Genomic DNA, 112,725 nt, shown 5'->3' with positions numbered 1-112,725 from the left:
GAAAGTGAATATGCGCGGCGGGTATGACGTACTATCGCAGGCGCTTGAGCGTGCTGATGAGATCAAACATCCGGTGGGGCGCGTGCGTGACATCGAAGCGCTGGACGAACTGCTGGCGACGCTGACGGACGAAAAGCAGCGCGTGATCGCGCTACAGCCTATCAGCCAGAAAGACGATGCAACCCGTCTGTGCATTGAAACCTGTATCGCCCGCAACTGGCGCCTGTCGATGCAGACGCACAAATATCTGAACATTGCCTGATACTTTTGTGGCCCCGCTTAACGCGGGGCTTTTGTTGTTGGCAGTAAAGCCCAGGTCACGACTGCCGACCCAAGGCAAATCGCACTGTTGAACAGCAAGGCATACTGCGCGGCACTGGCCGTTCCCATCGGCAGCCATAGGGCGTACAGCGATGCGGTGACCGCGATCCCCATTGCGCCGCCCAGGGAACTGCCCATCTTATAGATCCCTGAAGCCACCCCCACTTTGTTTTCAGGGGCATTCATTACCGCCGTGTCCGTTGAGGGCGTGGCGTAACATCCGAGCCCCAGCCCGAATAAAATATTGCTCAGAAAGACGGTGACAATGTAGACCTCTTTGCTTAAGAAGGTGCATGAAATCAGCGAAATACCTGTTGCGGTCAGCAGCGGGCCGGTCATCATCGGCAGCCTGGCGCCATAGCGCTGAAGCAGTTTTTCACCCACCCGGATCATCGCCAGTACGGTAATCAGATACCCCAGCGTCATCATGCCGGTCTGTAGCGGTGACAGATGATGGCCTTGCTGCAACCAGATGCTGGCGATCATCATGGTGCCAATGCAGCCGTTGAGCAGGAAATTTGAGAATACCGAGGCGCTATAGGCCCGGTTTTTAAACAGGGCGAAATCGATCAGTGCCGCATCGCCTTTCCGTCGCCCGGTAACGACAAAACACATCAGTGCTATCACGGCTCCACACAGTACAAGAAGCGATAAACTGCTGCTCCAGCCCCAGCTGTGTCCTTTGCTGATAAACAGATTGAACAGCACCAGCATAAGGACAAAACTCACCAGGCCGCTGATATCCAGTTTGTGTCGACACGCATCAGGGCTGCGGCTTTCCGGGGTGGCGCGGATAAGCAATAGCGCGGCCAGAGCCACCACCATGGAGAAAATAAATATCCAGCGCCAGCCCAGCGTGGTAGCGATGGCGCCTCCCACAAACGAGCTCAGGCCACTGCCGCCCCAGGAGCCGATAACCCAAAAGCTGATGGCCCGCTGGCGTGCTTTACCGTCATACCAGGTCTTAATCAGCGCCAGCGTGGCGGGCATGATGCAGGCCGCTGATAGCCCCTGTATCGCTCTTCCCAACAGAAACAGGACGGGCTCCCATGAAATGAACAGCAGACCACTCCCGATCATGCTCAGGATCAGGCCAATCATGGTCAGTCGCATGCGCCCAAACTTATCGGCAAACCCACCGCAGGCAACGACAAAACAGCCGCTGAACAATGCGCTCAGGCTGACGGCCAGCGTAAGGGTTTCGAGGGCAATATCGAGGCTATTCTGCATGGCCGGAACCACGTTGATAACCGACTGGGCAAACAGCCAGAATGTCAGAACGCTCATGACGATACCCGCCAGCAGCCGATCGTTACCGGCGTAGGCGGATGCGCCTGTCAGGGAAACGGTACTCATAGTGCAGCCCTCCCGGGAAGGTGCGAATCAGCGCAGATAGTGTTCGGTCAGTGCGGCCCACAGCGCCGCGCCGGTGAGGAGAATGTTGTCGTTAAAGTCGTAACCCGGGTTATGTACCATGCAGCGGTCCGGCTCATCGCCGGCGCCAAGGGTGAAATAGCATCCATTGGGATTTTTCTCGAGCATGAAAGCGAAGTCTTCGCTGCCCATAAACGCATTCACCTCCGCGACGGAATCCTGACCGAACAGATCGGTGGCGACGTTGCGCACCATCTCATTGGCTTGCGGATTGTTTTTCAGTACCGGGCTGCCGTTAATGTGTCGAATGGTGGCCGTCGCATTGAAACTTTCCGCCTGTGCAACGGCGATATCATGGATACGCTGTAGCACGGTTTGCCGCACGCGTTCATCCAGCGTGCGCACGGTAAGTTTCATCAATACTTTGTCGTTGATAATGTTGGGGGCGTGCCCGGCCTGAATGCTGCCTACGGTAACGACGGCTGGCTGGAAGGGGGTAATGTTGCGCGAAACAATCGACTGCAACGCGATAGTGATATGACAGGCAACCAGGGTGGCGTCAACGGTATGTTCTGGCACCGCGCCGTGACCACCCACGCCGTTAACCTCAATATGAAGGGTGTCGGAAGAGGCCATCATGGCGCCATCGCGCAGACCAATTTTTCCGAGGGGCTGTGACGGCATATTGTGTAGACCAAAGATGTGGTCGCAGGGGAACAGGTCAAACAAACCGTCCTCTACCATAACGCGTCCGCCATACAGAAGTTCTTCCGCGGGCTGAAAAATAAGGTGCAGCGTGCCGTTAAAATTGCGGGTGCGTGCCAGGTACTCCGCTGCATACAGGAGCGTTGTGGTGTGGCCGTCATGACCGCAGCCGTGAAATTTACCCTCAACGGTACTGCTCCACGCCTTGCCGTTGTTTTCCTGCATTGGCAGCGCATCCATATCGGCGCGCAGGCCCAGGCGTTTATGCCCGTTACCCACCTTCAGTGTGCCGACCACACCGGTTTTCGCCAGCCCGCGATGAACCTCATATCCCCATTCCTTAAGCAGCGCTGCAACGCGATCGCTCGTGTTGTGCTCCTCAAAACCAATTTCAGGATGCTGATGAAAATAGCGCCGTAATTCAGTGAACCGAGCTTCGTTGCCACGCAGAGCTTCGATAATTGGATGTGTCATTTTTGTTATCCTTTTTCTGCCAAACGATGATAATTTCGAGTCTATGACGATCGTACTGCCTGAAAATGCAATTTTTTGTTGTAAAGCGACGGCTTTGTTTTGATTGTTTTTCATACAATTCAGTTATGACAAAAAAGAGCAGGTCATTATTTGTCTTTGATGAGGGGTAAGATGGCGCAACGGGGAGATGAATTTTGGGTAGAGATTCAGGACATTCGCCACTGCGTGGAGGATGAAGGCGATACGCTAACGTTGCTCTGGATGCTGGAAGGGCGGGCAGAGCTGAACACCGATGCGGGACGTGACATCCTGGAGGCCAATACCCTTGCCATCATCAACCGTCATCGGCGCTGGCAGTTCACGAGCGAAACGGCAAATGTCACCCTGCGCGTAACCCTTTCCGGGCGCTGGGTCGTCCAGCTCTGCAATGATTTTTTTGCCCATGATTATGCTGTACCGGCAGAAGCCGGAGGCGTCTGGCCTCAGTGCGATGCGCTTCGCGATCTGCTGCGCCAGCTTCTTGTGGTCACCCTCATCAACGACCCGCACCGCTACCGGCTGGAGGCGTACCGCTGGCTGAGCGAGATTTTGCTGTTGCTGACCAGCCGCTTTCAACAGCCCGCCCGTATGCTGTCCCGGGAACTTTCCTCAGCGCACAGCAAACGCATCGCCCGGGTGATAGAGCGGATCAATGCCAGTTATTCCCGCCGTATTACGCTTGCGGAAATCGCCGCGAGTGAATATGTTTCTGAAGCCTGGCTCTCTCGTCTCTTTCGCAAGGAGGTGGGGATCAGTTTCATGCAGTACATCACCCGCCTGCGGCTGGAAAAGGCGGCCAACGCTCTCCGGCTGACGAACCGACCGCTGCACCAGATTGCGCTTGAGCAGGGTTTCGCCAGCACGCGCATGATGAGCGATCGGTTCAGGCGTGTTCACAATATGTCTCCGGGTGAGTTTCGTAAGGCCCGACGCCAGCACCCGGAGGCGGCACGTATTCGGACGGACAGGCGTGAGCAGCGCTATCCGGTCGCCGTGGACAAGCTGTTTAGCCTGCTCAATGAACCGGTGGCGCGCGGTTGGGGAGCCTCGCCGCTCGTCGTTCACCCGCAGCAGGAGCAGAGACTGGATCTTGAGCAGCTCAATCCTCTTTCTGCCTCGCTGCGCCGTATGCGGGTGGTCATTACCCTGCGTGAGCTCGACGATTTGCTCCGTGAGGACGTTCGACAAAATCTGGAGGCGATAAATGAAGCTATTCACATTGAGGGAATTGATATCGCCGAACCTTTTCTCAGCAGTCGTCTGTTTGCTACCGGGTGGGATGACCCCCAGATGGCAGGCTACGCCTGCTGGTACAATCTGCATCAGCTCTTCACCTGGCTGGCAAAAAAGCAGTGGACGGTGCTACTGCACACCGGCGTAACGACCCGTCGCGATCTTCTCACCCGCTTTTTACAACAGTCGGTTAATCATTTTGCGCCAGAGATCACCGCGGGCTGGCACTTCGTTATGCACTGGTCAACACAGGCGAGTGAGGAGACCCGGGAGCAGGTCTGGCTGGCCCAGCAAAAGGCAATACGAACTTATCTTCCGCAGGCAAAGTTTGGTTTATGGCACCGATTTTCCCCCGTCAGCGCGGGCGTAAGCGACGATACCCTGTTCAGTTCAGCCATCCTGATGCAGGCCGATTTTCTTGCCTGTTCTGCCGATGCCAATGAACTTCTCGATCCCGCGCAGCTGGAGGTAACCCCTCTCTCCTCAACGGAAAATTATCCGATACTGAAGGTCCGCCAGATCCTCGCTGCCCTTCGCCTGCGAAAATGTTCGCTTCCCGTCTGGCTTCTCTCCTGGAATACCCTCACCGGCAACACGCGGGCGACAAACGGCTGGTTTTTTCGTGGGGCGCTGCTGATGCAGAACCTGCTCGGGCTTTCGGAGCAGGTCTGGCTGGCGGGATTCTGGCTCAATTCGGGCCTTCAGGGAGAAGCCCGTGCGAACAACACCATCGATACCTCAAGCCTTGCGCTACAGTATAACCATGGTCTGCCGCGTCCGGTTTATTGGGTACTCTGGCTCTGGCAACGTCTGCGGGGCGAGGTGCTGGTCAATGATAAGCGTGTCCTGCTTACGCGCCATCGCAATGGTTATCAGCTGTTGCTGCGTAATGTGGTGGTTTTTAATCCGCTCCTATCCAGTGAAGAAGCCTTCATCCAGCGTTTTCGCCAGCAGTATCATTTACACCTGAAGGGAATGCGCGGTAAATGGCGAATTAAATGCCATCTGTTTGATCAGCACAACGGCGCGCTCTATCCGTTGCTTGAAGGGGTTGGCAGCGAAAGCGGCCCTGATGAAGAGATGTGGCGCTGGATAGCGCATAAAGCGCGTCCAACGCTTTCCGTACGCGATGAACGCCTTTATGACGGCTGGCAACTGAGTGAATCACTGGAGAGTAATGCGCTGGTGCTCTACGAGTTTACGCCGCTCGTGCCTCGTGAGGCCGAAACGGAGGAGATTCACTCCCCACGGTAGACGCAGCCTGCCGTGCAGGTCTCTTTGATCATCACTGCGCTCAGCAGCGGGACCAGCGGTTTCATCTGATCCCAAATCCATTTCGCCAGCACCTCGCTGGTCGGGTTTTCAAGGCCCGGAATATCATTCAGATAGTAGTGATCGAGACGATCGTAGGTCGGCTTAAACGCGGCCTTCAGTTCGGCAAAGTCCATGATCCAGCCCGTATGGGGATCGACTTCACCGGTGATTTCAAGACGCACCATAAACGAGTGTCCATGCAGGCGGCCACATTTGTGCCCGGCAGGAACGTGTGGAAGGTGGTGTGCGGCTTCGAAGGTGAAATCTTTAAACAGTGTGGTGGACATCATAGCTCTCAGGAATGCGGAAAAAACCGCCGCATAGTACCGGAAAGCACAATTTTTATCATTAACTAAAACGGCTCTGAACTGTCGCCGCCTCGTATTCATGGTGTTTATCGACTTTTTTTGTTTTATTTCAGATGGTTATTTAATCGCTTTTATCGTTAAGAACGATAACTAAAACAGGTTAGTCCATTTGGTTATTTATTATTTCCATCCCTTCTTTAATTGTTATTATCCCCGCCGTTAACCTTATCTTCAGTTTGGATTTATTCGCTTAAAGTCCGCTTTGCTACTGGAACATAACGACGCATGACAACACAGGCCCCACCTTCAAATTTGCTTCCCCTTAACCCGGAGCAACTGGCGCGCCTCCAGGCCGCGACTTCCGATTTTTCACCCACCCAGCTCGCCTGGGTCTCCGGCTATTTCTGGGGAATGCTGAACCAGCAGCCGGGTGCTGTGGCTGGCGTCCCGCCAACGGCCGTTGAAATTCCTGCCATCACGCTTATCTCCGCTTCGCAAACGGGTAATGCCCGTCGTGTGGCCGAAGCGCTGCGTGATGACCTGCTCGCCGCGAAGCTGAACGTTAACCTGGTCAACGCCGGGGATTATAAATTCAAACAGATCGCGTCAGAAAAACTGCTGGTGGTGGTGGCGTCAACGCAGGGCGAAGGCGAGCCTGCGGAAGAAGCCGTCGCGCTGCATAAGTTCCTGTTCTCGAAAAAAGCGCCAAAGCTCGAGGGCACCGCCTTTGCCGTCTTCGGCCTCGGTGATACGTCCTATGAATTTTTCTGCCAGTCCGGTAAAGATTTCGACAGCAAGCTGGCGGAGCTGGGCGCAGAGCGCCTGCTGGATCGCGTAGACGCTGATGTCGAATACCAGGCCGCCGCCGCCGAATGGCGGGCGCGCATCGTTGAGGTGCTGAAGGCTCGCGTCCCGAAAGAGACGCCAGCGCAGGCCGCCGTTACCGCAGCGGGCACCGTCAACGAAATCCACACCAGCCCTTACACGAAAGAGGCGCCGCTGACGGCGAGCCTGTCGGTAAACCAGAAAATCACGGGCCGTGATTCGGAAAAAGACGTGCGCCATATCGAAATCGATCTCGGTGACTCCGGCCTGCGTTATCAGCCTGGCGATGCGCTGGGCGTCTGGTATCAGAACGATCCGGCGCTGGTGAAAGAGCTGGTCGAACTGCTGTGGCTGAAAGGCACGGAGCCGGTCCAGGTGGAGGGTAAAACCTTACCGCTCTCTGAGGCGCTTCAGTGGCATTTCGAGCTGACGGTGAACACCGCCAACATCGTTGAAAACTACGCCACCTTAACCCGCAGCGAATCGCTCCTTCCGCTGGTCGGGGATAAGGCGAAGTTACAGCAATACGCGGCGACAACGCCGATTGTCGATATGGTGCGTTTCTCCCCGGCACAGCTGGATGCCGACGCGCTGATCGGCCTGCTGCGTCCACTGACGCCGCGTCTTTACTCCATCGCCTCCTCACAGGCGGAAGTGGAAAACGAAGTCCACATCACCGTTGGCGTGGTGCGTTACGACATCGAAGGCCGCGCGCGGGCGGGCGGGGCCTCGGGCTTCCTGGCCGACCGCGTGGAAGAAGAGGGCGAGGTGCGCGTCTTTATCGAGCACAACGACAACTTCCGTCTGCCGGCGAACCCGGAAACGCCGGTGATCATGATTGGCCCGGGCACCGGCATCGCACCGTTCCGCGCCTTTATGCAGCAGCGTGCAGCGGACGAGGCACCGGGTAAAAACTGGCTGTTCTTCGGCAACCCGCATTTTACCGAAGATTTCCTCTACCAGGTTGAATGGCAGCGCTACGTCAAAGAGGGCGTGCTGACCCGCATCGATCTGGCCTGGTCTCGTGACCAGAAAGAAAAAGTATACGTACAAGACAAACTGCGCGAACAGGGCGCAGAGCTGTGGCGCTGGATCAATGACGGTGCCCACATTTATGTCTGCGGCGACGCCAATCGCATGGCGAAAGACGTTGAGCAGGCACTGCTGGAAGTGATTGCCGAATTCGGCGGTATGGATGCCGAAACGGCGGATGAATTTTTAAGTGAGCTGCGCGTAGAGCGCCGTTATCAGCGAGATGTCTACTAATGAGCGAAAAACATCCTGGCCCACTGGTGGTCGAAGGCAAACTGTCTGATGCCGAGCGCATGAAGGTAGAGAGCAACTACCTGCGCGGTACCATTGCCGAAGATTTAAATGACGGCCTGACCGGCGGTTTCAAAGGCGACAACTTCCTGCTGATCCGTTTCCACGGTATGTACCAGCAGGACGACCGCGATATCCGCGCCGAACGTGCCGAGCAGAAGCTGGAGCCGCGTCACGCGATGCTGCTGCGCTGTCGTCTGCCGGGTGGCATCATCACCACCAAACAGTGGCAGGCGATCGACAAGTTTGCCCATGACAACACGATTTACGGCAGCATTCGTCTGACCAACCGTCAGACCTTCCAGTTCCACGGCATTCTGAAGAAGAACGTCAAGCCGGTTCACCAGATGCTGCACTCCGTGGGTCTGGACGCGCTGGCGACCGCCAACGACATGAACCGTAACGTGCTTTGCACCTCGAATCCGTACGAGTCCGAACTGCACGCCGAAGCGTACGAGTGGGCGAAAAAAATCTCCGAACATCTGCTGCCACGTACCCGCGCCTATGCGGAGATCTGGCTCGATCAGGAGAAAGTCGCCACCACCGATGAAGAGCCGATCCTCGGTCAGACCTACCTGCCGCGTAAGTTCAAAACCACGGTGGTGATCCCGCCGCAGAACGATATCGACCTGCACGCCAACGACATGAACTTCGTGGCGATTGCCGAAAACGGCAAGCTGGTCGGCTTTAACCTGCTGGTGGGCGGCGGTTTGTCCATTGAGCATGGGAACAAGAAAACCTACGCCCGCACCGCGAGCGAGTTCGGCTTCCTGCCGCTGGAGCACACGCTGGCAGTGGCTGAGGCGGTGGTTACTACCCAGCGCGACTGGGGTAACCGTACCGATCGTAAAAACGCGAAAACCAAATACACTCTGGAGCGCGTAGGCGTCGAGACGTTCAAAGAAGAAGTGGAGCGTCGCGCGGGCATCAAGTTTGAGCCGATCCGCCCTTACGAATTTACCGGTCGCGGCGATCGCATCGGCTGGGTTAAAGGTATCGATAATAAATGGCACCTGACGCTGTTTATCGAAAACGGCCGTATTCTTGATTATCCGGGCCGTCCGCTGAAAACCGGCCTGCTGGAAATCGCGAAGATCCACAAAGGCGAGTTCCGTATCACCGCTAACCAGAACCTGATCGTCGCCAGCGTGCCGGAAAGCGAAAAGGCGAGAATTGAAGAGCTGGCCCGCGAGCACGGGTTGATGAATGCGGTGAGCGTGCAGCGTGAAAACTCGATGGCCTGCGTGTCGTTCCCGACCTGTCCGCTGGCGATGGCCGAAGCCGAGCGTTTCCTGCCGTCCTTCACTGATAAAGTGGAAGCGATTCTGGAAAAACACGGTATTCCGGACGAGCATATTGTTATGCGCGTGACGGGCTGCCCGAACGGCTGCGGCCGCGCGATGCTGGCCGAACTCGGTCTGGTAGGGAAAGCGCCGGGTCGCTATAACCTGCACCTGGGCGGTAACCGTATCGGGACGCGTATTCCGCGTATGTTCCGCGAGAACATCACCGAGCCGGAAATTCTCGATTCCCTCGACGTGCTTATCGGACGCTGGGCGAAAGAGCGCGAAGCGGGTGAAGGCTTCGGCGACTTTACGGTACGTGCGGGCATCATTCGCCCGGTGCTCGATCCCGCAAGGGATTTCTGGGAGTAACCACGAGAGGTATTTATGTCCGTACTCGATCTAAACGCGCTTAACGCATTGCCAAAAGTCGAACGCATTCTGGCACTCGCAGAAACTAACGCCCAACTGGAAAAGCTGGACGCCGAAGGGCGCGTGGCGTGGGCGCTGGAAAACCTGCCGGGAGACTATGTGCTTTCGTCGAGCTTTGGCATTCAGGCGGCGGTCAGTCTGCATCTGGTGAATCAGATCCGTCCGGACATTCCGGTGATCCTCACCGATACCGGCTATCTGTTCCCGGAGACCTATCAGTTTATCGACGAGCTGACGGATAAGCTCAGGCTGAACCTGAAAGTCTACCGTGCGACGGAAAGCGCGGCCTGGCAGGAGGCGCGTTACGGCAAGCTGTGGGAGCAGGGCGTTGAGGGTATTGAGAAATACAATGAGATCAACAAGGTCGAGCCGATGAGCCGGGCGCTAAAAGAACTGAACGCTCAGACCTGGTTTGCGGGCCTGCGCCGCGAGCAGTCCGGGAGCCGGGCAACGCTGCCGGTGCTGGCGGTGCAGCGCGGCGTGTTCAAAGTGCTGCCGATCATCGACTGGGATAACCGCACGGTGTACCAGTATCTGCAAAAGCACGGGCTGAAGTACCATCCGCTGTGGGATCAAGGCTACCTGTCGGTAGGCGACACCCACACCACGCGTAAATGGGAACCGGGAATGGCGGAAGAAGAGACGCGATTCTTTGGGCTGAAGCGCGAGTGCGGATTGCACGAAGGGTGATAACCTTTTTGCCCGGTGGCGCTGCGCTTACCGGGCCTACAAAGGCTTAATTCTCCCTCTCTCCGTGGGTAGAGGGTTCCCCAGTAATTTGAAAGCAAAAGCGATAACGTTGCCTCAGAATAACTGAGGGCTTTCAGCGATGCCTCGGTCCGGCTGTAAATCGCTGAGGCGTTTCCTGTAGGCCGGGGCGAGGCGCAGGGATGCGCCGAGAGGGCGGGCTTTACAGGGATGTTACCTCCGCCCGTCCCCGATAAGCCGGAAGGAATGAGCCGAAGGCACCGCGAAGCGGCGATTTTCCGCCGGAAGCCCGGGTCGCCAGGGTGGTGGCGACTGAGCCACCCTGGCACGTTCACCGGTCATGTCGTGACAGAGTAGCAAGGAACATAAAGTGAACGGAATGACCACCAGAGCCGTATGTTCCCCCTCACCCCAGCCCTCTCCCTCAAGGGAGAGGGGGCCGTCTGTGCAGGCATTATTTTGTGGGGAACCCTCAGCCCCGTGGGAGAGGGGTGGGGTGAGGGCATAAGGCCGCACTATGCTTAACGGCCTCAGGCTTTCCCCGCTTTCGCCAGCTCCTTCACCAGCGGCAGCATCACTTTCACGACATCCCGGCTGCGGTGCCCAATCCGCTGCGGCAGCGCTTTATCAATGTGCTGCTGATTATCCAGCCGCACATCATGCCAGCTGGTCCCGTCCGGGAACGCTTTCGATTTGCTGCGCTGCTGATAGCCATCTTTTTTGCCCAGCGCCCAGTTCGTCGCCTCGACGTACAGCACCGGAATGCCCGCCTTATCAAACACTTCACCGTCATTACAGCAGCCTGTGCCTTTAGGATACTCCGGGTTACCGCCCGGATTTGTCGCGGCATAGACGCCATGCGTGCGGGCAAGCGCCAGCGCGCGGTCGCGGGTGAGTTTACGTACGCTGCTCGGCGTGCTCTGTCCGCTATTAAAATAGAGCTTATCCCCCACGATCAGATTATCGAGGTTAATCACCAGCAACGTATTTTTCTTCTCCTCAGCGCTCATGCGCTTAAGGAGATTCTCAGCGCCGAGTTTTCCTTCTTCTTCGCCGCTGGTCGCAACAAAGCGAATGCTGTATTTCGTCGGAATATTCTTCAGGCGTTCGGCCAGCTCAAGCATCACGCCCAGACCCGCCGCATTATCATCCAGTCCCTGAAGCGTCAGCCCGCCGAGATTATTATCGATATCGGCATCGCTCAACGGCGTGTAGGTATCAAGGTGCGCCATAATAATAATCTGCTCAGCCGCCTTTCCTTCGTGCGCCGCAATAACCGTGCTGCCAGTTACGTTATGCCAGTTTTGCGTTTTATTGCGAGTGGTATAGATGTAGCGGCTGTGGAAAGCGCGAATGTCGCTTTCATAGCCCATATCCGCAAACTGCTGACGAATATAGTCTGCCGAGAGCATCTCGGCTGGGGTTCCGGTCATACGGCCCGGAAAGACCGTCGCAATATGCCGCGCCTGCATACTGGCTATTTCACCGTAAGATGGATTTTTTGCCTGAGCCGGAAGGATAAAGCAAACGCCGAGCGCCAGGGCAACGAATCGGTGGCGCATTGCGGAAAACATAGTGAGTCCTTAAAAACAGAGCAAAATTTTAACCCGCATAGTATGAAACTGTGATCGGGTAGACACAATTTGAATTGCTCTTAAATGCCCGAAATTTCGCGTGTTAAGCACTTTTTGATATTTGCTTTTCCACGGCGTTATTCCATTGAGTAACTACTCATTCCAATTCGTAATTTCATTCGATCTAAGCCGCCCCCTATAGTCCCTTTATTCGTGGTTGTTAGTGAGTTGTTGCCTGTGGACTATCTCCCCCTTTTTGCTGCCTTAAAAGACCGACCGGTATTGGTTGTCGGGACGGGTGAAATTGCCGATCGCAAAATCGCCTTCCTGCAACGCGCCGGGGCGCAGGTGCAGATCGTTGCAGAGGCGGATTTTGCAGAGTCTCAGATCGACAGCGTGGTACTGGTGATTGCGGCAACCGAAGATCGGGCGCTCAACAGCCGAATCTCCGACGCAGCCCAGGCCCGTCACCGCCTGGTGAACGTGGTAGACGACCAGCCGTTATGTTCATTTATCTTCCCGTCGATTGTCGACCGCTCGCCGCTGCTGGTGGCGATCTCCTCCGGCGGCACCGCCCCGGTGCTGGCGCGCGTGCTGAGAGAAAAAATCGAAGCGCTGCTGCCGACCAGCCTCGGACGCATGGCGGAGAAGGCCAGCTACTGGCGCAACCATCTGAAAACGCGTCTGACCAGCGTGACGGAACGCCGTCGCTTCTGGGAGCGTGTGTTTCGCGGCCGCTTTGCCAGCCTGATGCAGGCCGGTAACGAGACGGCGGCGCAACAAATCCTCGAAGACGAACTGGATAACCCCGGCAGTACGGGCGGGGTGATCATTCTGGTGGGCGCCGGGCCGGGCGATGCCGGGCTGCTCACGCTGCGTGGCCTCCAGGTTCTTCAGGATGCGGATGTCGTGTTCTACGACCACCTGGTCACCGACGGTATTCGCGAGCTGATCCGCCGTGACGCGGAGCAAATCTGCGTCGGCAAACGTGCCGGCGAGCACTCCGTGCCGCAGCACGACACCAATCAAATGCTGATTGCCGCTGCGAAAGCGGGCAAAACCGTGGTGCGCCTGAAAGGGGGCGATCCGTTTATCTTCGGTCGTGGTGGCGAGGAGTTGCAGGCGGCAGCCGAAGCGGGCGTCCCGTTCCAGGTGGTTCCCGGCATTACGGCGGCGTCTGCCGTCACGGCCTACGCCGGTATTCCGCTGACCCATCGCGATTACGCCCAGAGCGTGACCTTTGTGACCGGGCACTATAAAGCCGACAGCACGCCGTTTGACTGGTCGCATCTCGCCCAGAGCCGACAAACGCTGGCGATTTATATGGGCACGATGAAAGCGGCAGACATCAGCGAACAGCTTATTCAGCACGGTCGCGATGCGGCGACGCCGGTAGCGGTGATCTCCCGCGGGACACGCGTCGATCAGCATGTCGCCATCGGCACTTTACAAGACCTTGCAACCCTGGCGAAAGACGCCCCAATGCCCGCCCTGATTGTGGTGGGAGAAGTGGTGCAGCTGCACAGCACGCTCGCCTGGTTCCAACACACAACCGACACAGAAGGCTTTGGCGCTTCTGTTATAAATTTGGCTTAAGGAACGGTTATGGACCAAAAACGACTTACTCACCTGCGGCAGCTCGAAGCGGAAAGTATCCACATTATCCGCGAAGTGGCCGCCGAGTTTTCTAACCCGGTGATGATGTACTCCATCGGTAAAGATTCCAGCGTCATGCTGCACCTGGCGCGTAAAGCGTTTTATCCGGGTACGCTGCCGTTCCCGCTGCTGCACGTGGATACCGGCTGGAAATTCCGCGAGATGTACGAGTTTCGTGACCGTACCGCCAAAGCCTACGGCTGCGAGCTGCTGGTGCACAAAAACCCGGAAGGGGTGGCGATGGGCATCAACCCGTTCGTGCACGGCAGCGCCAAGCATACCGACATCATGAAAACCGAAGGGCTGAAGCAGGCGCTGAATAAATACGGTTTTGATGCGGCCTTCGGCGGCGCGCGCCGTGACGAAGAGAAATCCCGCGCCAAAGAGCGTATCTACTCTTTCCGCGACCGCTTCCACCGCTGGGACCCGAAAAACCAGCGTCCGGAGCTGTGGCACAACTACAACGGCCAGATCAACAAGGGCGAAAGCATTCGCGTCTTCCCGCTCTCCAACTGGACCGAGCTGGATATCTGGCAGTACATCTATCTGGAAAATATTGAGATCGTTCCGCTGTATCTGGCGGCCGAGCGCCCGGTGCTGGAGCGCGACGGCATGCTGATGATGATCGACGACGATCGCATTGATTTACAGCCGGGCGAAGTGATCAAAAAACAGATGGTCCGTTTCCGTACTCTCGGCTGCTGGCCGTTGACCGGCGCGGTGGAATCCAGTGCGCAGACGCTGCCGGAGATCATCGAGGAGATGCTGGTGTCGACTACCAGTGAGCGACAGGGCCGCGTGATTGACCGCGACCAGGCAGGCTCCATGGAGCTGAAGAAACGTCAGGGTTATTTCTAAGGAGCCGCCATGAATACGACTATTGCCCAACAAATTGCCGATGAAGGCGGCGTAGAAGCTTATCTGCACGCCCAACAGTACAAAAGTCTGCTGCGTTTCCTGACCTGCGGCAGCGTGGATGACGGGAAAAGCACCCTGATAGGTCGTCTGCTGCACGACACGCGCCAGATCTACGAAGATCAACTCTCTTCTTTGCACAACGACAGTAAACGCCACGGCACCCAGGGCGAAAAACTCGACCTGGCGCTGCTGGTAGACGGCTTGCAGGCGGAGCGCGAGCAGGGCATTACCATTGATGTCGCCTATCGCTACTTCTCTACCGAAAAGCGCAAATTTATTATCGCCGACACCCCGGGGCACGAGCAGTACACTCGTAACATGGCGACCGGCGCGTCCACCTGTGATCTGGCGATCCTGCTGATTGACGCCCGTAAAGGTGTGCTGGATCAGACTCGTCGTCACAGCTTTATCTCTACGCTGCTGGGGATCAAACATCTGGTGGTGGCGGTGAACAAAATGGATCTGGTGGACTACAGCGAAGCGCGATTCGACGAGATCCGTCAGAGCTACCTGACCTTTGCTGAACAGCTGCCGGGCAACCTCGATATTCGCTTTGTGCCGCTGTCGGCGCTGGAAGGGGATAATGTCGCCTCTCAGAGCGGGAACATGCCGTGGTACAGCGGCCCGACGCTGCTGGAAGTGCTGGAAACCGTTGAAATTCAGCGCGTGGTTGATACCCAGCCGATGCGCTTCCCGGTGCAGTACGTGAACCGTCCGAACCTCGATTTCCGCGGCTTCTCGGGCACCATTGCGTCCGGCGCGGTGAAGGTGGGCCAGCGCGTGAAGGTGCTGCCGTCCGGTGTGGAATCGGCCATTGCCCGAATCGTCACCTTTGATGGCGATCTGGACGAAGCCGGAGCAGGTGAAGCGGTAACCCTGGTACTGAAAGACGAAATTGATATCAGCCGCGGCGACCTGCTGGTCGACGCGCAGGAAACGCTGGCGGCGGTGCAGGGCGCATCCGTAGACGTGGTGTGGATGGCGGAACAGCCGCTGACCGCAGGCCAGAGCTATGACATTAAAATCGCCGGCAAGAAAACCCGCGCCCGCGTGGACGGCATTCAGTTTCAGGTGGACATCAACAACCTGACCCACCGTGACGTGAGCGAGCTGCCGCTGAACGGCATCGGTCTGGTGGACCTGACCTTCGACGAGCCGCTGGTGCTGGATCCGTATCAGCAGAACCCGGTGACGGGCGGGCTGATCTTTATCGACCGCCTGACGAACGTTACCGTCGGTGCCGGCATGGTGCGTGAGCCAAACGCGCAGGCTGCCGTGGCCTCTGAGTTCAGCGCGTTTGAGCTGGAGCTTAACGCGCTGGTGCGTAAGCACTTCCCGCACTGGGGCGCACGCGATCTGCTGGGAGGCAAGTGATGGCCACCCATGATGAGAACGTCGTCTGGCATCCTCATCCGGTCACCGTCGCCCAGCGCGAACAGCTCCATGGTCACCGTGGGGTTGTGCTGTGGTTTACCGGGCTGTCTGGCTCCGGTAAATCCACGGTGGCAGGCGCACTGGAAGAGGCGCTGCATCAGCAGGGGGTTAGCACCTACCTGCTGGACGGCGACAACGTGCGTCACGGCCTGTGCAGCGATTTAGGGTTCAGCGATGAAGATCGTAAAGAGAACATTCGTCGGGTGGGGGAAGTCGCCAGCCTGATGGCGGATGCCGGGCTGGTGGTGCTGACGGCGTTTATCTCACCGCACCGCGCCGAACGTCAGATGGTGCGTGAGCGCGTGGGGCAGAATCGCTTTATTGAAGTGTTTGTGGATACCCCGCTGGCAATCTGCGAAGCGCGCGATCCTAAAGGGCTGTACAAAAAAGCCCGCGCGGGAGAGCTGCGAAACTTCACCGGCATTGACTCCGTTTACGAAGCGCCTGAATCCCCTGAGATTCATCTGGAAGGTCAACAATTGGTAACAAATTTAGTAAGCCAATTATTAGACCTGCTCAGACGGGACGATATTATCAGATCCTGAGACGGTATCGTTCGGGAGCTGTCTTCCCGAGCGATGAGTCACGGTCACAGGATTAGCTATGCGCAACAGTGAAAACTACATGATTACCACCGGGTCGGAACCGTTAACGACCGACGACGAGACGACCTGGTCCTTCCCTGGGGCGATAGTCGGCTTCGTATCGTGGCTACTGGCGCTGGGTATCCCGTTTTTGATCTACGGTGGTAACACCCTCTTTTTCTTCCTCTATACCTGGCCTTTCTTTTTGGCGCTGATGCCCGTTGCGGTGGTTGTGGGCGTGGCGCTGCACTCCCTTTTCAACGGCAAGCTTCTGTATAGTACGCTCATCACTATCGCCACCGTTGTGGTCATCTTTGGCCTGCTGTTTTTATGGCTGATGGGCTAACTTACGGCATAATTAGAACCCCGCAGTAGAGTCCAGCGGAAAGTTATGGGATGATGATGCCGTTTTTTCAGGGGGCAGGATGGGTAAACTAACGCTGCTGTTGCTGGCTTTGCTGGTCTGGCTGCAATATTCGCTGTGGTTCGGCAAAAACGGACTGCACGACTACAGCCGGGTGAGCGATGACGTCGCGGCACAGCAGGCGACAAACGCCAAACTTAAAGCGCGTAACGATCAACTTTTTGCTGAAATTGATGACCTCAATGGCGGCCAGGAGGCGATTGAGGAGCGCGCACGCAATGAACTCAGTATGACTAAGCCGGGCGAAACGTTTTATCGCCTGGTTCCGGATGCGTCTAAACGCAATCAGGGCTCCGCACAAAACAATCGATAATCAGGCCCAGGATTACGACATGGCAGCAACTTTTTCGGACGTCTGTGCCGTGGTGCCGGCCGCAGGTTTTGGCCGGCGCATGCAGACAGAATGTCCTAAGCAGTACCTCTCAATTGGCGATAAAACGATCCTCGAGCACGCCGTGGCGGCGCTGCTGGCGCATTCTCGGGTGAAACGCGTTGTTATTGCCATCAGCCCCGGCGATGCACGTTTTGCTCAGCTCCCGCTGGCGAATCACCCTCAGATTACCGTCGTTGACGGCGGCGCAGAGCGGGCTGACTCCGTTCTGGCGGGCATTCAGGCTGCCGGGAACGCGCAGTGGGTGCTGGTGCACGATGCCGCGCGTCCCTGTCTGCATCACGACGATCTGTCACGTCTGCTGGCCCTGAGCGAAACCAGTAACGTGGGCGGCATTCTGGCCGCCCCGGTGCGTGACACCATGAAGCGTGCCGAACCGGGTAAACCGGCGATTGCCCACACCGTCGAGCGCGTCGATCTCTGGCACGCGCTGACGCCACAATTTTTTCCCCGCGAATTACTCCACGACTGCTTAACGCGTGCGCTTAAAGAAGGTGCGACCATTACGGACGAAGCCTCGGCGCTGGAGTATTGCGGTTTCCACCCCACGCTTGTTGAAGGGCGCGCTGATAATATAAAAGTGACGCGCCCGGAAGACTTACAGCTCGCGGAATTTTATCTTACCCGTACGACCCCTCAGGAGAAGGCATAATGCGTATTGGACACGGTTTTGATGTACACGCCTTTGGCGGCGTTGGCCCAATTATCATTGGCGGCGTGCGCATTCCTTACGAAAAAGGTCTGCTGGCGCATTCTGATGGCGACGTGGCGCTGCATGCGCTGACCGACGCGCTGCTGGGTGCCGCCGCGCTGGGCGACATTGGCAAACTGTTCCCGGACACCGATCCTGCTTTTAAAGGCGCAGACAGCCGCGAACTGCTGCGCGAAGCCTGGCGTCGTATTCAGGCCAAAGGCTACACCCTTGGCAACGTTGATGTGACGATCATTGCCCAGGCACCGAAGATGTTGCCGCACATCCCTCAGATGCGTGTGTTTATCGCTGAAGATCTGGGCTGCCATATGGACGACGTCAACGTCAAAGCGACCACCACGGAGAAGCTGGGCTTTACCGGTCGTGGCGAAGGCATTGCCTGTGAAGCCGTGGCGCTGCTGGTGAAGGCGGCCAAATGACGGATTTCGACAACCTGACGTATCTGCACGGTGAACCGCAGGGCAAGGGGCTGCTGAAAGCCAACCCTGAAGATTTCGTGGTAGTGGAAGATCTCGGTTTTGAGCCGGACGGCGAAGGCGAGCACATCCTGGTGCGCATTCTGAAAAACGGCTGCAACACCCGCTTCGTGGCGGACGCGCTGGCAAAATTCCTCAATATTCACGCCCGCGAAGTGAGCTTTGCCGGTCAAAAAGATAAACATGCCGTGACCGAACAGTGGCTTTGCGCCCGCGTGCCCGGCAACGGCATGCCCGATTTAAGCAAATTTGAGCTTGAGGGCTGTAAGGTACTGGAGTACGCCCGCCATAAACGCAAATTGCGTCTGGGAGCGTTAAAAGGCAATGCCTTTACTCTGGTGTTGCGCGAAGTGACCGAACGCGAAGACGTTGAAAAACGCCTGAAGGCCATTAACGAACGCGGCGTGCCAAACTATTTCGGCGCACAGCGCTTTGGCATTGGTGGCAGCAACCTGCTGGGTGCGCTGCGCTGGGCGCAAAGCGGTGCACCGGTGCGCGATCGTAATAAACGCAGTTTTTGGTTGTCGGCGGCCCGCAGTGCGTTGTTTAATCAGATTGTGAGCGAACGGCTGAAAAAACCGGACGCGAATCAAGTTGTTGTCGGCGATGCGCTACAATTAGCGGGACGCGGAAGCTGGTTTGTGGCAACGGCCGATGAGATGGCCGATGTCCAGTCGCGCGTGGACGCTAAAACGCTGATGATTACCGCCGCCTTGCCGGGTTCAGGCGACTGGGGAACCCAGGGCGAGGCGCTGGCCGCTGAGCAGTCAGCGGTGGCGGATGCGCCAGAATTACAATCGTTGCTGGTGCGGGAAAAGGTCGAGGCGGCGCGCCGTGCGATGCTCCTCTACCCGCAACAGCTGAGCTGGAACTGGTGGGATGACGTAACCGTCGAGTTACGCTTCTGGCTGCCGGCAGGTAGCTTTGCCACCAGTGTTGTCAGGGAACTTATCAACACGTCGGGTGATTATGCGAATATTGCTGAGTAACGATGACGGGATCCATGCGCCAGGTATTCAGACGCTGGCGAAACACCTCCGCGAATTTGCGGATGTGCAGGTCGTGGCTCCCGATCGTAACCGCAGTGGCGCGTCTAACTCATTGACGCTGGAGTCTTCACTTCGCACCTTTACCTTTGAGAATGGCGATATTGCCGTCCAGATGGGGACGCCGACCGACTGCGTGTTTCTGGGCGTAAATGCGCTGATGCGCCCTCGGCCGGATGTTGTGGTCTCCGGCATCAATGCCGGACCAAATCTTGGCGATGATGTGATTTACTCCGGCACCGTGGCCGCGGCGATGGAAGGGCGTCACCTGGGTTTCCCGGCGCTGGCGGTCTCGTTAAACGGCCACACCCACTATGACACTGCCGCCGCGGTGACCTGCTCCATTCTCCGTGCGCTTGGCCGCGAGCCACTGCGTACCGGACGTATCCTTAATATTAACGTGCCGGATCTCCCACTGGACGAGATTAAAGGGATCCGCGTGACGCGCTGCGGCAGTCGCCACCCGGCCGATCAGGTTATTCCCCAGCAGGATCCGCGTGGCAATACCCTGTACTGGATCGGCCCGCCGGGAGATAAATGCGATGCCGGGCCAGACACCGACTTTGCTGCGGTGGATGAGGGTTACGTTTCCGTTACGCCGTTGCACGTAGATTTAACCGCTTATAGCGCGCATGATGTGGTGTCGGACTGGTTAGATCGGGTCGGAGTGAACGCGCAATGGTAAGTAAACGTGTACAAACTCTTCTGGAACAATTACGCGCACAGGGGATTGCCAACGAGCAGGTGCTGGATGCGCTTGCCCAGGTTCCCCGTGAGAAGTTTGTAGATGAGGCGTTTGAACACAAAGCGTGGGAAAACGTGGCGCTGCCCATCGGGCAAGGCCAGACGATTTCGCAGCCCTACATGGTGGCGCGTATGACGGAGCTTCTGGAGTTAACGCCAGACTCCCGGGTGCTGGAAATTGGCACCGGTTCAGGGTATCAGACCGCGATCCTGGCCCACCTTGTGCACCATGTCTGTTCCGTGGAACGGATTAAAGGGTTGCAGTGGCAGGCGCGCCGTCGCCTGAAACAGCTTGATTTACATAATGTATCGACACGCCACGGCGATGGATGGCAGGGTTGGCAGGCTCGCGCCCCGTTTGACGCCATCATTGTCACGGCAGCGCCACCTGAAATCCCCGCTGCACTTCTCTCGCAGCTGGACGAGGGCGGCATTCTTGTTTTGCCCGTCGGCGATGAGCAGCAGCTTTTAAAGCGCGTTCGTCGACGCGGCGGCGAGTTTATTATCGATACCGTGGAAGCCGTACGCTTTGTGCCCCTGGTTAAGGGCGAGCTGGCCTGAGACTCGGATTTTTCCAGGGTTATTAAGGCAAATTCAGCGTATGGTGTGGCGCGATAGGTTCGTGCCATCACGGTTATTTTTAAGTCACTGGTAGTTAACACATTCCTGGGGGATAAATGAGCGCGGGAAGCCCAAAATTCACCATCAGCCGTGTTGCGGCATTATCACTGGTTTCGCTCTGGCTGGCAGGCTGTACAAGTTCAAATAACGCGCCTGCGCCCGTCAGTTCCGTTAATGGAACCAGCGGCTCGGGTAACACGTCCAGCGGAATGTTGATCACCCCTCCGCCTAAAATGGGCACCTCAACGGCGCAGCAAACGCCGCAGATCCAGCCGGTTCAGCGTCCAGTTAGGCAGCCTACGCAGATACAGCCAGTGGAACAGCCTGTTCAGACTGAAAATGGCCGCATAGTGTATAACCGTAAGTATGGGAACATTCCGAAAGGTAGCTATACCGGCGGCAGTACCTATACCGTGAAGCGCGGCGATACGCTGTTCTATATTGCCTGGATCACCGGGAACGATTTCCGCGATCTGGCACAGCGAAACAACGTCCAGGCCCCGTATGCTCTGGAAGTCGGGCAAACGCTTCAGGTTGGCAACGCGACGGGGACACCGCTTACGCCAGGCAACACCGTTTCAGCAGCCGACGTAACTGCGCAAAATAACAGCGTCACCCCTGCACAAAAAACCACCACGGTGGTTGCTTCACAACCTGTAATTACGTATTCTGAGGATTCAGGTGATCAGAGTGCTAACAAAATGTTGCCGAATAATAAAGGTACTGCGACTGTTGTCACAGCACCGACTACGGCACCTGTGGTTAGCTCTACTGTACCGACTGCAAGCAGTCAGAATGCCAGCTCGTCAATTACCACCTGGCGTTGGCCAACTGACGGCAAGATCATCGAGAACTTCGCTACCTCTGAGGGGGGCAACAAAGGGATCGATATCGCAGGCAGTAAAGGACAGGCAATCATCGCGACCGCAGACGGACGCGTTGTCTATGCCGGTAACGCACTGCGCGGTTACGGTAATCTTATTATCATCAAACATAATGATGATTACCTGAGTGCCTACGCCCATAACGACACAATGCTGGTCCGGGAACAACAAGAAGTTAAGGCGGGGCAAAAAATCGCTACCATGGGTAGCACCGGAACCAGTTCTACACGCTTGCATTTTGAAATTCGTTACAAGGGGAAATCCGTAAACCCGCTGCAATATTTACCGCAGCGATAAATTGACGGGGCATGCCAGCCAGGGTGTCTCGTCCAGGGATCACGGGTAGGAGCCACCTTATGAGTCAGAATACGCTGAAAGTTCATGATTTAAATGAAGACGCGGAATTTGATGAGAACGGAGCAGAGGCTTTTGACGAAAAAGCCTTAGTAGAAGAGGAACCCAGTGATAACGATTTGGCTGAAGAAGAGCTGTTATCGCAGGGTGCCACACAGCGTGTGCTGGACGCGACTCAGCTTTACCTTGGGGAGATTGGTTACTCCCCACTGCTAACGGCCGAAGAAGAAGTCTATTTCGCACGTCGTGCTTTGCGTGGTGATGTTGCCTCGCGTCGTCGCATGATCGAAAGTAACCTGCGACTGGTCGTGAAAATTGCCCGCCGTTACGGCAATCGTGGTCTGGCTCTGCTGGATCTGATTGAAGAGGGCAACTTAGGTCTCATCCGCGCAGTTGAGAAGTTTGACCCGGAACGCGGGTTCCGTTTCTCAACCTACGCGACCTGGTGGATTCGTCAGACCATCGAACGGGCTATTATGAACCAGACCCGTACGATTCGACTGCCGATCCACATCGTCAAAGAGTTGAATGTTTATCTGCGTACCGCGCGCGAGTTGTCCCATAAACTGGACCACGAGCCAAGTGCGGAAGAGATCGCAGAGCAACTCGACAAACCGGTTGATGACGTAAGCCGTATGTTGCGTCTCAACGAGCGCATTACCTCGGTTGACACCCCGCTGGGTGGCGACTCCGAAAAAGCGCTGCTGGACATCCTGGCCGATGAAAAAGACAACGGCCCGGAAGACACCACGCAGGACGATGACATGAAACAGAGCATCGTCAAATGGCTGTTCGAACTGAACGCCAAACAGCGTGAAGTGCTGGCACGTCGTTTCGGTTTACTGGGGTATGAAGCTGCGACACTGGAAGATGTCGGCCGTGAGATTGGCCTGACCCGTGAACGTGTTCGTCAGATTCAGGTTGAAGGCCTACGCCGCCTGCGTGAGATCCTGCAAGGGCAAGGTCTGAATATCGAAGCGCTGTTCCGCGAGTAAGCAACCATTCGTCAGAAAAGGCCCGTCGTGAGACGGGCCTTTTTTATGCCTTACGGCTGCGCCGTTTCGTGCAGCAAACGCCAGGTGATGTTATCCCCTTCCTGATTAAGCACCGCGGTTGACCAGCGCACGTTGACGGGCTGGCCTGGCCGGGTTTGCGTCTCCCGGTAATGGAGCACCGCGCCGTTGTCCCATGTCTGAAGCGTTGTTAACGCATCAATACCGATCCTGAGCCCGGGTCGGGTTCCCCGCTGCGCATTTAAAAATTGGGCAAGCGCGTGATGATCTAACGGGTTGCCACTCGGTGGAATCATCAGAAAATCCGGACGGAAACGGGCGAGCAGGGCGTCCCGATCGCCTTCGCCTGCACCTAACCAGTTTTCAAGGGCGACGTGAATGTCGAGGATCTCTTGTTCGAAATGGGTCATGGTTGCTCCTGTTGCAGTTGCGCAAGTAACTGCGTGTTGTTAAGACGGTAGACGTACAGTACGGGCAGTAGAGTGATGACTGCGGCGAAAACAAACATCCCGTGCCAGGCGGCCAGCGGCGAGAGATAAGCCTGCATGAAGCTCAGCGCCTGCGCCAGCAGCAGGGCACCCGCAAAAAAGCTCAACTGACGATTCAGATTCCATAGCGCGCTGGCATCAGGCATATTTTCCGGTCGCATCGTCAAAAACGCGCTGCTCTGAGCCGTACTGCTGCAAAGGCTTCCCCCTGCGCCCATCAATGCAAACGCAACGGCAGGTAACAGCATTGCCGGGCCGACGTTAACTAAAAGCAGAATGCCCATCGCCTGCAAAAGGCAACCGATGACCACCAGCGGCCGGGGGCCGATACGGTTGAAATAGCGTCCTGTCGCGGTGATAGCCAAAAACGAAGCCACAGACCATGGCAGCATAAGCATGCCCGTTGCGGCGGGCGTCATATTGGCCTCGCTCTGGAGGTAATACATGCCCGTTACGTTCACGCCAATAAAGATGCCGGGTACGCACACATAGATAAGCATGGATAAGCGCAACAGCGGATCCGTCAGCAAAGACAGGTTTACTGTCCTGGTGGGGGTTATCGGCGACGGTTCTGTTTTAAGCCACGCGCAGGCCAAAGCAAAGGTGACAATGACGACGGGCAGGGTGGCAAAAAATATCCAGCGCCAGCTGAATGTCTGAACCAGCATACCGCCCATAGCCGGTGAGCACGCGGGGGCAAGCAGTGCGACCAGCATCACCGCCGAGGAGAGTCTGGCCCGCTCATGAGGCTTAAACTGTTGCCAGGTCAGCGCCTGACCAACCGGGATCAGTAAACCCCCTCCGGCGCCCTGCACGACTCGCCAGGCAATCAGACTTTCCAGCGAAGATGAGAGACCCGCCGCAACGGAGGCCGCGCTAAAGAGAAGCAGTGAGAGCAGGATAACGCGCTTCGGCCCGACGCGGCGCGTAAGGATACTGCTGAAAGGGATGACTAGCGTCAGCCCGGCAATGTATCCGTTACTTACCCAGGCAAGCGCGGAAGGTGTGGTATTGAAAGCGCGAGCCATCGCCGGAAAGGCGACGCTGGCAATAAACATGTTTATCAAATCAAGGAAAAAGCCGAGCAGAAAGACGACGGCGATTTTGCTGCGATACGTCATGGAAGTTCCTCCGGTGAGGTGGCGTATCGTATCGGCCCGCACGTTACGGATAAACGCGACAAAGCACGATATACTGTCAACATTATTTTGACAGTTAACCAGGCAAGCGATGCTTAATTTACAGCGTACGGCAATGTTTATCGCCGTAGCGGACACCGGCAGTTTCACCGCCGCGGCGGAGGCGATGGGGCTGACAAAAGCGGTGGTCAGCTTTCATATTCGTCAGCTTGAAGAGGAGCTGGGCGTCACCCTGTTGCTGCGAACCACCCGACGCCTGACGCTGACCGAGGCGGGGAAGCTCTTTCATCAACGAAGCGTGATGCTGTTACGGGATGCAGAGCGATTGCAGGATGACGTTCGCGCCAACCACGCCGGGCTGACGGGAGAACTGCGGATCACCACCACGCCCGAATATGGCTCGCAGGTGGTGGTGCCTTTGCTGGCTGAATTTAGCCAGTTGCACCCGGACCTTCGCGTGCGGCATGTCTCGTCCTCTTTGCATGCCGATCTTATCGCCGAGCGCTTCGATGTCGCTATCCGGCTCGGCACGCTTGCAGATTCGCGCTACCACGCCGCGTTGATGACCTCCTTCACCATCCTGCCCGTGGCAACGCCAGGCTGGCTGGCAAACCATCCGGTTGACTCGCTGGAACAACTGGCGGAAGCGGACTGGATCATTCACGAGCGTTTAACGTCGCCGCTGCGCTGGCAGGTGAGAGGTGTTGATGGACATCCGGTTTCCTTTGAGATCAAGAAAGCGCCGCGCCTGTATGCAGACAGCGCCCAGGCGCTGATGGCTTTTGCCCTCGCGGGATGTGGAGTGGCGCTGCTGCCGGAGTGGCTGGTGCGTAACGCACTGGATGCGGGGGAACTGGTCTCGCTGTTACCGGCATACACGTTTGCTCAGCAGGGCATCTATGCCGTTTATCCCGATGCCCGGCATGTGCCCGCGAAAGTGCGAACATTTATTGATTTTATGCGCGTCAGGGTGACTTAACCCTGCATCATTTTTTTAATGAGCGCTGAAAATTGCTCTCGTTCCGCGCCGTTAAGGCGCCCCAGAAATGCCTCATCCACCTCATTTCCAATCGGTTTACTGCTCTCAAGCAGGGCCTCTCCTTCGGCAGTCAGAAAGACAAACCGACGGCGTTTGTCTGCCGGATCGTGCTCGCGCCTGACCAGGCCGCGTGCTTCCATGCGGCTCAGCATTTCTGCCAGCGTCGCTTTGGTGCTCACCGCGACTTCAGTCAGGGCAACCTGCTCAATACCAGGATTTTCAGCAATTGACCGCATCACCGCATATTGTGGCTTGGTCAGTTCAGGCAATGCGTGCTGCCACTGGGCAGTATGCTGTTGAAAAAGCTGACGTAGCAGGTGGAAAGCTTCTTGTCTTAACTCCATGGACACTCCGACGGAAAAATACTCCCTCTATGATAGCCGCTCTTGGGCTGAATTTTAACGCGAGAGTTTTTTAGCGATTAGTGTGATCGTATGCGAACGATCTTGTCAGCAGCAGGATCAAGGCGTAGTTTAATTAATATGTTCGTATACGAACAAATTAATTGAGGTGCTGAATGAGATTGATTGTGGGAATGACGGGCGCGACGGGTGCGCCATTAGGCGTGGCGTTGTTACAGGCGCTGCGGGAAATGCCGGAGGTGGAAACGCACCTGGTGATGTCGAAGTGGGCAAAAACCACGATTGAGCTGGAAACGCCCTTCACTGCGCATGACGTTGCTGCACTGGCGGATGTCGTCCATAGCCCGGCCGATCAGGCTGCCACCATCTCCTCCGGCTCGTTTCGCACCGACGGCATGATCGTCATCCCGTGCAGCATGAAAACGCTGGCGGGTATCCGCGCGGGCTACGCCGAAGGGCTGGTAGGGCGTGCGGCAGACGTAGTGTTGAAAGAGGGGCGCAAGCTGGTGCTGGTTCCCCGTGAGACGCCGCTCAGCACCATCCATCTCGAGAACATGCTTGCTCTTTCCCGTATGGGCGTGGCGATGGTGCCGCCTATGCCTGCGTACTACAACCACCCGCAAACCGCCGATGACATTACCCAGCATATCGTGACCCGTGTTCTCGACCAGTTTGGTCTGGAGCATAAAAAAGCCCGACGCTGGGAAGGTTTGCAGGCAGCGAAACATTTTTCACAGGAGAATAAAGATGGCATTTGATGATTTGAGAAGCTTCTTGCAGGCGCTCGATGAGCAAGGGCAACTGCTGAAAATTGAGGAAGAGGTTAACGCCGAGCCGGATCTGGCGGCGGCCGCCAACGCGACCGGACGCATCGGTGACGGTGCGCCTGCGCTGTGGTTCGATAATATTCGCGGCTTCACCGATGCCCGTGTGGTGATGAACACTATCGGCTCGTGGCAAAACCATGCTATTTCGATGGGGCTGCCAGCGAATACCCCGGTGAAAAAACAGATCGACGAGTTTATTCGTCGCTGGGACAAATTCCCCGTCTCGCCAGAGCGTCGTGCAAATCCGGCCTGGGCGCAGAACACGGTGGACGGGGAAGACATCAACCTGTTCGACATTCTGCCGCTGTTCCGCCTGAACGACGGTGACGGAGGCTTTTATCTCGATAAAGCGTGCGTTGTCTCCCGCGATCCGCTCGACCCCGATCACTTCGGCAAACAGAACGTCGGGATCTACCGTATGGAAGTGAAGGGCAAGCGTAAGCTCGGCCTGCAACCGGTGCCGATGCATGATATCGCGCTGCATCTGCATAAGGCAGAAGAGCGCGGCGAAGACCTGCCTATTGCCATTACGCTGGGTAACGATCCGATCATCACCCTGATGGGCGCCACGCCGCTGAAATACGATCAATCCGAGTATGAGATGGCCGGTGCGCTACGCGAAAGCCCGTATCCGATTGCGACGGCTCCGCTGACCGGTTTCGATGTGCCGTGGGGGTCGGAAGTGATCCTCGAAGGGGTGATTGAAGGCCGGAAACGTGAAATTGAAGGGCCATTCGGTGAGTTTACTGGACACTACTCCGGCGGACGCAATATGACGGTCGTACGCATTGACAAAGTCTCTTACCGCACCAAACCCATTTTCGAATCCCTTTACCTCGGCATGCCGTGGACCGAGATTGATTATCTGATGGGGCCCGCCACCTGCGTACCGCTCTATCAGCAGCTAAAGTCGGAATTCCCGGAAGTGCAGGCGGTAAACGCCATGTACACCCACGGTCTGCTGGCGATTATCTCCACTAAAAAGCGTTACGGCGGTTTTGCCCGTGCGGTCGGCCTCCGCGCCATGACCACGCCACACGGTCTGGGTTACGTGAAAATGGTGATTATGGTGGATGAAGACGTCGATCCGTTTAACCTGCCGCAGGTGATGTGGGCGCTGTCATCAAAGGTCAATCCGGCAGGCGATCTGGTGCAGCTACCGAATATGTCAGTGCTCGAGCTTGACCCCGGCTCCAGCCCGGCGGGGATCACTGACAAGCTGATCATTGATGCCACCACCCCGGTTGCCCCGGACAACCGTGGTCACTACAGCCAGCCGGTACAGGATCTCCCTGAAACCAAAGCCTGGGCCGAAAAACTGACCGCGATGCTGGCGGCACGTCAATAAGGAGGAAAAAATGATTTGTCCACGTTGTGCCGATGAACATATTGAAGTGATGGCAACATCACCGGTGAAAGGTGTCTGGACGGTATATCAGTGTCAGCACTGTCTGTATACCTGGCGCGATACCGAACCGCTGCGCCGTACCAGCCGCGAGCATTACCCGGAAGCGTTCCGCATGACGCAGAAGGATATCGATGAAGCACCGCAGGTGCCGACGATCCCGCCGCTGCTGTAAAAAAAGCCCGGTGGCGCTACGCTTACCGGTCCTACGGGTTTTGTAGGCCGGGTAAGGCGAAGCCGCCACCCGGCAAAAGACCGCAGAAAACTAAACCAGACTCTTCAACCGATAAATCCACTCCAGCGCCTGACGCGGCGTCAGTGAATCCGGGTCGAGGTTCTCCAGCGCTTCTACCGCCGGAGAGGTCTCTTCCGGCACCGCCAGCAGTGACATCTGCGTACCATCTATCTGCGTAGCTGCCGCATTCGGTGACAAACTTTCCAGCTCACGCAATTTCTGACGCGCGCGCTTAATCACCTCTTTTGGCACGCCCGCCAGCGCGGCGACGGCCAGGCCATAGCTCTTGCTTGCCGCGCCGTCCTGCACCGTGTGCATAAAGGCGATGGTGTCGCCGTGCTCAAGCGCATCAAGGTGGACGTTAGCCACGCCTTCCATTTTCTCTGGCAGCTGTGTCAGTTCGAAATAGTGCGTTGCGAACAGCGTCAGCGCCTTGATTTTATTTGCCAGACTTTCCGCGCACGCCCAGGCCAGAGACAGGCCGTCATAGGTGGAGGTACCGCGTCCTACTTCGTCCATCAACACCAGACTGTTCTCTGTCGCGTTATGCAGAATGTTGGCGGTTTCGGTCATCTCGACCATAAAGGTAGAGCGACCGCTCGCCAGATCGTCCGCCGCACCCACACGGGTGAAGATACGGTCGATAGGGCCAATCTCAACCTTCTGCGCTGGAACGTAGCTGCCGATGTAGGCGAGCAGCGCGATAAGGGCTGTCTGGCGCATATAGGTACTTTTACCGCCCATGTTGGGGCCGGTAATGATCAGCATTCTTCGCTGCGGTGACAGGTTCAACGGGTTGGCAATAAACGGCTCGTTCAGCACCTGCTCAACCACCGGGTGGCGGCCTTCGGTAATGCGAATGCCGGGTTTGTCAGTAAAGGTCGGACAGGTGTAATTCAGCGTGTCAGCGCGCTCAGCCAGGTTTACCAGGACATCCAGCTCGGCCAGCGCAGCGGCGCTCAGTTGCAGGTCAGCCAGGTGCGGCATCAGGATGTCGAACAGCTCGTCATACAGCTGTTTCTCCAGCGCCAGCGCTTTACCTTTCGACGTGAGCACTTTGTCTTCGTACTCTTTCAGCTCGGGTATAATGTAGCGCTCGGCATTTTTCAGCGTCTGGCGGCGAACGTAGTGAATCGGGGCCAGGTGGCTCTGCCCACGGCTGATCTGGATATAGTAACCGTGTACCGCGTTGTAGCCGACTTTCAGGGTGTCGAGCCCCAGACGTTCACGCTCGCGGATTTCCAGCTTATCCAGATAATCCGTCGCGCCATCGGCCAGCGCACGCCATTCGTCCAGCTCTTCGTTGTAACCCGGAGCAATAACCCCGCCATCCCGCACCAGAACAGGCGGCGCATCAATGATGGCGCGTTCCAGCAGTTCGCGAAGCTCGGTAAATTCGCCCATGGTTTCGCGCAGCTTTTGCACTGGCGCGCTGTCGATCTCTCCCAGCTGAGCGCGCAGTTCCGGCAACTGCTGGAACGCGTGCCGCATACGGGCGAGATCGCGTGGACGCGCGGTGCGCAAGGCCAGGCGCGCCAGGATACGCTCAAGATCACCCACCTGACGCAGCACCGGCTGCAATTCGGTGTAACGATCCTGCAATGCGGCAATGGTTTGCTGGCGGCCAGCCAGCGTTTCGGTATTGCGGATCGGCATATGCAGCCAGCGTTTGAGCATACGGCTGCCCATGGGGGTAACCGTGCTGTCAAGAACCGACGCCAGCGTATTTTCCATGCCGCCAGCGAGGTTCTGCGTGATCTCCAGGTTGCGGCGCGTGGCGGCATCCATGATGATGCTGTCCTGCTGACGCTCCATGGTGATGGAACGAATATGGGGCAGGGCGGTACGTTGCGTATCCTTAACGTACTGCAACAGGCAGCCTGCGGCACACAGCCCGCGCGGGGCGTTTTCCACGCCAAAGCCAATCAAATCGCGCGTGCCAAATTGCAGGTTTAACTGCTGGCGCGCGGTATCAATTTCGAACTCCCACAGTGGACGACGACGCAGGCCGCGGCGACCTTCAATCAGCGCCATCTCGGCGAAATCCTCTGCATAAAGCAGTTCTGCCGGATTAGTGCGCTGTAGTTCAGCCGCCATGGTTTCACGGTCAGCCGGTTCACTCAGGCGAAAACGACCGGAGCTGATATCCAGCGTGGCGTAGCCAAACCCTTTACCATCCTGCCAGATCGCCGCCAGCAGGTTATCCTGGCGCTCCTGAAGCAGGGCCTCATCGCTGATGGTTCCCGGCGTGACGATGCGTACGACCTTGCGCTCAACAGGGCCTTTCGATGTGGCCGGGTCACCAATTTGTTCGCAGATAGCGACAGACTCGCCCTGGTTCACCAGCTTCGCCAGATAGTTTTCAACCGCGTGATGCGGGATACCCGCCATCGGGATGGGCTCGCCTGCCGACGCGCCACGTTTCGTCAGGGAAATGTCGAGCAGCTGAGACGCACGTTTCGCATCATCATAAAAAAGCTCGTAAAAATCGCCCATACGGTAAAACAGCAAAATTTCCGGGTGCTGTGCCTTCAGCTTCAGGTACTGCTGCATCATTGGCGTATGCGCGTCGAAATTGTCGATTGTGCTCATGGAGTTATGATATCCATTTCTTTGAAAATATTACGCTTTGAGCGGCTCAATGGCCGATTGTTCCTTCTATTGTCGCATGAAAAAAAGGTGCGGCGCAGAAAAAAGTCACGACTTTACGAGGCATCTTCCGCCATTAATTCAATGATGATTTTTCCGTGCTCGACGCCCACCCGCACCTGCGAGTTGGTGGTAAATCCCGCTTGTTCAAGCCAGTCGCCTTTCAGGCTTAGAGCTGCGTGTACGCTGTACCGTTTTGGAATTTTCGTTTTACGGTCTTCATGACGTTTTCTGAAGTAACCCACTTTCAAGTGACGATAGGGTTTGGCGATCGCGATCTCTTGCATAAGCGCTCCGGTGAATGCGGTCAAAGGTGATTATTTATGCCTGTATAAAATACCAGTAAAACGCAGCGGGGGGCGGGGAAATTCTGGAAGGACGCTTCAGAAAACGGAATGCAATGACTGAAAATGTGCAGATAAAAGGGTATTATAAATGCACTTTATTGTTGGGGACGGCGTTATGTCCGGTAAACGTATTTCACGAGAAAAAAAGACGATCGCCAGAATGATCGCCCTGTACGAAAACAGGTGTCCGCACGCCATAAAAGAAGAGGGGCACTATTCGGCGCTCAAGGCTTATGCTGATAAGCGGCTGGATAAATGCGTGTTTGGTGAGGAAAAACCTGCCTGCAAACAGTGCCCGGTGCACTGTTATCAGCCCGCCCGACGGGAAGAGATGAAGCAGGTGATGCGCTGGGCAGGGCCACGTATGTTATGGCGTCATCCGATTCTGACCATCCGACATCTGATCGACGATCGTCGTCCGGTTCCGGAATTACCGGAAAAGTATCGGCCCAAAAAATAATCGTCTCAGCGCCGCAGTGGACGACAAATCACGCTCAGCGCGACCGCGCTGCACAGTGGAAACACCGCCAGCAGCAGCCACGGGTAAATGGCCTCCGTCGAGGGCACCAGCGCCTTATCCAGCAGGCTGCCTAAACCTAAATTCCCCACCAGCACCGCGATGCCGCCGGCGGTTGAGAGCGCGCCATAGTGCGCTCCAAGCGTTGACTCCTCGGCAAAATGTGGGATCAAATCTTTTGCCGACGGCACCAGCAGCATCTGTCCAAGCGTTAAAAGGGTGACAAAGCTTGCAGAGGGCAGCAGGCGCAGCCAGCCTTCCGGCGGCTCCGTCGCGGCAAAAAGCGCCACGCTGGCAAACGCGGCGGAGAGCAGCAAAAAGCCCACCGGTAAAATCCTTACCGCGCCAACCTTTCGGGCGAAGCGGGCGAGGGGCAATTGCAGAACAATGATCAGCACCGATGCCAGCATAAACAGCGGTCCCAGGTCTTTTTCGTTCCCCCCGGCGCGCTGGATCTCCACCGGCAGCGCCAGATAGAGCTGGTTATAGCTTAACAGCCATGAACTGTAGGCAATGATAAAGGCGACGAAACGCGGCTGACGGAACGTCGTCCACCAGGGCAGAATTTTCAGCGGCTTCGTGCTGTGATGTGCCGCAGGCAGGCAGAAAAAGAGCACCACCAGCGCAACGATAAATATCCCTGCGCCTGCGAGCGCAACCTGACGAAAGCCCAGCTCCGTCAGCAGGGCCCCCATCACCGGGCCAAGAACGGCGCCAAGTTCACCGCACACCGCAAACAGCGCAAACCACTCCGCGCGGCTCCGTTTACCCTTCGCCTCGCTTTGCGTTCCCGCTTTGGCCAGCAGGGCTTCTATCGACGGTGAGAACAGCGCGCCGCCGACGCCCGTCAGACAGGCCCCCAGAATGACGGGCCACAGGGATTGCCCAAAGGCCAGCAGCAAATAACCCGCCACACGAACAATGCAGCCGCTGAGGATCACGCTCTTCGCGCCAAACCGGTCTGAAAGCGCGCCGCCGACAATAAACATCCCCTGCTGGGAGAAGGTGCGCAGCCCCAGCACCAGCCCAATCAGCCCGCCGGAGAGCAGCATATCGTCACGTAAGAAGATCGCCAGGAAGGGGACGACCGCGTAAAAGCCGATATTAAACACAAACTGGCTGCCCAGCAGAACGGGCGGCCAGAGGGTGTTGGCAGTGCGAAGAGGCATCGTTTTAACTCACCCCTACACGATAAAATGGATGTGTTTTTTGCCGTGGTACGGCGAGATCTCGATTCTGGTTTTCACCCTGAAGACGTCCCAGAGTAGTTCCTCGGATAAGATTTCCTGCGGCGTTCCGGTCGCCACAATCTGCCCTTGCTGCATCACAATCAGCGAATCGCAGAACATGGATGCGTGGTTAAGATCGTGAATGGCGACGATGCTGGTTACCGGCAGCTCACTGATAAGCTGCATGAGCTGCATCTGATGATGAATGTCCAGATGGTTGGTCGGTTCATCCAGCAGGATCTCGGTGGGCGTTTGCGCCAGCGCGCGGGCGATATGTACCCGCTGACGCTCGCCGCCGGATAAGCTCAGCCAGCCCTGTTCGCTGCGATCCAGCATATCCACGCGTTGCAGGGCGGCGGTGACGGTTTCGTCATCCTGCGCGCTCCAGTTTGAGAAGGGAGAATGGTGCGGAATTCGCCCCAGTTTGACGACGTCACGCACGCGCATATTGGCGTCGGTCATTCCGTGCTGTTCAACAAACGCCACGCGCCGCGCCAGCTGCTTTTTGGCAATGCGGGCAATGTCCTGTCCGTCCAGCGTCACGCACCCGGCATCCGGGCGGCGCAGACCTGCCAGTATGCGCAACAGCGAGGATTTACCGCAGCCGTTAGGGCCAAGCAGGCCCACCGTTTCGCCCCGGGAAACCTTCAGCGAAACATGATTCACGATAACCTTTTTACCTACCTTCCAGGTGATATTGTCGGCGCAGATGCTCATTACTTATTCCTTGAGCGGTAGATAATCACGGCGAAGAACGGTACGCCCACCAGTGCGGTAACGACGCCAACCGGCAGGCTTTGCGGAGCAATCAGCATCCGCGAGGCGATGTCGGCCAGCACCATCAGGATCGCCCCCGCCAGCGCGCTGGCTATCAGCAGCGTGCGGTGCAGCGGCCCGAACAGGAAACGCATAACGTGCGGCACGACCAGCCCGACAAAACCAATAGAGCCCGCCATGCTGACGATGGTCGCGGTGATCAGGGCGGTGGTGGTAAACAAGGCCAGGCGCACCCAGGGCACGGCAATGCCCAACGAGGCGGCGGCATCATCACCGAACGTAAAGGCGTCCAGCGCACGGGAATAATAAAGACAGACGGCCAGCCCCGCCAGTACCACTACCAGCGCCAGCTGGAATTCCGGCCAGCGTACGCCGCTAAAGCTGCCCAGCAGCCAGAACATCACGTCGCGCGCCTGTTGCGCGCTGGCAGAGGTGCTGATGGTATAGGCGGTAATGGCGTTAAACAGCTGAGAGGCCGCTACGCCCGCCAGGATCGTGCGTTCATTGCCGCCGCGCGCGCCGTTGGTCAGGAAGGCGACGAAGGCAAAGGCGGCGAAGGCTCCGGCAAACGCGCCCGCAGAAAGCGACACTGCGCCGGTGCCGAGACCCAATACGACGACTGACACCGCCCCGGTTGACGCTCCCGCCGACACGCCGAGCACGTAAGGTTCCGCCAGCGCATTCTTCAAAAGGCTCTGCAATACGGCCCCGCAGATGGCCAACCCGGCTCCGCAGCAGGCCGCCACCAGCGCGCGGCTGAGGCGAAAGTCCCAGATGACGCTCTCGTAGATGCGGTTGAGCGGAACGTCAGTCAGCCCCAGCTTATTGCTGATGGCGTAGAACACGTTATTGAGCGGGATAGACAACTCACCGATGCTGACGCCAAGGGCGATCACCAGAAACAACAGCACGAAGGCGAGCAGGCATGACGTGGTCAGGAGCACCCCCTGCCGCATCTGAAGTACGGCGGTGGTCATCAGTCCAGTCCCAGTTTTCTGAGCTGTTCGCCGACCTGCTCAGCACCGTAAAGCGTGCGAATCGTCGGGTTCATGGCCTGGCCGTCCATCACCACAATATGACCCTTCTTCACCGCCTCCATCTGGCTGACGGCTGGATCGCTTTTCAGGAATTTGATTTTTTCTTCGGCGTTGTCCAGCGCCCAGCGGTTACGATCCAGGCTGGAGACCACAATCACGTCCGGATTAGCGGCAATAATACTTTCCCAGCCCACGGTCGGCCATTCGGTCTCAGAGGTAATGGCGTTATGGCCGCCCAGCACGTTAGCAATAAAGCCAGAGGCGCTGTTTTTGCCGCCGACATAGGCATCAGCCGAAGGTGAGGAGCTTGAGAACCAGAAAACAAAGGAGAGGTCTTTGTTGTTTTTGCCAAACTCCTGGCGCAGGTCGGCTTCACGTTTTTTGAAGTCGGCGATAACGGCCTGACCGCGCGCTTCCACGTTGAAAATCTTGGCGAAATCCTCAATCTCTTGATAAAGGTAGGTCATGTCCCACAGCGTCTGGCGGCTGCCGTACATGTCGCCTGCGGCTTTTTTAGTGGCGCACATGCCCGGGGACAAGTAGCTGTTTACCCCAACGGTGGCCAGATCTTCACGCTTTGCGACCTTACTTTCAGGCCCGAGCAGCAGCGGCAGCTGTGCAGGAACAAAATCAGGGTTTTGCGCAAGAATGGATTCAAGTGTCGGAATTTCGACGGTCAGGGTTTTGATTTTTGCATTCTGCTCAGCCAGCTGCGGCAATACTTTGGTCGGCCAGAACGCGCTGGCTTTCACCTTATCTTCCAGACCCAGCAGAAGCAGGATCTCGACGGTATTCTGCCCCAGGGCCACAACGCGTTCCGGCGCTTTGGTGAAGGTTTCTTTATACCCGCAGTTTTCTATCGTGAGCGGGTACGTGGTAGCCAGAGCTGTACTCATTGATGCAACCGCCAGGCCTAACGCGCAGAGAACCTTTTTCATTAAACGCTACCTTCATTAAAATTATTTTGATGCAAATGAAACGCATTATTAAGGCGGAATTTTATACAGAGGAAAATATATTGTGTCAATGTGAGACAATTACGCAGAGTGATGAAAGGCGGCGCCATATACGGCGCCGGAATGACGGGTTAATTCAGGCTCTCTTTATCGATTCCCAGACGCTTCATGCGCGAGAGCAGGGTGGTACGCTTCAGCCCCAGCCGTTGCGCCGCGCCTTTCGGCCCGGCCACCACGCCGTTGGTCTCCCTGAGCACGCGCAAAATGAGCTGATATTCATCCTCTCCATCCTTCGCAACCTCGGTTGCGGCCACGGTCGTTTCCGCAAGAGAAACCTCCGGCAGGGACAGCTGAAGCACGTTCCCGCGCGTCAGCAGCACCGCGCGCTCGATGACGTTTTCCAGCTCGCGCACGTTCCCCGGCCACTCCATCGCCGAGAGTGTGCGTAGCGTTTCGGCAGGAATACTGTCGATATTTCGCCCCATCCGGCGGGCAATCTTCGCGGTAAAGGCTTTCACCAGCAGCGGAATATCTTCCGGGCGCTCGCGCAGCGGCGGCAGGCAGATCGGGAACACGTTCAGGCGATAGTAAAGATCGCTGCGAAACTCGCGGTCGGCGACCATTTTTTTCAGATCGCGGTTGGTGGCGGCAATCAGACGCACGTCGGTCTGGATCAGCTTGTTGCTGCCGAGGCGCTCAAACTCCTGCTCCTGCAGCACGCGCAGCAGCTTGGGCTGGAGCTCCAGCGGCATATCGCCCACTTCGTCGAGGAACAAAGAGCTTTTATCCGCCAGCTCAAAACGGCCCAGCCGCTGGCTGCTGGCGCCGGTAAAGGCACCGCGCTCGTGGCCGAACAGGTCGCTTTCCAGTAAGCCAGCAGGCATCGCCGCGCAGTTCATCTTCACCATCCGGCGGCTGTTGCGGTTGCTCAGGTTGTGGATCGCCCGGGCAATCAGCTCTTTCCCGGTACCGGTTTCACCGAGGATCAGCACCGTGCTGTCGCTTTGCGCCACCATCTCCACCTGCTTGAGCACGCTGTACATGGCATCGCTGCGCCCGATGATTTCGCCAAACTCGCTGTCCACGTTGTTGAGCTGCTCGGTCAGCGCCAGGTTCTCGTCCACCAGCCGCTCCTTCAGGCGATGGATCTCCTGATAGGCGAGGGCGTTATCCAGCGCGATGGAGATGCGCTCGGCGATCTGGCGCAGCAGCTTCAGGTTGGCGGTGGTAAATACGGCTTCATCGCACTGCGCCAGTTTGAGCACGCCGAGCATGGTGTTGCCGGACATCAGCGGCAGCAGGCACAGGGTCTGGATCTTGTTGCCCCAGGTGTTGAAGAGCATCCGCTCGTAGGGGGCTACCGGATCCTGTTCATTGAGATTGAGCAGCAGGATCTCTTTGCTTTTAAATACCCGCTCGGACAGCGTTCCCGCTTCGTCCACTTCGCTCTGCTCGTGCGCCGGGTTAGCTTCATCAAGGTAGTGGGTGGAGTAGATGTTCAGCTTGCCTTTCCGGTTACCGCGTAGCGCAATGCTGATGGCATCGATTTTAAAATAGTGATGGATCTCTTTTGATACTTCGCTGACCAGCTCATCCATGTCCAGGCGGGAGAGCACGGCGTTGGTGATGGCAACCAGAATGCGGAAGTTATCGCGCTCGCGGCTCAGCAGGTCGTAGTCCACGTTATTGGTGACGCGGCTTTGGATCTGCTCCGTGACAACGGCCGCAATCTGGGTAAAGGTGTGCAGGCGTTCGTACTCCGCCTCGCTCCAGGGCTGGTCGGTATCGCGGATAAACTCGCAGCCGCCAAAAATTTGCCCTTCCACCGCCAGCGGCAGCATGCTGTAGTGGCCGAAAGGGTGGTAAAGGTTGCTCTCTGCCAGCTTCGGCCAGGCCTGGCGAAACTGGTCAAAATTGCAGTGCAGCGCTTCCGGGCGGGAGAGAATACGCCGCACCGGGCCGTGGGCAAGAAACGTTTCATCTTCATATTCGAAGATTTTGCCGTTATCACGCGTTGAGAAATAGCTCGCGCGGTGGGTTGCGCTATGCCAGAGCACAATGGCGGCGCTGTCCGCCAGCGCAGATTGCCTGACCAGCCGCGTCAGGGCATCGCTCAGTGCGCCGAGGTCGGGCTGTTGTAAAAGTGTGCGCGTGATGTCAAACAGGCCCTGCTGTCCAAGATCGCTCATCGGTGTATACGGCATTGTTGCTTTCCAATAGAAACTGGCAAAAAGAGAAATTCAGCGCTGACCGCTTTTGGCGCGGTCTAGCAAATTCGGGGTAACGGTTCAGCGTGCGGCAGATCCAGCGTACGCTTCACGCCGTAAAGCCCGGTCAGGCGCACCCCTTTGCGCTCAACCACGTCGCCGATGATGGCCGCGTCTTTCCCTAATGGATGCGCGCGCAGCTGTGCAAGTACGGCTTCGGCAGCCTGGCGCTCCACGCCGATCAGCAGCTTGCCCTCGTTGGCAAAGTTCAGCGGGTCGAGCCCCAGCAGTTCGCACAGGCCACGAACGGCAGGTCTGACGGGCAGGCTGCGCTCGTTAAGCTCAATACCACAGCCACTGCTGGCGGCAAACTCATGCACCACGGCATTCACGCCGCCGCGGGTGGCATCGCGCAGCGCTTTCACGCCGGGAACGGTACGCAGCGTCTGGATCAGCGGCGTGAGTACCGCGCAGTCACTGCGCAGTTCCCCGTCCAGCCCCAGGCCTTCGCGCAGGTTCAGGATGGTTGCCCCGTGGCAGCCCAGCGTGCCGCTGACAATCAGCACGTCGCCTGCGCAAAGCTGTTGAGCGCCCCAGTGAATATCGGCGGGGATCGCCCCCATCCCGGCGGTGTTGATAAAAAGCTTATCCGCCGCGCCGCGCTGCACCACCTTGGTATCCCCGGTGACGATAGCGATCCCCGCCTCGCGGGCGGTGTGCGCCATGCTGTTGACCACCGCCGTGAGCGTTTCCATCGGTAACCCTTCTTCGAGGATAAACCCGCAGGAGAGGTAGCGGGGGATCGCGCCGCTGACGGCGACGTCGTTTGCCGTGCCGCAGACGGCGAGCTTGCCGATATCGCCGCCCGGGAAGAACAGCGGGTCAATCACGTAGCTGTCGGTAGAGAACGCCAGCCTGTCACCGTGTGCGGTGAGGGTTGAGAGCGCAATGCGCGCCTGATCTTCCTGCTCGGCGAGCCAGGGATTGTTAAAGGCGTCCATAAACAGCCGGTTAATCAGCTGCTGCATCGCCTGTCCACCGCTTCCGTGCGCCATTTCCACCGTGTTCATGCTTCACACTCCTGGTTGCGATAGTGATACCACGCGGCGCATGCCCCTTCTGAAGAGACCATCAGCGCGCCAAACGCGGTTTGCGGGTTACAGGCGTTGCCAAATAACGGGCAGTGATAAGGTTTGCATTTTCCGGTGAGTACGTCGCCACAGCGGGCGCGGGGATCGTCGCACACCTGCTGCGGCTGCGGTCGGAAATGCGCTTCGGCGTCGAAGGCGCGATACGCGGGCGTCAGGTGTACGCCGGATTCGGCAATCAGCCCCAGTCCGCGCCACTCGCTGTCGCCTTCGACGCTAAACACGTCGGCTATGGCCTGCTGTGCCCGTCTGTTACCTGCATCGGGCACCACGCGGCGATACTGATTTTCCACCGCACTCAGGGCCGCTATTTTCTGCTCAACCAGCATGGTCACGCCTTGCAGTAGATCAAGTGGCTCGAAACCAGCCACCACTAACGGACGATTGTACTGTTCAGCGATAAAACCGTAGGCTTCTGTGCCGATCACCATGCTGACGTGGCCCGGCGCGAGAAACGCGTCGATACCGTTATCCGGCGCTTCCAGCAGGCTGCGCAGCGTGGGAATAAGCGTGATGTGCTGGCAGAAAAAGTAAAAGTTTGTGACGTTGCGGGCTTTCGCCTGCTGGAGGGTAATGGCGGTGGCGGGCATGGTGGTTTCAAAACCCAGCCCGAAAAAGACGACCTTACGCTCAGGATTAGCCATCGCCAGCGTCAGGGCATCCATCGGTGAGTAGACGATCCGCACGTCCGCGCCGCGCGCCTTCGCCTGGAGCAGCGAGCCATTTTTTCCCGGTACACGCATGGCGTCGCCAAAGGTACAAAAAATCACACCGGGGCGGCTGGCGATGTCGAGACAGCTGTCGATGCGCCCCATCGGCAGCACGCACACCGGGCAGCCGGGGCCGTGGATAAATTCGATGTTTTCCGGCAGCAGCTGGTCGAGGCCAAATTTAAAGATGGCGTGGGTGTGTCCGCCGCACACCTCCATGATCCGCAGCGGTTTTTCTTTCGTGTAGTCCAGCAGCGACGCGCGGGAATTCAGGCGATCGATAAGCTGCAACACCTGCTCAGGCGCGCGATATTCATCAACGTAACGCATGTATTATCGTTCCTCCCCATATAGCAGGGCGCCCACGTCCGGCTCGACGTCAAACATATTCTGTAGCGCGTCCAGCGTGTCGCGGGCTTCTTCCTCATTAATCACGCTCATGGCAAAACCCACGTGGACCAGCACCCACTGGCCGAGACGCGATGCGCCGGTCTCATCGTGGCTGCCTACCAGCGTCAGGTCGACATCGCGCAGGATGCCGCATACCTCCACTTTGGCCTGATTGCCGTCGATGGAATGAATTTGCCCGGGGACGCCTATGCACATCGTTCGTTCTCCAGCCAGTTCAGCCAGGCGTCCATCCCGTCGCCGCGCGTGGCGGAAACCAGCAGGATCTCAATGTCCGGGTTCACTTCCCGGGCGTAAGCCAGGCACTTATCCATGTCGAAATTCAGGTACGGCAGCAGGTCGACTTTGTTCAGCAGCATGAGGGAGGCGGCGGCAAACATATGCGGATATTTCAGCGGCTTGTCTTCCCCTTCGGTCACGGAGAGTACCGCCACTTTATGCCGCTCGCCGAGGTCGAAGCTTGCCGGGCAGACCAGGTTGCCAACGTTTTCAATGAACAGGATGCCGTTGTTCGCCAACGGCAGGCGCGGGGCGGCGTCGGCAATCATCTGCGCGTCCAGATGGCACCCTTTCCCGGTGTTGACCTGAATCGCAGGCGTACCGGTTTCGCGGATGCGCGCGGCGTCGTTTACCGTTTGCTGGTCACCTTCGATAACGGCGCAGGAGACACGTTTATTCAGCCGTTTGAGGGTTTCGGTCAGCAGCGTGGTTTTACCGGAGCCGGGGCTGGAGACCAGGTTCAGCACCAGCTGTTCGCGCGCGGCAAAGCGGGCGCGATTGCGGACGGCGAGCTGGTTGTTTTTATCCAGCACGTTAATCTCCACCTCCAGCATCTGGCGCTGGCTGATGCCCGGCGCGTGGGTGCCCGCTTCGCCGCGGCCGTAATGCAGGTCACCCGCGTCGGAACGCTGCGGCGCGAAGGTGATGCCGGTCAGTGCCGCCGCGGGACGCGGGGCAGGGGAAAAGGGCGCGGAGCGAAACGCGGAGTGGGGGCGGTGTTCATCCCCTTCGATATACAGGTTGCCTTCAGCGCAACCGCAGGTACTACACATACTTTACTCCTTCTCGATTTCGAGGCGTTGGATCTGCATACCGTCATCCGCCACGATGCGCAGCCCGCTGCTCTGGCACTGCGGACAGCGCTGTACCTTCGATGACAGCAGCGTGACGTACTCCTGACACTGTTCGCACCAGCACTCCGCCTGCTGCTCCTCGATATGCAGTGCGCAACCTTCCGCCAGCGTGCCGCGGCACACCAGCTCAAAACAGAAGGTGAGGGCGCTGGTCTCGACGCAGGAAAACGCCCCGACCTTCAGCCAGACGCCGGTCACGCGCTTCGCATGGTTCTGCACAGCCTGCTGTTCGATAAGTTCCAGTGCCCGCTGGCAGAGGGTGATTTCGTGCATGACGCCTCCTTAATGAATTGCCCCTTCAATGCAATAACAGTGCCAGCTTGATTTGCGTTACGGCGTGACGATGTCAACGCTGTCGAAATGACACGTCGACACCGCGGCGGTGACAGTACGTATCTTGTTAAAAGATATTTAAATCAACAGATTAAAAACTGGCACGAAAACTGCTTAACAGCCGCTAACTCCATTAACCGGATACCTTTTATGACTATTTGGGAAATTAGCGAAAAAGCGGATTACATCGCGCAACGTCATCAGCAGCTTCAGGATCAGTGGCACCTCTACTGCAACTCTCTGATTCAGGGGATCACCCTGTCAAAAGCCCGTCTGCACCATGCCATGAGCTGCGCGGCGCAGGGGGACATGCGCTTTGTGTTGTTTGGTCACTTCACGATTTTTGTCACCCTGGCGGAGAGCTTCAACAGCCACACCATTGAGTATTACGTTGAGACAAAAGAGGGTGAAAAACAGTGTATTGCGAAAGCTCAACTGATGGCCGACGGCATGGTGGACGGTCACGTCAGCAACCGCGATCGCCAGCAGGTGCTGGAGCACTATCTGGAGAAAATAGCGCCGGTTTATAACGGCCTCTACGCCGCCGTTGAGCACGATCAGCCGATCAACCTGAAACAGCTGATCGACGGAAAATCCTCCGCGAACGTGGCCTGAAAAGCGAGTGTCGAGAAGTGTCGATAAGACAGTTTTTTTTCGTCAAAAATGACCATCACCAGAGGATGACCCGGTGAACCGTTTTGTAATTGCTGACTCGACGGTCTGTATTGGCTGTCGGACCTGTGAGGCGGCGTGCTCGGAAACGCACCGCCTGCACGGGCTACAGTCCATGCCGCGCCTGCGCGTCATGCGTAATGAGAAAGAGTCTGCCCCGCAGCTCTGTCACCACTGTGAAGACGCCCCGTGCGCGGGCGTTTGTCCTGTCAATGCCATCACCCGCGTTGACGGCGCGGTACAGCTGAACGAAAGCCTGTGCGTGAGCTGCAAGCTGTGCGGCATCGCCTGTCCGTTCGGCGCCATTGAGTTTTCCGGCAGCCGTCCGCTGCATATTCCGGCGAATGCCAATACCCCGAAAGCGCCGCCTGCGCCACCGGCTCCGGCACGTGTGAGCACGCTGCTGGACTGGGTGCCGGGCATTCGCGCCGTTGCGGTGAAGTGCGACCTGTGCAGCTTCGATGAGCAGGGTCCGGCCTGCGTGCGGACCTGCCCGACCCGGGCGCTGGTCCTGGTCAACATCCGCGACATCGCTCGCACCAGCAAACGCAAGCGTGAGCTGACCATCAATACCGACGTCGGCGATCTTTCGCTGCTGCGGGCGCTTAACGAGGGGGCGAAATGAACGCGATAGTTATGATGACCAGCGGCGTGGCCTGGTTTGCCGCCGCCGCTGTCCTGGCGCTGCTCCTCGCCTTCCATAAAACGCTGAGCGGCGTGATCGCCGGTATCGGCGGGGCGGTCGGCAGCCTGATGACGCTGGCGGCGGGCGGGGTTGTCCTGATCGACGGGCAATCCGTCGACACCCTCATCCCGCTGATTCACCACGCCGTTGAGCTTACGCCGCTGAACGCCATCTGGCTGATAACCTTTGGCCTGTGCGGGCTGTTTATCAGCCTGTTTAATATCGATTGGCACCGCCATCAGCACACCAAAGCCAACGGCCTGCTGGTTAACCTGTTGATGGCCGCCGCGGTCTGTACCGTTGTCGCCAGCAACCTCGGCGCGCTGGTGGTGATGGCTGAAATCATGGCCCTGTGCGGCGTGTTCCTGACCGGATGCAGCGCCTCCGGCAAGCTGTGGTTTGCGCTCGGACGTCTCGGCACGCTGCTGCTGGCGCTGGCCTGCTGGCTGGTGTGGCAGCGTTTCGGCACGCTGGATTTCGCCGCGCTTAACGGCCAGCCGCTGGGCAACGACGTCTGGCTGTTGAGCGTAGTCGGTTTTGGCCTGCTGGCCGGGATAATCCCGCTGCACGGCTGGGTGCCGCAGGCGCATGCCAATGCCTCAGCCCCGGCCGCTGCGCTGTTCTCCACCGTGGTGATGAAGGTCGGTCTGTTCGGCATCCTGACGATAACCCTGACGGGCGATCAGCCGCCGCTGTGGTGGGGCGTGGCGTTGCTGATTGCGGGGATGATCACCGCGTTCGTCGGTGGCCTCTACGCGCTGATGGAGCACAACATCCAGCGTCTGCTGGCGTACCACACCCTGGAGAACATCGGGATTATCCTGCTCGGCATGGGCGCAGGCGTCACCGGGCTGGCGCTCAACCAGCCGGCGCTGATTGCCGCCGGGTTTATTGGCGGTCTGTATCACCTTATCAACCACAGCTTGTTTAAAAGCACCCTGTTCCTCGGCGCGGGCAGCGTCTGGTTCCGCACCGGGCACCGCGATATTGAGAAGCTCGGCGGGATTGGCAAAAAAATGCCCGTCATTTCGCTGGCGATGCTGGTCGGGCTGATGGCGATGGCTGCGCTGCCGCCGCTGAACGGCTTTGCCGGCGAGTGGGTGATTTATCAATCCTTCTTCGCCCTCGGCCAGAGCGAGGCGTTTATCGGGCGTTTACTCGGCCCGCTGCTGGCGGTGGGCCTGGCGATCACCGGCGCGCTGGCGGTGATGTGTATGGCTAAAGTTTACGGTGTCACCTTCCTGGGCGCGCCGCGCACCCGAGAAGCGGAAAACGCCTGCTGCGCCCCGGTACTGATGACCACCAGCGTGGTCGCGCTGGCGCTGTGCTGCATCGCGGGCGGGGTTGCCGCGCCGTGGCTGCTGCCGCAGCTGGGCCACGCCATTCCGCTGCCGCTGGTCACGGCGCATAGCGTCGTTTCCCAGCCGATGATGGCGCTGCTGCTGATTGCCGCGCCGCTCCTGCCGTTCGTGCTGATGCTGTTCTTCAGACGCGACCGTCTCGCCTCCCGCTCGCGCGGCGCGGCGTGGGCCTGCGGCTACGAACACGAGCAGTCGATGGTTATCACCGCCCACGGTTTCGCCATGCCGGTGAAAGAGAACTTTGCCGCCGTGCTGAAGCTGCGCCACTGGCTGAACCCGGTGGGCTGGGTGCCGGGCTGGCAGGGGGCCGCCGTGCCCGTACTGTTCCGCCGCCTGGCGCTGATCGAGCTGGCGGTGCTGGTGGTGATTGTCATTTCACGAGGAGCCTGACATGAGTCTGTTACTGGCAATTCTTCAGGCGCTGGTGCTGTTCGCCGCCGCGCCGCTGCTGTTGGGCATCACGCGCGTGGCGCGCGCCCGGCTGCACAACCGTCGCGGACCTGGCGTGCTCCAGGAGTACCGCGATCTCTTCAAACTGCTCTCCCGTCAGAGCGTCGCGCCGGATGCCGCGGGCTGGGTGTTCCGCCTGACGCCGTTTGTGATGGTGGGCGTGATGCTGACCATCGCCACCGCGCTGCCGGTGGTGACGGTGGCGTCGCCGCTGCCGGTGCTGGGCGATCTGATTACGCTGATCTACCTCTTCGCCATCGCGCGTTTCTTCTTTGCGATTGCGGGCCTGGACACCGGCAGCCCGTTTACGGGTATCGGTGCCAGCCGCGAGGCGATGCTCGGCGTGCTGGTTGAGCCAATTCTGCTGCTGGGGCTGTGGGTCGCCGCGCAGGTTGCAGGCTCGACCCACATCAGTTTCATCACCGACACCGTTTACCACTGGCCGGTTTCACGTTCGCTCCCGCTGGTGCTGGCGCTCTGCGCCTGCGCGTTCGCCACGTTTATCGAGATGGGCAAGCTGCCGTTCGATCTCGCGGAAGCGGAGCAGGAATTACAGGAGGGGCCGCTCACCGAGTACAGCGGCTACGGCTTTGCGGTGCTGAAGTGGGGCATCAGTCTCAAGCAGCTGGTGGTGTTGCAGATGTTCGTCGGCGTTTTCTTCCCGTGGGGGCAGATGACGCACTTCTCTGCGGGCGGCCTGCTGCTGGCCGTGGTGGTGGCTGTGCTCAAGCTGCTTATCGGCGTGCTGGTCATTGCCCTGTTTGAAAACAGCATGGCGCGCCTGCGTTTTGTCGAAACGTCACGCATTACCTGGGCTGGTTTTGGTTTTGCATTTTTAGCGTTCGTCTCCTTGCTGGTGGCGTGATTAAAGAGAGTGTTTATGTCTGAAGAAAAGAAAGGTCAGCAGTATCTCGCCGCGTTGCATCAGGCTTTCCCGGGCGTGGTGCTGGAGGAGTCCTGGCAAACCAAAGACCAGATCACCGTCACCATTAAGGTGAACTATCTGCCGGAAGTGGTGGAGTTTCTCTACTACCAGCAGGGCGGCTGGCTGTCGGTGTTGTTCGGTAACGACGAGCGCCAGCTGTGCGGCAGTTACGCGGTGTACTACGTGATGTCGATGGAGCAGGGCGAGAAGTGCTGGATCACCGTGCGCGTCGAGGTCGACCCGAATAAACCGGAATACCCGTCCGTCACGCCGCGCGTGCCTGCCGCCGTCTGGGGCGAGCGCGAAGTGCGCGACATGTACGGCCTGGTGCCGGTTGGCCTGCCTGACGAGCGTCGCCTGGTGCTGCCGGACGACTGGCCGGATGAACTCTATCCGCTGCGCAAGGACAGCATGGACTACCGCCAGCGCCCGGCCCCAACCACCGACAGCGAAACCTACGAGTTCATCAACGAGCTGGGCAGCAAGAAGAATAACGTGGTGCCGATTGGCCCGCTGCACGTTACCTCTGACGAACCGGGCCACTTCCGCCTGTTCGTCGACGGCGAGAACATTATCGACGCCGACTACCGCCTGTTCTACGTCCACCGCGGCATGGAGAAGCTGGCGGAGACCCGCATGGGCTACAACGAAGTCACGTTTCTTTCTGACCGCGTGTGCGGCATCTGCGGCTTTGCCCACAGCACCGCCTACACCACCTCGGTGGAAAACGGCATGGGGATCGTGGTGCCGGAACGCGCGCAGATGATCCGCGCCATTCTGCTGGAGGTGGAGCGCCTGCACTCGCACCTGCTGAACCTCGGCCTGGCCTGCCATTTCGTCGGATTTGACTCCGGGTTTATGCAGTTCTTCCGCGTGCGCGAGGCATCAATGAAGATGGCGGAGATCCTCACCGGGGCGCGTAAAACCTACGGCCTGAATCTGATCGGCGGGATCCGCCGCGACCTGCTGAAAGACGACATGATCCAGACCCGCCAGCTGGCGCAGCAGATGCGCCGGGACGTGCAGGAGCTGGTGGATATGCTGCTCAGCACGCCCAACATTGAGCAGCGCACCGTCGGGATTGGTCGTCTTGACCCGGAAATCGCCCGCGACTTCAGTAACGTTGGTCCGATGGTGCGCGCCAGCGGCCACGCCCGCGATACCCGCGCCGATCACCCGTTCGTCGGCTACGGCCTGCTGCCGATGACCGTGCACAGCGAGCAGGGCTGCGACGTCATCTCCCGTCTGAAGGTGCGCATCAACGAGGTATTCACCGCGCTGAACATGATCGACTACGGCCTCGATAACCTGCCGGGCGGCCCGCTGATGGTGGAAGGCTTCACCTACATTCCAAACCGCTTTGCCCTCGGCTTTGCCGAAGCGCCGCGCGGGGACGACATCCACTGGAGCATGACCGGCGACAACCAGAAGCTCTACCGCTGGCGCTGCCGTGCGGCGACCTACGCCAACTGGCCAACCCTGCGCTACATGCTGCGCGGCAACACGGTCTCTGACGCGCCGCTGATCATCGGCAGCCTCGACCCGTGTTACTCCTGCACCGACCGCATGACCGTCGTGGACGTGCGCAAGAAGAAAAGCCAGGTGGTGCCGTACAAAGAGCTTGAGCGCTACAGCATCGAACGTAAGAACTCGCCGCTGAAATAAGGATTCGCCATGTTTACCTTTATCAAAAAAGTGATCAAAACCGGCGCGCAGACCAGCAGTTATCCGCTGGAGCCGATCCCGGTTGATAAAAACTTTCGCGGCAAGCCGGAGCACAACCCGCAGCAGTGCATCGGCTGCGCGGCCTGCGTCAACGCCTGCCCGTCGAATGCCTTAACGGTGGAAACGGACCTGAAAACCGGCGAGCTGGCCTGGCAGTTTAACCTCGGGCGCTGCATCTTCTGCGGCCGCTGCGAGGAGGTCTGCCCGACGGTCGCCATTCGCCTGTCTCAGGAGTACGAGCTGGCGGTGTGGAAAAAAGAGGACTTCCTCCAGCAATCGCGCTTTGCGCTGTGCAACTGCCGCGTCTGCAAGCGTCCGTTCGCCGTGCAAAAAGAGATCGACTACGCCATCGCGCTGCTGAAGCACAACGGCGACGTCCGCGCGGAGCATCACCGTGAAAGCTTCGAAACCTGCCCGGAGTGCAAGCGTCAGAAATGCCTGCTGCCGTCTGACCGCATCGATTTAACCCGCCATATGAGAGAGGCCAGCTGATGGAAAACTTACTCGGCCCGCGCGACGCTAACGGCATTCCGGTGCCGCTGACGGTGGAGGAGTCCATCGCCAGCATGAAGGCGTCGCTGCTGAAAAAAATCAAACGCTCGGCCTACGTCTATCGCGTGGACTGCGGTGGCTGCAACGGCTGCGAGATTGAGATCTTCGCTACGCTGTCGCCGCTGTTTGACGCCGAGCGCTTCGGCATCAAGGTGGTGCCGTCCCCGCGCCACGCTGATATCCTGCTGTTCACCGGCGCGGTCACCCGCGCGATGCGCTCGCCTGCGCTACGCGCCTGGCAGTCTGCACCGGATCCGAAAATCTGCATCTCCTACGGTGCCTGCGGCAACAGCGGCGGCATCTTCCACGATCTTTACTGCGTCTGGGGCGGTACCGACAAAATCGTGCCGGTGGACGTCTACATTCCGGGCTGCCCGCCGACGCCCGCCGCCACGCTGTACGGTTTTGCCATGGCGCTCGGCCTGCTGGAGCAGAAGATCCACGCCCGCGAGCCAGGCGAGCTGGACAACCAGCCAGCCACTATCCTGCACCCGGACATGGTGCAGCCGCTGCGGGTGAAGATCGACCGCACGGCACGCAGGCTGGCGGGCTACCGCTACGGACGCCAGATTGCCGACGATTATCTGCGTCTGCTCAGCCAGGGCGACCATCAGGTGGCGCGCTGGCTGGAGGCCGAGAACGATCCGCGTCTCAATGAGATCGTGGCGAACCTGAACAACATTGTGGATGAGGCGCGTATCCGATGAGTGAAACGGTGGTGTTCAGCCAGCTGAGCCGTAAGTTTATTGATGAGAACGATGCCACGCCGGATGCGGCGCAGCAGGTGGTCTATTACAGCCTGGCGATTGGGCACCACCTCGGGGTGATCGACTGCCTGGAGGCGGCGTTAACCTGCCCGTGGCCGGAATACCTGGCGTGGATCGCCACGCTGGAGGAGGGCAGTACGGCGCGGCGCAAGATGGAGGGCGTGCCGAAGTATGGCGAGATCGTCATCGACGCCAACCACATTGCGATGCTCGCTAACGCCTTTGACGCGGCGCTGAGCGTACAAACCCCGGCGCAGCAGGCGTGGAGCAAAACGCTGCTCGGCATGCTGCACGATATTCATCAGGAGAGCGCCATCTACCTGATGGTGAGGAGATTACGTGACTGACGTTTTACTGTGTGTCGGCAACAGCATGATGGGCGACGACGGCGCGGGTCCGCTGCTGGCGGAACTGTGCGCCGCAAACCCGCCGGGCAACTGGGTGGTGATTGACGGCGGCAGCGCGCCGGAAAACGACGTGGTCGCCATCCGTGAACTGCATCCGGACAGGCTGTTAATCGTCGATGCCACCGATATGGGGCTTAACCCCGGCGAGATCCGCCTGATTGACCCGGACGACATCGCCGAGATGTTTATGATGACCACCCACAATATGCCGCTGAACTACCTGGTGGATCAGATCAAAGACGACGTGGGCGAGGTGCTGTTTTTGGGCATTCAGCCGGATATTGTCGGGTTTTATTACCCGATGACGCCGCCGGTGAAAGAGGCGGTGGAGGGGGTGTATTCACGGCTTGCAGGGTGGGTTGGGGATGGAGGTTTTTCTCCGCTCTGAGCAGTGCCGGGTGGCGGCTTCGCCTTACCCGGCCTACCAAACCCATCTCCCTCTCCCTGTGGGAGAGGGCTGGGGTGAGGGCAACAGGCTACTCGAGATCCCCCCCGTTACTCGCAATCACCTTCTTATACCATCCGAACGATTTCTTGCGTTTCCGTTCCAGCGTGCCGTTCCCGGCGTCGTCGCGGTCGACGTAGACAAATCCATAGCGCTTGCTCATCTCCCCGGTTGAGGCCGAGACCAGGTCAATGCAGCCCCAGGTGGTGTAGCCCAGCAGCGGAACGCCGTCCTCAATCGCGTCGCCCATCGCGCGGATGTGCTCGCGCAGGTAGCTGATGCGGTAGTCGTCGTTAATCTCACCGTTTTCATCAACGACATCTTTCGCCCCCAGACCGTTTTCCACCAGGAACAGCGGCTTCTGGTAGCGGTCGTACATCATGTTCATAGTGATGCGCAGGCCGAGCGGGTCGATACCCCAGCCCCACTCGCTCACCTGAATGTGCGGGTTGCGCAGGGACTTCACGATGTTCGCCGCGCTGGTGTTGCCCGCGTTCATGTCCGCCGACGCGCAGCGCGAGGCGTAGTAGCTGAACGAGACAAAGTCGACGGTATTTTTCAGCAGTTCGTCATCGCCCGGGTCTTTCACAATCACGACGCCTTTTTCGCGGAACACGCGGGCAGAGTAGGCCGGATAGCTGCCGCGCGCCTGCACGTCGATAAAAAACAGGTTCTCGCGGTCTTTCTCCAGCGCCATCCACACGTCTTCCGGCTTGCAGGAGTAGGGGTAGAAGTTACCGCCCGCCAGCATGCAGCCGACCTGGTTTTCCGGGTTTACCTCGTGGGCAATTTTGGTCGCCAGCGCGCTCGCCACCAGCTCGTGGTGCGCGGCCTGGTATTTCACCTGGTCTTCGTTTTCACCTTCCTCAAACACCAGCCCCGCGCCGGAAAAGGGGCTGTGCAGCATGATGTTGATTTCGTTGAAGGTCAGCCAGTATTTCACCAGCCCGTTAAACTCTTCGAAGCAGGTGCGGGCGTAGCGGGCGAAGAAATCGACCATCTTACGGTTGCGCCAGGAGCCGTACTCCGTCACCAGGTGCATCGGCACGTCGAAGTGGCAGAGGGTCACCAGCGGCTCGATGTTGTACTTTTTGCACTCCTCGAACACCGCGCGGTAGAAGGCAATGCCTTCCTGATTCGGCAGCGGTTCGTCGCCGTTCGGGTAGAGGCGGCTCCAGGCAATCGAGGTGCGGAACACCGTAAAGCCCATCTCCGCCATCAGGGCGATGTCTTCTTTGTAGCGATGGTAAAAATCAATCGCCTCGTGGCTCGGGTAGAATTCGTCGTCCCGCAACGAAAACCGTTTTTCCTTGCCGACTTTTACCGCCAGGCGGTTTGCGCCGTGGGGGATCATATCGACCGTCGTCAGTCCTTTGCCGCCTTCACGGTAAGCCCCTTCACTCTGGTTGGCGGCAAGCGCGCCGCCCCATAAAAATCCTTGTGGAAAAACAGACATTCTTACCTCGCTTTCAGTTTATGCTTCTGCTGCTTTGTTCTGTACCGGTGCGGTTTGCAGGGCGCGTGCTTTTTCGGCTTCGTCTTCTACCGGGATATCCTCAAACCCTAACAGCAGGGTCAGCACAAACGACAGCACCACTGCCAGACCCATCACGCCAAACACCCAGACGATGGTCATCGGGTTGGCCGGGTCGAAGAACTGCACGCTGGTAAACAGCCCCGGCGCCGCCATCGAATGGCTGGCAAGACCGGCCATTCCTGCCACCGCGCCGCAGATAAAGCCGCTGATCAGACTCGCAATCAGCGGACGCTTCAGGCGTACCGCCACGCCGTACAGGGCCGGTTCAGAGATCCCCGCCATGATGGCGGAGGCCGCCGCGGCCAGCGCCGTCTGGCGCAGCTCCGGGTTTTTGGTTTTCCACGCTACCGCCAGCGATGAACCGCCGAGCGACAGGTTGGCGCCGATTTCCGACGGCATCACCATCCCTTCTTTGCCCGTTTCGGCAATGGTCTGGATGATGGTCGGCGTAAACACGCGGTGCATCCCGGTCATCACCAGCAGCGGCCACAGCGCGCCCATAATGGCAACGGAGAGCCAGCCCAGATAGCCGTGAATGGTGTAGACCAGCGCGGAGATGGCGCTGCCGATCCAGATCCCGAGCGGGCCAATCAGTACGATGGCGAGCGGGGCGGCAATCAGCACGATCAGCATCGGCTTGAGGAAGTTTTTCGTCACCGCCGGGGTAATGCGATCCACCCAGCGTTCGATGTACGACAGGCACCAGGTCATCACCAGCGCCGGGATAACGGTATAGGTGTATTTCACCGCCGTCACCGGAATGAACGCGAACTCAACGTGCTCGCCCTGCGCGGCCTTGGCCATCAGCTCGATAAAGCTCGGGTGAACCAGCACGCCCGCGATGGCGATTGCCAGGGACATGTTGGTTTTGAACTTCACCGCTGCGGAAGCCGCCACCATCAGCGGCAGGAAGAAGAACGCGCCGTCGCCGATAACGGTCAGGATCGTCAGTGTCGGGTCGCCTTTGCCCAGCACGCCGGTCATCTCAAGGATCATCGCCAGCAGCTTGACCATCGACCCGCCGATGATCGCCGGGATCAGCGGAGACATAGTGCCGATCAGCGCGTCGAGGATCCCGGCGCCAATCCGGCGCAGCGTGAGCTTCTGTGGACCTTGCGCTACGGCAGGTTGCAGGTTGGCGGGCAGCAGGCTCACCACTTCACGGTATGCCTGGGACACGGTGTTGCCGATGATCACCTGGCACTGGTTGTCGTTGCGCACCACGCCGAGCACGCCGCTGATGCTTTTCAGGCGCGCGGTGTCGGTAAGGCTTTCGTCTTTCAGAACGAAGCGCAGGCGCGTCATGCAGTGGGTGACGGCGACGATGTTCTCTTTACCGCCCAGCGCGCTAACAACGTCGTTTGCCAGCGCAGCGTAATTTTTTGCCATCGGATGTGATCCTGTTATCGTTGTGAGAAGTGTAGGAAACCGGTTTCACATAATCATCATGAGTTTCTTTTAATGAAACAAGACCACTTTTTATGCATTTTTTCGTTTCGTGATGACGATCACTCGTGGCCGTAAAAAGCGTGATAACGTCGCTGCGACAATTTTTCTGCGGTGAAGTACACTGCGGCTCATCGGTTTTGAATGGAATAACACTATGACCACCATGCTGGAAGTGGCGAAGCGGGCAGGCGTGTCGAAAGCGACGGTCTCCCGGGTGCTGTCGGGGAACGGTTACGTCAGCCAGGAGACGAAAGACCGCGTGTTTCAGGCCATCGAAGAAAGCGGGTATCGCCCCAATCTGCTGGCGCGAAACCTGGCGACCAAACGCACCCAGACCCTGGGGCTGGTGGTGACGAACACCCTGTACCATGGGGTCTACTTTAGCGAGCTGCTGTTTAACGCCGCGCGGATGACGGAAGAGAAGGGGCGCCAGCTGATCCTGGCGGACGGCAAGCACAGCGCCGAAGAGGAGCGCGAGGCGATCCAGTACCTGCTCGACATGCGCTGCGACGCGGTGATCATCTACCCGCGTTTTCTGAGCGTGGAAGCGCTGGACGAGATCATTGAGAAATGCGAGCAGCCGATCATGGTGCTCAACCGCCGTTTGCGGAAAAACAGCAGCCACAGCGTCTGGTCCGATCATAAAGCCTCGTGTCAGGACGCGGTATCGCAGCTCATCGCGAAAGGCCACCGGGAGATTGCGTTTATCACCGGTTCGCTGGATTCACCCACCGGGGTGGAGCGTCTTTCCGGTTACAGGGACGCGCTGGCGCAGCACGGGATTGCAGTTCGTGACGCGCTGATCGCCGAAGGGAAGTGGAGCCCGGCCAGCGGCGCGGCGGCGGTCTCTCAGCTGCTCACCCGCGGCGAAGCGTTTACCGCGCTGGTGGCGAGTAACGACGATATGGCGATTGGCGCCATCAGGCAGTTGCACGAGAGCGGCGTCGCCACGCCGGGCGCGGTGTCCGTCATCGGCTTTGACGACGTGGCAATCGCGCCCTATATCGTGCCGTCCCTCTCCAGCGTGCGTATTCCGGTAACGGAGATGATCCAGGAGACCATCAGCCGCCTGATTTTCATGCTCGACGGCGGTGAGTTTAAGCTTCAGCAAACCTTCTCCGGCGAGCTTATCCTGCGCGACTCCGTTATTGACGGCCCGCATCGCTGACGTCGACATCTGTCATCGTCACTAATGACGATGACAGAACTACTTCTTTTTATTTCTCTTTAAAATCAACGCATTAAATATTGGCACGGTTTATGAATAGCTTCGCGCATAACAGTTATGCCGGAGAAGCAGATGAACCGTTTTATTATGGCCGATGCCAGCAAATGCATTGGTTGCCGTACCTGTGAAGTGGCGTGCGTGGTGTCCCATCAGGCAGAGCAGGATTGCGCCTCTCTCACCCCTGATACCTTTCTGCCGCGCATCCACGTCATTAAAGGCGTGAATATTTCTACCGCCGCTATCTGTCGCCAGTGTGAAGACGCGCCGTGCGCCAACGTCTGTCCGAACGGGGCGATTAAGCGCGAGAAAGGCTTCGTGCATGTGATGCAGGAGCGCTGCATCGGGTGCAAAACCTGTGTGGTGGCGTGTCCGTATGGCGCGATGGAGGTGGTGGTTCGCCCGGTGGTTCGCAACAGCGGTATCGGGCTGAGCGTGCGCGCGGAGAAAGCCGAAGCCAATAAATGTGACCTCTGCTACCACCGCGACGCCGGTCCGGCGTGTATGGAAGCCTGTCCGACGCATGCGCTGGTCTGCGTCGATCGAGACAAGCTCGAACAGATGAGTGCCGAAAAACGTCGCCGCGCGGCGTTCGACACCTCGTCATCACTGCTGTTCTGAACCGTATGAGCAGCAACGGCGTTCAGCTGCGGGTGCGCGGCAAGGTGCAGGGCGTGGGGTTTCGGCCCTTCGTCTGGCAGCTGGCGCACCGGCTGAAGCTTGTGGGCGATGTCTGCAACGACGGAGAGGGTGTCCTGGTGCGTCTCGCGGGTAATGGGGGGGACTTTACCGCGAGGCTGCGCCAGGACTGCCCACCGCTGGCGCGCATCGATCGCGTTGAAACGCAGCCGTACAGCTGGAATACGCTGCCGGACGAGTTTGTCATCCGCCACAGCGAGAGTGGGGCGATGGACACGCAAATCGTCCCGGATGCCGCCACCTGTCCCGCGTGCCTGGCGGAGATGCGCGATCCCCGCGAACGTCGCTACCGCTACCCCTTTATCAACTGCACCCACTGCGGGCCGCGGTTTACCATTATCCGCGCCATGCCCTATGACCGCCCGGCCACGTCAATGGCGCCATTCCCGCTCTGTATGCCCTGTGAAACGGAGTACCGCAACCCGGCTGACCGGCGTTTTCACGCCCAGCCGGTTGCCTGCCCGGACTGCGGGCCGCAGCTGGAGTGGCGAGCCGGGGAGGCTACCGCCACCCGCGAATCGGCGTTAAGCACGGCGGTGGCGATGCTGGAAGGCGGCGGGATTGTGGCGGTCAAAGGGCTGGGCGGTTTTCACCTGGTCTGCGACGCGCTTAACCCGCAGGCGATTCGGAAATTGCGGGCACGCAAGCAGCGCCCGACCAGGCCGCTGGCGGTGATGATCCCGCATGCGAACGATCTGCCGAAGACCATCCAGACGCTGTTACGTTCACCCGCTGCGCCGATTATGCTGACGCCAAAAGCCTGCCTTCCAGCGTTTCCTGAGGAGATTGCGCCGGGGCTGAATACGGTTGGTGTGATGTTGCCTGCGAACCCGCTCCAGCATTTGCTGATGCTGGACTGTCAGCGTCCGCTGGTGATGACCTCCGCCAACCTCAGTGGCCATCCACCCGCCATAAGCAACCAGCAGGCGCTGGAAGAACTCAGTGACATCGCTGACGGCTTCCTGCTGCACAACCGCGACATCCTGCAACGGATGGATGATTCAGTGATGGACCAGGAGGGCACGATGCTGCGTCGCGCACGCGGTTTTGTGCCGGATGCCATCACATTGCCCGCCGGATTCCGCGACATCCCGCCCATGTTATGCACCGGCGCGGAGATGAAAAATACCTTCTGCCTGGTACGTGGCAACCAGGCGGTGCTGAGCCAGCATTTTGGCGATCTGAGCGACGAGGGCGTAGAGGCGCAGTGGCGCAGTGCGCTCTCGACGATGCAGGAGATCTACGCTTTCCAGCCAGAGCGTGTGGTGTGCGATGCCCATCCGGGATATCACGCCCGACAGTGGGCCCGGACGCAGGCGCTGCCCGTTGAGACCGTGCTGCATCATCATGCGCATGCGGCAGCGTGTCTGGCGGAGAACGGCTGGCCGCTCGACGGCGGGGATGTTATTGCCCTGACGCTGGACGGGATCGGCATGGGCGAGAACGGCGCGCTGTGGGGCGGCGAGTGCCTGCGGGTGAACTATCGCGACTGCGAACGGCTGGGCGGTCTGCCAGCCGTTGCGCTGCCGGGGGGCGATCTGGCGGCAAAACAGCCGTGGCGCAATTTGCTCGCCCACTGTCTGGCGTTCGTACCTGACTGGCAGCAGTACCCGGAAACTGAGGTGGTACAGCGTCAAAACTGGCCGCTGCTGGCAACGGCGGTGTCGCGCGGTATCAATGCGCCGCGGGCCTCCTCCTGTGGTCGTCTGTTCGACGCCGTGGCCTGTGCGCTGGGCATTGAAACGCAACGCTATGAGGGCGAAGCCGCGTGCCGGCTGGAGGCGCTGGCCGAACGCTGTGCAGGGGTTGATCATCCGGTGACGCTCCAGACGGATAACCTTGCGCTGTTCTGGCAGCAGTGGCTGGCCTGGCGGGCGGAGCCCGGCGAGCGCGCCTGGGCCTTTCACGATGCGCTGGCAAAAGGGCTGAGCGAACTGGCGGCAACGCATGCCCGCCGACGGTCGCTCTCTACGGTGTGCTTCAGCGGCGGCGTCCTTCACAACCGCCTGCTGCGCGCGCGCCTTCGTCATTACCTTTCTGATTTCACGCTTCTTTTTCCTTCGCGCCTGCCCGCAGGTGACGGAGCGATCTCCTTCGGGCAGGCGGTGGTTGCTGCCGCCCGATCATGTTTACAAAGGACTTAAAATGTTACGACTGTTACGCAATGAACCTCGTGCAGCGTGCCTGCTGCTGGCTCTCGGGATGGCTAACCTGCTGGCCTGGGGGCTGGCGTGGCACACCTTTAGCGACAGTACGGCGCTGATGGCGGCCAGCCTGCTGGCCTGGTGTTACGGACTGCGTCATGCGGTGGATGCCGACCATATCGCCGCGATTGATACCGTGACGCGTAAGATGATGCAGCAGGGCAAGCGCCCGTCCGGCGTGGGCGCATGGTTTTCCCTCGGACACTCCACCATTGTGGTGCTGGCCTCCATTGCTATCGCCGCTACCGCCACGGCGTTTCAGAAAAACATGGCATGGTTCCACGAAACCGGCAGCCTGATTGGCACCGCCGTCTCCGCCACCTTCCTGCTGGCGATGGCGCTGGTGAATATGGTGATCCTGCGCGGCGTCTGGCGCAGTTTTCAGGCACTGAAACACGGCAGGCCGGCGCAGGGCGACATCACGCTGCCTGCACAGGGTGGCGTCATGAACTGGCTGTTCGGCAAAACCTTCCGCCTCGTCAATAAAAGCTGGCAGATGTACCTGGTCGGTTTCCTGTTTGGCCTCGGCTTTGACACGGCCACCGAAATCGGCGTGCTGGGGATCTCCGCCGCCAGCGCCTCCAGCGGGATGTCGGTGTGGTCGATCATGATCTTTCCGGCGCTCTTCGCCAGCGGCATGGCGCTGGTGGATACGCTCGATAACCTGCTGATGGTGGGTGCCTACGGCTGGGTGTTTAACAAGCCGCAGCGCAAGCTGTACTACAACATGACCATCACCGGCACTTCGGTGGTGGTGGCGCTGTTTATCGGCGGCCTGGAAGCGCTGGGTCTGCTGATGGACAAGTTCTCCCTCAGCGGCGGCGTGTGGGATCTGATTGGCGCGGTGAACGATAACCTGGGCGATGCCGGATTTGTGGTGGTCGGGCTGTTTGTCGCCTGCTGGCTGATCTCGATGGCGAACTATCGCTGGCGCGGTTATGACGCGCTGGTGGTGCGCTCCTGACGCTGAAAGGGTAGCCATAAAAAAAGCCCCGGGACATCGGGGCGGTGGACAATAAAATTCAAAGGTTAAGTAAGCGTGGCAGTACTGTAGGCCGGGTAAGCGGAGCGCCACCCGGCATGACGAGGGTTAAGCAGGTAATGATTTCAGCAGCGCGAAGGCCTCCTTCATTCTGTCTTCGCTGACCACAAAGGCGCGCATCTGACCGGCAGTATCGGTGCCGCGCGCCACCATGCCCTGAGGCGAAAGGGCAATCTGCCAGTCCAGATCCTGACGCTGCGTTTCACCTGCGAGATGCAGCGGTAGTTCCGGCGTTTTTACCTTCACCAGCATGGCGGGTAATTTCACCGGGGCGTTGCCGCCGAGCAGGTTTTTCGCCAGGAACATGGCGCTTAACTGAATCGGTTGCAGGAACGGCAGCACCTGGCCGTTAATTTCCGCGCAGTCGCCCAGGGCATAAATATCCGGCTGGGTGGTTTGCAGGTAGCTGTCCACCTTCACGCCGCGATTGATCTCTGCGCCCGCGCGGTGCGCCAGCGCGGTTTCCGGGCGCAACCCCGTCGCCGCAATTACCACATCCACTTCCACGCTGCGGTTGCGGTCGAGCGTCGCACAAATGCCGGTTTCGGTTTTGCTCAGGCTCTGCAACTGCGATTTCAGCAGCAGATGCACGCCCATGTCGGTCAGACGATGCTGTAAGCGACTGCTTACTTCTGCCGGCATCAGCGCTGACAGAATGCTGGCCGCGTGGTCAACCAGGGTGACGGATTTTCCCGCCCGGCAGAAGTCCATCGCCAGCTCGGTGCCAATCAGCCCGCCGCCGACAATCATCACCCGCGTGGCGTCGCGTAACAGGGTCTCGCTGGCCTGATACTCCTGCTGGCTGTTGAGCGTGACCATTAGTTCGCGGCCCTCAACCGGCGGCACAAACGCCGATGCCCCCGTCGCCAGCACCAGCTTGTCGTAGTGCCAGGTTTTATCTTTCGCGTTCACCACGTGGGCGTCGGCGTCGATATCGGTCACCCAGGTGTACGGAAACAGACGCAGGTTAAACTGTTCTGCAAACTCCCCCGCCGTCTGGCGGGTGAGATCGTCGGCGCGCTGATTCTGGCTAATGACGTGGCTTAAATCAGGCTTGTTGTACTCATCCATGCTGTCGGCGGCGATTACCGTCAACGGCACGTTAGCATCCTGTTTGCGGATATTTTTCACCAGCTGGCGGGCGGCAAAGCCCGAGCCGATAATGACGATGCCGTGGCTCATTTTGCCTCCGTTGCCAGTTCATCAAAGACGTCTTTCCCGAGGGAACATTCCGGGCAGAGGAAGTTGTCCGGCACCTCGCTCCATGGCGTACCCGGCGCGACATCCTGCAACGGCTCGCCCAGCTCAGGATCGTAAATCCACTGGCAGACGCTGCACTGCATGCAAGGGCCGAGGTCGGCAGCGGCAGGAGCGGCTTCTGCTACGGCTTCCGGCGCAACAGCCGCGGCGGGTGCGGTTTCCGGCAGTGGCGCAAGCGCCCACTGGCGGGCAATGTCGCGACCGTGCTGGCGACAGATTTCCAGCGCGTCGAGATCCGGACGCCATTTCGCCTTCAGGCTCAGGGACATCTCAAAACCGGCATCCTGTAAACGGGTGGAGAGACGGTCTACCGCGCCGCCGCTCCAGCCGTGTGAACCAAAGGCGCTGGCGCGTTTGTTACGGAAGCGCAGGCCGGTCATCTCTTCCACCAGTCCGGCAATTTTCGGCATCATCACGTTATTCATGGTGGAGGTACCCACCAGCACGCCTTTGGAGCGGAAGACGTTGGTCAATACCTCATTCTTATCGCTGCGCGCCACGTTGAAGATTTTCACCGCCACGTTCGGGTCAACTTCGTTGATGCCCTGGGCAATGGCGTCCGCCATCATGCGGGTGTTGTTGGACATGGTGTCGTAGAAGATCGTAATGCGGTCTTCCTGATAGTCCGCCGCCCACTTCAGGTACAGTTCGACAATCTGGGTTGGATTTTCACGCCATACCACGCCGTGGGAGGTGGCAATCATATCCACCGGCAGGTTGAAGCCGAGGATCTCGGTGATTTTTGGCGTGACCAGACGGCTGAACGGGGTCAGGATGTTGGCGTAGTAGCGTTGGCACTGTTCGAACAGCTCGGTCTGATCCACTTCGTCGTTGAACAGACGTTCGTCGCAGTAGTGCTGGCCGAAGGCGTCGTTACTGAACAGCACCGCGTCACCGGTCATGTAGGTCATCATGCTGTCCGGCCAGTGCAGCATTGGGGTTTCCACGAAGATCAGCTGTTTGCCGTTGCCGATATCCAGCGTGTCGCCGGTTTTCACAGTGTGGAAGTTCCACTCCGGATGGTGGTGGTGGCCGTTGATGGAGTCAATGGCGTTAGTGGTGCAGTAGATCGGGGTATCCGGAATGTGGGACATCAGCTCGGTCAGCGCCCCGGCATGATCCTCTTCCGCGTGGTTGATGATAATGTAGTCGATCTCATTCAGATCGATTTCGCTGCGCAGGTTCTGCACGAACTCGCGGCTGAATTTGTGATCGACGGTATCGATCAGGACGTTTTTACCTTCACGAATGAGATAGCTGTTGTAGCTGCTGCCGCGCAGCGTTTTGTATTCCGTCCCGTGAAAATCACGTACTTCCCAGTCACGTTGACCCACCCAATGAATGTTATTTTTAACCAGAATAGACATAGCAACCTCAACTTAATACGGCGTTTTCAAATAAGATGACTGTCATATATCAAGTTGCGTGCCAACTTTTTAACTTATTGAAAATAATGAATTTATATTTTGATGCTCCCAAATAGGTAGTCATTTTGACTATCTTAAAAATTGTCAATATGACACTATGTATTGTCAAAATGACAGTGAGGCAGAGATGAGCTTTTCCGTAGATGTGCTGGCGAAGATCGCTATAGAACTGCAAACCGGTATTGGTCATCAGGACCGCTTTCAGCGGCTGATCTCCACGTTGCGTCACGTGCTGGATTGCGATGCCTCGGCGCTGCTGCGTTACGAAGGGCGGCAGTTTATTCCGCTGGCTATCGACGGTCTGGCGAAGGACGTACTCGGGCGGCGCTTTACCCTGGAGGGCCACCCGCGTCTGGAAACCATCGCCCGTGCGGGTGACGTGGTGCGTTTCCCGGCGGACAGCGATCTGCCCGACCCTTACGACGGCCTGATCCCCGGGCAGGAGAGCCTGAAGGTGCACGCCTGTATCGGCCTGCCGCTGTTTGCCGGGCAGAACCTGATTGGTGCGTTAACCCTCGACGGCATGTCGCCGGATCAGTTCGATACCTTCAGCGACGAAGAGCTACGGCTGATTGCTGCGCTGGCGGCCGGGGCGCTGAACAACGCCCTGCTGATAGAACAGCTGGAGAGCCAGAATATTCTTCCGGGTAGCCCGACGGCGTTTGAGCAGGTGGCGCACACCGAAATGATCGGCCTTTCGCCAGGCATGGCGCAGCTCAAAAAAGAGATTGAGATTGTCGCCGCGTCTGATTTGAACGTGCTGATCTTCGGGGAGACCGGCACCGGTAAAGAGCTGGTGGCGAAAGCGATCCACGAAGCCTCGCCCCGTGCGGTGAATCCGCTGGTCTATCTCAACTGCGCGGCGCTGCCGGAAAGCGTGGCGGAAAGTGAGCTGTTCGGACACGTCAAAGGGGCCTTTACCGGGGCGATCAGCAACCGCAGCGGCAAGTTCGAAATGGCCGATAACGGCACGCTGTTCCTCGATGAAATTGGCGAACTCTCCCTTTCGCTCCAGGCCAAACTGCTGCGGGTGTTGCAGTATGGTGATATTCAACGCGTGGGAGACGATCGCAGCTTACGCGTGGATGTGCGCGTGCTGGCGGCGACGAACCGCGATCTGCGCGAAGAGGTGCTGGCGGGGAATTTCCGCGCCGATCTGTTCCACCGTCTGAGCGTGTTCCCGCTCACGGTGCCGCCGCTGCGCGAGCGGGGCGAGGATGTGGTGCTGCTGGCGGGCTTTTTCTGCGAACAGTGTCGGCTCAAAATGGGGCTTTCCCGCGTGGTGCTAAGCCCCGGTGCGAGGACGCACCTGCTGAGCTACGGCTGGCCAGGTAACGTGCGTGAACTGGAACATGCGATTCACCGCGCGGTGGTGCTGGCGCGGGCTACGCGTTCGGGGGATGAAGTGGTAATTCATGCGCGCCATTTCGCGCTGCATGAGGAAACGACGCCGTCCGTGAAGCCGGTGATACCTGAGAGCGTGAACGAAAACCTGCGCGAGGCGACGAATGCGTTCCAGCGTCAGATGATCGCCCGCGCGCTGGAGCAGAATAACCGCAGCTGGGCGGCGTGCGCGCGGGCGCTGGAGATGGACGTCGCCAACCTCCACAGGCTGGCGAAACGTCTGGGACTGAAGGGTTAAATAATCCCCGCCTGGTAGAAGTCTTGCAGGTTGATCGCGCCGCACAGCCTGCCGTGCTCGTCCACCACCGGCGCGGCGGTGATTTTGCGCTTCATCAGCACCTCTTTGGCTTCAATGGCGCGGCTGTCGGCATTCAGCGTCAGTCCGCCCCGGGTCATTGCTTCGGATACCCGCGCCTCCAGCTTGCCGCCGCCCACCAGCCAGCGGCGCAGGTCGCCGTCGGTGAAGACGCCCTTCACCTGGCGGTCATTGTCGCATACCGCAACCAGCCCCAGCCCGGTGCGGCTCAGCTCCAGCATGGCGTCCATCACGCTGGTGTCGAGTTTGACCTGAGGAATGGCATCGTCGGTGCGCATCAGGTGGTGAACCTTGTTGAGCAGACGTGCCCCAAGCGCGCCCGCAGGATGGGAGCGGGCGAAATCTTCCTCATTAAAACCGCGCGCCTGCATCACCGCCATTGCCAGCGCGTCGCCCATCATCAGGGTGTTGACGGTGCTGGAGGTCGGTGCCAGGTGCATCGGACAGGCTTCGCGCTCAACGGAAATATCCAGCGTTGCTTTCGCGGCCAGCGCCAGCGGCGATCGGGATTTGCCGGTCATCGCTAACAGGGCCACCGATTTTTCTTGCAGGCGAGGGATGATGAGATCCAGCTCTTTGGCTGAACCGGAGTAGGAGATAAACAGCATCACGTCGCGGCTTTCGATCATCCCCAGATCGCCGTGCAGCGCTTCGGCAGGATGCACAAAGAACGCCGGGGTGCCGGTGCTGGCAAGCGTCGCGGCAATCTTCTTGCCGATATGACCGGATTTACCGATACCCGCCACGATCACTTTACCCTCGCAGTGGATAATGGTGTTGGCTGCACGAACAAAATCCTCACCCAGACGCTCCGGCAGGCGGCTGGCTTCCTGTAGCTCCAGCAGCAGGGTCTGACGGCCTGCGTTTAACAGAAAATCACTCATTTTTCTCTCCGGTTACGATCACGTCGATGCCCTTCGCTTCCAGCGCTTTTTTAAACGCCGGGTCGATACCCGCGTCGGTAATCAGCTTGTCGACGCTTTCAAGGCTACAGACAATGTTGGGGCTTTTGCGGCCAAACTTCGACGAGTCTGCCATCAAAATCACTTCCCGCGCGGCGTTGCACATGGCTTTACTGACGCTGAACACCTCGTTAAACGTCGTGACGCCCGCGTTCAGGTCGATGCCGTCGGTACCTATAAACAGTTTATCGAAGCTGAAGTGGTCGAAGGCGTTCTCCGCCAGCTGCCCGTGAAACGACGCCGATTTTTTACGGAAGGTGCCACCGGGCATCAGGATGGTCTGCTCGCTGTCGAACTCTGACAGGGCATTGACGATGTGCAGGCTGTTGGTCATCACGGTGATGTTATTAAAGCGGCTGAGCAGCGGGATCATCTGTAGGACAGTACTGCCTGCGTCGAGGATAATGGAATCGCCGTCATGGATAAATTTGACGGCGGCTTCGGCAATCAGCGCTTTCTGGTGAGTATTGATCAGCGTTTTGTGGTCGATAGGCGGGTCGGCTTCGTCTTTATTGAGCACCACGCCGCCGTAGGTACGAATGACGGCGCCGGAGTTTTCGAGCAACACCAGGTCCTTGCGTATTGTCGTGCCGGTGGTGTCAAAGTAGTGGGCCAGATCCTCTACCGAGCACTTTCCCTGCTTTTGCAGATGCTCAAGTATGGCCGCCTGCCGCTGACGTGGTTTCATAGGCGCTTCGTTCCTTACGTTGCGAAATGATAATTCCGCAAGTTTATAACTTTCACAACGAAATTATCCATGTTTCAGATTAAGCGCTAATGATAGTGCATTCTGACAGAGTGAATCATTGGGGAAGATCACATCAGGTTGTAATTCATGCAGCGAAATGCCGTTGATCGCCTGAATTTTGGTCGGACGGGCAAACACCGTTACGCCGCGCATGATGAGGGAATCGCTCACCCGGTTGTGTTCATCCAGCGCAACGGCAACCACCACCCGCGGCTTAAAGCGCCCCCCGGAACGCCCGACGCCGACGCGTCCCTTCTGACACAACGCATCAAAGGCGCGGTTAAACTGGTAGATCTGCCAGCCGCCAAACGCCATCTGGCAGATCCAGGCGAGGGCGGCGACGGTGATGAGTGCGGTTACCATATCGGCTCCTTGTTATATTCCCTCTCCCGGTGGGAGAGGGGGAGGGTGAGGGCATCACCCTGCTCGATCAGAACATCACCTGCCCACCGGTGACGTTAATCGACTGTCCGGTGCAGTACGAGGCTTTCGGGCTGGCGTAAAACAGCAGCATGTTCAGCACGTCCTGATAGTCGCACCCGCGCTTGAGCGGCACTTTGTCGATGTAGTACTGTTCCACTTCTTCAGCTTTGATGCCAAGTTTGGCGGCGTACTGCGGCAGCAGGGACTGGAACATCGGGGATTTCAGCAGGTTACCCAGCATCAGCGCGTGAACGGTAATGCCGTATTCGGCCAGATCCAGCGCCAGAGACTGCGTCAGCCCGACGCCGCCAAACTTCGCCGCGCTGTAGCCGGAGTTGTGCTTGCTGCCCACTTTCCCCGATTTTGAGTTGATCTGAATGATGCGACCCTGAATACCGTCGCGGATCATCAGACGGGAAAATTCGCGGGCGCAGAGGAAATAGCCCACCAGATTCACCTGCAACGAGCGGTCAAAATCCCCCAGCTCGAAATCGCTGATAAACGCCGCTTTCGCAATCCCCGCGCTGTAGACCAGCAGGTCGATACGCCCAAATATCTCGTCCACGCCGCGGGCCAGCGCCATCACGCTCTGCTCGCTGGTGGCGTCGGCACCAAATCCGTACGCCATCCCTTCGCCAAACTCGGTGTTGATGGCGTCCGCTACGCGGGCGGCTTTCTCACTCTGAATATCCACGACCGCCACGCGGTAGCCCTCTGCGGCAAGCCCATGGCAGAGGAACTCGCCTAAGGTTTGTCCCCCACCAATGACAACGGCAACCTGACTCATGTGTCTCTCCTTTATTACGAAATAAATTTTAACGTGCAGCCTGGGGTGACAGCCTGCGGAACCGGGCCCACTACGTGAACCGTACCGGGATACTCCGCCTGCGGCTGGCCGTCGAAACGTAGGGTGATATGCCCCAGCTCGCGCAGGTTTTGCTCGGCGACGTCGCCGACGGCGGTCACGGCATAGCGCGCCTCGCCCAGCTGTAGCTGGCTCCCTGCCTTTAGCTCGCCGTTCAGCTCGCCGTGGCAGTGGATAAAGCAAAACTCTTCGATATCTGCCGGGGCGCCTTCGCGGAAGGTGATCAGCATCTGGTCGCTCAGCGCATCCGCCGCGCTCTGGCCGATGCGGGTAATGGTTGTCTGGTAAATCACAGTCATGGCAGGCACCTCTTATTGATAAATAAAGCCGGAAACAAACCAGGCAATCAGCACCGTCGGCGCGCCCGTCAGGAAGCGGCTGACCAGCACGGACGGCACGCCCACGCGCACGGTCTCCTGGCGTGCTTCCGCCAGCGACAGCCCCACGGGGATAAAGTCGCACGCTGCCTGGGCGTTAATGGCAAACAGGGCGGGCAGGGCGAGGTGCGGAGGAATATTCCCCAGACCAATCTGCACGCCAATCAGCACGCCGATAACCTGAGCAATCACCGCGCCCGGGCCGAGGAACGGCGACAGCAGCGGGAAGGAGCAGATCAGCGCCAGCGTCACCAGCCCGAGCGGGTGGCTGGCAAGCGGGGCGAGGCCGTGGGCAATCCAGTCGCCCAGGCCTGAGGCCATGATGATGCCGATCAGCGCCGAGACGAATGCCATAAACGGCAGAATGGTCTTCAGCACCGTGTCGATGGTGTCGCGCCCCGACTGGAACAGCACCGCCACGGCGGACCCCATCCCCATCCCGACCTTCGCCAGCAGGCCATCGCTCTGCTCGGTGATTTTTTTGCTGGTGTCGTACTCGCGCGGGGCCGCTTTTTGCGGCGCAGATGTGCCATTCACCAGCGTGATGTTGTCTTCCTTCACGCCTGACACATAAATATCTTCAACGATGTACTGCGCCAGCGGGCCGGATTTCCCGGTGGAGTGAATATTTACCGTCGGAATGCGGCGCTTCGGATAGATGCCGCAGCGCAGCGTGCCGCCGCAGTCGATCACCGCCACGCCGATTTCCGCTTCCGGCGGTTCGCCTTCCTTGAAGCCGTCGACCGCTTCCCAGCCGGTCAGATCGCGCAACTTGTCGACGATCGCCGGGCGCGTGCCCGCGGTGATGTACACAATCTTTTTGCCTTCGGTGGCGTCGAACTCCAGCGGGCCGCCCCAGCCGCCCGTGCCTTTCTCAATGCGGATCCGGTTCATGCTGTGGCTCCTGAAAGATGGACTTTCTGTTCAAGCTGGATGCCCATTTTTTTCTCAAAAATGGCGGTGGTGAGATCTGTCACCCAGCCGCGGAAGAAGTTGGTGACCAGACCGACCAGCAGGTAGCTCACCGCCAGCGGGCCGAGCGGCAGGCCAAGCGTGGTAAGGCCGCTGGCGATCCCGAGATAGACAAACAGTTCGCCGGGGTTGATGTGCGGGAACAGGCCGTTCATGGAGTGGCAGCTGTAGGAGGCGGCGGCGTAATAGCTCGGCTTGTACTTCTCTGGCATAAAGCGGCCGAGGCTTAAGGTCATCGGGTTGCAGAACACAAAGGTGCCGATGAAGGGCAGTATCAGGTAGCGGGACAGCGGGTTTCCGGCGCAGCGCTGGGCGAAGCGCTCAATGCGCTGCTGGCCGATAAAGTTAATCAGCGCGTTCATGATCACCAGCAGGCTGATCAGCAGGGGCAGGATCCCGGTCACCATGCCAGTGAACACTTCTCCGCCTTTCTGAAACAGCCCGATGAACCACTCGGCGCCATGGGTGATGGTTTCTATCATTCTTCTCTCCTGTAGGGCGTTTGTTTTTGTCTATCTGCGGCTAATAATAATCACTTTGAAAGGTTTTAAAGTGTTAGTTAGATCTCACAATGAAAGAAAAATGTATTATTTTGAAAGTTTATTGGTGGGGTGAATAATTTTTGGTGGAAAAAGGCACGGATTTGCGTTGGGGAGGTGCGTACCGCTTCCTTGAGGAGTTGGGGATGCTTTACCATACTGGGTTCTTACCGAACTCGTTAAATGGATGCCACATGTTCAAGCGTCGTTATGCAGCGCTGTTGCCTGCGCTTATTCTCCTGTCCGCCTGTAGTAGCAAACCCAAGACCGAAGCCGTTCAGCCAACGGCGGGCGCGCCTTCCGGAGGATTCCTGCTGGAGCCGCAGCACAATATGATGCAGATGGGAGGCGACTTCGCGAATAACCCTGCGGCCGAACAGTTCATCGATAAAATGGTGAGCAAGCACGGTTTTGATCGCCAGCAGCTGCATGCCATTTTGTCTCAGGCGAAGCGTCTGGACTACGTGCTGCGCCTGATGGACAGGCAGGCGCCGACGGCCCAGGTGCCGACCGGGCCAAACGGGGCGTGGCTGCGTTATCGCAAACAGTTTATTACCCCGGACAACGTGCAAAATGGCGTGGTGTTCTGGAATCAGTATGAAGACGCCCTGAACCGCGCGTGGCAGGTCTATGGCGTGCCGCCGGAGATCATCGTCGGTATTATTGGGGTTGAGACCCGCTGGGGACGCATTATGGGTAAAACCCGCATCCTCGATGCGCTGGCGACGCTCTCCTTCAACTACCCGCGTCGCGCGGAGTATTTCTCTTCCGAGCTGGAAACCTTCCTGCTGATGGCGCGAGACGAACAGGACGATCCGTTAGATCTGAAAGGGTCGTTCGCCGGTGCGATGGGCTACGGCCAGTTTATGCCGTCCTCCTATAAGCAGTACGCGGTAGATTTTAACGGGGATGGTCACATCAACCTGTGGGATCCCGAAGACGCTATTGGCAGCGTGGCCAACTACTTCAAAGCGCATGGCTGGACGCCGGGCGGCCAGGTGGCGGTACAGGCGAACGGCGAAGCGTTTGGTCTGGAAAACGGATTTAAAACCAAATACAGCGTGGCGCAGCTGGCAGCGGCAGGCTTAACGCCGTCTCAGCCGCTGGGCAATGTTGACCAGGTGAGCCTGCTGCGCCTGGATGTCGGAACCGGTTATCAGTACTGGTTCGGGCTGCCGAACTTCTACACCATTACCCGCTACAACCACAGCACGCACTATGCGATGGCGGTGTGGCAGCTGGGGCTGGCGGTGTCTCAGGCGCGTGTGCCAGCAGCGTCACCGTTTAGCCAGTAAGTCCCCTTATGCCTCCCTCTCCCTGTGGGAGAGGGCTGGGGTGAGGGCACCCGCCCGCACCTGTTTCCCGCAGAAACATTTCGCCACACTCCCAGTTTACTCCCGCCGTTTACATCTCAATCGCCTTTCATTATTGTTATGTTATAACATTAATGAATTGAGATATCCATGTCCCTGTTTTCTCTCTCATCCTCGCTTCGGCTGCTGCTGGCGCTGGTGCTCATTCTGTTTCTCGGCCTGGCCGTGCGCTGGGCGGTGGCGTTGCCATGATCGTGATGAACGACCTGGTGGCGGGTTACGATCGCCAGCCCGTTACGCGCGCGCTGTCCGGCGTGATTGAACGCGGGAGCATGACCGCCATCGTCGGGGCCAACGGCTGCGGCAAATCCACGCTGCTGAAAACGCTCGCCGGCTTTATTCCGCCCGTCAGCGGTACGTTTCGCTGGCAGGGGAGACGTCCGGTGGTGGGCTGGCTGGCGCAGCGTCACGCGCTGGAGGCGCAATTTCCTCTGACCGTGCAGGACGTGGTGAGCATGGGCTGCTGGCCAGCAATCTCTCTGTTTGCCGGTTTTCGTCGGGATGCCCGCATGCGCATTGCCGGCGCGCTGGAGCGCGTGGGGCTGGAGTCCATGGCGTTCTCCACTATTGATGAACTTTCCGGCGGGCAATTCCAGCGCATGCTGTTTGCCCGCATTTTAGTGCAGCAGGCACCGCTGGTGATGCTGGACGAACCCTTCACTGGCGTCGATGAAGCGACCTGCAACGTGCTGATGGATCTGATGCTGGAGATGTATATGCAGGGGCAGACTCTGCTGGCGGTACTGCACGACAGCGAACGCGTCTCGCGCCACTTCCCACAAACATTGCGGCTGGACGCTGATACGCCGCACTGGAAAACCGAGCGGGTGAGGGTGGCATGATCTGGCATCTCTTCTTCCAGCCGTTTATTGAGTACGGCTTTATGCGGCGCGCGCTGGTGGTTTGCCTGGCGCTCTCCGTCAGCACCACTGCGCTGGGTGTATTCCTTCAGCTGCGTCGGATGAGCCTGATGGGGGACGCCCTTTCTCACGCCATTTTGCCGGGTGTCGCGGTGGGCTATCTGCTCAGCGGAATGTCGCTGCTGGCAATGACTGTCGGCGGGTTTATTGCCGGTATCGCCGTTGCGCTGGTGGCCGGGCTGGTCAGCCGCCGTACACCTCTTAAAGAGGATGCCAGCTTCGCGGGGTTTTACCTGGGTTCCCTGGCGCTGGGCGTCACGCTGGTGTCGCTGCGCGGTTCAAATGTCGATCTGCTTCATCTTCTGTTTGGCTCCATTCTCGCCGTGGATAGCGCGTCAGCCCTGTTCGTGACGGGGGTCTGCATGTTCACGCTCCTCACGCTGGCGATTTTTTATCGTGGGCTGGTCAGTGAAGCGTTCGATACTGCGTGGTTGCAGGTGAACGCGCGCTGGCTGCCCGGGATGTTACACGGTCTGTTTCTGGCGCTGCTGGTGCTCAACCTGGTGGCCGGTTTTCAGGTACTCGGCACGTTGATGGCCGTCGGGCTGATGATGTTACCCGCCGTGGCGGCACGCTGCTGGGTGCGCACACTGCCAGGGGTACTTTTGATGGCGGGTATCAGCGGTATTTTTTGCGCGTGGCTGGGCTTAAGTCTTTCCTGGGCAGTGAGTCTGCCCGCCGGGCCCTCCATTGTGCTGACCGCCAGCGCATTGTTCTTTATTTCAGTTTTATTTGGCACGCGCAGCAGGCTGGCGGATAGCCTGCGGGCGCTTTTTTAACGCAAGGGGAAACGATGAAACGTACAGGGTTAGCCGTGGCGCTCGCGCTCGGCATGATGACGCACGGCGTAATGGCGAAAACGCTTAATGTGGTGACCAGCTTTTCCATCCTGGGAGACATCACGCAGCAGGTTGGCGGCGATCGTGTGAAGGTGACGACGCTGGTGGGGCCGGACGGTGATCCCCATACTTTCGAACCCTCGCCCAAAGACAGCGCGGCGCTGAGTAAAGCTGACGTGGTGGTGGTCAATGGGCTGGGGCTGGAGGGTTGGCTCGACCGTCTGGTAAAAGCTTCTGGATTCAAAGGCCAGCTGGTGGTTGCCTCGGACGGCGTGAAAACGCACACGCTGGAAGAGGACGGTAAAACCGTGACCGATCCGCACGCGTGGAACAGCGCGGCGAACGGCGCGCTGTATGCGCAAAATATTCTCTCAGGGCTGGTGAAGGCCGATCCTGAAGATACGGCGGCGCTTGAAGCTACCGGTAAACCCTATATTGCGCAGCTCTCTCAGCTGGACGGTTGGGCTAAAAAGCGTTTCAGCGACATCCCACAGGCGAAGCGCAAAGTGCTGACCAGCCACGACGCCTTCGGCTATTTCAGCCGCGCCTACGGCGTGACGTTTATGGCGCCGCAGGGGCTGTCGTCTGAGAGTGAAGCCAGCGCGGCGCAGGTAGCGGAGATCATCAACCAGATTAAAGCTGACGGCGTGAAAACCTGGTTCATGGAAAACCAGCTTGACCCGCGTCTGGTGAAGCAGATTGCGACCGCCACGGGCGCCCAGCCGGGCGGTGAACTTTACCCGGAAGCGCTGTCCGCGAAGGGCGGCGTGGCGGACACCTACGTCAAGGCGTTTCGCCACAATGTGGACACCCTCGCTAACAGCATGAAATAAGCGTCTCTCTGGCCGGTGCGCCCGCATCGGCTTTTTTCTGAAGCCCCCTCGTAAAACCCGACGCGCATCCCCATATTTGATGAGAAAGTGCTATCTTGTGCTGCATGTTTTTCTAAGGCCTGGAGCGAGAATGACTGACCATGAATTGATGCAGCTAAGCGAAGTGGTGGGGCTGGCGCTGAAACAGCGCGGCGCGACTCTCACGACCGCAGAATCCTGCACCGGCGGCTGGGTGGCGAAAGCAATTACCGATATTGCTGGCAGTTCCGCCTGGTTTGAACGCGGCTTTGTGACCTACAGTAACGAGGCTAAAGCGCAGATGATTGGCGTGCGTGAAGCTACGCTTGAGCAGCATGGCGCGGTCAGCGAACCGGTGGTGATCGAGATGGCGATTGGCGCGCTGAAAGAGGCGCGCGCAGATTACGCTATCTCCATCAGCGGTATCGCGGGGCCGGACGGCGGCAGCGACGTGAAGCCTGTCGGCACCGTCTGGTTTGGCTTTGCCACCTCAAAAGGTGAAGGGATCACCCGCCGGGAATGCTTCAGCGGCGATCGCGAAAGCGTGCGTCGTCAGGCAACGGAATACGCGTTAAAAACGCTCTGGCAACAATTTCTACAAAACACTTGATACTGTATGACTATACAGTATAATTGCCTCAACAGAACAGAAGTCCATGGTGAAGCGCAGTTGCTTCTCCCGGCATGACAGGAGTAATAATGGCTATCGACGAAAACAAACAGAAAGCGTTGGCGGCAGCACTGGGCCAGATCGAAAAGCAATTCGGTAAAGGCTCCATCATGCGCCTGGGTGAAGACCGTTCCATGGATGTGGAAACTATCTCCACTGGTTCGCTTTCTCTTGATATCGCACTGGGCGCTGGCGGTTTGCCGATGGGCCGTATCGTAGAAATCTACGGTCCGGAATCCTCGGGTAAAACCACCCTGACGTTGCAGGTTGTTGCGGCGGCACAGCGCGAAGGTAAAACCTGTGCGTTTATCGATGCCGAGCACGCGCTGGACCCGGTCTATGCCCGTAAACTGGGCGTTGATATCGACAACCTGCTGTGCTCCCAGCCGGACACCGGCGAGCAGGCACTGGAAATTTGTGACGCGCTGGCGCGCTCAGGTGCGGTTGATGTGATCATCGTCGACTCCGTTGCGGCGCTGACGCCAAAAGCGGAAATTGAAGGTGAAATCGGTGACTCTCACATGGGCCTCGCGGCACGTATGATGAGCCAGGCGATGCGTAAGCTGGCGGGTAACCTGAAGCAGTCCAATACGCTGTTGATCTTCATCAACCAGATCCGTATGAAAATTGGTGTAATGTTCGGTAACCCGGAAACTACCACCGGCGGTAACGCTCTGAAATTCTACGCTTCTGTCCGTCTGGATATCCGCCGTATCGGCGCGGTGAAAGAGGGGGATAACGTAGTCGGTAGCGAAACCCGCGTGAAGGTTGTGAAGAACAAAATCGCAGCACCGTTCAAACAGGCTGAGTTCCAGATCCTCTACGGCGAAGGTATCAACTTCCTCGGCGAGCTGGTTGACCTGGGCGTGAAAGAGAAGCTGATTGAAAAAGCGGGCGCATGGTACAGCTACAACGGTGACAAGATTGGTCAGGGTAAAGCGAATGCTATCTCCTGGCTGAAAGAGAACCCGGCGGCGGCGAAAGAGATTGAGAAGAAGGTGCGTGAACTCCTGCTGAACAACCAGGACTCTAAACCTGATTTCGTGGTCGACGGCGCGGATGCTGAAGAAACCAACGAAGACTTTTAATCCTCTCGGATAAAAATGAAGGGCTGCTGATGCGGCCCTTTTTGCATTTCTGAATCGACAGGTTTTTTATGAGTGAACCGACATCACGCCGACCAGCCTACTCACGCTTGCTGGATCGGGCCGTGCGTATTCTTGCCGTGCGTGACCATAGCGAACAGGAGCTGCGGCGGAAACTGTCAGCGCCCGTCATGAGCAAAAACGGTCCGGAAGACATTGATGCCACCGCGGAAGATTATGACCGCGTGGTTGCCTGGTGCTACGAGCATCACTATCTGGATGACGGCCGTTTTGCCGCTCGCTTTCTTGCCAGCCGTGGTCGTAAAGGCTATGGGCCAGCGCGTATCCGCCAGGAGCTGAACCAGAAAGGCGTTGCCCGTGAATCGATTGAAAAAGCCATGCGCGAAAGTGAAATTGACTGGTGCGAACTGGCGCGTGAGCAGGCGGTACGAAAGTACGGTGAGCCGCTGCCGCGTGAATTTTCAGAAAAAGTTAAAATCCAGCGCTTTTTGCTCTACCGCGGCTTCCTGATGGAAGATATTCAGGATATCTGGCGTAATTTTACCGATTGAACGCATGCGGGATTTTACTTCCCACTAAAGAAAACTTATCTTATTCCCACTTTTTCCAGTAGCTGGTCCGTCCAACTGTTTACAGATACAGATCTGCTGCGACATTTCGTTAGCTTGATTTCAGGATAATTATGAGCAAGAGCACCGCTGAGATCCGTCAGGCGTTTCTCGATTTTTTCCATAGTAAGGGACACCAGGTTGTTGCCAGCAGCTCCCTGGTACCGAACAATGACCCGACTCTGCTGTTTACCAACGCCGGGATGAACCAGTTCAAGGATGTGTTCCTTGGTCTCGACAAGCGTAATTATTCCCGCGCCACAACCTCACAGCGTTGCGTGCGTGCGGGCGGTAAACACAACGATCTGGAAAACGTCGGTTACACCGCGCGCCACCACACCTTCTTCGAAATGCTGGGTAACTTCAGCTTCGGCGACTACTTCAAACACGACGCTATTCAATACGCGTGGGAACTGCTGACCGGTGAAAACTGGTTCAATCTGCCGAAAGAGCGTCTGTGGGTGACCGTGTATGAGACCGATGACGAAGCGTTCGACATCTGGGAAAAAGAAGTGGGTATCCCTTGCGAACGTATCATCCGTATCGGTGACAACAAAGGCGCGCCTTACGCGTCTGATAACTTCTGGCAGATGGGCGACACCGGCCCTTGCGGTCCGTGCACCGAGATCTTCTACGATCATGGCGACCACATCTGGGGCGGCCCTCCGGGAAGCGCGGAAGAAGATGGCGATCGCTATATTGAGATCTGGAACATCGTCTTCATGCAGTTCAACCGTCAGGCCGACGGCACCATGGAGCCGCTGCCAAAACCGTCCGTAGATACCGGTATGGGCCTTGAGCGTATCGCGGCCGTTCTGCAACACGTTAACTCCAACTATGAGATTGACCTGTTCAGCACCCTGATCAAAGCCGTTGCTGAGGTAACGGGCGCAACCGATCTGAGCAACAAATCACTGCGCGTTATCGCAGACCATATTCGTTCCTGTGCGTTCCTGATTGCTGACGGCGTTATCCCGTCAAATGAAAACCGTGGCTATGTGCTGCGTCGTATCATTCGTCGTGCGATCCGCCATGGCAACATGCTGGGCGCGAAGGACACCTTCTTCTATAAACTCGTTGGGCCACTGATTGGCGTGATGGGCTCTGCCGGCGACGAGCTGAAACGCCAGCAGGCGCAGGTTGAACAGGTTCTGAAAACCGAAGAAGAGCAGTTTGCCCGTACGCTGGAGCGCGGTCTGGCGCTGCTGGACGACGAGCTGGCGAAACTCAAGGGCGACACGCTGGATGGCGAAACCGCTTTCCGCCTGTACGACACCTACGGCTTCCCGGTTGACCTGACGGCGGACGTTTGCCGCGAGCGCAACATCAAAGTTGACGAAGCAGGCTTTGAAGCCGCAATGGAAGAGCAGCGTCGTCGTGCGCGTGAATCCAGCGGTTTTGGCGCAGACTACAACGCGATGATCCGCGTTGATAGCGCGTCTGAATTTAAAGGCTACGAAGAGCTGGCCCTGACCAGCAACGTAACCGCGCTGTTTGTTGACGGTAAAGCCGTAGACAGCATTAGCGCGGGTCAGGACGCGGTTGTTATCCTGGATAAAACGCCGTTCTATGCGGAATCGGGCGGTCAGGTTGGCGATAAAGGCGAACTGAAAGGCAATGGCTTCAGCTTCAGCGTAAGCGATACCCAGAAATACGGTCAGGCGATTGGTCACCAGGGCAAACTGGTTTCCGGTTCTCTGAAAGTGGGCGAGGGCGTTCAGGCCAACGTTGACGAAGCTCGCCGCGCGCGCATTCGTCTGAACCACTCGGCAACCCACCTGATGCACGCAGCCCTGCGCGAAGTGCTGGGTACGCACGTTGCACAGAAAGGTTCTCTGGTTAATGACAAAGTGCTGCGTTTCGACTTCTCACATTTTGAAGCGATGAAGCCATCTGAAATTCGTGCGGTGGAAGACCTGGTGAATGCCCAGATCCGCCGTAACCTGCCAATCGAAACCCACATCATGGATCTCGAGGCAGCGAAGAAGAAAGGTGCGATGGCGCTGTTTGGCGAGAAATATGACGACCGCGTTCGCGTGCTGAGCATGGGCGACTTCTCTACCGAACTGTGTGGCGGTACTCACGCATCCCGCACCGGTGACATCGGCTTGTTCCGCATCGTTTCCGAGTCGGGGACGGCGGCAGGCGTGCGTCGTATTGAGGCGGTGACCGGGGAAGGCGCAATTGCCAGCCTGCATGCGCAGAGCGACCAGCTACACGAGATCGCGCAGCTGCTGAAAGGCGATAGCCAGAACCTGGGCGAAAAAGTGCGTGTCGCGCTGGATCGTACCCGTCAGCTGGAAAAAGAACTCCAGCAGCTGAAAGAACAGGCTGCGGCGCAGGAGAGCGCAAACCTCTCCAGCAAAGCGGTAGACATTAAGGGCGTCAAACTGCTGGTCAGCGATCTGGCGGGCGTTGAGCCTAAGATGCTGCGTACCATGGTCGACGATCTGAAGAACCAGCTTGGTTCGACGGTTATCGTGCTGGCAACGGTCGCAGAGGGTAAGGTTTCTCTGATTGCGGGCGTCTCTAAGGATGTGACGGATCGTGTCAAAGCAGGGGAACTGATTGGCATGGTCGCCCAGCAGGTGGGTGGCAAAGGTGGCGGTCGTCCGGACATGGCGCAAGCCGGTGGAACGGATGCGGCGGCACTTCCCGCGGCATTAGCCAGCGTTGAAAGCTGGGTAAGCGCGAAACTGTAATAACTACAAAGCACAAGCAGACGCCATAGCGGTAACGTTATGGCGTCTTGCTCACTGCGCTATCGATAACGATAAAGTCAGGTTGAGTTTGTGTATATCGGCTAAACTTACGTTTAACAGAATGTGATGCCGTGACTGCTTACACTTTACGTGTTTGTCATCGCTTACTTTTTGGCGTTATATGATGGATAATGCCGGGATACAAGAGACCCGACTCTTTTAATCTTTCAAGGAGCAAAGAATGCTGATTCTGACTCGTCGAGTTGGTGAGACCCTCATGATTGGGGATGAGGTCACCGTGACAGTTTTAGGGGTAAAGGGTAACCAGGTACGTATTGGTGTTAACGCTCCTAAAGAAGTATCTGTCCACCGTGAAGAGATCTACCAGCGTATCCAGGCTGAAAAATCCCAGCAGTCCAGTTACTGATATTGTCGCGTCTCGCTGTCGGGCGAGACGCAACCCTCCTGTTATTTTTCCTGCATAAAGTTACCGTTCTATTTCAAACGCTTCGTTTTTGACCACTCTCATAACCTTATCTCATCCAAATGACGCGCTTCTCTCAACAGAATTCTGTGAAGATGTCTGCAAAATCCGCTTATAAAACACTCTCTTTGCGGCTTTTACATGCGAATTGCGTGCGAATTGTGCAAACGAAAAAAGCATGTGGAAAATTGTTTGACTTATAAGTCCCAGAAAGTAATATATGCGCCACGCAGCGACGAGAAGCTCTTAACGAGTTGCTCGAAGCACTCGAAAGAGGCGTTGTGTGGTGAGGTGGCCGAGAGGCTGAAGGCGCTCCCCTGCTAAGGGAGTATGCGGTCAAAAGCTGCATCCGGGGTTCGAATCCCCGCCTCACCGCCATTTTGCATCCGTAGCTCAGCTGGATAGAGTACTCGGCTACGAACCGAGCGGTCGGAGGTTCGAATCCTCCCGGATGCACCATCTATTACTTCATATTGCTTTCGAAGTGATATGAATATCGAGCAGTACAGTAGTAAATCCCGATGCATCCGTAGCTCAGCTGGATAGAGTACTCGGCTACGAACCGAGCGGTCGGAGGTTCGAATCCTCCCGGATGCACCATTTACTATTTCTGAAAGCAGTTCCCTGATGCATCCGTAGCTCAGCTGGATAGAGTACTCGGCTACGAACCGAGCGGTCGGAGGTTCGAATCCTCCCGGATGCACCATCTCTTCTTGTGATCCCCTTCGATGTTTAGTTCTTAATCACTCTCATTGTTATCACTTCGCAATCAGCGACAAAAATCCCCTTTTACGATAAAGTAATGCTTTGTTAATCGTTTAGCGAGAGCACGATGTACGCACAGTATGACGGTTTGATCTTCGACATGGACGGCACCCTCCTGGATACCGAACCCACGCATCGTCAGGCCTGGACCGAAGTCCTGGGCCGTTACGGTATGCGTTTCGATTTACAGGCGATGATTGCTCTCAACGGATCGCCCACCTGGCGTATCGCACAGGCCGTGATTGAGCTGAATCAGGCCGATCTCGACCCTCACCAGCTCGCGCGTGAAAAAACCGACGCGGTAAAAGCCATACTGTTAGACACCGTGCAGCCTTTACCACTCATTGACGTCGTCAAGGAGTGGCACGGCCGTCGTCCTATGTCTGTCGGTACGGGCAGCGAGAGCGCGATTGCTGAAGCGCTACTCAATCACCTTGGCCTGCGCCACTATTTTTCTGCCGTCGTTGCCGCCGATCATGTTAAACATCATAAACCCGCACCGGATACCTTCCTGCTCTGTGCAGAATTAATGGGTGTTCCACCTGCAAAATGCGTGGTGTTTGAAGATGCTGATTTTGGTATTCAGGCCGCGCGTGATGCCGGAATGGCGGCGGTGGACGTTCGCTTACTGTGAGTGACGCGCTGTCACTCGCTTCATTATTCGCCAGCAGTTTTTTAAGCTCCACCCTGTTACCGGGGAATTCGGAAGTGGTGCTGGTGGCGATGCTGTTGTCCGGCGTAAGTCAGCCCTGGTTGCTGGTCTTAATAGCAACAATGGGTAATAGCCTTGGAGGGCTGACTAACGTTATTCTTGGACGTTTCTTTCCGCTACGCGAAAAATCTCGCTGGCAGGAAAAGGCAGTGGGCTGGCTAAAACGCTATGGCGCTGCCACGCTGTTATTAAGCTGGATGCCTGTAATAGGCGATTTACTGTGTCTGCTGGCGGGATGGATGCGTATCTCCTGGGGACCGGTGCTCTTTTTTTTGTGCCTTGGCAAGGCGTTACGCTATGTTTTACTGGCATGGGTAACACTACAGGGTATGACGTGGTGGCACTAATTGGTGGAATGAATTCGCGACCTTCAATCGTCAACCATTACAATTATGCTGAGTGACAATTTTTTGACAGGCGGGAGGTCAAATTGATCCCGGACGTATCACAGGCGCTGGCCTGGCTGGAAAATCACCCTCAGGCACTGAAGGGGATTCAGCGTGGGCTTGAGCGCGAAACGCTGCGCGTAAATGCGGATGGTAGCTTAGCGACTACGGGACACCCGAAGGCGTTAGGCTCGGCGCTGACACATAAATGGATCACAACCGATTTCGCCGAAGCGCTGCTGGAGTTCATCACGCCAGTAGACGGTGATATTGATCATATGCTGACGATCATGCGCGACGTGCATCGCTTCACCGCCCGCAACCTCGGCGACGAGCGTATGTGGCCGCTCAGCATGCCGTGCTATATCGAGCAGGGGCAGGATATCGAGCTGGCGCAGTACGGTACCTCGAATATAGGTCGGCTGAAAACGCTGTATCGCGAAGGACTGAAAAACCGCTACGGCGCATTGATGCAGACGATCTCTGGCGTGCACTACAACTTTTCTCTGCCGATGGCGTTCTGGCAGGCGAAGTGCGGTGAAACGGATAAAGAAGCGATCTCCGCGGGCTACTTCCGCCTGATCCGCAACTACTACCGTTTTGGCTGGGTTATTCCGTATCTGTTCGGCGCGTCCCCGGCTATCTGTTCATCGTTCCTGCAAGGGAAACCGACCACGCTACCGTTCGAGAAGACCGAATGTGGCATGTATTACCTGCCATACGCGACCTCCCTGCGCCTGAGCGACCTTGGCTATACCAATAAATCGCAAAGCAATCTCGGAATTACGTTTAACGATCTGCACGAATATGTGGCAGGCTTGAAGCGGGCGATAAAAACCCCGTCGGAAGAGTACGAAAAAATCGGCCTCGAAAAAGACGGCAAACGCCTGCAAATTAACACCAACGTGTTGCAGATTGAAAATGAACTGTATGCGCCGATTCGTCCGAAGCGCGTGACGCGCAGCGGTGAAACGCCGTCGGATGCGCTACAGCGCGGCGGGATCGAATACATTGAAGTGCGCTCGCTGGATATCAACCCGTTCTCACCGATTGGCGTTGACGAGCAGCAGGTTCGTTTCCTTGACCTGTTTATGGTCTGGTGCGTACTGGCGGATGCGCCGGAAATGAGTTCCGACGAACTGCTGTGTACCCGTGCCAACTGGAATCGCGTGATTCTGGAAGGGCGCAAGCCGGGCCTGACGTTAGGTATTGGCTGTGAAACGGCTCAGTTCCCACTGTCTAAGGTAGGGAAGGATCTGTTCCATGACCTGAAGCGCGTAGCCCAGACGCTGGATAGCGTGTACGGCGGCGAAGCTTACCAGAAGGTCTGCGACGAACTGGTTGAAAGCTTTGATAACCCGGAACGGACATTCTCAGCACGTATTCTGCGTTCTATGATTGAGCAGGGAATTGGTGGCACAGGGCGTTCACTCTCAGCGGAGTACCGTGAGATGCTGATGCAGGAGCCGTTAGAGATCCTGAGCGAAGCGGATTTTGTGGCAGAGCGCGATGCGTCCGTTGTGCGTCAGAAAGAGGTCGAAGCGGCGGATACGGAGTCGTTTGAGGCGTTTCTGGCGAAGCAGGCCTGAACCAAAAGAAAAAGGCCACATCGCTGTGGCCAAAATATACATCTCTGAATTCAGGGATGATGATAACAAATGCGCGTCTTTCATATACTCAGACGCGCATTCTGTAGAAGAGTTCAGTTTATTTTAAAAAAAATCACTATCGGAGGTGACGTATGCCGTTATTAGATAGCTTTACTGTCGACCATACCCGTATGGAAGCACCAGCAGTCCGCGTGGCGAAGACCATGAACACGCCGCACGGCGACACGATCACCGTTTTCGACCTGCGCTTCTGCGTGCCGAATAAAGAAGTGATGCCAGAGAAAGGCATTCACACGCTGGAACACCTGTTCGCCGGATTCATGCGCGACCACCTGAACGGCAACGGCGTGGAGATCATCGATATCTCTCCGATGGGCTGCCGCACCGGTTTCTACATGAGCCTGATTGGTCAGCCTGAAGAAAAACGCGTCGCGGATGCGTGGAAAGCAGCAATGGAAGACGTGCTGAAGGTGAAAGAGCAGAACCAGATCCCTGAGCTGAACGTTTACCAGTGCGGCACTTACCAGATGCACTCTCTGGAAGAAGCTCAGGAGATTGCCCGTCATATCATCGAACGTGATGTTCGTGTAAACAGCAACGACGAGCTGGCCCTGCCAAAAGAAAAACTTCAGGAACTGCACATTTAGTATCGTGCCTGTGGATGCCCGGTGGCGCTTCGCTGACCGGGCCTACAATCCTGATGACGACAACCACCACCTTCTCCTTTACCCATCGCCCGCTTGTGCCGTTTTCGCATGATTATGCTCATGGCGACAGCGAGCCGTGGCATCAGCACGACTGCGCGCAGCTCCTGCACAGCCTCACCGGCGTCGTGCGGGTGGATACCGCATCCGGCTGCTGGGTGGTGCCGCCCGGTCGCGGCGTCTGGCTACCTGCGGGTACGCAGCACGCCCTGCGCATCACCGGCAACGTTGCCGCCCGCACGCTGTTTATCGACCCGCTGGCGCGCGCCGATCTCCCGGCGACCTGCCAGATCGTGCAGATCTCGCCCCTGCTGCGCGAGCTGATCCTGACCTCCCTTACGCTTCCTGAATCTTACGCACCCGGAAGCCGCGATGAACGTGTTTATGAGCTGATCCTCGATGAAATTCGTCTCATGCCGGTGCTGCCGTTTCACCTGCCCGAGCCGGAAAGCGAAGCGCTGCGCCATCTCTGCCAGCAGATTCGAATGGCCCCGGGAGAAAGCTGGAGCAGCGCCCAGGCCGCAGGTATTGTGGGGATGAGCGAACGCACGCTGAACCGTCATTTTCAGCAGCAGACAGACCTGAGCTACGGCGAATGGGTGAGAAGGGCGCGACTGCTGGAAGCCTTAGTGCGGCTGGCGCAGGGCCAGCCGGTATTACGCGTGGCGCTGGATCTGGGGTATGGCAGCCACAGCGCCTTTACGGCAATGTTTCGCCGGGTAATGGGTCTCTCACCCAGCGATTACTTCAGGAACGACTGACCGCGTTAAAAAGCGCCTGAATCGACGCGCGTGCCACGTCGCTGTCGATGCCCACGCCCCAGCGGCTGGTCCCATCCTGGAACAGGCAGCGGATATAGGCCACCGAGCGGCTGTCGCTGCGTTCGCCTAACGTATGTTCGTGATAATCCTTGATCACAAACGACGCGTTGATCCAGCGGCTTAAGCCGTGAGCGGCGGCGGAGAGCAAACCGTTTCCCTGGCCTTCCAGCTGGCGGGTGCCCCCATGCGTGGCGACGCTTGCCGTCAGCCGCAGCTGGCCGTCCTGCTGGCTGTCGCTGCGGTACGATTGCAGCGCTAATGGCGGGCTCGCCACCAGGCCGTAACGGGCGCGGAACAGCTGCCAGAGCGCATTCTGCGTCATCTCTTTTCCATGGTTATCCGTTTCCTGCTGCACGTGCTGGCTAAAATCCTGTTGCAGGGCGCGAGGCAATTTCAGGCCGTGGTTTTGCTCAATAAGCCAGGCGCTTCCGCTTTTTCCTGACTGGCTGTTCACGCGGATCACCGCTTCATAGGTACAGCCAATATCCTGCGGGTCGACGGGCAGATAGGGCATCTCCCAACGTTCGCCAGGCTTACGGGCATCGAAACCTTTCTTGATGGCATCCTGGTGCGAGCCGGAGAAGGCGGTGTAAGCCAGACGACCCGCCCACGGATGGCGCGGATGGACGGGCAGCTGGTTGCAGGTTTCTACCGTTTCAACCACCCGATTCATATCGCTGAAATCCAGATTCGGGCTAATGCCCTGGCTGTAGAGGTTCATCGCCAGCGTCACCAGGCAGACGTTGCCCGTGCGCTCACCGTTGCCAAACAGGCAGCCCTCCACGCGGTCAGCCCCGGCCATGACGGCCAGCTCCGCGCTGGCGACGCCCGTTCCGCGATCGTTATGCGGATGTACGCTGATACAGACGTCACTGCGGCGGCTGAAGTGGCGGCAGAAATACTCGATCTGGTCGGCATAGACGTTCGGCGTGCTCACTTCGACGGTAGCGGGCAGGTTGACGATCATCGGACGCGCCGCGCACGGCTGCCAGATCTCCGCCACGGCTTCACAAATCTCCAGCGCAAACTCCGGTTCGGTAAAGCAGAAGGTTTCCGGGGAGTATTCGTACTGCCAGCGGGTGTCAGGGTTCTCTTCACACAGCTGACGAATCAGGCGCGTCGCGCGCGTCGCCAGCTCGACGATTTGCGCTTTCTCCATGCCGAATACCAGACGGCGGAACAGCGGGGCGGTAGCGTTATACAGGTGAACGGTGGCCTGCTTCGCGCCGCGCAGGGAGTCGAAAGTGCGATGGATAAGATCGTCCCGCGCCTGCGTTAACACCTGAATGGTGACGTCATCCGGGATGCGATTCTCCTCAATCAGCTGACGTACAAAATTAAAGTCCGTCTGCGAGGCGGACGGGAAGGCGACTTCTATTTCTTTAAACCCGCAGGTCAGCAGCAGATCCCAGAATTGCAGCTTGCGCGCGCTGTCCATCGGCTCGGCCAGCGCCTGGTTACCGTCGCGTAAGTCGGTCGAGAGCCAACGCGGGGCGCAGGTGATAATCTGCTCCGGCCAGCGGCGGTCGGGCAACGAAAGGGTGGGGTAAGGCTGGTATTTGTCGGCGGGTGTGTTCAGCATGGTGCGCTCCTGTTGTCTTTTCACTATCGTGAATCGATTTCAGGCGTGCTGCTTTATCGGAACTGACAATCGCTGTCGCGTTTTGGACAACCGTAGAAGTTGCCCGGTGGCGCTGCGCTTACCGGGCCTACGATCGTAGGCCGGGTAAGGCGTCCTGTAATGAGGGCTAATGCGCCCCACCGCCCCCGCTACCGGCCCCAAACGGTGGTTTGGCAAACCACACCAGCCCCAGCAGGACGATAAAGATCCCCGCCGATATCCAGAAAATCTCGTTTGCCGAGATAATCAGCCCCTGGTTGGTGATCTGCTGGGCAAGCCAGCCGGACGCCTGCTGCTCCGTCATCCCCATCCCCTCAAGCTGGCTATACATCTGCTGAGCGTTAGGGTTGAACGGGTTCACTGCTTCGGTGAGTTGAGCATGGTGCATCGATTCCCGGTTGGTCCACAGCGTGGTGGTGATCGATGTCCCGATGGAGCCCGCCAGCGTACGGGTGAAGTTCGACAGGCTCGATGCCGCCGCCATCCGCTCAGGCGGCAAGCCGGAAAGCGTAATGGTGGTTAGCGGCATGAAGAAGCACGCTACGGCGAAGCCCTGAATAAACTGTGGCCACGCGGAGGCGCCAAAGTCCATTCCCGGTTCAAACGTATACGCGCGCCAGTAGAAGCACACGGCGTACATGATGAAGCTGAACGTCACCAGCCTGCGCATGTCGAGCTTATGGGCGAAACGGCCAATAATCGGCGACAGCAGAACCGGAATTAACCCCACCGGCGCGGAGGCCAGCCCCGCCCAGGTTGCGGTATAGCCGTACACCTCCTGCAACAGCTGCGGTAGCAGAACAATCGCGCCGAAGTAGAGCATATAGGCGAGGCTGATACACAGGCAGCCGATGGTGAAGTTTCGCGATTTAAACAACGAGAGGTCGACTATCGGGTTATCGTCCGTCAGCTCCCAGACAATCAGGAAGCTGATGGCCACCACAGCGACCACCGTCAGCACGATGATTTCCGTAGAGGCGAACCAGTCCAGCTCTTTGCCGCGGTCGAGCATGATTTGCAGGCTGCCGATGCCGACAACCAGCAGTGCCAGCCCGATGCCGTCGATCCGCCGCTGTTCGGTCCGCGTTTCGCGACCACGCAGAGACTGTAGCGTCATCAGTACCACCAGCGCACCGATGGGTACGTTGATGAAGAAGATCCAGCCCCAGTGATAGTTATCGCTGATATAGCCGCCGAGGATTGGCCCGCAAATTGGGGCGACAATCACCGTCATCGACCACAGCGCGAGCGCGATGGAGCGTTTGGCGGGCGGATAGTTGTTCAGCAGCAAACTCTGCGACAGCGGAATCAACGGCCCGGCGACAATCCCCTGGATGACGCGGAAGAAAATCAGCATCGTCAGGCTACTGGACATGCCGCAGGCCCAGGAGGCCAGCACGAACAGGATCGTCGACCAAAGGAACAGCTTCACTTCACCGACGCGCTTCGCCAGCCAGCCGGTGATAGGAATGGAGATGGCGTTCGCCACCCCGAACGAGGTAATGACCCAGGTCCCCTGGCTCAGCGATGAGCCAAGGTTCCCGGCGATCGTAGGGATCGCCACGTTTGCGATGGTGGAGTCCAGCACCTGCATGAATGTCGCCAGCGACAGCGCAATGGTCATAATGACCAGTTGCGCCCCCTCCAGCGGTTTTTGCGGCTTTTGCTGTTGCATAACGCTCACCTTCGGCTTAACCGGCGTTTGCCTTCACGATGTCATCGATCAGCTTATTGACCGGATCGAGGCTAATTTCACGGGCGTTACTTTCATAAGCTGGCGTACTGCGCACCTGGCTTGCGAGGATCTGACCGTCGCGGTTGGCGGTATCGACCGTCACCAGCGTGGAAAGGCCAATTCGCAGCGGATGGTCTGCCAGCTGCTTAGGATCCAGTTCGATACGCACAGGCAAGCGCTGTACCACTTTGATCCAGTTGCCGGTGGCGTTCTGTGCAGGCAGCAGGCTAAACGCGCTGCCGGTCCCCATGTCCAGACCGACCACTTTCCCGGTGTACTTGATGTCATCGCCGTAAATATCGCTGACCACAGTTGCGGTTTGGCCGATACGCATATGCGCCAGCTGGGTCTCTTTGAAGTTCGCATCGACCCACAGATTGTTCGCCGGAACTACCGCCATCAGCGGCGTGGTGGTGCTAATCTGCGCCCCTGGCTGTACGGAACGACGGGAAACGTAGCCGGTCATCGGGCTGACGATTTTGGTACGTTGCAGGGCAAGCCATGCGTTACGCACTTCGGTCGCCGCCTGTTTCACCGCCGGCTGGTTTTCCAGAGAAGTACCCAGCACCATCGCCTGATTAGCGTTGTACTGTTGGATCGCCACGTCCAGCTGCGCCTGTGCGCTGGCCACCGCATCGCGGGCGTGCTGCAACTCTTCACGGCCAATCAGGTTGGCGGTGCCGAGAGGAACACGACGATTGAGGTCGCTCTGCGCCTGAGCCAGCGCCGTTTTCTGCACGTCGATATTGGCCTGAAGCTGCTTGCTGTTGATCATCAGCTGGCGGGTCTGGCGAACGCTGGAGGCCAGCGCCGTCTGTGCTTTTTCAAAAGCCTGTTGGGCGTCGGTTGGATCGAGCGTGACCAGCACATCGCCTTTTTTCACAAAGTCGGTGTTATCAGCCCAGACTTTCGTCACGCTGCCTGACACCTGGGCCATGATTTGAACCTGATTCCCTGCCACGTATGCATCGTCTGTCTCTTCAACATGACGCAAGACTAAAAACCAATAGATCCCATATGCCACGGCAATAATAATAAAGAGCAAGGTCAGCAGAATAAGGGCGCTCTTACGTTTGCCCTTTTTGTTGACCGGTTGCTGCGGGGGGGTGTTCTCCGCATTTGCGCTCATTGTTGTTCTCCACGATCTTTTTATTTTCACATCGGCTGAGCCGACCTGTTGTCAGAAAGGCCAGCAGTTTCACGTGCTGGCCTGTCAGTTTTTCTTTTTAGCAATCTGGAATGTTGAGCGGATCGTCGCGTTAGCGCAGCGCCTCAAGGATGACGCCATCTTCATCCATCTGGTCCAGACGGGTGAGCAGCTTGCGAGTAATATGCTCAAGCTGGTCGCGCTCGGCGGTGCTGAGGGCAGACCAGAGCTGGTGCAGGCAGTTGTGCTGCGGTGGCAGCACTTCGCGCAAGAATTCGTGACCTTTCTCGGTCAGTTGCAGATGCAGGCAGCGGCGATCGTTATCGCTTTCACGGCGTTCAATCCAGCCGCGCTTTTCCAGTTCATCCGCGATACGGGTTGCATTGGTACGGGATGACCCCAGCGCACAGCTCAGTTCCGATGGCTGAATGCTGTGATTTTCCTGAGACTCCAGCGTAATCAACGCCATAAACAACGTCTCGTTAATCCCTTGCGCTTTCAGCATCTTATTACGATTTTCCAGCAGCTTACCCTGCATGTGCATGCACAGGCGGGTCAGCAGAATTTCCTGATACGGGAAGTCCTCATGACGACTGGCGCGGAACTTAAGCATTTGTTCAATGGGCGTAAACGAACTATCCATTTTGGGCATAACCTCATTAATTACAGCCGATATAGTAACGACAGTGACAAATAATGTAAATGAATTATTTGTGCGGTTATATCCGCCAAACGTATGTCACCATCAGAAAGCGCCGGGTAAATCCGTGACCCGGTGAGCACAGAGAGTGTGGGGTGTGTACCCGCGAAAGAGGGGATGTGAGGACAGGGGTCTGAACTATTCATGCCGGTAGTAAATATGTCACCCACAGTAAAATTTCTGGGATAAATGATTGCTGTTACCTTAACAGATGCAGGCCCCCTTTACACCCCAGGGGACCCAAAGCAATGTAAAACTTAGTGAATTGCTTCCTGACGGTGATAGCCGCGCCACCATACCAGCAGATTTATCGCCGCGACGATGGCGCCGATGGCGCACACTCCCGTCCAGCCCGCATGCTGCCAGGCGGAGGCTGAGATGAGCGAGCCCGCCGCGCCGCCGATAAAGTAGCTGGTCATGTACCCGGCCGTCAGACGGTTACGGGCGTCCGGCTTCACGCGGTAAATCACGGTCTGGTTGGTGATGTGTACGCCCTGCACGGTGAGGTCTAGCACCAGAATACCGACAATCAGCGCCAGCACGGAGACGTGTCCGTACCAGATGGCCGCCCAGGAGAGCAGGAGTAAAACCAGCCCTGCGGAGGTGGTCATATGAGATTTACCTTTATCGGCCAGCCCACCCGCCGGGCGCGCGCCCAGTGCGCCAGCCGCGCCTGCCAGCCCGAACAGGCCAATCACGCCTTCTGAGTAGTTAAACGGTGGCGCGGCGAGCAGAAACGCCATCGACGTCCATAAGATGCTGAAGTTGGCGAAGGTGAGACACCCCAGAATGGCGCGCGTGCGCAGGAGTTTATCCCGGGTGAAAAGGCTGAAAACGGAGGCGAGGAGCTGCGGATAGTTCAGGTGATTTTCCTGCTTCACCTTTGGCAGGCCGCGCCACAGGGCCAGCGCCATGATAAGCATCAGCACGCTCGCCACCCAGTAAACGGTGCGCCAGCCGCCGAGGCTCGCCAGCAGCCCGGCAACGGTTCGCGCCAGCAGGATGCCCAGCAGCAGGCCGCTCATGATAGTACCGACCACTTTGCCGCGTTTTTCCGGGGAAGCCAGCGTCGCGGCGAGGGGAACCAGAATTTGCGCCACCACCGAGAACAGCCCCGTCAGCGCGGTGCCGATAATCATCATCGTTAACGACTGGCTGCTGGCGGTGATCAACATTCCGCCCGCCGCCAGCAGCGTCATGGAGACGATAAGCATCCGGCGCTCAAACATATCGCCTAATGGCACCAGGAACAGCAGCCCGGCCGCATAGCCGAGCTGTGCTGCGGTGACAATAAAGCCGGCGGAGCTGGCTGAAAGATCGAAGGCGCGTGCGATGGTGTCGAGCAGTGGTTGTGCGTAATAGTTGCTGGCGACGGCCAGACCCGTTGCCACGGACATTAAAAGGATGAGTGCGGGGCTAAGCCCTTGAGTTGTTTTTGTCATTAGTTTCAGGAATCGTGAGTTAAGTGATTATTTTTCCGGAAACATAATAACCAATGATGGTGAATGTTGGGGAATTGTTATGTGTGTGTTTGTGCGGTTAAGCCCCTCACCCTAACCCTCTCCCGAAGGGAGAGGGAACGCTAACACCCTCTCCCTTCGGAAGAGGGCTGGGGTGAGGGGAAAGTACTTTACTTCTGCGCCTCAAGCGCCTCTTTCACCCAGCCATCGAACTGCTGCTGGTGGGCTTTGATCCAGCCATCCACGTGGCCTTTGATATCTGCTTCGGATGATTTACCCGCGTGCATCATCGCGTTCTGGGCGTTAATGTCAGCCAGCGGCAGTTTCATCACCGAGAACAGCTTCGCCGCCGCAGGGTTTTTCTCGGCCCAGGCTTTGTTCGCCACGATATGCATGGTATTCACCGGGAAGCCATAGTTCATGCCATTTGGCAGTTTGGTGTCGATATCTTTCTGCTCGCCCGGCAGGGAAGAGAAGGGCACCTGCAACCACACCACGTCTTTGCCCGGCTTCAGCACGTCGCTCACCCAGTACGGCGTCCAGGTGTAGTAGATCACTGGCTTGCCTTCTTTAAAGCGGGCGATGGTGTCGGCCATCATCGCAGAGTAATTGCCGTGGCTCACGTCGACGGTCTTCGCCAGATCGAAGGCTTTGTTCTGGTGGTTAATCACCGCTTCACAGCCCCAGCCCGGCGAGCAGCCCATCATGTCGGCTTTACCGTCACCGTTGGTATCAAACAGTTTGGCGATCTTCGGATCTTTCAGCTGTTCAATATTGGTGATGTGATACTTATCGGCGGTTTTCTTGTCGATCAAATATCCCTGCGCAGCGCCGGTCACAAAGGTGCCTTCACGGTAGAATTTCTTGTCACCGCCTGCGGCGGCATACATATCGTCGTGCAGCGGCTGCCAGTTCACGGCGGTAAAGGTGGCATCGCCGGAGGCAATGGAGGTATAGCCCACGTTGTAATCCACTTCGCTGGCGGTATTCACCGTATAGCCCAGTTTCTCCAGCGCACGGCTGACAATCTGGGTCTGGAAGGACTCTTCCGAAATGGTGCTCTGCACCGGCTGCACGGTAATGCCTTTGCCCGGCAGGTCAGCGGCAACTGCGCTGGTGGAGACAAGGGTCGCAAACGCTGTGGCAAAAAGTACGTTATGTCGCATCGTTGTTCCTTATTTTGTGAATGGGCGGGTGAGTAACCCGACAGGGCCGGTGGTGTACCAGCGACGGTTGCCGCGACTGCGTGAATCACGACCGACAGCCTGGGTCAGGCGGTCAAGAATGATGGCGAGGATCACAATCCCGACGCCGCCGACGGTCGCCAGCCCCATATCGAGACGGCCAATGCCGCGCAGTACCATCTGACCTAACCCGCCAACGGCAATCATTGAGGCGATCACCACCATCGACAGCGCCAGCATCAGCGTCTGGTTAACACCTGCCATAATGGTCGGCATCGCCAGCGGAAGCTGAACCTTAAACAGCATCTGACGCGGGCTGGCGCCGAACGAGCGCGATGCCTCTATCAGATCCGCAGGCACCTGGTTAATGCCCAGAATGGTCAGACGAATAATTGGCGGAAGGGCGAAGATAATGGTCACGACCACCCCCGGTACGTTACCGATGCCGAACAGCATCACGATAGGCACCAGGTAAACGAACGCTGGCGTGGTCTGCATCGCATCCAGCAGCGGGCGGATAATTTTCGCGGCCCGGGGGCTGCGCGCCAGCCAGATCCCCATCGGCAGGCCGATCACCACGCAGAACAGCAGGGCGGTCAGCACCAGCGCCAGGGTGATCATCGCCTGAGACCACGCGCCAATCGCGCCGATGGCAATCAGGGAGATCAGCGTGGCGATCCCCATACCCGCGCTGCCGAACTGCCATGCGATCAGCGAGAACAGGATAATCGCCACCGGCGCGGGCATGCCCAGCATCAGCTGCTGGAAGCCGTTCAGGATGTAATCCACCGGGATGCGGATCCCCTGGAACACCGGACGGAAGTGGGTAACGACCCAGTCGATCCCCTCCGTTACCCAGCTATCCAGCGGGATCAGCGTCTTGTGGAACGGATCCATAATATTGAAATGCTCTGGGGCAGGCGCCGGTGCGCTGTTGAGCCAGTCTGCCGCGCCGCCGCCATCGGCAGGCGCAGGCGTCGAACCCCACGCATCGGCAGATTGCGCCGCGCTGTCCGCTGCTTCAGTGGTGCCCCATGGGTTTGATTGATCAGCCATTGTTTGTCCCCTCGCGATCTAAAGCCTGTAGCAGCATCCGTTTTGAGATGATGCCAACGTACTGTTGTTCTTCACCGACGACCGGCACGGCGCACGGCGCCTGACCCACGTGAGAGAGCAACTCGCTGAGCGGCGTTTCGGCGTCCACGGCAAGCGGAGCGTCAATCAACGCCGCATCGATTCCCTGGTTTTCGCTCAGGGCGGTTTTCAGGGAGTCGATGGAGACAACGCCGACAAATTTATTGCCGCGTTCAACCAGATAACCGTATTCACGGTCTTCGTCCTGCAACAGCTTCAGCGCGGAGCGCGGACCAAAACCTGGCGTTTTTCGAATAATGCCGTTTGGTGTTCGACGGGCAATATCTTTCGCACTGAATACGTGGCTAATATCCACGCCGCGGAAGAAGGTGCGCACATAATCATTCGCCGGATTATTGAGAATTTCATCCGGTGTGCCGACCTGCACCACTTCACCATTTTGCATAATGGCGATACGGTCACCAATACGCATGGCTTCATCCAAATCGTGAGAAATAAAAACAATGGTGCGCTGATGTTTGGCCTGTAATTTTACCAGCTCATCCTGCATCTCGGTGCGAATTAAGGGATCGAGCGCCGAGAAGGCTTCGTCCATTAATAAAATATCCGGATTAATCGCTAATGCGCGCGCTAATCCCACACGCTGACGCATACCGCCGGAAAGTTCATCCGGGTAGGCATGTGCATAATTCTCCAGCCCAACCTGACGTAGCGCATCAAGGGCTTTTTCCTGACGTTCCTGAGCGGGCGTACCGGCTAATTCCATGCCAAAGGCGGTATTATCCAGCACCGTCATGTGCGGCATCAGCGCGAATGACTGGAACACCATCGCAATCTTCTTTCTGCGCACCTCGCGAAGCTCAGCGTCGGATATTCTGGCGATATCCACGCCGTCAATCAGCACCTGCCCGCGGGTGGGTTCAATCAGGCGATTGAGAAGGCGAACCATAGTGGATTTACCCGAGCCGGATAATCCCATGATGACAAAAATCTCGCCTTCTTCAATGGCCAGACTGGCGTCTTTAACGCCAAGCGATAGCCCGGTTTTTTCCAGAATTTGCTCTTTCGAAAGGCCTTTCTCAATATATTTGAAAGCACGCTGCGGGTGCTCGCCAAATACTTTATAAAGATTTTTCACTTCTAATTTAATTGCCATGCAATAGAGAGTGTCCTGTTATTTGTTTATGTCGATATGATTACCATGGTAAATAGTTAACTGGCATTACCCTAACATACTCAGAATCTGAGACAACCCTGGGCCAGCCGAAGGCCAGAATTTTGCCGCAAGCGAAACGGCTGAATTTCCCATGAATAAAGGGCTGAGGGCGGTTTGAATTTTTCTCAATTTTTTGCTGCTGCATGGGGAAATTTCGCCTGAATCGGTGTGTTTCAGGCGAATATGATGGGGAAATTACAGTGTAGTACCTGGTGGAATATTTGGCTGGAAATAATGAAATGCAGAGTTAATTAATGAACGTTAATTCATTCATTAAAAATCCCAGTCCTCGTCTTGCGTCTCCACCGCTTTACCCATCACGTACGACGAGCCGGACCCGGAAAAGAAGTCGTGGTTTTCATCGGCGTTGGGCGACAGCGCCGCGAGGATCGCCGGGTTCATTTCCGCCATGTCTGGTGGGAATAACGCTTCGTAGCCCAGGTTCATCAGCGCTTTGTTGGCGTTGTAGCAGAGGAAGGCTTTTACGTCCTCTTCCCAGCCCGTTCCGGCGTACAGCTCCTCGGTATAGCTCAGCTCGTTGTCATACAGATCCATCAGTAAATCGAGGGCAAAACCTTTGAGTTCCTCGCGTTTTTCCGGGGTGGCTTTCTCCAGTCCTTTCTGGTACTTATAGCCGATGTAATACCCGTGTACCGCTTCATCGCGGATGATGAGGCGAATCAAATCGGCGGTGTTGGTGAGCTTGCCCCGGCTCGACCAGTACATAGGCAGCCAGAAGCCGGAATAGAAGAGGAAAGATTCCAGGAATACGCTGGCGATCTTCTTCTTCAGCGGCTCGTCGGCCCGGTAATATTCCAGCACCAGATCTGCCTTGCGCTGCAATGACGCGCTCTCTTCACTCCAGGCGTAGGCGGCGTCCACGTCTCTGGTCTGGCACAGAGTGGAGAAAATCGAGCTGTAAGAGCGGGCATGCACCGCCTCCATAAAGCTGATATTCGACATTACCGCCTCCTCGTGCGGGGTCAGCGCATCACTCATCAGCGCGGGCGCACCCACGGTATTCTGAATGGTGTCCAGCAGCGTCAGGCCGGTGAAGACGCGGATTGTCAGCTGCTGCTCGGCATGGCTCAGAGTTTGCCAGGCCGGAATATCGTTGGAGAGCGGCACCTTTTCCGGCAGCCAGAAGTTGCTGGTCAGGCGGTTCCATACCTCCAGGTCTTTATCATCCTGAATTTTGTTCCAGTTAACGGCGCTTACGCGTGACAGTTTCATCCTTTCTCCTTACAGCGCGCAGGACACGCAGCCTTCAATTTCGGTGCCTTCCAGCGCGAGCTGGCGCAGGCGAATGTAGTACAGCGTTTTGATGCCTTTCTTCCAGGCGTAGATCTGCGCTTTGTTGATATCCCGCGTGGTGGCGGTGTCCGGGAAGAAGAGCGTCAGCGACAGCCCCTGATCCACATGTTTAGTCGCCTCGGCGTAGGTATCAATGATCTTTTCCGGGCCAATTTCATAGGCGTCCTGGTACAGAGCCAGATTCTCATTGGTCATAAACGGGGCAGGGTAGTAGACGCGCCCGGTTTTGCCTTCCTTACGGATTTCAATCTTCGACACGATGGGGTGGATGCTCGACGTGGCGTGATTGATATAGGAAATGGAGCCGGTTGGCGGCACCGCCTGAAGGTTCTGGTTATAAATGCCGTAGCGCATCACCTCTTCACGCAGCTGTTGCCACATCTCACGCGTCGGCAGGGTGATGCCAGCGCGGGCAAACAGCGCGCGTACTTTTTCGGTTTTCGGCTGCCAGTCGCCTTCCAGATACTGGCTGAAATACTCTCCGCTGGCGTAGCGGGACTGCTCAAAGCCTGCGAACCGCTGGTGGCGTTCGCGCGCCAGCATCATCGAGGTATGCACCGCATGCCAGGTGACGGTGTAGAAATAAAGGTTGGTGAAATCCAGCCCTTCGGGGCTGCCGTAGGCGATGCCCTCCCGCGCCAGATAGCCGTGCAGGTTCATCTGCCCAAGGCCGATGGCATGCGACGCGGCGTTGCCCGCTTCAATAGACGGTACGCTGCGGATGTGGCTCATGTCTGATACCGCCGTCAGTCCGCGAATGGCGGTCTCTACCGTGCGGCCAAAATCGGGAGAGTCCATGGTGTGGGCAATATTCAGCGACCCGAGGTTACAGGAGATATCCTTGCCCACGTCCGCGTAGTCGAGGTTCTCGTCGTAGCTGGACGCGCTGTTGACCTGCAAAATCTCCGAGCACAGATTGCTCATGTTGATGCGCCCGCCAATCGGGTTGGCGCGGTTCACCGTATCCTCGTACATGATGTACGGATAACCGGATTCAAACTGAATTTCAGCCAGCGTCTGGAAGAAATCCCGGGCGTTGATGGTTTTTTTACGAATGCGATCGTCGGCCACCAGCTCGTCGTACAGCTCGCTTATCGCCACGTCGCCAAAGGCTTTGCCGTAAATCCGCTCAACATCATACGGTGAGAAGAGCGCCATGTCGGCATTCTCTTTAGCCAGCTTAAACGTGATATCCGGGATCACCACGCCGAGCGACAGGGTTTTAATGCGGATCTTTTCATCGGCGTTTTCACGTTTGGTATCCAGAAAACGCAGAATGTCCGGGTGGTGCGCGTGCAGATAAACCGCACCCGCGCCCTGACGCGCGCCAAGCTGGTTGGCGTACGAAAAGGCATCTTCCAGCATCTTCATCACCGGGATGACGCCGGAGGACTGATTTTCGATGCGCTTAATCGGCGCGCCCGCTTCCCGCAGGTTCGAAAGCAGAAATGCCACACCGCCGCCGCGTTTCGAAAGCTGTAGCGCCGAATTTACCGCACGGCCAATCGACTCCATATTGTCTTCAATACGCAGCAGGAAGCAGGAGACCAGCTCGCCGCGCTGGGCTTTCCCGCAGTTAAGGAACGTTGGCGTGGCGGGCTGGAAGCGGCCGGAGAGGATCTCCTCCGTGAGACTTTCGGCCAGCACTTCATCGCCCTGCGCCAGCGTCAGCGCCACCATCACCACCCGATCTTCAAAGCTTTCTAAATAGCATTTGCCGTCAAAGGTTTTCAGGGTGTAGCTGGTGTAATACTTCCACGCGCCGAGAAACGTCTGGAAGCGAAAACCGCTGGCGTGCGCCCGTTCAAACAATGCCACCACGAAGGCGCGGTCGTAGCGGGTCAGGACACGCTCTTCGTAATAACCCTCTTTTACCAGCCAGTCGAGACGTTCCTGCTGGCTGCCAAAAACGATGCTGTTCGGGCGCACATGAGCGGCAAAAAAGGCGTCCACCGCCTCACGATCTTTATCAAACTGAATGCGCCCCTCCCGGTCATAGAGGTTTAGCATGGCGTTTAATGCGTGGTAATCCGGCGTTGCCTGAATCACGCGCTCTGCGGTTGTCGTTGCCAAAATTCGTTCACTCCTTTACGCACGTTCTCTACGTCCTGCTGTGTCCCCATCAGTTCAAAACGATAGAGATACGGCACGCCGCATTTTTGAGAGATGACATCCCCGGCGCGGGCAAAGGCCTCGCCGAAGTTGCGATTGCCTGCGGCGATCACGCCGCGAATAAGCTGTCGGTTATGGGGATCGTTCAGAAAGCGGATCACCTGACGAGGCACAGCCCCTGCGGTGCCGCCACCGCCATAGCTGGGCACCACCAGAATGTAGGGTTCGTCTACCTGAATACGCTCCCGCTCGTTCAGCGGAATGCGTATCGCGGGCAGCCCGAGACGCTCCATAAACCGAAGCGTGTTTTCCGAGCTGCTGGAAAAGTAGACCAGCGTGCTCATGCACTGACGCCCTGAGCGGCAAGGCGGTTGATCATGTCCGGACGGAAGCCAGACCAGCTGGTGTCGCCGGCAACCACAACCGGAAGCTGACGGAAACCCTGCGCCCGCAGGGTGTCTGCCGCGTCGGGCACCTGATCAATATTGACCATCTCAAATGCCACGCCGCGGCTCTCCATCGCCCGTTTCGTGGCGTGGCACTGAACACAATCGTTACGAGTGTAAATAATAATGCTCATGATTCGCATTTCCATTTAGAATGAGAGGACGGCGCGAGTAAACGCGTCATATTGTGTGTGTCTTACTAAAGGGAATACTAGATGTAGTTTATATAAGTTTCAACCACACAAGATATGGGAAATTCAGATTAATAAGGCCCCGATGATGAGCCTGGCGGGGCAGGGCGGGCTGTACGGTTTTTTCAGGTTGTCAGGCAAAGAAAAGCCCCGGCGCCTGAGGCTACCGGGGCTAAGAACGCGCGCTTACTTACGCAGACTAAGCAGGGCGCCGACAAAAATCCCGACCGCCGCGACCGTTCCCAGCGTACAAAGCGGTTTTTCACGTACGAAGGTGGTGGCGCAGCTGGCCATGTCGCAGGCCGCCTGAGTGGTACGTGAGCGGCCGTTCATCCTTGCCCGCGTTTCACGCAGCAGAGACTGAGCCTTACGTTTCGCGGCATCTGCTTCGTCCTTCGCGTCAGAGCCCCAGGATTTCAATACGGCTTCCAGCGTGTCCGCTAATTGGCTGACATCGTTACGAATATCCTGTGTGTCGTCATTAATATCGTTTCGGTTCGGTCTGTTAAACATACGATCCTCCATAATTTGTGTTCCCGTTAAGTTTAGTCCAGAAATGTAATATCTGAAGCGAGTCACGGCTTATCGGGCAGTTTATGGAATATTCTGAAAGCCCTGCTAATGCTGAATACTGTAAGGTTGCCGGGCAGGAATGATAATGAGGAAAAGATATGTATTTACGACCCGATGAGGTGGCGCGCGTTCTTGAAAAAGAAGGGTTCACCATGGATGAGGTAACATCAAAAGCGTACGGATATCGCCGTGGTGAGAATTATGTTTACGTCAACCGTGAAGCAAGAATGGGGCGTACTGCTCTCATTATTCACCCGACACTCAAAGACAGAAGCCTGTCATTTGCTGAGCCCGCCTCGGATATTAAAACCTGCGATCATTATCAGCAATTTCCGCTCTATTTAGGCGGCGAGACGCATGAACATTATGGTATTCCGCACGGTTTCAGCTCGCGTATGGCGCTGGAGCGATTCCTGAAAGGGCTGTTTGGCGACGTACAATAACTCTGCGACTGGCATGAGCCAGTCGCCTTACCTTACGCTTTTGCCTGGCTATAAGGGCTGACTTTGAACAGGCGGCGGCAGTAGTCAAGAAAGTAACCGTACACCGCACCCATCAGCATGGATACCACGATATTTGAACTTACCGCAGCGGCGATTTGATGCCAGTCTGCGGCCACCGTCAGCAAAATAAACACATACACCGGGGACTGGAACGTCACGTAAGCCAGCACGTCCGCCAGGTTTTTTACCCAACCCGCCGGGCTAATACGCCGGGCTAAACGCATCACTGCATCGCGGTACAGGCCGTACGGCCAGGCGATCATGATATTCACCGGAATGGCCACCAGGCGCGACGAGAGAGATTGCTCAAAGGACATTCCCGACAGGAAAATTTCAATCAGCATATTCACGACGGAACAGTAAACGACCATCGCGAACGTATCCGCTACCGCATGGCGCAGGCGAGACTGCGGTGAGAACATGTCTGAACTCCTCGAACAGGACAAAAAAGTGGCGTTTTACCTGCAGCCTTTAGTGCTTTAGGTTGGTTTGTTTTGAGTGTATAGCGTATCTCTCTGGCTTTTAACTAACAAGTAGTGATTAATTTTTATTTACTGGCGCTTTAGCCATAAAATTCTCTAAAATTGTGCGTTTTTTGCGCGCTTCGTTATTTTCTCTCCTCGTGCCTATTTTAGTGAAATATATCAATGAATTAGATTATCTATGCGCGTGTGAAACCTTTGTTGTGTGGGATTTTGGAGGCGGCTTTTTGAACGGTTTAAAACAGGGTTTTTTGGCCTGGGGAAGGGCGGTATATTACGCTTTAAAACAGACATATATTTCAGGGTTATATTTACGGGATATTCTAAAACATTTACAATAATGTCAAAACGTCAGGGTGGGTAGATATCAGAACCAAAATCAATTATTCTGTTGCATGATTTATGTTATACACACGAAGAAAGGTTTTTCATTATTATGGCTTTAACGTTACAGAATCTTAATAATATTCGTACCCTCCGGGCGCTGGCACGTGAATTATCCATGGATGTTCTGGAAGAAGTGCTGGAAAAATTCCGGATTGTCACTGAAGAAAAACGCAGCGAGCAGGCTGAATTAGAGCGTCAACGCGCTGAACAGCAGGATAAAATTAATGCTCTGCTGGAACTGATGAAAGCTGACGGTATTTCTCCGAGCGATCTGTTAGGCAGTGACCTGGCGCAGGCGGGTCAGCCGACGAAAAAACGTAAAGCGCGTGTGGCGAAATATCGTTTTATTGACGCGAACGGTGAAGAAAAAACCTGGACCGGTCAGGGACGTACGCCAAAGCCAATTGCGACCGCACTGGCAAACGGTAAATCGCTGGACGATTTCCTGATCTGATGATTATTCGGGCGGTGTATTCCGCCCGATTATTGACTTAGCAGACGCCAAAGTCACCTTCTTCGGAGTACAGAACTACGTCCGCCGCTTTCAGGTGATATTTCTCGCCCTGCTCATCGCTGGCCTGCACGGCCACAATGTTTTCACCATTCACTTCGAGCACTTTCAGTTTCGGACCGCCCTGACGCGGTTGGACATAATCACCGACAGAAAACATAGCACCTCCTCATCATTGTCATGATCTTCACCATAGCCCACGTCCGGGACGGGGTACAGCCTAATCTTTCAGATACTCCTTATCAGGTACGTCGGTTCCACGGCATCACTTTCAGAAGTCGCGCCATACCGCAAAAACCTGTCACTCCGGCGAACAGCAGCCCGGCGCCCACAAAACCGCTCAGCAGGAAAAAACCGCTGGAGACGCTGTAACCCAACACCACGCCGCAGAGGATCAGCAGCCCGGCAGCGATCTGCACCTGACGCATCAGCGGAAGCGGCTGCGATCGATCTTCAACGGTCAGCAGCCCGGCCTGTTTCCAGCCCTGAATGCCTCCCTCAACCACACAGGCGTTCGCAGGGGATGCTGCCTGCGCCAGACGAGCAGCATTGTTTGAGGTTCGTGCGCCGGACTGACAGTGGAAAATCACCGTTTCTCCCGGCGCCGCGTTAAGCCCGCCGGGTAACGAATCCAGCGGAATAGAGTGCGCCGCCGGAATATGCTCGCGGGCATACTCGTCGGGGTCGCGAATATCGATAAGTTTGGCGCCTTCAGCAATAAGCGCGTTTGCCTGCTGCGGCGAAATAAGAGGAAGAGACATTATGTTTCCTTACGGTCAATTTCAGAACAGTAGAGCATTTAAGGCCGGGTTTAAGCCAGTGTAAAGAGGGTAAAGGCAGGTAAAAGCGCGAGAGATGAATGGCAGTTACCCTTAAACTGGCTACGCTTAGAGAAGTGTCTTTTATAATTTTCAATTGGTTAGCTTGCACGGAGTTATTTATGGGTTTTTGGCGCGTTGTTTTTACGATTATTCTCCCGCCGCTGGGCGTGCTGCTTGGCAAGGGGCTGGGCTGGGCGTTTATTCTGAATATCCTTCTGACCATCCTGGGCTACTTCCCCGGTCTTATCCACGCATTTTGGGTTCAGACGAAGAGCTAGGTACGCCACAGTAAGTCACTGTAGATCCGGGTCAGCACGCCTTCGGGGCCAAATTGCTGTTTTATCCAGCGCGTGACCTGACCGGTCGCCGCATGCTGCGTGGCGAGCAGCATGCGCGAATCCTGGCGCGGATTATTGATTCGCCGCGTTACCAGCAGCCCATCCTCCACCGCCTCACGCGTCATGTATTCCGGTAAAAATCCAATACCTTCCCCCAGGATCTGACACTGGCATTTCGTGTTGAAGTCCGGCACCAGAATCGCCTCCTGACCGTGAAGCAGCCAGCCCACCTTCTTATTGATGGTATGCGCGGTATCCTCGACCATGATATTGGGATACAGACGCAGCTGACTTTCGGAGATGGGCTCCGGGGCGAACGCCAGCGGATGCGTGGGCGCGATGGCAAATACCCAGCGGATCGCGCCTATCTCGGTATAATCAATGCCGCCGCCGTCCAGCAGCGTATCCGGCGCGCCAATGGCGATATTGGCCTGATTATTAATGATGGAATCCCAGACGCCGTTATACACCTCGGTCGTCACCGTGATCTGGCAGGTGGGAAACTGTTTTTTCAGCACCTGGAGCAAACGCGCGGTATGGCGTGGCGTATACAAAAGCTGATTTATGCAGATGCGCACCCGCGTCTCAATGCCCTGAGAAATGGTATCAATCCCGCGCTTGATGGCATGAAAGTCATTCAGCAGGTCGGTCGCTTTACGATAAAAATAAAAACCGGATTCGGTCAGCTCAATGCTGCGCGTGTTGCGTACAAACAGCACCACGTCCAGGCCGGTCTCCATGCGTTTGATGGTGTAACTGATGGCCGAGGTGGTTACGCCCAGCTCGGCAGCCGCTTTGCTAAAACTGCCAAAACGTGCCGCGGTGGTGAAGGCCAGCAAATTCTCTTCGGTAAAGATGGAATTCATATTATGGCTCCTGGTGACCATCAGTTTTGAACATATTTTAACACTGGCGTTACATCATAGTTGATGTTGGTCACAGTTCTGTATTTTTACGTAGGGCCGCGCTGTGTAAGGCTTTTTCAGCCATAAGGATAATGCAGCCTGAAGTGTGTAAAAGCGGTAAAACATAAGAAAAAGGTTGCACAGACGCACGTTTCTGCCGGACCGTTGAATTTAACTCAACAATGAATTGCGTGTCGATGAATGATTTTTAAGCGGATTCTTTTATGACCAGGCTGTTGCTATTCTCAGGCCATCAGAAGTGAAACATAGGGAGTCTGAATATGTCTGCAACTGCACTGGTTACAGAATTTCTGCTGGCGGCAGAAGAGGGCAATATCGACGCGCTAAAAGCCTGCCTGGAAAAAGGCGTGGATATTAACGTAACCAACCGCCAGAAAAGAACCGCCATTATTATTGCCAGCCTGAAAAAGCATTACGCCTGTGTGGAATTTTTAATTGCCGCCGGGGCGGATATTGATAAACAGGACCAGACCTGTTTTAACCCCTTCCTGATCAGCTGCCTGACCAATGATTTAACCCTGCTGCGCATTCTCCTTCCGGCGGATCCGGATCTCGACCGTCTGACGCGCTTTGGTGGCGTGGGCATTACCCCTGCCAGTGAAAAAGGGCACGTTGAAATCGTGCGTGAGCTGCTGGAAAAAACCGACATCAATGTCAACCACACCAATTTTGTCGGCTGGACGCCGCTGCTGGAGGCCATCGTATTAAACGACGGCGGCGCAAAGCAGCAGGAAATTGTGAAGCTGCTGCTGGATCACGGCGCGAACCCGCACATGACCGATAAATACGGCAAAACCCCGCTCGAACTGGCACGGGAAAAAGGCTTCAACGCGATCGCAGACCTGCTGCTGGCGGCAGGCGCGTAGCGCATTCGGTCAGCCTTCACCTGGCTGGCCGTTACTGAAAAAACGCATTGTTACCGACGTGCATTTAGCACGACGGCGGCCCCCTTTTATCTTAAACAGGTGAAAATAATGCCAACCAAAATCGTCATAAAAAAGAATACGTATTTCGATTCGGTTTCCTTAATGTCGGTTTCCACCAAAGCCAATAAATTGCCGGGCGTCGAGCAGGCGTTTGTGGCGATGGCGACGGAAATGAACAAAGGCGTATTAAAAAACCTCGGGCTATTAACGCCGGAATTAGCGGACGCGAAAAATGGCGACCTGATGATCGTGATTAAAGGCGACGCGGCAAATGATGAAACCCTGGCCGCCATTGAAGCGCTGTTCACGCGTAAAGAGCGCACGGGCTCCCATGAAGCACGCTACGCGTCGATTGCCAGCGCCAAAACCCATCGTCCGGACAGCAACCTGGCGGTGATTTCCGTCAACGGCACCTTCGCCGCCCGGGAAGCGCGTCAGGCGCTGGAAAACGATCTTAACGTGATGCTGTTCTCCGATAACGTATCGCTCGACGACGAGCTGGCGCTGAAGCAGCTGGCGCATGAAAAGGGTCTGCTGATGATGGGGCCAGACTGCGGCACCGCCATTATCAACGGCGCGGGGCTGTGCTTCGCCAACGCGGTGCGTCGCGGGACGATTGGCATCGTTGGCGCCTCCGGTACCGGCAGCCAGGAGCTGAGCGTGCGCATTCATGAGTTCGGCGGCGGCGTGTCGCAGTTGATCGGCACCGGCGGACGCGATCTTAGCGAGAAGATCGGCGGCCTGATGATGCTCGACGCCATCGACATGCTGGAGGCGGACGACGCTACTCGGGTGATAGCGCTCATCTCCAAACCGCCAGCACCCGCGGTGGCTGAGAAGGTGCTGGCCCGGGCACGCGCCTGCCGCAAGCCTGTAGTTGTGTGCTTCCTGGGCCGCAACGAACCGCCTGCCGATGAAGACGGTTTGCAGTTTGCTCGTGGCACCAAAGAGGCGGCCCTGAAAGCGGTGCTGCTTACCGGCATTAAAAAAGACGACCTGGATTTACATCCGCTCAACTGGCCGCTGATCGAAGAGGTACGCACCCGCCTGACGTCGCAACAGAAGTACATTCGCGGCCTGTTCTGCGGCGGCACCCTGTGCGACGAAGCGATGTTTGCCGCGCTGGAGAAGTTTGACGATGTTTACAGCAACATCCAGCCGGACCCGGCCAGGCGTCTGAAAGATATCAGCGTTAGCCAGGCCCACACCTTCCTTGATTTCGGTGACGATGATTTCACCAACGGCAAGCCACACCCAATGATCGACCCGACCAACCGCATCAGCCGCCTGCTACAGGAGGCGCGCGATCCGCAGGTGGGCGTCATCGTGATGGACTTCGTGCTGGGCTTTGGCGCGCACGACGATCCGGTGGGGGTGATGATCGAGGCGATCAAAGAGGCACAGGCGATCGCGAACGCCGACAACCGTCCGCTGGAAATTCTCGGCTACGTGCTCGGCACCGATCAGGATCCGCAGTCGCTGGCGCAGCAGTGCCAGCTGCTGACCGACGCAGGCGTCATCTGGGCCAGCAGCAGCACCAACACCGGATTACTGGCACGCGAATTTGTCTGCAAAGGGGAGAAAGCATAATGACCACTTTATTCAACCAGCCGCTAAACGTCATTAACGTCGGCATTGCGATGTTCAGCGACGACCTCAAAAAGCAGCACGTTCCCGTGACCCAGCTCGACTGGACGCCGCCGGGGCAGGGCAATATGCAGGTTGTTGAAGCGCTCGACCAGCTGGCGGAAAAACCGCTGGCGGAGAAAATTGCCGCCGCGAACAAAATTGCCCTGGAGCGGATTATTCAGTCCCATCCGGTGCTGGTGGGCTATGACCAGGCCATCAACGTGGTGCCGGGCATGACCCGCACGACCATTCTGCACGCCGGTCCGCCAGTTACCTGGGAAAACATGTGCGGAGCGATGAAAGGCGCGGTTACCGGCGCGCTGGTGTTTGAAGGGCTGGCGACGGATCTGGAGGACGCCGCAAGGCTGGCGGCGTCAGGCGACATCACCTTCTCGCCGTGCCACGAGCACGACTGTGTGGGCTCTATGGCGGGCGTCACCTCCGCGTCGATGTTTATGCACATCGTTGAGAACAAAACTTACGGCAACCGCGCCTTCACCAACCTCAGCGAGCAGATGGCGAAGATCCTGCGCATGGGGGCTAACGACCAGAGCGTGATCGAGCGCCTGAACTGGATGCGCGACGTGCTCGGCCCGATGCTGCGCGACGCCATGAACATTATCGGCGAAATCGACCTGCGCCTGATGCTGGCCCAGGCGCTGCACATGGGCGACGAGTGCCACAATCGCAACAACGCGGGCACCACGCTGCTTATTCAGGCGCTGACGCCGGGGCTGATCCAGGCGGGCTATCCGGTGACGCAGCAGCGTGAAGTGTTCGAGTTTGTCGCCAGCAGCGACTATTTCTCCGGTCCGACGTGGATGGCGATGTGTAAGGCCGCGCTGGATGCTGCCCACGGCATTGAGTGCAGCACCGTCGTCACCACCATGGCGCGCAACGGCTACGAGTTCGGCCTGCGCGTTTCTGGCCTGCCGGGGCAGTGGTTCACCGGCCCGGCGCAGCAGGTGATTGGCCCGATGTTCGCGGGCTACAAGCCGGAAGACTCCGGACTGGATATTGGCGACAGCGCCATCACCGAAACCTACGGCATCGGCGGCTTTGCGATGGCGACGGCCCCGGCAATCGTGGCGCTGGTGGGCGGCACGGTGGAGGAAGCCATCGACTTCTCCCGTCAGATGCGCGAAATCACCCTTGGCGAAAACCCGAACGTCACCATTCCGCTGCTCTCCTTTATGGGGATCCCGACCGCCATCGACATCACGAAGGTCGCGGGCAGCGGCATTCTGCCGGTCATCAATACCGCCATTGCCCATAAGGACGCGGGCATCGGCATGATAGGGGCGGGCATCGTTCACCCGCCGTTTAGCTGTTTTGAAAAGGCGCTGTTGACCTTCCGCGATCGCTACTTTTTATAAGGCATGCATCCATGAAAAACATGAAACTGGAGTGGAAAAGAGGTGACTGGGCAGCTTATTTCGGGTTGATGACCAACAACCTGACCAATTTGCTGACCATGATGGGGTTGCTCATTTTTGTCGTCGGCATCCCGAAGGAGATTGTTTATGGACGCATCGCGCCAGCCTTCGGGCTGGCGGTGCTGGTGGCGAGTCTTTGCTATACGTGGTTTGGCCTGCAAATGGCGCGCGCTACCGGACGAACGGACGTCACCGCGTTGCCGTCCGGCCCGAGCGCGCCGTCGATTTTTACCGTGACCTTCCTGGTCTTAATGCCGGTTTACCAGCAAACCGGCGATGCGGATTTCGCGATTCAGATTGGCCTGGTGTGGTGCTTTGTGGAAGCGATGATCCTCGCGGGCGGTTCCTTCCTGGGGGAAACCATCCGCAAGATGATCCCCCGCACCGTGCTGCTGTCGTGCCTGTCCGGTCTTGGCTTGCTGCTGCTGGCGATGAACCCGATGTTGCAGGCGTTCGAAGCGCCGACCGTGTCGTTTATCGTCCTGCTGCTGATCTTCATTAACTGGTTCGGTAAAAAGCCGATTTTCGCCCGTATCCCGACCGGCCTGCTGCTGTTAATTGCCGGTACTCTACTTGCGTGGATCTCCGGCCTGCAAAGCCCGGATGCCATTAAAGCGTCCATGTCATCCTTCGGCTTTAACCCGCCGGAAGTGCACGTGGACAGCTTTATGCAGGGGCTGCCGCACGCGCTGCCGTATCTGGCGTCCGCCGTACCGCTGGGGCTGGCGAACTACATCTTTGACCTGGAGAACATCGAAAGCGCCCACGCGGCAGGGGATGAATACCCGACCCGCAAGGTAATGCTGGCGAACGGTCTGGCCTCGATGCTCGGCTGCCTGATGGGCAATCCGTTCCCGGTCACGGTCTACGTCGGCCATCCTGGCTGGAAAGCGATGGGCGCCAGCATCGGCTACACCCTGGCGTCCGGCGTGACCATGTTCATCGTGCCGCTGTTCGGGCTGGGGGCCTTTATGCTCGCCATCATACCGATGACCGCCATCGTGCCGATTCTGGTGTTTATCGGCGTCGTCACCGCCAACCAGGTGGTGAGGGAAACCCCGAAAGTGGAGGTGCCCGTCATCTTCATCTGCCTGTTCCCGTGGATCGCCAACTGGGCGCTGACCATGATGAACAGCGTGATGAGCGCCGCGGGGACCAGCGCGGCGAAAATCGGCACCGACGTGCTGCACAGCAAGGGGATCTACTACGAAGGCCTGATGCATCTCGGCAACGGCGCGCCGCTCGCCAGCATGCTCTGGGGCTGTATCGCCATCTTCGCCATTATCAACAAACCGCTGCGCGGGGCCGTCGCCGCCGCAGGAGGCGCGCTGCTGGCGCTGTTTGGCGTGATCCACGCCCCGGTGGTGGGCTTTGCCGAGGGCAGTTCCCTGATGTTTGTCACGGCCTACCTGATGATGGGCGGGATGTTTGTGGTGAAGCATGTGCTGGATACCTCTGTTAATCCCCCTCTCCCTGTGGGAGAGGGCCGGGGTGAGGGCACCAGAACGCACCTTCTAAAGGAAACAAAATGAAAGAGCTTATGGTCGTCGCCATCGGCGGCAACAGCATTATCAAAGACAACGCCAGCCAGTCGATTGAGCATCAGGCGCAGGCGGTCAAAGCGGTGGCTGAGTCGGTGCTCGAAATGCTGGCCTCGGACTATGACATCGTGCTCACCCATGGCAATGGCCCGCAGGTGGGGCTGGATCTGCGCCGCGCCGAAATCGCCCACGAGCGGGAAGGGCTGCCGCTGACCCCGCTGGCAAACTGCGTGGCGGATACCCAGGGCGGCATCGGCTACCTGATCCAGCAGGCGCTCAACAACCGCCTGGCGGCGCGTGGCGAGCAAAAGGCGGTCACGGTCGTCACCCAGGTGGAGGTGGATAAAAACGATCCCGGCTTTACGCACCCGACAAAACCGATCGGCGCGTTCTTCAGCGAGGCGCAGCGCGACGAGCTACAGCTCGCGCACCCGGACTGGCATTTTGTCGAGGATTCAGGCCGGGGCTATCGCCGCGTGGTGGCCTCGCCCCAGCCGCGGCGCATCGTCGAGGCGGATGCGATTAAGGCGCTAACGCAGAAAGGTTTTGTGGTCATCGGCGCGGGCGGTGGAGGCATTCCCGTGGTGCGCAGTGAACAGGGCGATTACCAGAGCGTGGATGCGGTTATCGATAAAGATCTCTCCACCGCGCTGCTGGCGCGCGAGATCCGCGCCGACGTGCTGGTGATCACCACCGGCGTGGAGAAAGTGTGCGTGAACTTCGGCAAGCCGAACCAGCAGGCGCTGGATACCGTCAACGTGGCGCAGATGACGCGCTACATGGATGAAGGCCACTTCCCGGCAGGTAGCATGTTGCCAAAAATCGTCGCTTCGCTGGAATTTTTACGCCATGGCGGCAGGCGCGTAATCATCACCTCGCCGGACTGCCTGCCCGCAGCGCTGCGCGGTGAAACGGGTACCCATATTATTAATGAAGGAAGATAAGATGAGTGAGAATAAAAGCCGCCGCGAGTTTATCAGCCAGAGCGGCAAAATGGTTACTGCCTGCGCGCTGTTTGGCGCCACGGGTTCCGTCGCGTATGCTGCCGATTCTGTAAAGGCAACCTGCGAGACGGGTAAACCGATGAACATCACCGCAAAACATTACTATCTCGACAACGTGCTGCTGGAAGCCGGGTTTAACTACGACGGCAGCGTGGCGACAAGCACCCGCACCGAGCTGAAAACGCTGGAGATCAAAGACGGGAAAATCGTCGCCCTGCGCGATAACGGCAGCCACGCCGACGCGACCCTGCCGCACTACGACGCGGGTAAAAAGCTGATGCTTCCGGCGATGCGCGACATGCACATTCACCTGGATAAAACCTTCTACGGCGGCCCGTGGCGCTCCCTGAACCGTCCGGCGGGCACCACCATTCAGGACATGATCCGCCTGGAGCAGAAGCTGCTGCCGGAGTTACAGCCCTACACGCAAGAACGCGCCGAAAAGCTGATCGACCTGATCCAGTCCAAAGGGTCCACCATCGCCCGCAGCCACTGCAACATAGAGCCGGTTTCCGGCCTGAAAAACCTGGAAAATTTGCAGGCGGTACTGGCGCGCCGGGGCGCAGGCTTTGACTGCGAAATCGTTGCCTTCCCGCAGCACGGCCTGCTGCTGTCGAATTCTGAAAAGCTGATGCGCGAGGCGATGCAGGCGGGGGCGCATTATGTGGGCGGGCTGGACCCAACCAGCGTCGACGGCGCGATGGAGAAATCGCTACATACCATGTTCCAGATTGCGCTGGATTACGACAAAGGGGTGGATATTCACCTGCATGAAACCAGCCCGGCGGGCGTGGCGGCGGTGAACTACATGGTAGAAACCGTGGAGAAAACGCCGGCGCTGAAGGGGAAGCTGACCATCAGCCACGCCTTCGCGCTGGCCACGCTTAACGAACAGCAGGTGGATGAGATCGCCACCCGCATGGCGGCACAGCAGGTAACCATCGCCTCGACCGTGCCGATTGGCACCCTGCACATGCCGCTGAAGCAGTTACGTGATAAAGGCGTGTTTGTCATGACCGGTACCGACAGCGTGATCGACCACTGGTCGCCGTACGGTCTGGGGGACATGCTGGAGAAAGCCAACCTCTACGCCCAGCTCTATATTCGCCCGAACGAGCAGACGCTTTCGCGGGCGCTGGGCATCGCCACCGGCGACGTGCTGCCGCTGAACGACAAAGGTGAGCGCGTGTGGCCTAAAGCGCAGGACGACGCCAGCTTTGTGCTGGTTGACGCCTCCTGTTCCGCCGAGGCGGTGGCGCGCATTTCTCCGCGCACCGCGACGTTCCACAAGGGGAATCTGGTCTGGGGCACGGTCGCCTGACGCCACGTTGGGGTATCGCTACAGGTGATACCCCGACAATCGCAACTCACGGTCAATCCACTCGACGAACTGCTGGATCTTCCACGCGCGTTCGTTCATGTGCGGCATCACCAGATGGTGCGCGTTGATGGCGATACCCATTTCATCAGGCAGCACCTGCACCAGCGAGCCATCCTTCAGGTGATCGGTAGCCATCATTTTGCTCTCCAGAATAAACCCAAGCCCCATGCGCGCCGCTTCAAAGCTCATGTAGGAGCGGTCGAAGCTGAGGCTGAAATTAAGCCAGGGCCTGTCGATATTGTGCCAGGCGAACCATTTCTCCCAGTTCACCAGAGTGCTGGTGGACGAGATAAGCGACTGTTGCAGCAGATCGGCGGGCGTGCTGATGGGATGCTCTTCTGCATAGTCCGGCGAGGCCAATACCACCAGCGTGTCGTTTTTAATGGTCATCACCCGGTAGGCGTCCCAGTCCGGAATACCGTGACGGATATCAATGTCGATATTATCTCTGGCGAACTGTAGGTTCTCATAGGAGCAGGTGAGATTGATGGTGATATCAGGATATTCGGCGCGGAATCTGCCCAGACGGCGCAACAGCCAGGACAGCCCGAAGGTGGGGGAAGAGTGCACGCGAAGCACAGCATTGTCTTTTTCTTTCACGATTTGATCGGTGGCGCGCCCGATGGCGCTCATCGCCGCCGAGACCTCCCGCAGATATTGTTCTCCCGTCGGGGTGAGTTGAACCCCTTTGCCGCTGCGGATAAATAATTTCTTGCCCAGCCACGATTCCAGCGACGCGATCTGGTGGCTTACCGCCGAAGGCGTGACGTTGAGCTGTTCCGCCGCCTGATGGATGCTCAGGGCGTTAGCAACGGCGATAAACGCCTGCAAATTTCTGAGCGAGGGCAGCGATAACGTCTGGCGATCCTGCGCGGACATGGCCTACTCCTTACACGATAATTGATAAAAAACATAACATTGAGACTGCGAGCGGGCAATTTTATCCCGATGTTATTTTTTTGAGCTGTATCGCGAATCAAATTTATCTCAGCAATAAATGAGCTTTATTGAATGGCGTTTCATGGGTAAGCCGATATATTGACGTTGAACGCAATAATAAAACGACTCACGGTGTTCGAATAATGAGGTAAGTTATGTCTCGTATAGAACAAGCTGTCCCCTACATAAAGACTAAAAAAACCAATTACCGTTTCGTTGTGCTGGCATTAATTTTTATTGTTTATGCCATTAACTATGCTGACCGAACAAATATTGGTGCAGTACTGCCGTTTATCATTGACGAATTTCATATCAATAATTTCGAAGCCGGTGCCATCGCCAGCATGTTTTTTTTGGGATACGCCCTGAGCCAAATTCCTGCGGGCTTTTTTATTGCCAAAAAGGGAATTCGCGGCATGGTGGCACTGTCGATATTCGGCTTCTCTGCCTTTACCTGGCTGATGGGCACCGCAACCTCAGTTCTGGGCCTGAAGTGTATCCGCCTGGGGCTGGGGTTAACAGAGGGGCCGTGCCCGGTCGGGCTGGCCTCCACCATCAATAACTGGTTTCCGCCAAAGGAGAAGGCCACGGCCACGGGCGTCTACATCGCCGCCACCATGTTCGCGCCCATCCTCGTGCCGCCGCTGGCAGTGTGGATCGCCATGACCTGGGGCTGGCGCTGGGTCTTCTTCTCCTTTGCGATCCCCGGCCTGGTCATTGCCGTCCTGTGGTATCTGCTGGTACGCACCAGGCCGTCCGAGAGCGCATTCGTCTCGAAAGCGGAGCTGGAGACCATTACCGCCGGTCAGGAGACGCCGGACGCCAGACGGGAAAACATCGTGATTTCACCAGGCTTTGCACGCCTCGACCGGCTGATCCGCGTGCGGGAATTAGCCCCGGTAAGCACGGTGAAAGGGCTGTTTACCTCGAAGAATATTCTCGGCGACTGCCTGGCCTATTTTATGATGGTCAGCGTGCTGTACGGACTGTTGACGTGGATCCCGCTCTATCTGGTGAAAGAGAAAGGCTTTACGTTTATGAGCATGGGGCTGGTCGCCAGCATGCCGTGCATCGGTGGATTTATCGGTGCGATTTTTGGCGGCTACGTCTCCGACAAACTGCTCGGCCGCCGACGTAAACCGACCATGATGTTTACCGCCATCAGCACCGTTTTAATGATGGTTATTATGCTGAATATTCCGCAAAGCACCGTCGCGGTTTGCGTCGGGTTATTTTTTGTCGGCCTCTGTCTGAATATCGGCTGGCCCGCTTTTACGGCTTATGGAATGGCTGTTGCGGACAGTAAAACCTATCCGATTGCCGCGTCCATTATCAATAGCGGCGGTAATCTCGGCGGATTTGTTTCCCCGATGCTGGCAGGTTATCTGCTGGATAAAACAGGTAGTTTTAATACCGTGTTTATTTATTTCGGTATTTGCGCAGCCATTGGCTTAATAATGATTATGCTGCTGGAAGAGCCGAAATAAAACATTAAATCTCTCTTGTCCTAATGGAGTAAATGTATGCTACTGAAAAATAAAGTCGCCGTTATTACCGGCGCGGCTTCCGTACGCGGTTTGGGTTTCGCTACGGCGAAATTATATGCTGAACAGGGTGCGAAAGTGGTGATTATCGATTTAAACGCTGAAGCCAGCCGGGCTGCCGCCGCGAGCCTTGGCGACGAACATCTGGGCCTTGCGGCGAACGTCAGCAATGAATTACAGGTTAATGCCGCCATTGAGCAGGTGCTGGGGAAATACGGGCGCATCGATATTCTGGTGAATAACGCCGGCATAACTCAGCCGATCAAGCTGATGGATATCAAACGCGAAAATTACGATGCGGTGCTTGACGTCAGCCTGCGCGGCACGCTGCTAATGTCCCAGGCGGTTATTCCCACTATGCGCGCGCAAAAGTCGGGCAGCATCGTCTGCATTTCATCGGTATCGGCCCAGCGCGGCGGCGGCATCTTTGGCGGCCCACACTACAGCGCTGCAAAAGCGGGTGTGCTGGGGCTGGCAAAAGCCATGGCGCGTGAGCTGGGGCCCGACAATGTGCGCGTAAACTGCATCACGCCGGGTCTTATCCAGACGGACATTACCGCAGGCAAGCTGAGCGATGAGATGAAAACGTCCATTCTGGCGGGCATTCCGCTTAACCGCCTCGGAGACGCGCAGGATATTGCCCGCGCCGCGCTGTTCCTCGGCAGCGACCTCTCTTCTTACTCCACCGGTATCACGCTCGACGTGAACGGCGGGATGCTGATCCATTAAGGAGATACGACGATGACGGATACCACAGTTCAACAGGTTGCCGCCGCGGCCTGGCGCATTCGCCGCTACGCGCTGCGCATGGGCGAAGTGCAGGGGCAGGGCTACATCGGGCAGGCGCTGGGCTATGCCGATGTGCTGGCCACCGCGTTTGCCCACGGGATGAACCTTAAGCCGGGCGAGCCGGAGTGGGAGGGGCGTGACCGTTTTTTGCTCTCTCACGGCCACTACGCCATTGCCTGTTACGCCGCCCTGATTGAAGCGGGGATCGTTCCTGAAGAGGAGCTGGAGACCTACGGCGCGGACGACAGCCGCCTGCCGATGTCCGGCATGGCAACCTACACGCCGGGCATGGAGATCTCCGGCGGTTCGCTGGGGCAGGGCTTAAGCATTGGCGTTGGCATGGCGCTGGGGCTGAAGCGCAAGCAGAGCGCGGCATGGGTCGTTAACTCCATGTCGGACGGCGAGCTGGACGAAGGGTCAACCTGGGAAGCTGCGATGTCGGCGGCACATCACGGCCTGTCGAACCTGATCGTGCTGGTGGACATTAACCGCCAGCAGGCGGATGGCAACTCGCACGCGATCCTCGGCTTTGAGCCGCTGGAAGATAAATGGACCTCCTTCGGCTGGTACGTGCAGCGCGTCAACGGCAACGATGTCCCTTCACTGGTAACGGCGTTTGATAACGCCAAACGCTACCCGGAAAACCAGCCGCGCGTCATTTTGTGCGAC

General features: G+C 57.6%; 112 protein-coding genes and 4 tRNA genes (2 of these 116 only partly in view). 67 read left to right on the top strand and 49 right to left on the bottom strand.

What is annotated here, in order from left to right:
* Window positions 1-262: the 3' portion of a 7-carboxy-7-deazaguanine synthase QueE gene (gene queE, locus DD597_RS18740; RefSeq protein ID WP_006811780.1), read on the top strand. It extends 410 nt beyond the left edge of the window; 262 of the gene's 672 nt are visible here — the last part of the coding sequence; its start codon lies beyond the left edge, outside the window; it ends in the stop codon at window positions 260-262.
* 17 nt (window positions 263-279) lie between these two features.
* On the opposite strand, the gene DD597_RS18735 is transcribed toward queE, so the two are convergent.
* Together DD597_RS18735 and DD597_RS18730 are read right to left on the bottom strand one after the other, a co-directional pair.
* On the bottom strand, window positions 280-1,677 hold the full coding sequence (locus DD597_RS18735) for an MFS transporter (protein WP_109949011.1): 1,398 nt from the start codon (window positions 1,675-1,677) through the stop codon (window positions 280-282).
* A 27-nt stretch (window positions 1,678-1,704) separates the two neighbouring features.
* A complete protein-coding gene (locus DD597_RS18730) occupies window positions 1,705-2,874 on the bottom strand; it encodes a M20 aminoacylase family protein (RefSeq protein WP_129256503.1) in 1,170 nt (389 codons plus the stop codon).
* Window positions 2,875-3,045: 171 nt separating this feature from the next.
* Here DD597_RS18730 and DD597_RS18725 point away from each other — a divergent pair, with 171 nt between their 5' ends.
* Window positions 3,046-5,400, top strand: coding sequence for a helix-turn-helix domain-containing protein (locus DD597_RS18725; RefSeq protein WP_129256502.1), 2,355 nt, complete (start codon window positions 3,046-3,048; stop codon window positions 5,398-5,400).
* Here DD597_RS18725 and queD read toward each other — a convergent pair.
* Window positions 5,385-5,750 (bottom strand): 6-carboxytetrahydropterin synthase QueD, encoded by a 366-nt coding sequence (queD, locus tag DD597_RS18720; protein WP_006811776.1) that lies wholly within the window; start codon window positions 5,748-5,750, stop codon window positions 5,385-5,387. The genes DD597_RS18725 and queD overlap by 16 nt on opposite strands.
* A gap of 303 nt (window positions 5,751-6,053) precedes the next feature.
* Here queD and cysJ point away from each other — a divergent pair, with 303 nt between their 5' ends.
* From cysJ to cysH, 3 genes are read left to right on the top strand one after another with little or no spacing between them, the layout of a single operon-like run.
* Window positions 6,054-7,859, top strand: a complete 1,806-nt coding sequence (cysJ, locus tag DD597_RS18715) for an NADPH-dependent assimilatory sulfite reductase flavoprotein subunit (RefSeq protein WP_023314744.1) — start codon at window positions 6,054-6,056, stop codon at window positions 7,857-7,859.
* A complete protein-coding gene (gene cysI, locus DD597_RS18710) occupies window positions 7,859-9,571 on the top strand; it encodes an assimilatory sulfite reductase (NADPH) hemoprotein subunit (protein WP_045337392.1) in 1,713 nt (570 codons plus the stop codon). The genes cysJ and cysI overlap by 1 nt, the downstream gene beginning before the upstream one ends.
* A gap of 15 nt (window positions 9,572-9,586) precedes the next feature.
* Window positions 9,587-10,321 carry a phosphoadenosine phosphosulfate reductase gene (cysH, locus tag DD597_RS18705; protein WP_058652616.1) on the top strand — a complete coding sequence of 245 codons (735 nt, stop codon included), beginning with the start codon at window positions 9,587-9,589 and terminating at the stop codon, window positions 10,319-10,321.
* Between the two features lie 548 nt (window positions 10,322-10,869).
* Here the strand turns inward: cysH and DD597_RS18700 are convergent.
* Entirely contained in the window at window positions 10,870-11,913 is a 1,044-nt protein-coding gene (locus tag DD597_RS18700; protein WP_129256501.1) for an aminopeptidase, read from the bottom strand.
* A gap of 237 nt (window positions 11,914-12,150) precedes the next feature.
* Here DD597_RS18700 and cysG point away from each other — a divergent pair, with 237 nt between their 5' ends.
* The 11 genes from cysG (at window position 12,151) to DD597_RS18645 (ending at window position 20,859) form a co-directional block, all read left to right on the top strand.
* Window positions 12,151-13,509, top strand: a complete 1,359-nt coding sequence (gene cysG, locus DD597_RS18695; protein WP_048244835.1) for a siroheme synthase CysG — start codon at window positions 12,151-12,153, stop codon at window positions 13,507-13,509.
* 9 nt (window positions 13,510-13,518) lie between these two features.
* A complete protein-coding gene (cysD, locus tag DD597_RS18690) occupies window positions 13,519-14,427 on the top strand; it encodes a sulfate adenylyltransferase subunit CysD (protein WP_006811770.1) in 909 nt (302 codons plus the stop codon).
* A gap of 9 nt (window positions 14,428-14,436) precedes the next feature.
* Window positions 14,437-15,861 carry a sulfate adenylyltransferase subunit CysN gene (cysN, locus tag DD597_RS18685; RefSeq protein ID WP_129256500.1) on the top strand — a complete coding sequence of 475 codons (1,425 nt, stop codon included), beginning with the start codon at window positions 14,437-14,439 and terminating at the stop codon, window positions 15,859-15,861.
* A complete protein-coding gene (cysC, locus tag DD597_RS18680; protein WP_023314740.1) occupies window positions 15,861-16,466 on the top strand; it encodes an adenylyl-sulfate kinase in 606 nt (201 codons plus the stop codon). The genes cysN and cysC overlap by 1 nt, the downstream gene beginning before the upstream one ends.
* A 58-nt stretch (window positions 16,467-16,524) precedes the next feature.
* Window positions 16,525-16,851, top strand: a complete 327-nt coding sequence (locus DD597_RS18675) for a DUF3561 family protein (protein ID WP_006811767.1) — start codon at window positions 16,525-16,527, stop codon at window positions 16,849-16,851.
* Between the two features lie 79 nt (window positions 16,852-16,930).
* Window positions 16,931-17,242 carry a cell division protein FtsB gene (ftsB, locus tag DD597_RS18670; protein ID WP_003862095.1) on the top strand — a complete coding sequence of 104 codons (312 nt, stop codon included), beginning with the start codon at window positions 16,931-16,933 and terminating at the stop codon, window positions 17,240-17,242.
* 19 nt (window positions 17,243-17,261) lie between these two features.
* The gene (gene ispD, locus DD597_RS18665) at window positions 17,262-17,972 is read left to right on the top strand and encodes a 2-C-methyl-D-erythritol 4-phosphate cytidylyltransferase (RefSeq protein WP_022651774.1); all 711 of its coding nucleotides are present in this window, start codon (window positions 17,262-17,264) and stop codon (window positions 17,970-17,972) included.
* The gene (gene ispF / locus DD597_RS18660; RefSeq protein ID WP_003862097.1) at window positions 17,972-18,451 is read left to right on the top strand and encodes a 2-C-methyl-D-erythritol 2,4-cyclodiphosphate synthase; all 480 of its coding nucleotides are present in this window, start codon (window positions 17,972-17,974) and stop codon (window positions 18,449-18,451) included. The genes ispD and ispF overlap by 1 nt, the downstream gene beginning before the upstream one ends.
* Window positions 18,448-19,497 carry a tRNA pseudouridine(13) synthase TruD gene (gene truD, locus DD597_RS18655; RefSeq protein WP_023323677.1) on the top strand — a complete coding sequence of 350 codons (1,050 nt, stop codon included), beginning with the start codon at window positions 18,448-18,450 and terminating at the stop codon, window positions 19,495-19,497. Before ispF ends, truD begins: the two co-directional genes overlap by 4 nt.
* Window positions 19,478-20,239, top strand: a complete 762-nt coding sequence (gene surE, locus DD597_RS18650) for a 5'/3'-nucleotidase SurE (protein ID WP_017382816.1) — start codon at window positions 19,478-19,480, stop codon at window positions 20,237-20,239. Before truD ends, surE begins: the two co-directional genes overlap by 20 nt.
* Window positions 20,233-20,859, top strand: coding sequence for a protein-L-isoaspartate(D-aspartate) O-methyltransferase (locus DD597_RS18645; protein WP_015571709.1), 627 nt, complete (start codon window positions 20,233-20,235; stop codon window positions 20,857-20,859). Before surE ends, DD597_RS18645 begins: the two co-directional genes overlap by 7 nt.
* A gap of 94 nt (window positions 20,860-20,953) precedes the next feature.
* Here DD597_RS18645 and DD597_RS25345 read toward each other — a convergent pair whose 3' ends face one another.
* Window positions 20,954-21,085: a peptidase gene (locus DD597_RS25345; RefSeq protein WP_306173474.1), complete on the bottom strand. Its 132-nt coding sequence runs from the start codon at window positions 21,083-21,085 to the stop codon at window positions 20,954-20,956.
* On the opposite strand from DD597_RS25345, the gene nlpD reads away from it, so the two are divergent.
* Together nlpD and rpoS are read left to right on the top strand one after the other, a co-directional pair.
* Window positions 21,027-22,100 carry a murein hydrolase activator NlpD gene (nlpD, locus tag DD597_RS18640; protein ID WP_306461098.1) on the top strand — a complete coding sequence of 358 codons (1,074 nt, stop codon included), beginning with the start codon at window positions 21,027-21,029 and terminating at the stop codon, window positions 22,098-22,100. The genes DD597_RS25345 and nlpD overlap by 59 nt on opposite strands.
* A gap of 59 nt (window positions 22,101-22,159) precedes the next feature.
* On the top strand, window positions 22,160-23,152 hold the full coding sequence (rpoS, locus tag DD597_RS18635) for an RNA polymerase sigma factor RpoS (protein WP_013098493.1): 993 nt from the start codon (window positions 22,160-22,162) through the stop codon (window positions 23,150-23,152).
* 50 nt (window positions 23,153-23,202) lie between these two features.
* Here rpoS and DD597_RS18630 read toward each other — a convergent pair whose 3' ends face one another.
* The gene (locus tag DD597_RS18630; protein ID WP_045894897.1) at window positions 23,203-23,580 is read right to left on the bottom strand and encodes a DUF4440 domain-containing protein; all 378 of its coding nucleotides are present in this window, start codon (window positions 23,578-23,580) and stop codon (window positions 23,203-23,205) included.
* Window positions 23,577-24,779 (bottom strand): MFS transporter, encoded by a 1,203-nt coding sequence (locus tag DD597_RS18625; protein ID WP_129256499.1) that lies wholly within the window; start codon window positions 24,777-24,779, stop codon window positions 23,577-23,579. Before DD597_RS18625 ends, DD597_RS18630 begins: the two co-directional genes overlap by 4 nt.
* Before the next feature lie 109 nt (window positions 24,780-24,888).
* Here DD597_RS18625 and DD597_RS18620 point away from each other — a divergent pair, with 109 nt between their 5' ends.
* Window positions 24,889-25,776, top strand: a complete 888-nt coding sequence (locus DD597_RS18620; RefSeq protein WP_003862107.1) for a LysR family transcriptional regulator — start codon at window positions 24,889-24,891, stop codon at window positions 25,774-25,776.
* Here DD597_RS18620 and DD597_RS18615 read toward each other — a convergent pair.
* The gene (locus DD597_RS18615) at window positions 25,773-26,180 is read right to left on the bottom strand and encodes a MarR family winged helix-turn-helix transcriptional regulator (RefSeq protein WP_022651767.1); all 408 of its coding nucleotides are present in this window, start codon (window positions 26,178-26,180) and stop codon (window positions 25,773-25,775) included. The two genes, DD597_RS18620 and DD597_RS18615, sit on opposite strands and share 4 nt — an antisense overlap.
* 173 nt (window positions 26,181-26,353) lie before the next feature.
* On the opposite strand from DD597_RS18615, the gene DD597_RS18610 reads away from it, so the two are divergent.
* Genes DD597_RS18610 through DD597_RS18600 form a run of 3 tightly spaced genes read left to right on the top strand, consistent with a single transcriptional unit; the run spans window position 26,354 to window position 28,605 of the window.
* Window positions 26,354-26,956 carry a non-oxidative hydroxyarylic acid decarboxylases subunit B gene (locus DD597_RS18610; protein WP_003862111.1) on the top strand — a complete coding sequence of 201 codons (603 nt, stop codon included), beginning with the start codon at window positions 26,354-26,356 and terminating at the stop codon, window positions 26,954-26,956.
* On the top strand, window positions 26,946-28,373 hold the full coding sequence (locus DD597_RS18605; protein ID WP_023314736.1) for a non-oxidative hydroxyarylic acid decarboxylases subunit C: 1,428 nt from the start codon (window positions 26,946-26,948) through the stop codon (window positions 28,371-28,373). Before DD597_RS18610 ends, DD597_RS18605 begins: the two co-directional genes overlap by 11 nt.
* Before the next feature lie 10 nt (window positions 28,374-28,383).
* Window positions 28,384-28,605 (top strand): non-oxidative hydroxyarylic acid decarboxylases subunit D, encoded by a 222-nt coding sequence (locus DD597_RS18600; RefSeq protein ID WP_003862116.1) that lies wholly within the window; start codon window positions 28,384-28,386, stop codon window positions 28,603-28,605.
* A gap of 90 nt (window positions 28,606-28,695) precedes the next feature.
* Here the strand turns inward: DD597_RS18600 and mutS are convergent, their stop codons facing one another.
* Both mutS and DD597_RS18585 read right to left on the bottom strand, forming a co-directional pair.
* On the bottom strand, window positions 28,696-31,257 hold the full coding sequence (gene mutS, locus DD597_RS18590) for a DNA mismatch repair protein MutS (RefSeq protein ID WP_047737057.1): 2,562 nt from the start codon (window positions 31,255-31,257) through the stop codon (window positions 28,696-28,698).
* Between the two features lie 113 nt (window positions 31,258-31,370).
* Window positions 31,371-31,601, bottom strand: a complete 231-nt coding sequence (locus DD597_RS18585) for a SymE family type I addiction module toxin (RefSeq protein WP_003862120.1) — start codon at window positions 31,599-31,601, stop codon at window positions 31,371-31,373.
* A 175-nt stretch (window positions 31,602-31,776) separates the two neighbouring features.
* Between DD597_RS18585 and DD597_RS18580 the strand changes: the two genes are divergently transcribed.
* Window positions 31,777-32,121 carry a nitrous oxide-stimulated promoter family protein gene (locus DD597_RS18580; RefSeq protein WP_022649174.1) on the top strand — a complete coding sequence of 115 codons (345 nt, stop codon included), beginning with the start codon at window positions 31,777-31,779 and terminating at the stop codon, window positions 32,119-32,121.
* A 5-nt stretch (window positions 32,122-32,126) separates the two neighbouring features.
* Here DD597_RS18580 and DD597_RS18575 read toward each other — a convergent pair whose 3' ends face one another.
* The 10 genes from DD597_RS18575 to hypA form a co-directional block, all read right to left on the bottom strand.
* Window positions 32,127-33,347 (bottom strand): MFS transporter, encoded by a 1,221-nt coding sequence (locus DD597_RS18575; RefSeq protein WP_129256498.1) that lies wholly within the window; start codon window positions 33,345-33,347, stop codon window positions 32,127-32,129.
* Between the two features lie 15 nt (window positions 33,348-33,362).
* Window positions 33,363-34,124 (bottom strand): ABC transporter ATP-binding protein, encoded by a 762-nt coding sequence (locus DD597_RS18570; protein WP_062933529.1) that lies wholly within the window; start codon window positions 34,122-34,124, stop codon window positions 33,363-33,365.
* On the bottom strand, window positions 34,124-35,161 hold the full coding sequence (locus DD597_RS18565; RefSeq protein WP_022651750.1) for an iron ABC transporter permease: 1,038 nt from the start codon (window positions 35,159-35,161) through the stop codon (window positions 34,124-34,126). The genes DD597_RS18570 and DD597_RS18565 overlap by 1 nt, the downstream gene beginning before the upstream one ends.
* Complete coding sequence (locus DD597_RS18560) at window positions 35,161-36,159, bottom strand: ABC transporter substrate-binding protein (protein ID WP_045894886.1); 999 nt, start codon at window positions 36,157-36,159, stop codon at window positions 35,161-35,163. Before DD597_RS18560 ends, DD597_RS18565 begins: the two co-directional genes overlap by 1 nt.
* A 149-nt stretch (window positions 36,160-36,308) precedes the next feature.
* Complete coding sequence (flhA, locus tag DD597_RS18555; RefSeq protein ID WP_129256497.1) at window positions 36,309-38,381, bottom strand: formate hydrogenlyase transcriptional activator FlhA; 2,073 nt, start codon at window positions 38,379-38,381, stop codon at window positions 36,309-36,311.
* Between the two features lie 62 nt (window positions 38,382-38,443).
* Window positions 38,444-39,454: a hydrogenase expression/formation protein HypE gene (hypE, locus tag DD597_RS18550; protein ID WP_023323667.1), complete on the bottom strand. Its 1,011-nt coding sequence runs from the start codon at window positions 39,452-39,454 to the stop codon at window positions 38,444-38,446.
* Window positions 39,451-40,572: a hydrogenase formation protein HypD gene (gene hypD / locus DD597_RS18545; RefSeq protein ID WP_023323666.1), complete on the bottom strand. Its 1,122-nt coding sequence runs from the start codon at window positions 40,570-40,572 to the stop codon at window positions 39,451-39,453. The genes hypE and hypD overlap by 4 nt, the downstream gene beginning before the upstream one ends.
* A 3-nt stretch (window positions 40,573-40,575) precedes the next feature.
* Window positions 40,576-40,848, bottom strand: a complete 273-nt coding sequence (locus DD597_RS18540) for a HypC/HybG/HupF family hydrogenase formation chaperone (protein WP_003862132.1) — start codon at window positions 40,846-40,848, stop codon at window positions 40,576-40,578.
* Entirely contained in the window at window positions 40,839-41,702 is an 864-nt protein-coding gene (gene hypB / locus DD597_RS18535; RefSeq protein WP_058658359.1) for a hydrogenase nickel incorporation protein HypB, read from the bottom strand. The genes DD597_RS18540 and hypB overlap by 10 nt, the downstream gene beginning before the upstream one ends.
* A 3-nt stretch (window positions 41,703-41,705) precedes the next feature.
* Window positions 41,706-42,056 (bottom strand): hydrogenase maturation nickel metallochaperone HypA, encoded by a 351-nt coding sequence (hypA, locus tag DD597_RS18530; protein WP_022651745.1) that lies wholly within the window; start codon window positions 42,054-42,056, stop codon window positions 41,706-41,708.
* A gap of 210 nt (window positions 42,057-42,266) precedes the next feature.
* On the opposite strand from hypA, the gene hycA reads away from it, so the two are divergent.
* The 9 genes from hycA (at window position 42,267) to hycI (ending at window position 50,048) form a co-directional block, all read left to right on the top strand.
* A complete protein-coding gene (gene hycA, locus DD597_RS18520) occupies window positions 42,267-42,731 on the top strand; it encodes a formate hydrogenlyase regulator HycA (RefSeq protein ID WP_022651744.1) in 465 nt (154 codons plus the stop codon).
* Window positions 42,732-42,804: 73 nt separating this feature from the next.
* Window positions 42,805-43,413, top strand: coding sequence for a 4Fe-4S dicluster domain-containing protein (locus DD597_RS18515; RefSeq protein WP_017692772.1), 609 nt, complete (start codon window positions 42,805-42,807; stop codon window positions 43,411-43,413).
* Window positions 43,410-45,224, top strand: coding sequence for a formate hydrogenlyase subunit 3 (gene hycC, locus DD597_RS18510; protein WP_045335698.1), 1,815 nt, complete (start codon window positions 43,410-43,412; stop codon window positions 45,222-45,224). Before DD597_RS18515 ends, hycC begins: the two co-directional genes overlap by 4 nt.
* A 1-nt stretch (window position 45,225) precedes the next feature.
* Window positions 45,226-46,149: a respiratory chain complex I subunit 1 family protein gene (locus DD597_RS18505; protein WP_045335697.1), complete on the top strand. Its 924-nt coding sequence runs from the start codon at window positions 45,226-45,228 to the stop codon at window positions 46,147-46,149.
* Window positions 46,150-46,164: 15 nt separating this feature from the next.
* On the top strand, window positions 46,165-47,874 hold the full coding sequence (gene hycE, locus DD597_RS18500; protein WP_022651741.1) for a formate hydrogenlyase subunit HycE: 1,710 nt from the start codon (window positions 46,165-46,167) through the stop codon (window positions 47,872-47,874).
* A gap of 9 nt (window positions 47,875-47,883) precedes the next feature.
* Window positions 47,884-48,426: a formate hydrogenlyase complex iron-sulfur subunit gene (locus DD597_RS18495; RefSeq protein WP_003862138.1), complete on the top strand. Its 543-nt coding sequence runs from the start codon at window positions 47,884-47,886 to the stop codon at window positions 48,424-48,426.
* On the top strand, window positions 48,426-49,193 hold the full coding sequence (locus DD597_RS18490) for an NADH-quinone oxidoreductase subunit B family protein (RefSeq protein ID WP_003862141.1): 768 nt from the start codon (window positions 48,426-48,428) through the stop codon (window positions 49,191-49,193). Before DD597_RS18495 ends, DD597_RS18490 begins: the two co-directional genes overlap by 1 nt.
* On the top strand, window positions 49,190-49,600 hold the full coding sequence (locus DD597_RS18485; RefSeq protein WP_003862143.1) for a formate hydrogenlyase maturation HycH family protein: 411 nt from the start codon (window positions 49,190-49,192) through the stop codon (window positions 49,598-49,600). Before DD597_RS18490 ends, DD597_RS18485 begins: the two co-directional genes overlap by 4 nt.
* Window positions 49,593-50,048 (top strand): hydrogenase maturation peptidase HycI, encoded by a 456-nt coding sequence (hycI, locus tag DD597_RS18480; protein WP_003862145.1) that lies wholly within the window; start codon window positions 49,593-49,595, stop codon window positions 50,046-50,048. Before DD597_RS18485 ends, hycI begins: the two co-directional genes overlap by 8 nt.
* 88 nt (window positions 50,049-50,136) lie before the next feature.
* Here the strand turns inward: hycI and DD597_RS18475 are convergent, their stop codons facing one another.
* On the bottom strand, window positions 50,137-51,561 hold the full coding sequence (locus tag DD597_RS18475) for a 6-phospho-beta-glucosidase (RefSeq protein WP_023314720.1): 1,425 nt from the start codon (window positions 51,559-51,561) through the stop codon (window positions 50,137-50,139).
* Between the two features lie 18 nt (window positions 51,562-51,579).
* Complete coding sequence (gene ascF / locus DD597_RS18470; RefSeq protein ID WP_129256496.1) at window positions 51,580-53,031, bottom strand: PTS cellobiose/arbutin/salicin transporter subunit IIBC; 1,452 nt, start codon at window positions 53,029-53,031, stop codon at window positions 51,580-51,582.
* Between the two features lie 214 nt (window positions 53,032-53,245).
* Here ascF and DD597_RS18465 point away from each other — a divergent pair, with 214 nt between their 5' ends.
* The 4 genes from DD597_RS18465 to DD597_RS18450 all read left to right on the top strand — a co-directional run bounded on the left by DD597_RS18465 (window position 53,246) and on the right by DD597_RS18450 (window position 58,183).
* Entirely contained in the window at window positions 53,246-54,259 is a 1,014-nt protein-coding gene (locus tag DD597_RS18465) for a LacI family DNA-binding transcriptional regulator (RefSeq protein ID WP_022651738.1), read from the top strand.
* Window positions 54,260-54,391: 132 nt separating this feature from the next.
* On the top strand, window positions 54,392-54,937 hold the full coding sequence (gene hydN, locus DD597_RS18460; protein WP_017382793.1) for an electron transport protein HydN: 546 nt from the start codon (window positions 54,392-54,394) through the stop codon (window positions 54,935-54,937).
* Window positions 54,938-54,942: 5 nt separating this feature from the next.
* Window positions 54,943-57,159, top strand: a complete 2,217-nt coding sequence (gene hypF, locus DD597_RS18455; protein ID WP_057059260.1) for a carbamoyltransferase HypF — start codon at window positions 54,943-54,945, stop codon at window positions 57,157-57,159.
* A gap of 1 nt (window position 57,160) precedes the next feature.
* The gene (locus DD597_RS18450) at window positions 57,161-58,183 is read left to right on the top strand and encodes a HoxN/HupN/NixA family nickel/cobalt transporter (protein ID WP_129256495.1); all 1,023 of its coding nucleotides are present in this window, start codon (window positions 57,161-57,163) and stop codon (window positions 58,181-58,183) included.
* A 126-nt stretch (window positions 58,184-58,309) separates the two neighbouring features.
* Here the strand turns inward: DD597_RS18450 and norW are convergent, their stop codons facing one another.
* Window positions 58,310-59,443 (bottom strand): NADH:flavorubredoxin reductase NorW, encoded by a 1,134-nt coding sequence (gene norW, locus DD597_RS18445; protein WP_022651735.1) that lies wholly within the window; start codon window positions 59,441-59,443, stop codon window positions 58,310-58,312.
* Complete coding sequence (gene norV / locus DD597_RS18440) at window positions 59,440-60,888, bottom strand: anaerobic nitric oxide reductase flavorubredoxin (protein WP_022651734.1); 1,449 nt, start codon at window positions 60,886-60,888, stop codon at window positions 59,440-59,442. The genes norW and norV overlap by 4 nt, the downstream gene beginning before the upstream one ends.
* Before the next feature lie 187 nt (window positions 60,889-61,075).
* On the opposite strand from norV, the gene norR reads away from it, so the two are divergent.
* Window positions 61,076-62,590, top strand: coding sequence for a nitric oxide reductase transcriptional regulator NorR (gene norR, locus DD597_RS18435; RefSeq protein WP_022651733.1), 1,515 nt, complete (start codon window positions 61,076-61,078; stop codon window positions 62,588-62,590).
* On the opposite strand, the gene gutQ is transcribed toward norR, so the two are convergent.
* The 7 genes from gutQ to srlA form a co-directional block, all read right to left on the bottom strand.
* Window positions 62,587-63,552, bottom strand: a complete 966-nt coding sequence (gene gutQ, locus DD597_RS18430; RefSeq protein ID WP_023298458.1) for an arabinose-5-phosphate isomerase GutQ — start codon at window positions 63,550-63,552, stop codon at window positions 62,587-62,589. The two genes, norR and gutQ, sit on opposite strands and share 4 nt — an antisense overlap.
* Complete coding sequence (locus DD597_RS18425; protein WP_047654160.1) at window positions 63,545-64,318, bottom strand: DNA-binding transcriptional repressor; 774 nt, start codon at window positions 64,316-64,318, stop codon at window positions 63,545-63,547. Before DD597_RS18425 ends, gutQ begins: the two co-directional genes overlap by 8 nt.
* 63 nt (window positions 64,319-64,381) lie before the next feature.
* Complete coding sequence (gene gutM / locus DD597_RS18420) at window positions 64,382-64,741, bottom strand: transcriptional regulator GutM (protein ID WP_129256494.1); 360 nt, start codon at window positions 64,739-64,741, stop codon at window positions 64,382-64,384.
* A gap of 67 nt (window positions 64,742-64,808) precedes the next feature.
* Complete coding sequence (gene srlD / locus DD597_RS18415; protein WP_003862162.1) at window positions 64,809-65,588, bottom strand: sorbitol-6-phosphate dehydrogenase; 780 nt, start codon at window positions 65,586-65,588, stop codon at window positions 64,809-64,811.
* 14 nt (window positions 65,589-65,602) lie between these two features.
* Window positions 65,603-65,965, bottom strand: coding sequence for a PTS glucitol/sorbitol transporter subunit IIA (srlB, locus tag DD597_RS18410; RefSeq protein WP_022651730.1), 363 nt, complete (start codon window positions 65,963-65,965; stop codon window positions 65,603-65,605).
* A gap of 12 nt (window positions 65,966-65,977) precedes the next feature.
* Window positions 65,978-66,937: a PTS glucitol/sorbitol transporter subunit IIB gene (locus DD597_RS18405; RefSeq protein WP_045331261.1), complete on the bottom strand. Its 960-nt coding sequence runs from the start codon at window positions 66,935-66,937 to the stop codon at window positions 65,978-65,980.
* The gene (gene srlA, locus DD597_RS18400; protein WP_003862164.1) at window positions 66,934-67,497 is read right to left on the bottom strand and encodes a PTS glucitol/sorbitol transporter subunit IIC; all 564 of its coding nucleotides are present in this window, start codon (window positions 67,495-67,497) and stop codon (window positions 66,934-66,936) included. Before srlA ends, DD597_RS18405 begins: the two co-directional genes overlap by 4 nt.
* 251 nt (window positions 67,498-67,748) lie before the next feature.
* Here srlA and mltB point away from each other — a divergent pair, with 251 nt between their 5' ends.
* From mltB to DD597_RS18310, 18 genes are all read left to right on the top strand, one after another.
* Window positions 67,749-68,849, top strand: coding sequence for a lytic murein transglycosylase B (mltB, locus tag DD597_RS18395; protein ID WP_057979986.1), 1,101 nt, complete (start codon window positions 67,749-67,751; stop codon window positions 68,847-68,849).
* Window positions 68,850-69,115: 266 nt separating this feature from the next.
* Window positions 69,116-69,769, top strand: a complete 654-nt coding sequence (locus DD597_RS18390) for a metal ABC transporter ATP-binding protein (protein ID WP_045331254.1) — start codon at window positions 69,116-69,118, stop codon at window positions 69,767-69,769.
* The gene (locus DD597_RS18385) at window positions 69,766-70,626 is read left to right on the top strand and encodes a metal ABC transporter permease (RefSeq protein WP_129256493.1); all 861 of its coding nucleotides are present in this window, start codon (window positions 69,766-69,768) and stop codon (window positions 70,624-70,626) included. The genes DD597_RS18390 and DD597_RS18385 overlap by 4 nt, the downstream gene beginning before the upstream one ends.
* 14 nt (window positions 70,627-70,640) lie before the next feature.
* On the top strand, window positions 70,641-71,519 hold the full coding sequence (locus DD597_RS18380) for a metal ABC transporter substrate-binding protein (RefSeq protein WP_022649141.1): 879 nt from the start codon (window positions 70,641-70,643) through the stop codon (window positions 71,517-71,519).
* A gap of 130 nt (window positions 71,520-71,649) precedes the next feature.
* A complete protein-coding gene (gene pncC / locus DD597_RS18375; RefSeq protein WP_003862172.1) occupies window positions 71,650-72,147 on the top strand; it encodes a nicotinamide-nucleotide amidase in 498 nt (165 codons plus the stop codon).
* Between the two features lie 89 nt (window positions 72,148-72,236).
* Window positions 72,237-73,295: a recombinase RecA gene (gene recA, locus DD597_RS18370; RefSeq protein ID WP_015571667.1), complete on the top strand. Its 1,059-nt coding sequence runs from the start codon at window positions 72,237-72,239 to the stop codon at window positions 73,293-73,295.
* A gap of 68 nt (window positions 73,296-73,363) precedes the next feature.
* Window positions 73,364-73,864, top strand: coding sequence for a recombination regulator RecX (recX, locus tag DD597_RS18365; protein ID WP_017382782.1), 501 nt, complete (start codon window positions 73,364-73,366; stop codon window positions 73,862-73,864).
* A gap of 131 nt (window positions 73,865-73,995) precedes the next feature.
* Entirely contained in the window at window positions 73,996-76,623 is a 2,628-nt protein-coding gene (gene alaS / locus DD597_RS18360; protein WP_129256492.1) for an alanine--tRNA ligase, read from the top strand.
* Window positions 76,624-76,864: 241 nt separating this feature from the next.
* On the top strand, window positions 76,865-77,050 hold the full coding sequence (csrA, locus tag DD597_RS18355; protein WP_000906486.1) for a carbon storage regulator CsrA: 186 nt from the start codon (window positions 76,865-76,867) through the stop codon (window positions 77,048-77,050).
* Between the two features lie 342 nt (window positions 77,051-77,392).
* Window positions 77,393-77,485, top strand: a tRNA-Ser gene (locus DD597_RS18350).
* Window positions 77,486-77,489: 4 nt separating this feature from the next.
* Window positions 77,490-77,566: transfer RNA gene (locus DD597_RS18345), tRNA-Arg, on the top strand.
* Between the two features lie 64 nt (window positions 77,567-77,630).
* Window positions 77,631-77,707: transfer RNA gene (locus DD597_RS18340), tRNA-Arg, on the top strand.
* Between the two features lie 29 nt (window positions 77,708-77,736).
* A tRNA-Arg gene (locus tag DD597_RS18335) sits at window positions 77,737-77,813 on the top strand.
* A gap of 126 nt (window positions 77,814-77,939) precedes the next feature.
* Window positions 77,940-78,506, top strand: a complete 567-nt coding sequence (yqaB, locus tag DD597_RS18330) for a fructose-1-phosphate/6-phosphogluconate phosphatase (protein WP_015571665.1) — start codon at window positions 77,940-77,942, stop codon at window positions 78,504-78,506.
* Window positions 78,503-78,931 (top strand): YqaA family protein, encoded by a 429-nt coding sequence (locus DD597_RS18325; protein ID WP_017692791.1) that lies wholly within the window; start codon window positions 78,503-78,505, stop codon window positions 78,929-78,931. The genes yqaB and DD597_RS18325 overlap by 4 nt, the downstream gene beginning before the upstream one ends.
* An 83-nt stretch (window positions 78,932-79,014) precedes the next feature.
* Entirely contained in the window at window positions 79,015-80,559 is a 1,545-nt protein-coding gene (gshA, locus tag DD597_RS18320; RefSeq protein WP_023314710.1) for a glutamate--cysteine ligase, read from the top strand.
* A 152-nt stretch (window positions 80,560-80,711) separates the two neighbouring features.
* On the top strand, window positions 80,712-81,227 hold the full coding sequence (gene luxS / locus DD597_RS18315; protein ID WP_003862180.1) for an S-ribosylhomocysteine lyase: 516 nt from the start codon (window positions 80,712-80,714) through the stop codon (window positions 81,225-81,227).
* Between the two features lie 53 nt (window positions 81,228-81,280).
* Window positions 81,281-82,045 carry a helix-turn-helix domain-containing protein gene (locus DD597_RS18310; protein ID WP_045335717.1) on the top strand — a complete coding sequence of 255 codons (765 nt, stop codon included), beginning with the start codon at window positions 81,281-81,283 and terminating at the stop codon, window positions 82,043-82,045.
* Here the strand turns inward: DD597_RS18310 and leuA are convergent.
* The 13 genes from leuA to DD597_RS18245 form a co-directional block, all read right to left on the bottom strand.
* Window positions 82,032-83,687, bottom strand: a complete 1,656-nt coding sequence (gene leuA / locus DD597_RS18305) for a 2-isopropylmalate synthase (protein WP_032610003.1) — start codon at window positions 83,685-83,687, stop codon at window positions 82,032-82,034. The genes DD597_RS18310 and leuA overlap by 14 nt on opposite strands.
* Before the next feature lie 166 nt (window positions 83,688-83,853).
* Complete coding sequence (emrB, locus tag DD597_RS18300) at window positions 83,854-85,401, bottom strand: multidrug efflux MFS transporter permease subunit EmrB (RefSeq protein WP_006811709.1); 1,548 nt, start codon at window positions 85,399-85,401, stop codon at window positions 83,854-83,856.
* Between the two features lie 16 nt (window positions 85,402-85,417).
* Window positions 85,418-86,590, bottom strand: coding sequence for a multidrug efflux MFS transporter periplasmic adaptor subunit EmrA (gene emrA, locus DD597_RS18295; RefSeq protein WP_022651722.1), 1,173 nt, complete (start codon window positions 86,588-86,590; stop codon window positions 85,418-85,420).
* Between the two features lie 130 nt (window positions 86,591-86,720).
* A complete protein-coding gene (emrR, locus tag DD597_RS18290) occupies window positions 86,721-87,251 on the bottom strand; it encodes a multidrug efflux transporter EmrAB transcriptional repressor EmrR (protein WP_017694792.1) in 531 nt (176 codons plus the stop codon).
* A gap of 314 nt (window positions 87,252-87,565) precedes the next feature.
* The gene (locus tag DD597_RS18285) at window positions 87,566-88,750 is read right to left on the bottom strand and encodes an MFS transporter (RefSeq protein WP_022651721.1); all 1,185 of its coding nucleotides are present in this window, start codon (window positions 88,748-88,750) and stop codon (window positions 87,566-87,568) included.
* Between the two features lie 188 nt (window positions 88,751-88,938).
* The gene (proX, locus tag DD597_RS18280) at window positions 88,939-89,934 is read right to left on the bottom strand and encodes a glycine betaine/L-proline ABC transporter substrate-binding protein ProX (protein WP_017382774.1); all 996 of its coding nucleotides are present in this window, start codon (window positions 89,932-89,934) and stop codon (window positions 88,939-88,941) included.
* Between the two features lie 9 nt (window positions 89,935-89,943).
* A complete protein-coding gene (proW, locus tag DD597_RS18275; protein ID WP_015571659.1) occupies window positions 89,944-91,008 on the bottom strand; it encodes a glycine betaine/L-proline ABC transporter permease ProW in 1,065 nt (354 codons plus the stop codon).
* On the bottom strand, window positions 91,001-92,203 hold the full coding sequence (proV, locus tag DD597_RS18270) for a glycine betaine/L-proline ABC transporter ATP-binding protein ProV (RefSeq protein WP_022649131.1): 1,203 nt from the start codon (window positions 92,201-92,203) through the stop codon (window positions 91,001-91,003). The genes proW and proV overlap by 8 nt, the downstream gene beginning before the upstream one ends.
* Before the next feature lie 333 nt (window positions 92,204-92,536).
* On the bottom strand, window positions 92,537-93,496 hold the full coding sequence (nrdF, locus tag DD597_RS18265; protein WP_129256491.1) for a class 1b ribonucleoside-diphosphate reductase subunit beta: 960 nt from the start codon (window positions 93,494-93,496) through the stop codon (window positions 92,537-92,539).
* Between the two features lie 9 nt (window positions 93,497-93,505).
* Complete coding sequence (gene nrdE, locus DD597_RS18260; RefSeq protein WP_129256490.1) at window positions 93,506-95,650, bottom strand: class 1b ribonucleoside-diphosphate reductase subunit alpha; 2,145 nt, start codon at window positions 95,648-95,650, stop codon at window positions 93,506-93,508.
* Entirely contained in the window at window positions 95,623-96,033 is a 411-nt protein-coding gene (gene nrdI / locus DD597_RS18255; protein WP_003862188.1) for a class Ib ribonucleoside-diphosphate reductase assembly flavoprotein NrdI, read from the bottom strand. The genes nrdE and nrdI overlap by 28 nt, the downstream gene beginning before the upstream one ends.
* Window positions 96,030-96,269, bottom strand: a complete 240-nt coding sequence (gene nrdH, locus DD597_RS18250; RefSeq protein WP_017382770.1) for a glutaredoxin-like protein NrdH — start codon at window positions 96,267-96,269, stop codon at window positions 96,030-96,032. Before nrdH ends, nrdI begins: the two co-directional genes overlap by 4 nt.
* Before the next feature lie 243 nt (window positions 96,270-96,512).
* Window positions 96,513-96,839 carry a DUF883 domain-containing protein gene (locus tag DD597_RS18245; RefSeq protein ID WP_017382769.1) on the bottom strand — a complete coding sequence of 109 codons (327 nt, stop codon included), beginning with the start codon at window positions 96,837-96,839 and terminating at the stop codon, window positions 96,513-96,515.
* A 158-nt stretch (window positions 96,840-96,997) separates the two neighbouring features.
* Here DD597_RS18245 and DD597_RS18240 point away from each other — a divergent pair, with 158 nt between their 5' ends.
* Window positions 96,998-97,342 (top strand): DUF2002 family protein, encoded by a 345-nt coding sequence (locus DD597_RS18240; protein ID WP_006811693.1) that lies wholly within the window; start codon window positions 96,998-97,000, stop codon window positions 97,340-97,342.
* Window positions 97,343-97,374: 32 nt separating this feature from the next.
* Here DD597_RS18240 and alaE read toward each other — a convergent pair whose 3' ends face one another.
* The gene (gene alaE / locus DD597_RS18235) at window positions 97,375-97,824 is read right to left on the bottom strand and encodes an L-alanine exporter AlaE (RefSeq protein ID WP_129256489.1); all 450 of its coding nucleotides are present in this window, start codon (window positions 97,822-97,824) and stop codon (window positions 97,375-97,377) included.
* 496 nt (window positions 97,825-98,320) lie between these two features.
* Here alaE and stpA point away from each other — a divergent pair, with 496 nt between their 5' ends.
* A complete protein-coding gene (gene stpA / locus DD597_RS18230; protein WP_129256488.1) occupies window positions 98,321-98,725 on the top strand; it encodes a DNA-binding protein StpA in 405 nt (134 codons plus the stop codon).
* Window positions 98,726-98,762: 37 nt separating this feature from the next.
* Here the strand turns inward: stpA and DD597_RS18225 are convergent, their stop codons facing one another.
* Entirely contained in the window at window positions 98,763-98,942 is a 180-nt protein-coding gene (locus tag DD597_RS18225) for a hypothetical protein (RefSeq protein WP_003862199.1), read from the bottom strand.
* Between the two features lie 82 nt (window positions 98,943-99,024).
* Window positions 99,025-99,543 carry a rhodanese family protein gene (locus DD597_RS18220; protein WP_032609995.1) on the bottom strand — a complete coding sequence of 173 codons (519 nt, stop codon included), beginning with the start codon at window positions 99,541-99,543 and terminating at the stop codon, window positions 99,025-99,027.
* 179 nt (window positions 99,544-99,722) lie between these two features.
* Between DD597_RS18220 and DD597_RS18215 the strand changes: the two genes are divergently transcribed.
* Window positions 99,723-99,881: a YqaE/Pmp3 family membrane protein gene (locus DD597_RS18215; RefSeq protein WP_003862203.1), complete on the top strand. Its 159-nt coding sequence runs from the start codon at window positions 99,723-99,725 to the stop codon at window positions 99,879-99,881.
* Here DD597_RS18215 and DD597_RS18210 read toward each other — a convergent pair.
* Window positions 99,878-100,807, bottom strand: a complete 930-nt coding sequence (locus DD597_RS18210; RefSeq protein ID WP_015571650.1) for a LysR substrate-binding domain-containing protein — start codon at window positions 100,805-100,807, stop codon at window positions 99,878-99,880. The two genes, DD597_RS18215 and DD597_RS18210, sit on opposite strands and share 4 nt — an antisense overlap.
* A gap of 320 nt (window positions 100,808-101,127) precedes the next feature.
* On the opposite strand from DD597_RS18210, the gene DD597_RS18205 reads away from it, so the two are divergent.
* The 6 genes from DD597_RS18205 (at window position 101,128) to DD597_RS18180 (ending at window position 108,724) form a co-directional block, all read left to right on the top strand.
* Window positions 101,128-101,733, top strand: a complete 606-nt coding sequence (locus DD597_RS18205; protein ID WP_023323649.1) for an ankyrin repeat domain-containing protein — start codon at window positions 101,128-101,130, stop codon at window positions 101,731-101,733.
* Between the two features lie 108 nt (window positions 101,734-101,841).
* Window positions 101,842-103,383, top strand: a complete 1,542-nt coding sequence (gene fdrA / locus DD597_RS18200; protein WP_058647816.1) for an acyl-CoA synthetase FdrA — start codon at window positions 101,842-101,844, stop codon at window positions 103,381-103,383.
* A complete protein-coding gene (locus DD597_RS18195) occupies window positions 103,383-104,798 on the top strand; it encodes a DUF1116 domain-containing protein (protein WP_181014331.1) in 1,416 nt (471 codons plus the stop codon). The genes fdrA and DD597_RS18195 overlap by 1 nt, the downstream gene beginning before the upstream one ends.
* An 11-nt stretch (window positions 104,799-104,809) precedes the next feature.
* The gene (locus DD597_RS18190) at window positions 104,810-106,390 is read left to right on the top strand and encodes a hypothetical protein (RefSeq protein ID WP_022651712.1); all 1,581 of its coding nucleotides are present in this window, start codon (window positions 104,810-104,812) and stop codon (window positions 106,388-106,390) included.
* The gene (locus DD597_RS18185; protein ID WP_022651711.1) at window positions 106,387-107,343 is read left to right on the top strand and encodes a carbamate kinase family protein; all 957 of its coding nucleotides are present in this window, start codon (window positions 106,387-106,389) and stop codon (window positions 107,341-107,343) included. Before DD597_RS18190 ends, DD597_RS18185 begins: the two co-directional genes overlap by 4 nt.
* Before the next feature lies 1 nt (window position 107,344).
* A complete protein-coding gene (locus tag DD597_RS18180; RefSeq protein WP_129256487.1) occupies window positions 107,345-108,724 on the top strand; it encodes an amidohydrolase family protein in 1,380 nt (459 codons plus the stop codon).
* Between the two features lie 18 nt (window positions 108,725-108,742).
* Here DD597_RS18180 and DD597_RS18175 read toward each other — a convergent pair whose 3' ends face one another.
* The gene (locus DD597_RS18175) at window positions 108,743-109,663 is read right to left on the bottom strand and encodes a LysR substrate-binding domain-containing protein (protein ID WP_003862214.1); all 921 of its coding nucleotides are present in this window, start codon (window positions 109,661-109,663) and stop codon (window positions 108,743-108,745) included.
* A 215-nt stretch (window positions 109,664-109,878) separates the two neighbouring features.
* Here DD597_RS18175 and DD597_RS18170 point away from each other — a divergent pair, with 215 nt between their 5' ends.
* The 3 genes in view from DD597_RS18170 to DD597_RS18160 are tightly spaced (at most 36 nt apart) and all read left to right on the top strand, a layout consistent with a single transcriptional unit that may run on beyond the window.
* Complete coding sequence (locus DD597_RS18170) at window positions 109,879-111,210, top strand: MFS transporter (RefSeq protein WP_126525002.1); 1,332 nt, start codon at window positions 109,879-109,881, stop codon at window positions 111,208-111,210.
* A gap of 36 nt (window positions 111,211-111,246) precedes the next feature.
* Complete coding sequence (locus DD597_RS18165) at window positions 111,247-111,996, top strand: SDR family NAD(P)-dependent oxidoreductase (protein WP_003862216.1); 750 nt, start codon at window positions 111,247-111,249, stop codon at window positions 111,994-111,996.
* A 12-nt stretch (window positions 111,997-112,008) separates the two neighbouring features.
* A protein-coding gene (locus DD597_RS18160) for a transketolase (RefSeq protein WP_022651707.1) crosses the window boundary here: on the top strand, window positions 112,009-112,725 show its 5' portion. 129 nt of this gene lie beyond the right edge of the window; only the first 717 of its 846 coding nucleotides appear in the window; it begins with the start codon at window positions 112,009-112,011; its stop codon lies off the right edge, out of view.

This window comes from Enterobacter cloacae complex sp. 677-3DZ2D5B (genome assembly GCF_004136695.1).
Lineage (GTDB): Bacteria > Pseudomonadota > Gammaproteobacteria > Enterobacterales > Enterobacteriaceae > Enterobacter > Enterobacter hormaechei_C.
This window is presented reverse-complemented; position numbering and strand designations above follow the sequence as displayed.

Excerpts from the sequence above, each read along its gene's own strand:
- proX (WP_017382774.1), bottom strand. The coding sequence starts at position 89,934 with ATGCGACATAACGTACTTTTTGCCACAGCGTTTGCGACCCTTGTCTCC.
- hypA (WP_022651745.1), bottom strand. The coding sequence starts at position 42,056 with ATGCACGAAATCACCCTCTGCCAGCGGGCACTGGAACTTATCGAACAG.
- nrdI (WP_003862188.1), bottom strand. The coding sequence starts at position 96,033 with ATGAGCACGCTGGTCTACTTTTCCAGCAGCTCGGAAAACACGCTTCGG.
- mutS (WP_047737057.1), bottom strand. The coding sequence starts at position 31,257 with ATGAGCACAATCGACAATTTCGACGCGCATACGCCAATGATGCAGCAG.
- DD597_RS18450 (WP_129256495.1), top strand. The coding sequence starts at position 57,161 with ATGTTACGACTGTTACGCAATGAACCTCGTGCAGCGTGCCTGCTGCTG.
- DD597_RS18610 (WP_003862111.1), top strand. The coding sequence starts at position 26,354 with ATGAGATTGATTGTGGGAATGACGGGCGCGACGGGTGCGCCATTAGGC.
- norR (WP_022651733.1), top strand. The coding sequence starts at position 61,076 with ATGAGCTTTTCCGTAGATGTGCTGGCGAAGATCGCTATAGAACTGCAA.
- DD597_RS18645 (WP_015571709.1), top strand. The coding sequence starts at position 20,233 with ATGGTAAGTAAACGTGTACAAACTCTTCTGGAACAATTACGCGCACAG.
- DD597_RS18465 (WP_022651738.1), top strand. The coding sequence starts at position 53,246 with ATGACCACCATGCTGGAAGTGGCGAAGCGGGCAGGCGTGTCGAAAGCG.
- nrdF (WP_129256491.1), bottom strand. The coding sequence starts at position 93,496 with ATGAAACTGTCACGCGTAAGCGCCGTTAACTGGAACAAAATTCAGGAT.
- DD597_RS18475 (WP_023314720.1), bottom strand. The coding sequence starts at position 51,561 with ATGTCTGTTTTTCCACAAGGATTTTTATGGGGCGGCGCGCTTGCCGCC.
- pncC (WP_003862172.1), top strand. The coding sequence starts at position 71,650 with ATGACTGACCATGAATTGATGCAGCTAAGCGAAGTGGTGGGGCTGGCG.
- truD (WP_023323677.1), top strand. The coding sequence starts at position 18,448 with ATGACGGATTTCGACAACCTGACGTATCTGCACGGTGAACCGCAGGGC.
- DD597_RS18605 (WP_023314736.1), top strand. The coding sequence starts at position 26,946 with ATGGCATTTGATGATTTGAGAAGCTTCTTGCAGGCGCTCGATGAGCAA.
- DD597_RS18490 (WP_003862141.1), top strand. The coding sequence starts at position 48,426 with ATGGAAAACTTACTCGGCCCGCGCGACGCTAACGGCATTCCGGTGCCG.
- DD597_RS18240 (WP_006811693.1), top strand. The coding sequence starts at position 96,998 with ATGTATTTACGACCCGATGAGGTGGCGCGCGTTCTTGAAAAAGAAGGG.
- emrA (WP_022651722.1), bottom strand. The coding sequence starts at position 86,590 with ATGAGCGCAAATGCGGAGAACACCCCCCCGCAGCAACCGGTCAACAAA.
- DD597_RS18585 (WP_003862120.1), bottom strand. The coding sequence starts at position 31,601 with ATGCAAGAGATCGCGATCGCCAAACCCTATCGTCACTTGAAAGTGGGT.
- DD597_RS18170 (WP_126525002.1), top strand. The coding sequence starts at position 109,879 with ATGTCTCGTATAGAACAAGCTGTCCCCTACATAAAGACTAAAAAAACC.
- cysH (WP_058652616.1), top strand. The coding sequence starts at position 9,587 with ATGTCCGTACTCGATCTAAACGCGCTTAACGCATTGCCAAAAGTCGAA.
- DD597_RS18405 (WP_045331261.1), bottom strand. The coding sequence starts at position 66,937 with ATGAACCGGATCCGCATTGAGAAAGGCACGGGCGGCTGGGGCGGCCCG.
- cysI (WP_045337392.1), top strand. The coding sequence starts at position 7,859 with ATGAGCGAAAAACATCCTGGCCCACTGGTGGTCGAAGGCAAACTGTCT.
- DD597_RS18540 (WP_003862132.1), bottom strand. The coding sequence starts at position 40,848 with ATGTGCATAGGCGTCCCCGGGCAAATTCATTCCATCGACGGCAATCAG.
- yqaB (WP_015571665.1), top strand. The coding sequence starts at position 77,940 with ATGTACGCACAGTATGACGGTTTGATCTTCGACATGGACGGCACCCTC.
- proV (WP_022649131.1), bottom strand. The coding sequence starts at position 92,203 with ATGGCAATTAAATTAGAAGTGAAAAATCTTTATAAAGTATTTGGCGAG.
- DD597_RS18210 (WP_015571650.1), bottom strand. The coding sequence starts at position 100,807 with ATGAATTCCATCTTTACCGAAGAGAATTTGCTGGCCTTCACCACCGCG.
- DD597_RS18630 (WP_045894897.1), bottom strand. The coding sequence starts at position 23,580 with ATGACCCATTTCGAACAAGAGATCCTCGACATTCACGTCGCCCTTGAA.
- norV (WP_022651734.1), bottom strand. The coding sequence starts at position 60,888 with ATGTCTATTCTGGTTAAAAATAACATTCATTGGGTGGGTCAACGTGAC.
- DD597_RS18380 (WP_022649141.1), top strand. The coding sequence starts at position 70,641 with ATGAAACGTACAGGGTTAGCCGTGGCGCTCGCGCTCGGCATGATGACG.
- flhA (WP_129256497.1), bottom strand. The coding sequence starts at position 38,381 with ATGCCGTATACACCGATGAGCGATCTTGGACAGCAGGGCCTGTTTGAC.
- DD597_RS18675 (WP_006811767.1), top strand. The coding sequence starts at position 16,525 with ATGCGCAACAGTGAAAACTACATGATTACCACCGGGTCGGAACCGTTA.
- norW (WP_022651735.1), bottom strand. The coding sequence starts at position 59,443 with ATGAGCCACGGCATCGTCATTATCGGCTCGGGCTTTGCCGCCCGCCAG.
- DD597_RS18195 (WP_181014331.1), top strand. The coding sequence starts at position 103,383 with ATGACCACTTTATTCAACCAGCCGCTAAACGTCATTAACGTCGGCATT.
- ispF (WP_003862097.1), top strand. The coding sequence starts at position 17,972 with ATGCGTATTGGACACGGTTTTGATGTACACGCCTTTGGCGGCGTTGGC.
- DD597_RS18725 (WP_129256502.1), top strand. The coding sequence starts at position 3,046 with ATGGCGCAACGGGGAGATGAATTTTGGGTAGAGATTCAGGACATTCGC.
- cysD (WP_006811770.1), top strand. The coding sequence starts at position 13,519 with ATGGACCAAAAACGACTTACTCACCTGCGGCAGCTCGAAGCGGAAAGT.
- DD597_RS18615 (WP_022651767.1), bottom strand. The coding sequence starts at position 26,180 with ATGGAGTTAAGACAAGAAGCTTTCCACCTGCTACGTCAGCTTTTTCAA.
- surE (WP_017382816.1), top strand. The coding sequence starts at position 19,478 with ATGCGAATATTGCTGAGTAACGATGACGGGATCCATGCGCCAGGTATT.
- DD597_RS18580 (WP_022649174.1), top strand. The coding sequence starts at position 31,777 with ATGTCCGGTAAACGTATTTCACGAGAAAAAAAGACGATCGCCAGAATG.
- srlB (WP_022651730.1), bottom strand. The coding sequence starts at position 65,965 with ATGACTGTGATTTACCAGACAACCATTACCCGCATCGGCCAGAGCGCG.
- DD597_RS18175 (WP_003862214.1), bottom strand. The coding sequence starts at position 109,663 with ATGTCCGCGCAGGATCGCCAGACGTTATCGCTGCCCTCGCTCAGAAAT.
- DD597_RS18385 (WP_129256493.1), top strand. The coding sequence starts at position 69,766 with ATGATCTGGCATCTCTTCTTCCAGCCGTTTATTGAGTACGGCTTTATG.
- DD597_RS18225 (WP_003862199.1), bottom strand. The coding sequence starts at position 98,942 with ATGTTTTCTGTCGGTGATTATGTCCAACCGCGTCAGGGCGGTCCGAAA.
- recX (WP_017382782.1), top strand. The coding sequence starts at position 73,364 with ATGAGTGAACCGACATCACGCCGACCAGCCTACTCACGCTTGCTGGAT.
- DD597_RS18620 (WP_003862107.1), top strand. The coding sequence starts at position 24,889 with ATGCTTAATTTACAGCGTACGGCAATGTTTATCGCCGTAGCGGACACC.
- hypF (WP_057059260.1), top strand. The coding sequence starts at position 54,943 with ATGAGCAGCAACGGCGTTCAGCTGCGGGTGCGCGGCAAGGTGCAGGGC.
- cysJ (WP_023314744.1), top strand. The coding sequence starts at position 6,054 with ATGACAACACAGGCCCCACCTTCAAATTTGCTTCCCCTTAACCCGGAG.
- hycA (WP_022651744.1), top strand. The coding sequence starts at position 42,267 with ATGACTATTTGGGAAATTAGCGAAAAAGCGGATTACATCGCGCAACGT.
- fdrA (WP_058647816.1), top strand. The coding sequence starts at position 101,842 with ATGCCAACCAAAATCGTCATAAAAAAGAATACGTATTTCGATTCGGTT.
- DD597_RS18215 (WP_003862203.1), top strand. The coding sequence starts at position 99,723 with ATGGGTTTTTGGCGCGTTGTTTTTACGATTATTCTCCCGCCGCTGGGC.
- luxS (WP_003862180.1), top strand. The coding sequence starts at position 80,712 with ATGCCGTTATTAGATAGCTTTACTGTCGACCATACCCGTATGGAAGCA.
- DD597_RS18600 (WP_003862116.1), top strand. The coding sequence starts at position 28,384 with ATGATTTGTCCACGTTGTGCCGATGAACATATTGAAGTGATGGCAACA.
- csrA (WP_000906486.1), top strand. The coding sequence starts at position 76,865 with ATGCTGATTCTGACTCGTCGAGTTGGTGAGACCCTCATGATTGGGGAT.
- DD597_RS18730 (WP_129256503.1), bottom strand. The coding sequence starts at position 2,874 with ATGACACATCCAATTATCGAAGCTCTGCGTGGCAACGAAGCTCGGTTC.
- proW (WP_015571659.1), bottom strand. The coding sequence starts at position 91,008 with ATGGCTGATCAATCAAACCCATGGGGCACCACTGAAGCAGCGGACAGC.
- DD597_RS18180 (WP_129256487.1), top strand. The coding sequence starts at position 107,345 with ATGAGTGAGAATAAAAGCCGCCGCGAGTTTATCAGCCAGAGCGGCAAA.
- DD597_RS18735 (WP_109949011.1), bottom strand. The coding sequence starts at position 1,677 with ATGAGTACCGTTTCCCTGACAGGCGCATCCGCCTACGCCGGTAACGAT.
- hypD (WP_023323666.1), bottom strand. The coding sequence starts at position 40,572 with ATGCGTTACGTTGATGAATATCGCGCGCCTGAGCAGGTGTTGCAGCTT.
- DD597_RS18205 (WP_023323649.1), top strand. The coding sequence starts at position 101,128 with ATGTCTGCAACTGCACTGGTTACAGAATTTCTGCTGGCGGCAGAAGAG.
- srlA (WP_003862164.1), bottom strand. The coding sequence starts at position 67,497 with ATGATAGAAACCATCACCCATGGCGCCGAGTGGTTCATCGGGCTGTTT.
- emrB (WP_006811709.1), bottom strand. The coding sequence starts at position 85,401 with ATGCAACAGCAAAAGCCGCAAAAACCGCTGGAGGGGGCGCAACTGGTC.
- nrdH (WP_017382770.1), bottom strand. The coding sequence starts at position 96,269 with ATGAGCATTATTATTTACACTCGTAACGATTGTGTTCAGTGCCACGCC.
- cysC (WP_023314740.1), top strand. The coding sequence starts at position 15,861 with ATGGCCACCCATGATGAGAACGTCGTCTGGCATCCTCATCCGGTCACC.
- rpoS (WP_013098493.1), top strand. The coding sequence starts at position 22,160 with ATGAGTCAGAATACGCTGAAAGTTCATGATTTAAATGAAGACGCGGAA.
- DD597_RS18625 (WP_129256499.1), bottom strand. The coding sequence starts at position 24,779 with ATGACGTATCGCAGCAAAATCGCCGTCGTCTTTCTGCTCGGCTTTTTC.
- DD597_RS18560 (WP_045894886.1), bottom strand. The coding sequence starts at position 36,159 with ATGAAAAAGGTTCTCTGCGCGTTAGGCCTGGCGGTTGCATCAATGAGT.
- DD597_RS18190 (WP_022651712.1), top strand. The coding sequence starts at position 104,810 with ATGAAAAACATGAAACTGGAGTGGAAAAGAGGTGACTGGGCAGCTTAT.
- DD597_RS18310 (WP_045335717.1), top strand. The coding sequence starts at position 81,281 with ATGACGACAACCACCACCTTCTCCTTTACCCATCGCCCGCTTGTGCCG.
- alaS (WP_129256492.1), top strand. The coding sequence starts at position 73,996 with ATGAGCAAGAGCACCGCTGAGATCCGTCAGGCGTTTCTCGATTTTTTC.
- ascF (WP_129256496.1), bottom strand. The coding sequence starts at position 53,031 with ATGGCAAAAAATTACGCTGCGCTGGCAAACGACGTTGTTAGCGCGCTG.
- recA (WP_015571667.1), top strand. The coding sequence starts at position 72,237 with ATGGCTATCGACGAAAACAAACAGAAAGCGTTGGCGGCAGCACTGGGC.
- DD597_RS18390 (WP_045331254.1), top strand. The coding sequence starts at position 69,116 with ATGATCGTGATGAACGACCTGGTGGCGGGTTACGATCGCCAGCCCGTT.
- hycC (WP_045335698.1), top strand. The coding sequence starts at position 43,410 with ATGAACGCGATAGTTATGATGACCAGCGGCGTGGCCTGGTTTGCCGCC.
- ispD (WP_022651774.1), top strand. The coding sequence starts at position 17,262 with ATGGCAGCAACTTTTTCGGACGTCTGTGCCGTGGTGCCGGCCGCAGGT.
- cysN (WP_129256500.1), top strand. The coding sequence starts at position 14,437 with ATGAATACGACTATTGCCCAACAAATTGCCGATGAAGGCGGCGTAGAA.
- DD597_RS18575 (WP_129256498.1), bottom strand. The coding sequence starts at position 33,347 with ATGCCTCTTCGCACTGCCAACACCCTCTGGCCGCCCGTTCTGCTGGGC.
- DD597_RS18505 (WP_045335697.1), top strand. The coding sequence starts at position 45,226 with ATGAGTCTGTTACTGGCAATTCTTCAGGCGCTGGTGCTGTTCGCCGCC.
- alaE (WP_129256489.1), bottom strand. The coding sequence starts at position 97,824 with ATGTTCTCACCGCAGTCTCGCCTGCGCCATGCGGTAGCGGATACGTTC.
- DD597_RS18485 (WP_003862143.1), top strand. The coding sequence starts at position 49,190 with ATGAGTGAAACGGTGGTGTTCAGCCAGCTGAGCCGTAAGTTTATTGAT.
- stpA (WP_129256488.1), top strand. The coding sequence starts at position 98,321 with ATGGCTTTAACGTTACAGAATCTTAATAATATTCGTACCCTCCGGGCG.
- hypE (WP_023323667.1), bottom strand. The coding sequence starts at position 39,454 with ATGAACACGGTGGAAATGGCGCACGGAAGCGGTGGACAGGCGATGCAG.
- DD597_RS18185 (WP_022651711.1), top strand. The coding sequence starts at position 106,387 with ATGAAAGAGCTTATGGTCGTCGCCATCGGCGGCAACAGCATTATCAAA.
- DD597_RS18220 (WP_032609995.1), bottom strand. The coding sequence starts at position 99,543 with ATGTCTCTTCCTCTTATTTCGCCGCAGCAGGCAAACGCGCTTATTGCT.
- hydN (WP_017382793.1), top strand. The coding sequence starts at position 54,392 with ATGAACCGTTTTATTATGGCCGATGCCAGCAAATGCATTGGTTGCCGT.
- mltB (WP_057979986.1), top strand. The coding sequence starts at position 67,749 with ATGTTCAAGCGTCGTTATGCAGCGCTGTTGCCTGCGCTTATTCTCCTG.
- gutM (WP_129256494.1), bottom strand. The coding sequence starts at position 64,741 with ATGGTAACCGCACTCATCACCGTCGCCGCCCTCGCCTGGATCTGCCAG.
- hycE (WP_022651741.1), top strand. The coding sequence starts at position 46,165 with ATGTCTGAAGAAAAGAAAGGTCAGCAGTATCTCGCCGCGTTGCATCAG.
- DD597_RS18165 (WP_003862216.1), top strand. The coding sequence starts at position 111,247 with ATGCTACTGAAAAATAAAGTCGCCGTTATTACCGGCGCGGCTTCCGTA.
- emrR (WP_017694792.1), bottom strand. The coding sequence starts at position 87,251 with ATGGATAGTTCGTTTACGCCCATTGAACAAATGCTTAAGTTCCGCGCC.
- DD597_RS18570 (WP_062933529.1), bottom strand. The coding sequence starts at position 34,124 with ATGAGCATCTGCGCCGACAATATCACCTGGAAGGTAGGTAAAAAGGTT.
- DD597_RS18285 (WP_022651721.1), bottom strand. The coding sequence starts at position 88,750 with ATGACAAAAACAACTCAAGGGCTTAGCCCCGCACTCATCCTTTTAATG.
- srlD (WP_003862162.1), bottom strand. The coding sequence starts at position 65,588 with ATGAGTCAGGTTGCCGTTGTCATTGGTGGGGGACAAACCTTAGGCGAG.
- DD597_RS18495 (WP_003862138.1), top strand. The coding sequence starts at position 47,884 with ATGTTTACCTTTATCAAAAAAGTGATCAAAACCGGCGCGCAGACCAGC.
- DD597_RS18565 (WP_022651750.1), bottom strand. The coding sequence starts at position 35,161 with ATGACCACCGCCGTACTTCAGATGCGGCAGGGGGTGCTCCTGACCACG.
- hypB (WP_058658359.1), bottom strand. The coding sequence starts at position 41,702 with ATGTGTAGTACCTGCGGTTGCGCTGAAGGCAACCTGTATATCGAAGGG.
- DD597_RS18700 (WP_129256501.1), bottom strand. The coding sequence starts at position 11,913 with ATGTTTTCCGCAATGCGCCACCGATTCGTTGCCCTGGCGCTCGGCGTT.
- ftsB (WP_003862095.1), top strand. The coding sequence starts at position 16,931 with ATGGGTAAACTAACGCTGCTGTTGCTGGCTTTGCTGGTCTGGCTGCAA.
- queD (WP_006811776.1), bottom strand. The coding sequence starts at position 5,750 with ATGATGTCCACCACACTGTTTAAAGATTTCACCTTCGAAGCCGCACAC.
- DD597_RS18425 (WP_047654160.1), bottom strand. The coding sequence starts at position 64,318 with ATGAAACCACGTCAGCGGCAGGCGGCCATACTTGAGCATCTGCAAAAG.
- gutQ (WP_023298458.1), bottom strand. The coding sequence starts at position 63,552 with ATGAGTGATTTTCTGTTAAACGCAGGCCGTCAGACCCTGCTGCTGGAG.
- DD597_RS18245 (WP_017382769.1), bottom strand. The coding sequence starts at position 96,839 with ATGTTTAACAGACCGAACCGAAACGATATTAATGACGACACACAGGAT.
- leuA (WP_032610003.1), bottom strand. The coding sequence starts at position 83,687 with ATGCTGAACACACCCGCCGACAAATACCAGCCTTACCCCACCCTTTCG.